The sequence below is a fragment of the Micromonospora pattaloongensis genome (genome assembly GCF_900107255.1).
Classification (GTDB): Bacteria; Actinomycetota; Actinomycetes; order Mycobacteriales; family Micromonosporaceae; genus Micromonospora_I; species Micromonospora_I pattaloongensis.
This window is the reverse complement of sequence record NZ_FNPH01000003.1, coordinates 1-115,343: the sequence shown is the minus strand read 5'-3', so window position 1 is coordinate 115,343 and position 115,343 is coordinate 1. Positions and strand designations below refer to the sequence as shown.

At 71.8% G+C, this 115,343-nt stretch carries 101 protein-coding genes, 1 tRNA gene and 3 pseudogenes (1 of these 105 running past the window's edge); 72 read left to right on the top strand and 33 right to left on the bottom strand.

Annotation, left to right across the window (positions count from 1 at the left end):
- A protein-coding gene (locus BLW47_RS09980) for a GlxA family transcriptional regulator (protein ID WP_091554846.1) crosses the window boundary here: on the bottom strand, positions 1–719 show its 5' portion. 304 nt of this gene lie to the left of the window's left edge; only the first 719 of its 1,023 coding nucleotides appear in the window; it begins with the start codon at positions 717–719; its stop codon lies off the left edge, out of view.
- 53 nt (positions 720–772) lie between these two features.
- On the opposite strand from BLW47_RS09980, the gene BLW47_RS09975 reads away from it, so the two are divergent.
- Positions 773–2,074: an MFS transporter gene (locus tag BLW47_RS09975; RefSeq protein WP_091554844.1), complete on the top strand. Its 1,302-nt coding sequence runs from the start codon at positions 773–775 to the stop codon at positions 2,072–2,074.
- A 46-nt stretch (positions 2,075–2,120) separates the two neighbouring features.
- Here BLW47_RS09975 and BLW47_RS09970 read toward each other — a convergent pair whose 3' ends face one another.
- Together BLW47_RS09970 and BLW47_RS09965 are read right to left on the bottom strand one after the other, a co-directional pair.
- Positions 2,121–2,657 (bottom strand): GNAT family N-acetyltransferase, encoded by a 537-nt coding sequence (locus BLW47_RS09970; protein WP_091554841.1) that lies wholly within the window; start codon positions 2,655–2,657, stop codon positions 2,121–2,123.
- Positions 2,658–2,661: 4 nt separating this feature from the next.
- Positions 2,662–3,078, bottom strand: a complete 417-nt coding sequence (locus tag BLW47_RS09965) for a hypothetical protein (RefSeq protein ID WP_091554839.1) — start codon at positions 3,076–3,078, stop codon at positions 2,662–2,664.
- 317 nt (positions 3,079–3,395) lie between these two features.
- Between BLW47_RS09965 and BLW47_RS09960 the strand changes: the two genes are divergently transcribed.
- A complete protein-coding gene (locus tag BLW47_RS09960) occupies positions 3,396–4,034 on the top strand; it encodes a TetR/AcrR family transcriptional regulator C-terminal domain-containing protein (RefSeq protein WP_217634824.1) in 639 nt (212 codons plus the stop codon).
- Positions 4,035–4,227: 193 nt separating this feature from the next.
- Here the strand turns inward: BLW47_RS09960 and BLW47_RS25070 are convergent, their stop codons facing one another.
- Positions 4,228–4,404 (bottom strand): hypothetical protein, encoded by a 177-nt coding sequence (locus tag BLW47_RS25070; protein ID WP_175543573.1) that lies wholly within the window; start codon positions 4,402–4,404, stop codon positions 4,228–4,230.
- Between the two features lie 292 nt (positions 4,405–4,696).
- Between BLW47_RS25070 and BLW47_RS24665 the strand changes: the two genes are divergently transcribed.
- Positions 4,697–5,020, top strand: a complete 324-nt coding sequence (locus tag BLW47_RS24665; protein ID WP_139307213.1) for a hypothetical protein — start codon at positions 4,697–4,699, stop codon at positions 5,018–5,020.
- Between the two features lie 13 nt (positions 5,021–5,033).
- Here BLW47_RS24665 and BLW47_RS09955 read toward each other — a convergent pair.
- Positions 5,034–5,446, bottom strand: a pseudogene (locus tag BLW47_RS09955) (transposase family protein); the annotation flags it as partial.
- Between the two features lie 357 nt (positions 5,447–5,803).
- Here BLW47_RS09955 and BLW47_RS09950 point away from each other — a divergent pair.
- The 8 genes and pseudogenes from BLW47_RS09950 (at position 5,804) to BLW47_RS09915 (ending at position 11,867) form a co-directional block, all read left to right on the top strand.
- Complete coding sequence (locus BLW47_RS09950) at positions 5,804–6,205, top strand: hypothetical protein (RefSeq protein ID WP_139307212.1); 402 nt, start codon at positions 5,804–5,806, stop codon at positions 6,203–6,205.
- Between the two features lie 256 nt (positions 6,206–6,461).
- A complete protein-coding gene (locus tag BLW47_RS26035) occupies positions 6,462–6,539 on the top strand; it encodes a putative leader peptide (RefSeq protein WP_425435388.1) in 78 nt (25 codons plus the stop codon).
- Between the two features lie 406 nt (positions 6,540–6,945).
- Positions 6,946–7,554, top strand: coding sequence for a malonic semialdehyde reductase (locus BLW47_RS09940; RefSeq protein ID WP_091554831.1), 609 nt, complete (start codon positions 6,946–6,948; stop codon positions 7,552–7,554).
- 159 nt (positions 7,555–7,713) lie between these two features.
- Positions 7,714–7,878 (top strand): annotated as a pseudogene (locus BLW47_RS25920) (Rrf2 family transcriptional regulator); the annotation flags it as partial.
- Between the two features lie 288 nt (positions 7,879–8,166).
- Positions 8,167–9,186: a sulfate ABC transporter substrate-binding protein gene (locus BLW47_RS09930; RefSeq protein ID WP_091554829.1), complete on the top strand. Its 1,020-nt coding sequence runs from the start codon at positions 8,167–8,169 to the stop codon at positions 9,184–9,186.
- On the top strand, positions 9,183–10,031 hold the full coding sequence (cysT, locus tag BLW47_RS09925) for a sulfate ABC transporter permease subunit CysT (RefSeq protein ID WP_091554827.1): 849 nt from the start codon (positions 9,183–9,185) through the stop codon (positions 10,029–10,031). Before BLW47_RS09930 ends, cysT begins: the two co-directional genes overlap by 4 nt.
- A complete protein-coding gene (locus BLW47_RS09920; RefSeq protein ID WP_217634823.1) occupies positions 10,024–10,860 on the top strand; it encodes a sulfate ABC transporter permease in 837 nt (278 codons plus the stop codon). The genes cysT and BLW47_RS09920 overlap by 8 nt, the downstream gene beginning before the upstream one ends.
- Positions 10,857–11,867 carry a sulfate/molybdate ABC transporter ATP-binding protein gene (locus BLW47_RS09915; protein ID WP_091554825.1) on the top strand — a complete coding sequence of 337 codons (1,011 nt, stop codon included), beginning with the start codon at positions 10,857–10,859 and terminating at the stop codon, positions 11,865–11,867. The genes BLW47_RS09920 and BLW47_RS09915 overlap by 4 nt, the downstream gene beginning before the upstream one ends.
- Positions 11,868–11,961: 94 nt before the next feature.
- On the opposite strand, the gene BLW47_RS25780 is transcribed toward BLW47_RS09915, so the two are convergent.
- The 3 genes from BLW47_RS25780 to BLW47_RS09900 form a co-directional block, all read right to left on the bottom strand.
- Positions 11,962–12,552 (bottom strand): winged helix-turn-helix domain-containing protein, encoded by a 591-nt coding sequence (locus BLW47_RS25780; RefSeq protein WP_281247247.1) that lies wholly within the window; start codon positions 12,550–12,552, stop codon positions 11,962–11,964.
- Positions 12,553–12,971: 419 nt separating this feature from the next.
- On the bottom strand, positions 12,972–14,258 hold the full coding sequence (locus tag BLW47_RS09905; RefSeq protein WP_091554821.1) for a vanadium-dependent haloperoxidase: 1,287 nt from the start codon (positions 14,256–14,258) through the stop codon (positions 12,972–12,974).
- A 193-nt stretch (positions 14,259–14,451) separates the two neighbouring features.
- Entirely contained in the window at positions 14,452–14,640 is a 189-nt protein-coding gene (locus BLW47_RS09900) for an integrase core domain-containing protein (RefSeq protein ID WP_091554818.1), read from the bottom strand.
- Positions 14,641–15,113: 473 nt separating this feature from the next.
- Here BLW47_RS09900 and BLW47_RS09890 point away from each other — a divergent pair, with 473 nt between their 5' ends.
- Complete coding sequence (locus BLW47_RS09890) at positions 15,114–15,467, top strand: YciI family protein (RefSeq protein WP_245736600.1); 354 nt, start codon at positions 15,114–15,116, stop codon at positions 15,465–15,467.
- Between the two features lie 10 nt (positions 15,468–15,477).
- Positions 15,478–16,692: an RNA polymerase sigma factor gene (locus tag BLW47_RS09885; RefSeq protein WP_091554812.1), complete on the top strand. Its 1,215-nt coding sequence runs from the start codon at positions 15,478–15,480 to the stop codon at positions 16,690–16,692.
- Positions 16,693–16,856: 164 nt separating this feature from the next.
- On the opposite strand, the gene BLW47_RS09880 is transcribed toward BLW47_RS09885, so the two are convergent.
- The 4 genes from BLW47_RS09880 to BLW47_RS09865 form a co-directional block, all read right to left on the bottom strand.
- Positions 16,857–16,928, bottom strand: a tRNA-Arg gene (locus BLW47_RS09880).
- 120 nt (positions 16,929–17,048) lie between these two features.
- Positions 17,049–17,675: a winged helix-turn-helix domain-containing protein gene (locus BLW47_RS09875; protein ID WP_091555723.1), complete on the bottom strand. Its 627-nt coding sequence runs from the start codon at positions 17,673–17,675 to the stop codon at positions 17,049–17,051.
- Between the two features lie 175 nt (positions 17,676–17,850).
- The gene (locus tag BLW47_RS09870) at positions 17,851–18,540 is read right to left on the bottom strand and encodes a DUF305 domain-containing protein (protein WP_091554810.1); all 690 of its coding nucleotides are present in this window, start codon (positions 18,538–18,540) and stop codon (positions 17,851–17,853) included.
- A 9-nt stretch (positions 18,541–18,549) separates the two neighbouring features.
- Positions 18,550–19,347 carry a thioredoxin-like domain-containing protein gene (locus BLW47_RS09865; RefSeq protein ID WP_091554807.1) on the bottom strand — a complete coding sequence of 266 codons (798 nt, stop codon included), beginning with the start codon at positions 19,345–19,347 and terminating at the stop codon, positions 18,550–18,552.
- 97 nt (positions 19,348–19,444) lie between these two features.
- On the opposite strand from BLW47_RS09865, the gene argS reads away from it, so the two are divergent.
- The 4 genes from argS to thrC all read left to right on the top strand — a co-directional run bounded on the left by argS (position 19,445) and on the right by thrC (position 24,968).
- The gene (gene argS, locus BLW47_RS09860) at positions 19,445–21,112 is read left to right on the top strand and encodes an arginine--tRNA ligase (RefSeq protein ID WP_091554805.1); all 1,668 of its coding nucleotides are present in this window, start codon (positions 19,445–19,447) and stop codon (positions 21,110–21,112) included.
- Between the two features lie 7 nt (positions 21,113–21,119).
- Positions 21,120–22,505, top strand: a complete 1,386-nt coding sequence (lysA, locus tag BLW47_RS09855) for a diaminopimelate decarboxylase (protein ID WP_091554803.1) — start codon at positions 21,120–21,122, stop codon at positions 22,503–22,505.
- A 14-nt stretch (positions 22,506–22,519) separates the two neighbouring features.
- Positions 22,520–23,818 (top strand): homoserine dehydrogenase, encoded by a 1,299-nt coding sequence (locus tag BLW47_RS09850; RefSeq protein ID WP_175543599.1) that lies wholly within the window; start codon positions 22,520–22,522, stop codon positions 23,816–23,818.
- Positions 23,819–23,918: 100 nt separating this feature from the next.
- Positions 23,919–24,968: a threonine synthase gene (gene thrC / locus BLW47_RS09845; RefSeq protein ID WP_091554797.1), complete on the top strand. Its 1,050-nt coding sequence runs from the start codon at positions 23,919–23,921 to the stop codon at positions 24,966–24,968.
- Between the two features lie 127 nt (positions 24,969–25,095).
- Here the strand turns inward: thrC and BLW47_RS09840 are convergent, their stop codons facing one another.
- Positions 25,096–25,548, bottom strand: a complete 453-nt coding sequence (locus tag BLW47_RS09840; protein ID WP_091555721.1) for a MarR family winged helix-turn-helix transcriptional regulator — start codon at positions 25,546–25,548, stop codon at positions 25,096–25,098.
- A 141-nt stretch (positions 25,549–25,689) separates the two neighbouring features.
- Here BLW47_RS09840 and BLW47_RS09835 point away from each other — a divergent pair, with 141 nt between their 5' ends.
- From BLW47_RS09835 to BLW47_RS09810, 6 genes are all read left to right on the top strand, one after another.
- A complete protein-coding gene (locus BLW47_RS09835; RefSeq protein ID WP_091554795.1) occupies positions 25,690–29,004 on the top strand; it encodes an efflux RND transporter permease subunit in 3,315 nt (1,104 codons plus the stop codon).
- A gap of 101 nt (positions 29,005–29,105) precedes the next feature.
- Positions 29,106–29,927: a polysaccharide deacetylase family protein gene (locus BLW47_RS09830; protein WP_091554793.1), complete on the top strand. Its 822-nt coding sequence runs from the start codon at positions 29,106–29,108 to the stop codon at positions 29,925–29,927.
- 11 nt (positions 29,928–29,938) lie between these two features.
- Entirely contained in the window at positions 29,939–31,201 is a 1,263-nt protein-coding gene (locus BLW47_RS09825) for an MFS transporter (protein ID WP_091554791.1), read from the top strand.
- Positions 31,202–31,292: 91 nt separating this feature from the next.
- A complete protein-coding gene (gene thrB, locus BLW47_RS09820; RefSeq protein WP_091554790.1) occupies positions 31,293–32,237 on the top strand; it encodes a homoserine kinase in 945 nt (314 codons plus the stop codon).
- A gap of 295 nt (positions 32,238–32,532) precedes the next feature.
- Complete coding sequence (gene rho / locus BLW47_RS09815) at positions 32,533–34,512, top strand: transcription termination factor Rho (RefSeq protein ID WP_091554787.1); 1,980 nt, start codon at positions 32,533–32,535, stop codon at positions 34,510–34,512.
- A gap of 216 nt (positions 34,513–34,728) precedes the next feature.
- Positions 34,729–36,321, top strand: a complete 1,593-nt coding sequence (locus BLW47_RS09810; RefSeq protein WP_175543571.1) for a nitric oxide synthase oxygenase — start codon at positions 34,729–34,731, stop codon at positions 36,319–36,321.
- Positions 36,322–36,393: 72 nt separating this feature from the next.
- Here BLW47_RS09810 and BLW47_RS09805 read toward each other — a convergent pair whose 3' ends face one another.
- Both BLW47_RS09805 and BLW47_RS09800 read right to left on the bottom strand, forming a co-directional pair.
- Entirely contained in the window at positions 36,394–37,290 is an 897-nt protein-coding gene (locus BLW47_RS09805; RefSeq protein WP_091554785.1) for a phosphatase domain-containing protein, read from the bottom strand.
- A 3-nt stretch (positions 37,291–37,293) separates the two neighbouring features.
- Positions 37,294–38,412, bottom strand: a complete 1,119-nt coding sequence (locus BLW47_RS09800) for an RNA ligase (RefSeq protein ID WP_245736566.1) — start codon at positions 38,410–38,412, stop codon at positions 37,294–37,296.
- Positions 38,413–38,605: 193 nt separating this feature from the next.
- Between BLW47_RS09800 and rpmE the strand changes: the two genes are divergently transcribed.
- From rpmE to BLW47_RS09710, 18 genes are all read left to right on the top strand, one after another.
- Positions 38,606–38,830 carry a 50S ribosomal protein L31 gene (gene rpmE / locus BLW47_RS09795; protein ID WP_091554783.1) on the top strand — a complete coding sequence of 75 codons (225 nt, stop codon included), beginning with the start codon at positions 38,606–38,608 and terminating at the stop codon, positions 38,828–38,830.
- 97 nt (positions 38,831–38,927) lie between these two features.
- A complete protein-coding gene (gene prfA / locus BLW47_RS09790; RefSeq protein ID WP_091554781.1) occupies positions 38,928–40,016 on the top strand; it encodes a peptide chain release factor 1 in 1,089 nt (362 codons plus the stop codon).
- 99 nt (positions 40,017–40,115) lie between these two features.
- Positions 40,116–40,997 carry a peptide chain release factor N(5)-glutamine methyltransferase gene (gene prmC, locus BLW47_RS09785; RefSeq protein WP_091555716.1) on the top strand — a complete coding sequence of 294 codons (882 nt, stop codon included), beginning with the start codon at positions 40,116–40,118 and terminating at the stop codon, positions 40,995–40,997.
- Positions 40,998–41,036: 39 nt separating this feature from the next.
- Positions 41,037–41,681, top strand: a complete 645-nt coding sequence (locus tag BLW47_RS09780; protein ID WP_091555714.1) for an L-threonylcarbamoyladenylate synthase — start codon at positions 41,037–41,039, stop codon at positions 41,679–41,681.
- Entirely contained in the window at positions 41,682–42,299 is a 618-nt protein-coding gene (locus BLW47_RS09775) for an arsenate reductase/protein-tyrosine-phosphatase family protein (RefSeq protein ID WP_091554779.1), read from the top strand. It begins immediately after the preceding gene.
- A gap of 97 nt (positions 42,300–42,396) precedes the next feature.
- Positions 42,397–43,671, top strand: coding sequence for a serine hydroxymethyltransferase (locus BLW47_RS09770; protein ID WP_091554776.1), 1,275 nt, complete (start codon positions 42,397–42,399; stop codon positions 43,669–43,671).
- Positions 43,668–44,069 carry a hypothetical protein gene (locus tag BLW47_RS09765; protein WP_091554774.1) on the top strand — a complete coding sequence of 134 codons (402 nt, stop codon included), beginning with the start codon at positions 43,668–43,670 and terminating at the stop codon, positions 44,067–44,069. The genes BLW47_RS09770 and BLW47_RS09765 overlap by 4 nt, the downstream gene beginning before the upstream one ends.
- 119 nt (positions 44,070–44,188) lie before the next feature.
- Complete coding sequence (locus tag BLW47_RS09760; RefSeq protein ID WP_245736565.1) at positions 44,189–44,449, top strand: AtpZ/AtpI family protein; 261 nt, start codon at positions 44,189–44,191, stop codon at positions 44,447–44,449.
- Between the two features lie 27 nt (positions 44,450–44,476).
- Positions 44,477–45,277, top strand: coding sequence for a F0F1 ATP synthase subunit A (gene atpB, locus BLW47_RS09755; protein ID WP_245736564.1), 801 nt, complete (start codon positions 44,477–44,479; stop codon positions 45,275–45,277).
- 98 nt (positions 45,278–45,375) lie between these two features.
- Positions 45,376–45,597, top strand: coding sequence for an ATP synthase F0 subunit C (gene atpE / locus BLW47_RS09750; protein ID WP_091554773.1), 222 nt, complete (start codon positions 45,376–45,378; stop codon positions 45,595–45,597).
- Positions 45,598–45,664: 67 nt separating this feature from the next.
- Positions 45,665–46,198: a F0F1 ATP synthase subunit B gene (locus BLW47_RS09745; RefSeq protein ID WP_091555708.1), complete on the top strand. Its 534-nt coding sequence runs from the start codon at positions 45,665–45,667 to the stop codon at positions 46,196–46,198.
- Complete coding sequence (locus BLW47_RS09740) at positions 46,198–47,022, top strand: F0F1 ATP synthase subunit delta (protein ID WP_091554771.1); 825 nt, start codon at positions 46,198–46,200, stop codon at positions 47,020–47,022. Before BLW47_RS09745 ends, BLW47_RS09740 begins: the two co-directional genes overlap by 1 nt.
- Positions 47,023–47,078: 56 nt before the next feature.
- Positions 47,079–48,674: a F0F1 ATP synthase subunit alpha gene (gene atpA / locus BLW47_RS09735; protein WP_091554770.1), complete on the top strand. Its 1,596-nt coding sequence runs from the start codon at positions 47,079–47,081 to the stop codon at positions 48,672–48,674.
- Between the two features lie 8 nt (positions 48,675–48,682).
- A complete protein-coding gene (locus tag BLW47_RS09730; protein ID WP_091554769.1) occupies positions 48,683–49,606 on the top strand; it encodes a F0F1 ATP synthase subunit gamma in 924 nt (307 codons plus the stop codon).
- The gene (gene atpD, locus BLW47_RS09725) at positions 49,606–51,045 is read left to right on the top strand and encodes a F0F1 ATP synthase subunit beta (protein ID WP_091554767.1); all 1,440 of its coding nucleotides are present in this window, start codon (positions 49,606–49,608) and stop codon (positions 51,043–51,045) included. Before BLW47_RS09730 ends, atpD begins: the two co-directional genes overlap by 1 nt.
- A gap of 183 nt (positions 51,046–51,228) precedes the next feature.
- Positions 51,229–52,344 carry an LCP family protein gene (locus BLW47_RS09720; RefSeq protein WP_091554766.1) on the top strand — a complete coding sequence of 372 codons (1,116 nt, stop codon included), beginning with the start codon at positions 51,229–51,231 and terminating at the stop codon, positions 52,342–52,344.
- Positions 52,345–52,432: 88 nt separating this feature from the next.
- Positions 52,433–52,714, top strand: a complete 282-nt coding sequence (locus tag BLW47_RS09715) for a F0F1 ATP synthase subunit epsilon (protein WP_091554764.1) — start codon at positions 52,433–52,435, stop codon at positions 52,712–52,714.
- Positions 52,715–52,729: 15 nt separating this feature from the next.
- Entirely contained in the window at positions 52,730–53,179 is a 450-nt protein-coding gene (locus tag BLW47_RS09710; protein WP_091554763.1) for a DUF2550 domain-containing protein, read from the top strand.
- Positions 53,180–53,194: 15 nt separating this feature from the next.
- Here BLW47_RS09710 and BLW47_RS09705 read toward each other — a convergent pair whose 3' ends face one another.
- Positions 53,195–53,773, bottom strand: coding sequence for a cob(I)yrinic acid a,c-diamide adenosyltransferase (locus BLW47_RS09705; RefSeq protein WP_091555706.1), 579 nt, complete (start codon positions 53,771–53,773; stop codon positions 53,195–53,197).
- Positions 53,774–53,921: 148 nt separating this feature from the next.
- Between BLW47_RS09705 and murA the strand changes: the two genes are divergently transcribed.
- Positions 53,922–55,244 carry a UDP-N-acetylglucosamine 1-carboxyvinyltransferase gene (gene murA, locus BLW47_RS09700; protein WP_091555704.1) on the top strand — a complete coding sequence of 441 codons (1,323 nt, stop codon included), beginning with the start codon at positions 53,922–53,924 and terminating at the stop codon, positions 55,242–55,244.
- Between the two features lie 112 nt (positions 55,245–55,356).
- On the opposite strand, the gene BLW47_RS09695 is transcribed toward murA, so the two are convergent.
- The gene (locus tag BLW47_RS09695) at positions 55,357–55,695 is read right to left on the bottom strand and encodes a hypothetical protein (RefSeq protein WP_139307210.1); all 339 of its coding nucleotides are present in this window, start codon (positions 55,693–55,695) and stop codon (positions 55,357–55,359) included.
- A 129-nt stretch (positions 55,696–55,824) separates the two neighbouring features.
- Here BLW47_RS09695 and BLW47_RS09690 point away from each other — a divergent pair, with 129 nt between their 5' ends.
- Complete coding sequence (locus tag BLW47_RS09690; protein ID WP_091554758.1) at positions 55,825–56,673, top strand: 3-hydroxyacyl-CoA dehydrogenase family protein; 849 nt, start codon at positions 55,825–55,827, stop codon at positions 56,671–56,673.
- Positions 56,674–56,761: 88 nt separating this feature from the next.
- Here the strand turns inward: BLW47_RS09690 and BLW47_RS09685 are convergent, their stop codons facing one another.
- Together BLW47_RS09685 and BLW47_RS09680 are read right to left on the bottom strand one after the other, a co-directional pair.
- A complete protein-coding gene (locus tag BLW47_RS09685; protein ID WP_091554756.1) occupies positions 56,762–57,559 on the bottom strand; it encodes an ABC transporter permease in 798 nt (265 codons plus the stop codon).
- On the bottom strand, positions 57,556–58,404 hold the full coding sequence (locus BLW47_RS09680) for an ABC transporter ATP-binding protein (RefSeq protein WP_091554754.1): 849 nt from the start codon (positions 58,402–58,404) through the stop codon (positions 57,556–57,558). Before BLW47_RS09680 ends, BLW47_RS09685 begins: the two co-directional genes overlap by 4 nt.
- Before the next feature lie 94 nt (positions 58,405–58,498).
- On the opposite strand from BLW47_RS09680, the gene BLW47_RS09675 reads away from it, so the two are divergent.
- Entirely contained in the window at positions 58,499–60,511 is a 2,013-nt protein-coding gene (locus BLW47_RS09675) for a protein meaA (protein WP_091554753.1), read from the top strand.
- A 4-nt stretch (positions 60,512–60,515) separates the two neighbouring features.
- Here BLW47_RS09675 and BLW47_RS09670 read toward each other — a convergent pair whose 3' ends face one another.
- Positions 60,516–61,133 carry a DUF4126 domain-containing protein gene (locus BLW47_RS09670; protein ID WP_091555702.1) on the bottom strand — a complete coding sequence of 206 codons (618 nt, stop codon included), beginning with the start codon at positions 61,131–61,133 and terminating at the stop codon, positions 60,516–60,518.
- Between the two features lie 93 nt (positions 61,134–61,226).
- On the opposite strand from BLW47_RS09670, the gene nucS reads away from it, so the two are divergent.
- On the top strand, positions 61,227–61,886 hold the full coding sequence (gene nucS, locus BLW47_RS09665) for an endonuclease NucS (protein WP_091554751.1): 660 nt from the start codon (positions 61,227–61,229) through the stop codon (positions 61,884–61,886).
- A gap of 16 nt (positions 61,887–61,902) precedes the next feature.
- On the opposite strand, the gene BLW47_RS09660 is transcribed toward nucS, so the two are convergent.
- Positions 61,903–63,405: an aldehyde dehydrogenase family protein gene (locus tag BLW47_RS09660; RefSeq protein WP_091554749.1), complete on the bottom strand. Its 1,503-nt coding sequence runs from the start codon at positions 63,403–63,405 to the stop codon at positions 61,903–61,905.
- A 347-nt stretch (positions 63,406–63,752) separates the two neighbouring features.
- Here BLW47_RS09660 and BLW47_RS09655 point away from each other — a divergent pair, with 347 nt between their 5' ends.
- From BLW47_RS09655 to BLW47_RS09585, 15 genes are all read left to right on the top strand, one after another.
- Entirely contained in the window at positions 63,753–66,764 is a 3,012-nt protein-coding gene (locus tag BLW47_RS09655) for a PQQ-dependent sugar dehydrogenase (protein WP_091554747.1), read from the top strand.
- Positions 66,765–66,908: 144 nt separating this feature from the next.
- Positions 66,909–68,699, top strand: coding sequence for a 3-hydroxyacyl-CoA dehydrogenase family protein (locus BLW47_RS09650; RefSeq protein WP_091554746.1), 1,791 nt, complete (start codon positions 66,909–66,911; stop codon positions 68,697–68,699).
- 64 nt (positions 68,700–68,763) lie between these two features.
- Positions 68,764–69,120: a hypothetical protein gene (locus tag BLW47_RS09645; RefSeq protein WP_425435376.1), complete on the top strand. Its 357-nt coding sequence runs from the start codon at positions 68,764–68,766 to the stop codon at positions 69,118–69,120.
- A gap of 65 nt (positions 69,121–69,185) precedes the next feature.
- The gene (locus BLW47_RS09640; RefSeq protein WP_091554744.1) at positions 69,186–70,001 is read left to right on the top strand and encodes an alpha/beta hydrolase; all 816 of its coding nucleotides are present in this window, start codon (positions 69,186–69,188) and stop codon (positions 69,999–70,001) included.
- A 104-nt stretch (positions 70,002–70,105) separates the two neighbouring features.
- Positions 70,106–71,737: a CBM96 family carbohydrate-binding protein gene (locus tag BLW47_RS09635; protein WP_091554743.1), complete on the top strand. Its 1,632-nt coding sequence runs from the start codon at positions 70,106–70,108 to the stop codon at positions 71,735–71,737.
- 269 nt (positions 71,738–72,006) lie between these two features.
- On the top strand, positions 72,007–73,911 hold the full coding sequence (locus BLW47_RS09630; RefSeq protein WP_245736598.1) for a WD40 repeat domain-containing protein: 1,905 nt from the start codon (positions 72,007–72,009) through the stop codon (positions 73,909–73,911).
- A gap of 106 nt (positions 73,912–74,017) precedes the next feature.
- A complete protein-coding gene (locus BLW47_RS09625) occupies positions 74,018–74,563 on the top strand; it encodes an acyltransferase (RefSeq protein ID WP_245736597.1) in 546 nt (181 codons plus the stop codon).
- The gene (locus BLW47_RS09620; protein WP_091554739.1) at positions 74,556–76,187 is read left to right on the top strand and encodes a GumC domain-containing protein; all 1,632 of its coding nucleotides are present in this window, start codon (positions 74,556–74,558) and stop codon (positions 76,185–76,187) included. The genes BLW47_RS09625 and BLW47_RS09620 overlap by 8 nt, the downstream gene beginning before the upstream one ends.
- Entirely contained in the window at positions 76,180–77,523 is a 1,344-nt protein-coding gene (locus BLW47_RS09615) for an O-antigen ligase family protein (protein ID WP_245736563.1), read from the top strand. Before BLW47_RS09620 ends, BLW47_RS09615 begins: the two co-directional genes overlap by 8 nt.
- Positions 77,520–79,091, top strand: a complete 1,572-nt coding sequence (locus tag BLW47_RS09610) for a lipopolysaccharide biosynthesis protein (protein ID WP_425435375.1) — start codon at positions 77,520–77,522, stop codon at positions 79,089–79,091. The genes BLW47_RS09615 and BLW47_RS09610 overlap by 4 nt, the downstream gene beginning before the upstream one ends.
- Before the next feature lie 38 nt (positions 79,092–79,129).
- On the top strand, positions 79,130–80,032 hold the full coding sequence (locus BLW47_RS09605; RefSeq protein ID WP_091555694.1) for a sulfotransferase domain-containing protein: 903 nt from the start codon (positions 79,130–79,132) through the stop codon (positions 80,030–80,032).
- Positions 80,029–81,300: a hypothetical protein gene (locus BLW47_RS09600; RefSeq protein ID WP_091554736.1), complete on the top strand. Its 1,272-nt coding sequence runs from the start codon at positions 80,029–80,031 to the stop codon at positions 81,298–81,300. Before BLW47_RS09605 ends, BLW47_RS09600 begins: the two co-directional genes overlap by 4 nt.
- Positions 81,301–81,504: 204 nt before the next feature.
- Positions 81,505–81,969 carry a glycosyltransferase family 28 protein gene (locus BLW47_RS09595; protein WP_091555692.1) on the top strand — a complete coding sequence of 155 codons (465 nt, stop codon included), beginning with the start codon at positions 81,505–81,507 and terminating at the stop codon, positions 81,967–81,969.
- Positions 81,966–82,616, top strand: a complete 651-nt coding sequence (locus tag BLW47_RS09590; protein ID WP_245736562.1) for a glycosyltransferase — start codon at positions 81,966–81,968, stop codon at positions 82,614–82,616. The genes BLW47_RS09595 and BLW47_RS09590 overlap by 4 nt, the downstream gene beginning before the upstream one ends.
- An 8-nt stretch (positions 82,617–82,624) precedes the next feature.
- Entirely contained in the window at positions 82,625–83,545 is a 921-nt protein-coding gene (locus BLW47_RS09585) for a glycosyltransferase family 2 protein (RefSeq protein ID WP_091554732.1), read from the top strand.
- Between the two features lie 17 nt (positions 83,546–83,562).
- Here BLW47_RS09585 and BLW47_RS09580 read toward each other — a convergent pair whose 3' ends face one another.
- From BLW47_RS09580 to mce, 6 genes are all read right to left on the bottom strand, one after another.
- Positions 83,563–84,456 carry a glycoside hydrolase family 26 protein gene (locus BLW47_RS09580; RefSeq protein WP_091554730.1) on the bottom strand — a complete coding sequence of 298 codons (894 nt, stop codon included), beginning with the start codon at positions 84,454–84,456 and terminating at the stop codon, positions 83,563–83,565.
- Positions 84,457–84,693: 237 nt separating this feature from the next.
- Positions 84,694–85,902, bottom strand: a complete 1,209-nt coding sequence (locus BLW47_RS09575; RefSeq protein ID WP_245736561.1) for an AI-2E family transporter — start codon at positions 85,900–85,902, stop codon at positions 84,694–84,696.
- Between the two features lie 173 nt (positions 85,903–86,075).
- Positions 86,076–87,866, bottom strand: a complete 1,791-nt coding sequence (locus BLW47_RS09570; RefSeq protein ID WP_091554729.1) for a coiled-coil domain-containing protein — start codon at positions 87,864–87,866, stop codon at positions 86,076–86,078.
- A gap of 229 nt (positions 87,867–88,095) precedes the next feature.
- Positions 88,096–89,358, bottom strand: a complete 1,263-nt coding sequence (locus tag BLW47_RS09565) for a DivIVA domain-containing protein (RefSeq protein WP_245736560.1) — start codon at positions 89,356–89,358, stop codon at positions 88,096–88,098.
- Positions 89,359–89,564: 206 nt separating this feature from the next.
- On the bottom strand, positions 89,565–90,920 hold the full coding sequence (gene ccrA, locus BLW47_RS09560) for a crotonyl-CoA carboxylase/reductase (protein WP_091555687.1): 1,356 nt from the start codon (positions 90,918–90,920) through the stop codon (positions 89,565–89,567).
- 295 nt (positions 90,921–91,215) lie between these two features.
- Positions 91,216–91,710 (bottom strand): methylmalonyl-CoA epimerase, encoded by a 495-nt coding sequence (mce, locus tag BLW47_RS09555; protein WP_091554724.1) that lies wholly within the window; start codon positions 91,708–91,710, stop codon positions 91,216–91,218.
- 75 nt (positions 91,711–91,785) lie between these two features.
- On the opposite strand from mce, the gene BLW47_RS09550 reads away from it, so the two are divergent.
- The 5 genes and pseudogenes from BLW47_RS09550 to BLW47_RS09530 all read left to right on the top strand — a co-directional run.
- A complete protein-coding gene (locus BLW47_RS09550) occupies positions 91,786–92,970 on the top strand; it encodes an acetyl-CoA C-acetyltransferase (RefSeq protein WP_091554721.1) in 1,185 nt (394 codons plus the stop codon).
- A gap of 70 nt (positions 92,971–93,040) precedes the next feature.
- Positions 93,041–94,015 (top strand): methylmalonyl Co-A mutase-associated GTPase MeaB, encoded by a 975-nt coding sequence (gene meaB, locus BLW47_RS09545; protein WP_091554719.1) that lies wholly within the window; start codon positions 93,041–93,043, stop codon positions 94,013–94,015.
- 155 nt (positions 94,016–94,170) lie between these two features.
- Positions 94,171–95,859, top strand: coding sequence for a coenzyme B12-dependent isobutyryl-CoA mutase large subunit (gene icmA / locus BLW47_RS09540; RefSeq protein WP_091554718.1), 1,689 nt, complete (start codon positions 94,171–94,173; stop codon positions 95,857–95,859).
- 93 nt (positions 95,860–95,952) lie between these two features.
- Positions 95,953–96,873 (top strand): tetratricopeptide repeat protein, encoded by a 921-nt coding sequence (locus BLW47_RS09535; protein ID WP_091554716.1) that lies wholly within the window; start codon positions 95,953–95,955, stop codon positions 96,871–96,873.
- Positions 96,874–96,884: 11 nt separating this feature from the next.
- Positions 96,885–97,944 (top strand): annotated as a pseudogene (locus BLW47_RS09530) (arginase family protein); the annotation flags it as partial.
- Between the two features lie 112 nt (positions 97,945–98,056).
- On the opposite strand, the gene BLW47_RS09525 reads toward BLW47_RS09530, so the two are convergent.
- Entirely contained in the window at positions 98,057–100,027 is a 1,971-nt protein-coding gene (locus BLW47_RS09525; protein WP_091554713.1) for a penicillin-binding transpeptidase domain-containing protein, read from the bottom strand.
- 300 nt (positions 100,028–100,327) lie between these two features.
- On the opposite strand from BLW47_RS09525, the gene BLW47_RS09520 reads away from it, so the two are divergent.
- The 4 genes from BLW47_RS09520 to BLW47_RS09505 all read left to right on the top strand — a co-directional run bounded on the left by BLW47_RS09520 (position 100,328) and on the right by BLW47_RS09505 (position 108,767).
- Complete coding sequence (locus tag BLW47_RS09520; protein WP_091554711.1) at positions 100,328–105,418, top strand: NAD-glutamate dehydrogenase; 5,091 nt, start codon at positions 100,328–100,330, stop codon at positions 105,416–105,418.
- Positions 105,419–105,548: 130 nt separating this feature from the next.
- Positions 105,549–106,211, top strand: coding sequence for a GNAT family N-acetyltransferase (locus BLW47_RS09515; RefSeq protein ID WP_091555685.1), 663 nt, complete (start codon positions 105,549–105,551; stop codon positions 106,209–106,211).
- A gap of 86 nt (positions 106,212–106,297) precedes the next feature.
- Complete coding sequence (locus BLW47_RS09510) at positions 106,298–106,678, top strand: SCP2 sterol-binding domain-containing protein (RefSeq protein ID WP_091554710.1); 381 nt, start codon at positions 106,298–106,300, stop codon at positions 106,676–106,678.
- Positions 106,668–108,767, top strand: a complete 2,100-nt coding sequence (locus BLW47_RS09505) for an amylo-alpha-1,6-glucosidase (RefSeq protein WP_091554708.1) — start codon at positions 106,668–106,670, stop codon at positions 108,765–108,767. The genes BLW47_RS09510 and BLW47_RS09505 overlap by 11 nt, the downstream gene beginning before the upstream one ends.
- On the opposite strand, the gene BLW47_RS09500 is transcribed toward BLW47_RS09505, so the two are convergent.
- Together BLW47_RS09500 and BLW47_RS09495 are read right to left on the bottom strand one after the other, a co-directional pair.
- Positions 108,760–109,329: a TetR/AcrR family transcriptional regulator gene (locus BLW47_RS09500; RefSeq protein WP_091554706.1), complete on the bottom strand. Its 570-nt coding sequence runs from the start codon at positions 109,327–109,329 to the stop codon at positions 108,760–108,762. The genes BLW47_RS09505 and BLW47_RS09500 overlap by 8 nt on opposite strands.
- Positions 109,322–110,122 (bottom strand): alpha/beta fold hydrolase, encoded by an 801-nt coding sequence (locus tag BLW47_RS09495; protein WP_091554704.1) that lies wholly within the window; start codon positions 110,120–110,122, stop codon positions 109,322–109,324. The genes BLW47_RS09500 and BLW47_RS09495 overlap by 8 nt, the downstream gene beginning before the upstream one ends.
- A gap of 115 nt (positions 110,123–110,237) precedes the next feature.
- Between BLW47_RS09495 and BLW47_RS09490 the strand changes: the two genes are divergently transcribed.
- Entirely contained in the window at positions 110,238–111,113 is an 876-nt protein-coding gene (locus BLW47_RS09490; protein WP_091554702.1) for an LLM class flavin-dependent oxidoreductase, read from the top strand.
- 39 nt (positions 111,114–111,152) lie between these two features.
- Entirely contained in the window at positions 111,153–111,506 is a 354-nt protein-coding gene (locus BLW47_RS09485; RefSeq protein ID WP_091554701.1) for a TraR/DksA family transcriptional regulator, read from the top strand.
- A gap of 42 nt (positions 111,507–111,548) precedes the next feature.
- Here the strand turns inward: BLW47_RS09485 and BLW47_RS09480 are convergent, their stop codons facing one another.
- On the bottom strand, positions 111,549–113,201 hold the full coding sequence (locus BLW47_RS09480) for a GGDEF domain-containing protein (RefSeq protein ID WP_091554699.1): 1,653 nt from the start codon (positions 113,199–113,201) through the stop codon (positions 111,549–111,551).
- A gap of 151 nt (positions 113,202–113,352) precedes the next feature.
- On the opposite strand from BLW47_RS09480, the gene BLW47_RS09475 reads away from it, so the two are divergent.
- Positions 113,353–114,243: a DMT family transporter gene (locus BLW47_RS09475; protein ID WP_217634820.1), complete on the top strand. Its 891-nt coding sequence runs from the start codon at positions 113,353–113,355 to the stop codon at positions 114,241–114,243.
- Between the two features lie 114 nt (positions 114,244–114,357).
- Here BLW47_RS09475 and BLW47_RS09470 read toward each other — a convergent pair whose 3' ends face one another.
- Complete coding sequence (locus BLW47_RS09470) at positions 114,358–114,612, bottom strand: GntR family transcriptional regulator (protein ID WP_425435374.1); 255 nt, start codon at positions 114,610–114,612, stop codon at positions 114,358–114,360.
- Between the two features lie 130 nt (positions 114,613–114,742).
- Positions 114,743–115,240 carry a DinB family protein gene (locus BLW47_RS09465; protein WP_091554694.1) on the bottom strand — a complete coding sequence of 166 codons (498 nt, stop codon included), beginning with the start codon at positions 115,238–115,240 and terminating at the stop codon, positions 114,743–114,745.
- Positions 115,241–115,343 lie beyond the last annotated feature (103 nt).

The following is a 115,343-nucleotide window of genomic DNA, read 5'->3' as shown; positions in this document are numbered from 1 at the left end:
GTCAGCGGCTCGTCGAGCCGGCGCAGCATCCACTGCCGGGTGGCCGCCGTGGACGCCTCCGCGGGTTCCGGCAGCGGCCGTTCGATGTACTGCGCCTGGCCGCCGTCCCGCCACGGCGGCACGACGCAGCGCCGCGCCGCCCGGTTGGCCACCTCGCTGCCGTGATCCCGCCGCACCACGTGCAGGCAGAGGTCGATTCCGGCCGCCACCCCGGCCGAGGTGAGCACCTCGCCGTCGTCGACGAAGAGCACGTCGGGGTCGAGCCGCACCCGCGGGTGGAGCCGGCGGAACCCGTCCGCGTACCACCAGTGGGTGGTCGCGGGTCGGTCGTCGAGCAGGCCGGCGGCGGCCAGCACGAAGGCGCCGGTGCAGATCGACATGACGCGGGCGCCGCGGCGGTGCGCGGCGCGTAGTGCCGCCGTCACCGCGGGGTCGACGGCGCCGTCGCTGAGCGCCGGACCGTGTTGCACGCCGGGGACGATCACCGTGTCGGCGGTGGCGGTCGCCGCCAGTCCGGCGTCGGGCAGCACCCGGAAGCCGGCGGTGCTGCGCACCGGCGTGCCATCCGCTGTGCAGGTGGTGACGGTGTAGAGCGGCCGACCGGCCGCGTCCCGGGCGGCCCCGAAGACCTGCGCGGGGGTGCCGAGGTCGAGCGCCACCACGCTGTCGAGCGCCAGGACGGCGATTGCGTGACCGGACATGGCCCGATTCTTGCGCATCCTGGCCGGCGGGCCACTCCCCGAACGGGCCAACTTTGATCAACACTGGCCGGGTGAGTCGTACCCGTCTGCATCCGGCCTGGATCGTCGCCGCCGTCGCGTTCGTCGCGTTGGTCGGCGCCGCCGGCTTCCGCGCCACTCCCGCCGTGCTGATCCACCCGTTGCACGCCGAGTTCCGCTGGCCGCTCGGCACGATCTCCGCCGCCGTCTCGGTCAACCTCGTGCTGTTCGGACTGACCGCGCCGTTCGCCGCCGCCCTGATGGAGCGGTTCGGGGTGCGCCGGGTGGTGGCCGCGGCGCTGCTGGTGGTCGCCGCCGGCAGCGCGCTGACCGTCTTCATGACCGCCAGCTGGCAGCTGATCCTCTGCTGGGGCGTGCTCGTCGGGCTCGGCACCGGCTCGATGGCGCTCTCCTTCGTCGCCACCGTGACCGGGCGGTGGTTCGTGCGCCGGCGCGGGCTGGTCACCGGGGTGCTCACCGCCGGCAGCGCCGCGGGCCAACTGGTGTTCCTGCCGGTGCTGGCCACGGTCACCGGCGAGCACGGCTGGCGTACCGCCGCGCTGATCGTCGCCGGGGCGGCGCTGGCGGTCGTACCGCTGATCTGGTTCCTGCTGCGCGACCACCCGGCGGAGCTCGGCGTGACCGCGTACGGCGCGACCGAGCCCGCGCCGCCGACGCCGCACGACGGGCGGGGCGCGGCGGCGCGCGCGCTCGGCGGGCTGGCCGCGGCGGCGCGGACCCGACCGTTCTGGCTGCTCGCCGGCGGCTTCGCGATCTGCGGCGCGACCACCAACGGGCTGGTCGGCACGCACTTCATCCCCGCCGCGCACGACCACGGCATGCCGCAGACCACCGCGGCGGGGCTGCTCGCCCTGGTCGGGCTCTTCGACATCGTCGGCACGATCGCGTCCGGGTGGCTCACCGACCGGGTCGACAGTCGGCTGCTCCTGGGTGCCTACTACGCGCTGCGCGGCGCGTCGCTGCTCGTGCTGCCGAGCCTCTTCGCGGCGACCGCCGAGCCCAACATGCTGGTCTTCATCGTCTTCTACGGGCTCGACTGGGTGGCCACCGTGCCGCCGACGGTCGCGCTCTGCCGGGAGTACTTCGGCGACAACGGGCCGGTGGTGTTCGGCTGGGTCTTCGCCTCGCACCAGATCGGCGCGGCGGTCGCGGCGACCGGCGCCGGCGTGATCCGGGACCAGCTCGGCACCTATGCGCTGGCCTGGTACGTGGCCGGCGCGCTGTCGATCGGCGCGGCCGTGCTGTCGCTGCTGCTGCGCCGCGACCGCGGGCCGGTGTCGGCGCCGGTGCCCGAGCCGGCGCTGGCCGGCGGCTGGCGACTGCGCGAGCCCTGAGCTGGGGCGTGATCTCGGCGTCCCTGCCGGCTATCGACGCCGGACGCTAGCGTGGCCCTGGGCCATCCGCCGTCGCGTCGGTGAGGTCGCGCTGAAGCAGCAGCGTGTCGATCCAGCGTCCGTGCTTGAAGCCGACCGCGGTGAGCCGGCCGGCGTCGACGAACCCGAGCCGCCGGTGCAGCGTGAGCGAGCCGGGATCCCCGCTGTCCGTGATCACCGCGATCACCTGCCGGGCGCCGGCCGCCCCGCAGCGGTCCAGCAGCGCGGCCAGCAGGGCGCGCCCCAGCCCCTTGCCGGTGTGGCCGGGGGCCAGGTAGATGCTGTCCTCGACGGTGTGCCGGTACGCGGGCTTCGGTCGCCACGGCGCGGCGTAGGCGTAGCCGGCGACCTCCCCGTCGTCGGCGATGAGCAGGGGCAGGCCGCGCGCGGCGAGGTCGGCCGCCTTGCGTTCCCAGTCCGCGACGGTCGGGGCGACCTCGTCGAACGTGGCGATGCTGGTCTCGACGTAGTGCGCGTAGATGGCGGCGATCGCGGCCAGGTCGCCGGGGGTGGCCGGGCGCACCGGGCCGTCGTCGAGAGCCATCGTGCTACTCCGTCGGGGTGCTGGTGGTCGTGCTCGGGGCCGGGGTCGGCGGCTGCCAACCGGCCGCCACGCAGGCGTCAATCATGTCGAAGAGCAGCTGCTCCCAGCCCGGCGGGGCGATCGGCGTCTCGGTCGGGGCCGCGGCGTGCAGGCGTTCGGCGTGCTCCCGGATCGTGTCGGTCTTGGCGTGCCGCCCCACCGTCCACACCGACTGGGCGACCCCGGCCGGGGGCCACCCCGTTGACGCGCCGAGCCGGTCACAGGCCCGCATCCCGTACGCGTCGCTCGCGGCCGCGGGCACGGTCTGCCAGACCGCCAGGCCGAGCGCCAGCGCGACCGCGGCGCCCAGGTAGGACACCAGGCTCATGTACGGCCACTGCCGCCGCGGCTGCCGCGCCGCGGTGCGGCGGAGCCCGCTCACGCCCGACCCTCGGCGGCGCTCGTCGTCATGCTGCGACCACGGAGAGTGACTGCATCGGGGAGGGGAACATCGATGCGGTTCATGTGATGGGGGTCTCTTTCTGGGTTATCCTGTGTGCTCGCGTCCTACAGGGGTACGCAGAACAACGTTCACCAAGCGTGGGCACACTATGGTGACCGTGGTTCACCGTCAAGGAGGTCCAGTTGTCGGCGAACCGACTGCCTGCCGTGACGATGCCATTACACAAAGCTCCTGCAGTCGGCCGTCCGGCCACTCCTGCCCGGCGATCCGGGCCGACCCGAGTCGCCGGTTTGACCATGGCGCGCATCATCGACGCGGCCGTGGAGCTCATCGACGCCGAGGGCACCGAGGCGCTGCAGATGCGGCGCCTCGCCGCCCGGCTCGGCGTTGCCCAGAGCGCCCTCTACAAGCACGTGCCGAGCAAGGACGCGCTGCTGGACGCCCTGCTCGAACGCGTGCTCGGCGACTTCGACACGAACGTCGACCCGGAGCTGCCCTGGCGCGAGCAGCTCACCGCCCTGGCCCACCGGTTCCGGGCCGCGCTGCACGCGCACTCCGGCCTTGCCGGCCTGCTCAAGACCCGTGACCCGCTCGGTCCGAACTCGACCCGCACGCTGGACGCCTGGGCCCGCGCCCTGCTCCGGGCCGGGCTGCGCGGGGCCGACGCCGGGCACGCCTGGTTCACACTGGTCCACTACGTAATCGGCTTCGAGGCGACGGCGGCGTTCGACGGGCGCAACGTGCGGCGCGCGTTCGACCCGGCGGCGCTGGCCGAGGTGCACGCCCGCTTCGACGCCCTCGATCCGGCGCGCTACCCGGGCGCGACCGCGCTCGGCCGGCACATCTGGAACCCCGCCGTCGAGGAGCGGTTCGCGTACGGGCTCGAGCTGTTGCTCGACGGACTGGCCGCGCGGATCGCGGCGGCCGGCCGGTAACGAGCCTCACTTCCGACCGGGTGAGCCGTGGGTCACCGCGGTTGACGCCGGGAACGCGCGATGGTACGCGAACGGCGGGGTGCGCATCGCCCGTCGGCGTCAGCGGGATTCGGGGGAGCGGTAGCAGTCCGAATGGATAAGCAAGGCGAGGGCGGTCGGGGGACTCGTGCTTTCCGGGCTGATCCGGTAGCCGTCAGTCGCTGCCACCAGGCGTGTACCCCCTCGGTGGAACGCCCGCGCTGGCGTTCCAGCTCTGCACGGTCAGCGGCGGCAGGCCCAGCGAGTTGAACCCGGTGCGGGCGTCCGGCACGTTCACCGTGATCGCGTTCGCGGTTCGGTCGTCGTACGCGCCGCCGCCACGGCCGACCAACCGTCCTCGGCCCGCGGCATCAGGCCCCCGTCGATTCCCGCGCCGTCCTGATTGGCTGATCGTGCGGGTGTCCGCTCGCGGCACGTTACTGCTTCTTTACCGGTCGTCACTGATGCCCGGAAACATTTGGTCCCCGGGCTGCGCAAGGTAGTCGGAATCCCGTGGGCAGTAGTTATTGCTTGGCCTTCAAGGCGGTGGGACCGGAGGCGGTGGCAGGGTTCACCGAGCTGGCTGTACTCGTAGGATGATCGGCCGGGTTGCAGCCGGGGTTCAGGGGCGATTGGAGGTCGAAATGGATGTGATGCTCAAGGTGTATGGGTCTTATGGCGAGGTGGTTAATTACGCATCGCGAAGCGATGGTGAGTACCCACGGCTCGGTGTGCTCGGAGGTCTTCTTTTTGCGGGGTATGGCGCGGCTGAGATACATCGCGCGATTCGCGTCTGGCGTCGTTTCGGGTGGAATCCGCCGGAACCTGAGGACTGGGTGCTGAGAGAAACCGGCTTTGGCCTCGGTCGCAGAAATCCAGCAGCCGGCATAGCTGTGGGCATTATCTTCACGGCGATCGGTTCGGTGGTGGCGCTTGCCTCGCTTCTTCGTGCAGCGACGATCATCTAATCAGTGAGCGTGTCTGACGTCGGGACAGTCCGGGCCGGTGTCGGCGGCGTTGGAACCGTGTGCGGATGCTGCCGCTGGCGCCTTGGTTTGCCTTGGCGGCGTAGGTCATCACGTTGGCGCTGCTCAGAGCGTTGATCAGGCCGTGGGTGCGGGCGGCGGTCGGTCGTGCCCGGCGCCGGGCAGAGTGGGCGAGGCCCAGATGAGGCGTCCCTTGCGGTCGGCGGTGACCTGCACGTTGACCCCGTGCCGCTTGTGCTTTCCGGAGTAGTACGGCTTCTGGTCCGCGACCCGGTCGATCGGGATCAGGGTGCGATCCAGGATCGCGTACGGGGGCCCGGCGACGCGCCGTATCGCTGCGGTCAGGTCGTTGGCACGCGCGGCGAGCAGGTCGACGGCTTGCCGGACGCATCGCCGGGCCGTCGTGACGCTGACCGCGAGGCCCGCAGCGGCCATGATCTTCAAGGAGGCGCTGATCTCGGTTCCCCGGCTCGACGGCCATCGGCTGGTACGGGCGTCCTCGGTTGCCATTACGGCTGGTACAAAACCCGCCGTATCCAACGCGAACTCGGTTACCTCAGCCCCACGAATACGAGACTGCCTGGCAACGCACCCACGCCGATCACCCAGACTCGACCAGCACCGCGCCGATGCCAACCGCCGCCCGGTGACCACCACTGCGTGAAAACGGGGGACCTCACACGGTGGGCCCACAGGCGGCAGCGGCGGGGCAGGGGCCCCGATCGTCGTCCGCGCCACCGGCCGTCCTCGTCTACAGTGCCTGCCATGATCGCCAACCCCGCGCTTGACCGCCACGTCACCTTTCTTCGCTGGCTGGCGGGCGGGTTTGTGATCATCTATCTCCAGCTTGGCCTGGTGGTGGTTCTGGCGATAGGGCCCACGGTGGGATGGGGGACCCCCGTCCTCGTGTTCTACCTGTGCAGCGCCATACCGGCCGCACTCATCTACGGGGCGGCCCGGCCGGTCAGCAGGCAGTTGACCCGATCGGAGGTGGGGCGGTTATATGCTGTGGCCCTGATCCGGCTGGCAGCGGCACTGCTCATCGGACAGTTGGGGATGGTGGCCACGTTCATGCTCGATGCCGGCGTTACTCCGTTCATACTCGGCGCCGCCACGGCTACAGCAGTACTGGCGATCGGGGTATGGCCACGCCGAGCTGATCGCTGACCTACTGAGCGTTTTTCATCGTGGGTTTCGGCTGGTCTGGGCGTGATGTAGCGCGACCCCGGGACGGGTGCCGGCGGACAGCGCCAGACGACACAAGGTGAGGCACCGTCCGAGATCCCGCCCGTCTCGGCACCACTCGACGCTCGGCTGACTTGTGGGACGGCAAGAAACCTGTATCTCAGGTGGTTGTTTCGGGACCGTGAACGCTTTTGGAAGACCGTTGACCGGGTGCAACGCACGCTGTCAGCATGGGCGCATGTCGCAGCGGGACGGGCTTCTCCTTACCGCTCGCGTGTACGTCGACCTGGTCCGGCACGCGAGCGCGCTCTGTTGAGCTGATCTGGCCGCGCCGCCTTACCTGATGGCCCGGCTGCAGGCCGACTGAACCGCCTGCCAGCCCCGGCGTCGAGCCGGCCGGTCCACAGGTCGGTGTCCCTCGCCGCACTTCCACCGCTCGTCCGCTCACTGCGGAGCGGCGTGCCCTCGCGCCCCCGTCGTCGGGGACCTCTTCCACCGCGTCGTGGACAGACCCAGGAGCTTCGCCATGTCTTCATTCCGTCGTGCCGTCCTGCGTACCCTCGCCGCCGCCGCGAGCGCCCTTGCCCTCACCGCCGCCGTGTCCCGGCCGGCGACCACACCGTCGTGATCGCCGAGCCCCTCGCGCTCGGTGCCGGCGTCGACGGGGACCCGCTGGTGTACCACCGGGGCGCGTATACGACGGCCGAGCCGGCGGTGGCCGAGTGAGCGTCGCCGCCGCGGACCTGCTCGCGCTGGACCGGGCCGCCCAGGATCTGCTGTTCCGGGCGGCCCGCACGCCGAACACCTTCACCGCCGACCCGGTCAGCGACGCCGAGGTCGCGGCCATCCACGACCTCGTCCGGTACGGGCCGACGGCGCTCAACGGCCAACCCCTGCGGGTGCTGCTGCTGCGCTCGCCCGAGGCGCGGGCCCGGCTGCTGCCGTACGTGTCCACCGGCAACCGGACCAAGACGCAGCGCGCTCCACTGACCGCGGTGCTCGCCGCCGACGTGGACTTCCACGAGCGGCTGCCCGAGTTGTTCCCGCACCGGCCGCAGGCGAAGGACTGGCTCACTGACCGGCGCCAGCGCGCCGCGCAGGCCCGGTTCAACGCCGCCCTCCAGATCGGCTACCTCATCGTCGGCGTCCGCGCGGCGGGGCTGGCCGCCGGCCCGATGGCCGGGTTCGACGCCGCCGCCGTCGAGCGGGAGTTCTTCCCGGATGGCCGCCACGAGGTGCTGCTCCTGCTCAACATCGGACGCCCGGGCCCGGACGCGTGGTGTGAGCGGCTGCCGCGCCTGCCCGCCAGCGAGGTGGTACGGACCCTCTAGCGCCCTTCGCGGACGCCGTCGTGCAGGGGGAGTGTCCTGTTCGGTCAGTCGGCCGGGCCTTGACGGGGCCGCACTAGTCCAGTATTCCTATATACAAAGTAGGGAATATGAGTAGGCGGGAGTGGGGCCCTGTACGTCTCGGCGCGCACGGACTACGCCATGCGGGCGATGCTCGTGATGGCGTCGCGGCACCCGGAGCTGGTGAAGGGTGCCGCACTGGCTGCGAGCCAGGGCATCCCGCATCCGTTCCTGCGGGACATCCTGCTCGACCTGCGTCGAGCCGACCTGGTGGACAGCCTCCGCGGCGCTGACGGTGGTTACCGCCTGACTCGCCTGCCGGAGGAGATCACCGTGGGCGACGTCCTGCGGGCCACCGTCGGGGGCGATTACCGCGGTGCGCGGACAGCCCATCACCGCCACGTCGTATCAGGGTGTCGCCGGCGGGCTCAGCGAGGTCTGGCGGTCGGTCCACCGGGCCGTCGAGGAGGTCGTCGACGGTGCCAGCCTCGCCGACCTGTTGAGCCCCGACTGGCCGCCGGACGACCGAGATCAGCAGGTGCCGCGTGCAACGTCACCCCGTGCGTACGCGTCGCGAAGAAGGATGGAGACCCCGTGAGGAACAGATATCGATTCACCGCCGTGGTCGCGCTCGTCGCCGGTTTGGCGGTGTCGGCGTGTGGAGGTGGGCACGCGGCGGGACAGGGCACGACGCTGAACGTCGTGGGTTTCGCGGTGCCCGAGGCGGCGAACAAGGCGATCGCCGCGGAGTGGGCCAAGACCGATGCGGGCAAGGGCGTCAGGTTCAAGACCTCGTACGGTGCTTCCGGGGACCAGAGTCGCGCCGTGGTGGCCGGCCTGAAGGCCGACTACGTCCATTTCTCGGTGACCAGCGACGTGACCCGGCTGGTCGACGCCGGGCTGGTCGACCAGAGCTGGGACGACGGCCCGAACAAGGGCATCGTCTCCTCCTCGGTCGTGGTCCTCGCCGTACGCAGGGGCAACCCGAAGAACATCCAGGGCTGGGACGACCTGATCAAGCCGGGCATCGGGATTGTCACGCCGAACCCCGCCTCCTCCGGCTCCGCCCGGTGGAACGCCCTGGCCGCGTGGGGGCACATCGCCGGCAACGGCGGAACCGACGCCCAGGCCGAGGAGTTCCTCACCAAGCTCTTCGCCAATGTGGTGTCGCTGCCCAACAGCGGCCGCGACGCCACCACCACCTTCCTCGGCGGTACCGGTGACGTCCTGCTCGCCTACGAGAACGAGACGATCCTCGCGCGACAGAAGGGTGAGGAACTGGACTGGGTGCTGCCCGCGACCACCCTGGTGATCGAGAACCCGGGCGCGATTCTCAAGAACGCCGACCCGAAGGCGAAGGAATGGCTCGACTTCGTGCTCGGCCCGCAGGGCCAGCGGCAGTTCGCCCTCGCCGGGTTCCGGCCGATCATCGACGGCGTCGACACGACCGGCGTCAAGGGTGCCCTCGACCCGAACAACCCGTTCCCCACCCCGAAGAAGCTGCTGACGGTCGAGAACGACTTCGAGAGTTGGTCGGCGCTGTCCAAGAAGTTCTTCGACGAGAGCGACGGCATCGTCACCAAGGTCATCGCGGCGTCCGGGAAGGCCAAGTGACGTCGACGACGCTGGTCCCGGGCCGGCCGGCGGGCAACCGCCGGCCGGCCCGGACCGGCCTGCCGCTGACCCGGGCCTCCGGCCTGGGTCTCGGCGTGGCGACGCTGTGGTTCAGCCTGCTGGTGCTGATCCCGCTGTCCGCTGTGGCGGTGACCGCCTCCGGGGGCGGGTGGGACGGGTTCTGGCAGGCGGTCACGGACGCGCAGACCTCCGCCACCATCCGGCTGACCGTGGGCACCGCGCTACTCGTCACGCTGGTCAACATCGTCATGGGTACCCTGATCGCCTGGGTGTTGGTGCGCGACCGCTTCTTCGGCAAGCGTGCGCTCGAGGTCCTCATCGACGTCCCGTTCGCGCTGCCCACGATCGTCGCTGGCCTGGTGCTGCTATCGCTGTACGGCCCGAACAGCCCGCTGGGCGTCAACATCGCCAACACCCGGATCGCGGTCTTCCTCGCCTTCCTCTTCGTCACCTTGCCGTTCGTCGTGCGTACGGTGCAGCCGGTGCTGGCCGAACTCGACCCGCAGGCCGAGGAGGCGGCGGCGTCGCTGGGGGCCGGCCGGTACACGACGTTCCGGCGGATCATCCTGCCCAGCGTCACCCCGGCCATCGCCGCCGGTGCGGCGTTGTCGTTCGCCCGGGCGGTCGGTGAGTACGGCTCGCTGGTCCTGCTCTCCGGCAATCTGCCGATGCGTACGGAGGTTGCCTCGGTGCGGATCCTGTCCAGCATCGAGAACGACAACCCCGACAGTGCGGCCGCGGTCGCGGTGGTGCTGCTGGCGATCTCGTTGGCCGTCATCGTCGTGCTCGACGTCATCCAGCGGAGGGTGATGCGCCGTGGCTGACCGATCCACCCTCGCCCGTACGCCCATCGGCCGCCGACCGGGCCGGTACGTCCTGCGGCTCGTGGTGACGGCGTACCTGTTCTTCCTGGTGGCCTGGCCGTTGTACCTGGTGGGGCGCAACACCTTCGCCGACGGGTTCGCCAGTCTCGCCGACGTCCTCACCGACCCCGACGTGGTCCACGCGCTGCGACTCACCGTGGTCATCGCGGTGACCGCCGTGGTCATCAATACGGTGTTCGGTGTCGGGATCTCGCTGCTGCTGGTCCGGTACCATTTCCCCGGCAAACGGGCGCTCAACGTGCTGCTCGACATGCCGCTGTCGGTCTCGCCCATCGTCGTCGGCCTTGCCCTGGTCCTGGTCTACGGTGGCCGGGACGGCTGGTTCGGCCCGACCCTCGAAGCGGCCGGTCTGCAGATCATCTTCGCCGTGCCGGGCATGGTGCTGGCCACCGTTTTCGTGGCGCTGCCGCTCGTCATCCGGGAAGTCGTGCCGGTTCTGCAGGAGCTCGGCGACGAGCAGGAGCAGGCCGCGCGCAGCCTCGGCGCCAACGCGCTGCAGACGTTCCGGCGGATCACGCTGCCGTCCATCAAGTGGGGCGTGATCTACGGAGTCGTGTTGAGCCTCGCCCGTTCGCTCGGTGAGTTCGGTGCGGTCAAGGTCGTGTCCGGCAACGTGCTCGGTGAAACCCGTACGTCCACGCTCGTGGTCGAGGAGAAGTACCTGAACTTCGACAAGGCCGGCGCGTACGCCACCGCCTTTCTCCTCGCCCTCGTCGCCGTGGCCTGCATCATCGTCGTATCCGTTCTCAGGCCGAAGGAAGAGCGTTGAGCATCGAGATTTCCCACGTCGGCAAGCGTTTCGGAGACTTCGTCGCGCTGGACAACGTGTCGGTGAGCATCCCGTCCGGCCGGCTCACGGCCCTGCTCGGCCCCTCGGGTGGTGGCAAGTCCACGCTGCTGCGCATCATCGCCGGGCTGGAACACGCCGACACCGGACGGATCGAGATCGACGGTGTCGACGCGACCCGCCTTCCGCCACAGAAGCGCAACGTCGGCTTCGTGTTCCAGCACTACGCGGCGTTCAAGCACCTGTCGGTGCGCCGCAACGTGGCCTTCGGGCTGGAGATCCGCAAGCGGCCCAAGGACGAGATCGACCGCCGGGTCGACGAGCTGCTCGCGCTGGTGCACCTGCAGCAGTTCGGCGAGCGGCTGCCGGCACAGCTCTCCGGCGGGCAGCGCCAGCGCATGGCGCTGGCCCGGGCGCTGGCCGTCGAGCCGACGGTGCTGCTGCTCGACGAGCCGTTCGGTGCCCTCGACGCCAAGGTTCGCAAGGAGCTGCGGGACTGGCTGCGCCGGCTGCACGACGAGGTGCACGTGACCACCGTTTTCGTCACCCACGACCAGGCGGAGGCCCTGGAGGTCGCCGACGAGATCGTGGTGATCAACGACGGGCGTGTGGAGCAGACCGGTTCGCCGGACGACCTGTACGACCGCCCGGCCAACGAGTTCGTCATGCGCTTCCTCGGCCCGGTCACCCAGCTCGACGACCAACTGGTCCGCCCGCACGACCTGCAGATCCACACCCGGCCGGAACCGTCGACCGTCGCCGGCCGGGCCACCCGGATCACCCGGGTCGGCTTCGAGATCCGCGTCGAGGTCACCACCATCACCGGTCAGGTCGTCACCGTGACCCTCACCCGCAACGAGTTCCTGGCCCTGGGCCTGCGCAACGACGCCGCGGTACACCTGAGGATCGCGCCGAACAGCCCCACCACCGCGGTTGCAACCACCGATCAACCCTCATCGACCTCGCCGAGCCTCGCCGCCTCCCACTGATGTGATGGTGCTGGCTGGGGAAGGGCGCCGTCTCCCGGTCGCGGAAAGCGCGGGCCACGGCAGGACTGCATGTCCTGGCGTGGCCCGCGGGTGCTCAGGCCGCCCTCGAAGGAGCGGAACCGGGGGCGGGCCGCCGGGCCGCGACGGAGACGCTGGCGCCACCGTTCTCGTCGTGCCCGGCGCGCACCACGGCGACGGACGCGTCGGCCGCGAGCCGGTAACCGACACCGTGCACCGTGGTGATTAACGGCGGTTGGGTACCGAGCTTGTGCCGTAGCCGTCGAATGTGGACATCGATCGTACGCGGCCCCGTGAACGGCTGGTTCCACACGGCGTCCAAGAGTTGGGTGCGGGTGAACACGCGGCCGGGGTGCTCGGCGAGGAACAGCAACAGGCCGAACTCCCGCCGGCACAGCTCGACCGGCACGCCACCCCGGGTAACAGTTCGGGCATCAGGATAGATATGGACAGCATCCGGACCGTCGGGGATGTCGGAGCGGGCGGGCCCGAGGTGGCCCGGCCGGCCGGGGGTGCCGATGGCCGAGATCTGCTCGACCACCTGTCGCAACAGGGCCTTCCCGTCAGGGGCGGCACCGTCAACCCGGAGGTGAACCGTGATCGTCAGGCGGAGCTCGCGATCGGGTGGGTACACACCCTGACTGGGCAGGCGCAGGACATCAGGCACAAGTGTCATGGTGGACTCCGGCATGGGGCGTAGGAAGCGGACGGTGATCAACCATTCACGTGTCCTCCGCGGCGCGGGACGCGCCGGGGGAGGGCCTCGCCTAGCGACAGAGCGCGCTCCGGGTGCGCTGGAAGTCGACGTAGCGCCGAACGACGAGCATCCCGGCGGCTGCGGCGCCGGAGGAGCTGGTCATACGTGCAGTCACGCTCATTAGAATAACATACTTATCCGATAGGAAAAGAGGGCAGTCGATCTGGTTGCCGCAGCGCCCAGCCCGCCAGTCACTATCGAGTGGGCAGAACACCGTCGCCAGCGCATACAGGCTGCGCTCGGGCGCTAGCCGCCGCCAACGAACGCGGCGGCGTCGGTGACCACCTCGCTGGTGCAAGACGGTCCACCTCGGCCGCACGCCCGGTCTGTCACCGCCGCGGACGGAAGTAGTTGCTGATCATGTACGCGGTCACCTTGGCGCCGATCTTCGCGCCTTCGACGTCGGCCGTGCGGGTGTGGATGCCGCCCCAGATGCGGGCCTCGATGACCTCGGCGATGGCCTGGGAGAAGCTGCCGAAGGACCGGGTGGTGCCCGAGGCCTCGCTGTAGGCGCTGAACGGGATGTCGTCGCGACCGTAGAAGTACCGCAGCGCCAGCATGCTGGCCGCGGTGAAGCACGCGTGCCCGGAGGCGAAGTCGGGGTGCGGTGGGGTGACGAGGAGCGGCATCCAGTCGGCATCGGCCTCGGTGGCCCGGTTGCCGTCGGTGTCGGCCAGTTGGACGGCGGTGACCGGACGCCAGAACATCCAGGCGGCCTTCTCGTTGTAACAGGCGGTCGTCGCGTCGGCCTCGGCGAGGTCGACCATCGCCAACATCCGCGCCGTCTGCAGGGTGTTCAGGCGCTGGGTCGTCGCGAGCTGGCGCTTGATCTCCCATTCGCCGAGGTGCCGGTCGTGCCACCAGATCGCGGCCTGGGTCTGGTCCGCCGTCCGGACGCTGCTGTTGACGGCGCCGATCGTCTTGACCTCGTTGAAGTCCCGGGCGTACTGCTCGCTGGTGAGCGCGGGCGGGCCGGACGAGCGGAACATCGACGCGCTGGGGATGAGGAACGGCTTGAGGTTGGCCACCCATGCGCCGTCGTTGGCGTTGGTCGGTGGGGTGGGCCGCCACTGGCCGGGTCCGGTGCCGACGGGCCAGGCCGCGTTGCCGAACGCCCCGTCGTTCTGCCGCGCGCTGATCATCGCGGCGGCGGTTCGGCTGCCCACCGAGATTCCGCGCCGCTTCGCGCTGCCGTCGGGTAAGGCGGCCAGCCACTGGTCGTACTGCGTCTGCAGCCGCGCCTGCTGGGCCGGGAACAGGGAGCTGAGCACCTGGAAGGCGGCGGTGCCGACGGCCGCGTTCACCGACTCGCGGCCGTTGGTGGTCGGCGCGGTCAGGTACGGCTGGTAGGGCGTCCCGGCGATGGCGTTGACCGCGTCGTAGATGGCGCCGTGCACCATGGCGAAGCTGCGCGCCTGGACCTGCGGCTGCTGGCCTGCCACGTCCCAGATCGCGGATTGCGCGTTGCGGTCCCAGACGATGACGGCATTCTCGGACGTGCTCGCTTCCGCAGCCTGCGCCGGAGGAGCACCGACGGCGGCCTGCGCCGCGGCGGTGAGGATACCGGCGACCACCGCGCTGAGGACTGTTCGGCGGCTGCGAACCAGACGTGTCATCCCTACCTCCCCCGCTGGCGACGCCAGCTGCATATCCATTGATGCAAGTGACTGCCGAGGGGCACGCTACCGCCTCACCCGCAGGCTCCACACTGACCGAACGGGCGGACCAGTGGCGGCCGAACCTGTGGGGCCCGTAAAGTCGGTTCGGCTATGCTGCCTGCGAATATTCGTTGATCAAGCCACCCAGGATTCAGCGCCGTCGGACCCGGGCAGCGGTCAGGTCAACGACTTCCGACCGCCGTGTCGGTGGCTGCTGACCGAGCGAACGATGTGGACGGTGGCCGTTGTAGTGGCGGGCGTACTGGGCGAGCAGGGTCGCGAGGTGCCGTTCGCCGACGATGAGTATCCGGTCGGTGCACTCTCGGCGTACGGTGCCCACCCAGCGCTCCGCGAACGCGTTCGCTCTCGGTGCCCGCGATGGAGGCGCAGCATGGCCTGCACTGCGGCGCGGGCGGTCGGCTCCTCGCGCAGCGCGCGCCGGGGCGCCTCACCCTCGGTCGCGCCGTAGAGCGCCATCACCTTGCGGAACAGGTCCTCCTTGCTGCGGAAGCAGGCGTAGATGCTGGCCGAGGCCCGCCGAACATCTTCTTCTCGTCACCCCAGCCCGGCCGCGCAGCCGCTCCCGCAGCCGATCGGCCAGCACCTCGTCGGACGCCACGATCATCGCTCTCCGTTCCGAGCCTGACACGCCCGGCAACAGGCTGCCACGATGCTCCGCCGAGAAACATTCCGCCCGGCCGGGACAGCGACAGAATCTCTTGCGGGGGGATGTCGGGATCCGGGTCGTCGGCTTCGACCAGGAGCCGACGCCCGGAACCGGGCGCCGGACGGAGGGAGACAACGGTGAAGTACATGATCATGATGTTCGGAGGGCTCGGCGCGTCACTCGCCGACCGGAGCCCGGAGTGGATCACCCAAATGCAGGCCACAATGATGCGCATGGACCGCGAGCTGCGTGAATCCGGCGAGGTGGTCGACAGCCGTCACCTGACCGACCCCACCCACGCCACCACCGTACGGTTCACCGACGGCACGCCCACCCCGACCGACGGCCCGTTCGCCGAGATCAAGGAGTCCCTCGCCGGATACTGGATCATCGACGGCGACCATGAGCGGGCCGTCGAGATCGCCTCGCAGGTCGTCGCGGTCACCCAGTATCCGATGGAAGTCCGGCGCATCATGGACGAGCCGCCCCAGCAGATGTGAGCCACCGATCATGGTCGAGCCGTTCGAGGACCTGCTGCGCGACCTGGCGCCGCAGGTCCTCGGCGCCCTCGTACGCCGACACGGCCAGTTCGACGCATGCGAGGACGCCGTCCAGGAAGCCCTGCTCGCCGCCACCCGGCAATGGCCCCGCGACGGCATCCCGGATCGCCCCGGTGCCTGGCTGACCACCGTCGCCAGCCGCACCCTGGTCGACCAGTGGCGCAGGGACAATGCCCGCCGCCGCCGCGAAGCCAGCGCCGTCCTGGACCCCACCAACCGGCCGCCGCCCGCCGACGACGACACGCTGATCCTGCTGTTCCTGTGCTGCCATCCTGCCCTGTCGCCGCCGTCCCAGCTCGCCCTGACCCTGCGCGCGGTCGGCGGGCTGAGCACCGCGCAGATCGCCGCGGCGTTCCTGGTACCGCAGACCACCATGGAACGGCGGATCAGCCGCGCCAAACAACGCATCCGCGACGCCGGCGCCCGATTCGAGCTACCCGCACCCGCCGACCGGGAAGGACGGCTCACGGTCGTCCTGCACGTGCTGTACCTGATCTTCACTGAGGGTCACACCGCCACCTCCGGGCCGCAGCTGACCCGGATCGACCTGACCGCCGAGGCGATCCGACTCGCCCGCCTGCTGCACCGGCTGCAGCCCGGCCAAGCCGAGGTCGCCGGCCTGCTCGCGCTGATGCTGCTCACCGACGCCCGCCGCATCGCGCGAACCGGACCCGACGGCTCCCTGATACCCCTCGCCGAGCAACATCGCGACCAATGGAACACCTCGGCGATCGCCGAAGGGCAAGCCCTGCTCACCCGCACACTAGGCACCGGGCCGGTCGGCCCATACCAGATCCAGGCCGCCATCGCCGCCCTGCATGACGAGGCCCCAACCGCCGCCGACACCGACTGGCCGCAAATCCTGGCCCTCTACGACGTCCTCACCCAAGTCGACCCCGGACCCGTCGTCACACTCAGCCGCGCCGTCGCCCTCGCCATGGTCCACGGGCCCGCCGCCGGTCTCACCGTGCTGGGCACCCTCGACGCCGACGACCGGCTCGCCCACAGCCACCGCCTCGAAACCGTCCGCGCCCACCTGCTCGAACAAGCCGGCGACCACGACGCCGCCCGCGACTGCTACCTACGCGCCGCCCAGATGACCGCGAGCCTTCCCGAACAGCGCTACCTCATCCACCGAGCCGCCCAGCTACGCCACCGCGGCTGAGGCGCTGGCACGGCCGGTACCCCACGACCGGTGGTCAACGAGCAGACGGCTGTGGCCCAGGTGGAGTACCTGGGCCACAGCAACACGAGCACTATGTCAACGCGAAGGCCGCGTCAATGCGCAGTCGTCGACCGATCACGCTGCGATTTTGCAGATCTATGGTGTGCCCCCGGCAGGATTCGAACCTGCGCCCCCGCCTCCGGAGGGCGGTGCTCTATCCCCTGAGCTACGGGGGCTCAGCGACCAGTGAAGAGTACCAGGCATGTGGGCGCGGGGCCGAATCGGTACCGGTGGTGTTGCCGCACCGCCGCCGACTCCGGCCCCGCGCCCCGCCCCGGCGCTCGGGGTCTGGGGGCTCAGCCGGCGCGTTCGCAACTGGGCAGCGGGTGGAGCACGATCTGCGCGGAGACGCGCCGTGGCCAGTCCCGCCGCGCCCACGACCCGTCCACCACGACGTGCGTGGTGCGGCCGTTCGGGCCGGGCAGCCGGAGCAGGAAGTCGCGGGGGAGCGGCGGGTCGACCGCCGGCGTGATGATCATGAACCGCATCCGGCCCCGGTTGGAGACCGCCGAGAGTACGTCGGCGGCCGGCGTCACGCCGTGCAGCCGGGTCCGCCCGACCCAGAACACCTCGCCGCCGTGCTGCCGCGCGCTGCGCGCGATTGCCGGATAGTCCGTCTCCATCCACCGCGACACGGCGTCGGCGCAGAGCGCGCAGGCCCGGTCCGTGGGTTCGCGCTCCCAGACGCCCCAGGCCCGCAGGTAGCGGCCGGCGTCGGCGCTGCTCAGCGCGAGCCCGTAGCGGTGCTCCACGAGCGCCGCCAGGCTCCGCCGGGTCCACAGCGGGTCGCCCAGGCCGAACTCCTCGGGCCATCGCCCGCGCAGCACGTCGATGAGGTCCAACTCCTGCTCGCGGCCGAGCGGGACGGGCTCACCGCCGAGGGTCCCGCGGTGGCGCGCCGCCACCGCCCCGTCCCCGCCGATCGTGTTGCGCCGGCACCAACTCGTCACCGACGGCCGTCGCGGCGAACCGCGACCCGTCGTCACACCAAGAACAGCCCCCACGCCGGCACAACGACCGACGTGGGGGCTGTGTGGCGCGCGCGGGTGGCGGCGCTACTCAAACTGCAAACTCGGGCAATTAAGACTTAGTCCGCCCTCAATTGGAGTGGTGGGGCTGCGGCGCCTCCGCCGACGCCGGGGCGCCCTTGAGCCGGGCCAGCAGGTTGTTCATGTTCGTCAGCTCGCCCTGCTGGGTGTTCTTCATCCGCGTGGCGGCCTCGATCACCTCGGACTCGGCCCCGTGCTCCACGATCGCGTCGACCATGTGCACGCCGCCGAGATGATGCTTGATCATCAGCTCCAGGAACAGGACGTCGTGGTCGCGCCCCTGCGTGGTGCGCAACCGCTCCAGCTCCTGCGGCGTCGCCATCCCCGGCATCAGGCCGTCCTTCATCGTGGCCGCGCCGTCGGACATCCACGCCATCGGCGGCCCGGAGCGGTTGGGGCCCAGGCCCCACTCGCGCAGCCAGCTCTGCATCATGCCGATCTCGCCCTGCTGGCCGGTCGCGATGTCGACGGCGAGCTGCCGAACCGCCGGGTCGGAGGAGGAGCGGAACGCGATCAGCCCCATCTCCACCGCCTGCGCGTGGTGCGAGCTCATGTCGCGGGCGAACCCCGCCTCGACCGACGCGTCGCCGGGCCGGGTGAGACGGGGCGTCAGCAGGCCGCCGGCGTACCCGAGCAGCAGGCCGACCACGATCGCCAGCGCCACCGCGAGCGTGCCGTACCGGCGCGCGGGACGGGACGGTCGCGGCGTGTCGGGGTCCGCCTGCGCCGAGGTCGTCATCGGGCTCCCTTACTGCTGCTGGAGGTCTCGCGGGGTGGTCCCGGTGGCGGTGATGCCCTGGGAGCAGAGCGCGGTCGGGCCCTCGACCGAGGCGTTGACGCGCAGCGTCTTGATGAACTCGTCGATCCGGGCGTCGTCGGCGTTGTCGACCTTGAGCTGGTAGCCCCAGGCCTGCAGCGAGATCGGCTTGTCGAGCTTGTCGAACGGGCTCAGCATCGTCTTCTCGTTGCCGCGCACCTTCTCGGCGAGCTTGTCGATCTGGTCCTTGGGCAGGTCGGGACGGTACGTGACCCACACCGCGCCGTGCTCCAGGCTGTGTACCGCGTGCTCGCTGGCGATCGGCGCGTCGTAGACGTCGCCCATGCAGTTCTGCCAGGCGGCGTTGTGCGGGCCGGCGACCGGCGGGAGCACCGTGTACTGGATCGGACCCTGCTGGTGGTTACCGCCCTGCACGAGCTGCGGGTCCTGCTTGCGGTAGTTCACGATGCCGGAGATCTCCGCCGCGCGCTCCTCCCAGCTCCTGGAGCCCTTGAAGGACGCCCACGCGCCGTAGCCGATGATGCCGGCGGCGAGCAGGCCGACCGCGGTGAACAGCGCGATCGGGCCCCAGCTGCGGCCCTGGCTGACCTTGACCGGGGCGATCTTCTTGCGCGCGCCCTTGCCGGCGCCGGGCCTGCCGGCCCCCGCGGACTTGCCGCCCGATGCGGGCTTCGCCCCGGCCGCGGGCTTGGCGCCGGCCGCCGGCTTCTTGCCGGTGCTGACCACGGACGGACGGCGCTGGTCGCCACCCGGGGTGCTGATGCTCATGGTGCCTCGTCAGGTCGGTCGGTCACGGGGTGGCGGGCCACGTGGACGCCCAGGGTCTCCGCCGGGGTGGCCGAGTCTACCCCGGTAACATGGCTCGGTGACTCCCGCCAAGCTCGCCGACGCCGTACTCGCCGCCGCTCACGCCCTCTTCTCCGAGCGTGGGCTCGACCGCGCCGCCCTGCCGGCCACCACGACGGTGGAACGACCGCGCAACCCGGAGCACGGCGACTACGCGTCCACCATCGCGCTGCAGCTGGCCAAGAAGATCGGGCTGCCGCCCCGCGAGCTCGCCGCCGGCCTCGCCGAGCAGCTCGCCCGGACGCCGGGCGTCAAGTCCGTCGAGATCGCCGGTCCGGGCTTCCTCAACGTCCGGCTCGACCCGGCCGCCGCCGGGCAGCTGGCCCGCGTCGTGGTCGAGGCCGGCCGGGAGTACGGCCGCAGCGACGTCCTCGCCGGTCAGAAGGTCAACCTCGAGTTCGTCTCGGCGAACCCGACCGGCCCGGTGCACCTGGGGCACACCCGGTGGGCGGCGGTGGGGGACTCGTTGCGCCGGCTGCTCGCCGCGGCGGGCGCCGACGTGGCCAGCGAGTACTACATCAACGACGCCGGCTCGCAGATCGACCGGTTCGGTCGCTCCGTGCTCGCCGCCGCCAAGGGCGAGCCGACGCCGGAGGACGGCTACGGCGGCGAGTACATCGCCGACATCGCCCGGCAGGTGCTCGCCGAGCACCCGGCCGTGCTCGACCTGCCCGGCGACGAGGCCGAGGCGGTCTTCCGGAACGAGGGCTACCGGCTGATGCTCGCCGAGATCAAGGCCAGCCTCGGCCGGTTCGCCGTCGACTTCGACGTCTGGTTCTCGGAGCGGGGCCTGCACGACAGCGGGGCGATCGAGCACGCCCTCGACACGCTGCGCGCGCAGGGCCACCTCTACGAGTCCGAGGGCGCGCTCTGGTTGCGGACGACCGATTTCGGCGACGACAAGGACCGGGTGCTGATCCGCGGCAACGGCGAGAAGACCTACTTCGCGGCCGACGCGGCGTACTACATCAACAAGCGGGAACGCGGCTTCGAGAAGTGCGTCTACCTGCTGGGCGCCGACCACCATGGCTACATCAACCGGCTGCGCGCCATCGCCGCCTGCGCCGGCGACGACCCGGACGCCAACATCGAGATCCTGATCGGCCAGCTGGTCAACCTCGTCCGCGAGGGGCAGCCGGTGCGGATGAGCAAGCGGGCCGGCAACGTGATCACGCTGGACGAGCTCGTTGACGCGGTCGGGACCGACGCCGCGCGGTACTCCCTGGCCCGCTCCTCGACGGACTCGCCGCTCACCCTCGACATCGAGGTCATCACCCGGCGCTCCAACGACAACCCGGTCTTCTACGTCCAGTACGTCGGCGCCCGGACGGCGAGCGTGGCGCGCAACGCGGCGGAGCTGGGGCTGACCCGCGGTGACGCGGAGTCGTTCCGGCCGGAGCTGCTCGCTCACGCGAAGGAGAACGAGCTGCTCAAGGCGCTGGGCGACTACCCGGCCGTGGTGACCGCCGCGGCCGAGCTGCGGGCCCCGCACCGGCTGGCGCACTACCTGGAGAAGGATCTCGCTCCGGCTTACCACCGTTTCTACGACAATTGCCGCATACTGCCGATGGGTGACGAAGAGATCACCGATCTGCACCGGGCGCGGCTGTGGCTGAACGACGCCACCCGCACGGTGATCGCCAACGGGCTGGAACTGCTGGGCGTCTCGGCGCCGGAGAGGATGTAACCGCCACATGCGAGCCCATGAAGCGGGGGCGCTGCACGGTGACATCACCAGCCCGCAGCCCGGCTGGCTGCGTGCCCCCGAAGACGTCAACGCGCTCGTGCCGCAACTGTGGCCGTGCGGCGTCGAGCGCGCCGCCGACGGCGCCCTCGCCGTCGGCGGCCTCGGCGTGCGCGAGCTCGCCGAACAGTTCGGCACTCCGGCGTACGTCCTCGACGAGGGCGACCTGCGCGCCCGCTGCCGCGACTTCCGTGCCGCCTTCCCCGACCACCACGTCTACTACGCCGGCAAGGCGTTCCTCTGCCGCGCGATCGTGCGCGTCATCGCGGAGGAGGGGCTCTACCTGGACGTCTGCACCGGCGGGGAGCTGGCGGTGGCGCTCAGCGCCGGGATGCCGCCGGAGCGGATCGGCTTCCACGGCAACAACAAGTCGATCAGCGAGCTGACCCGCGCGGTGGAGACCGGGGTCGGGCGGATCATCGTCGACTCGTTCGACGAGATCGAGCGGTTGACCGCGATCGCGCGCGAGCGCGGGGTACGGCAGGCCGTGCTCATCCGGGTCACCGTCGGCGTCGAGGCGCACACCCACGAGTTCATCGCCACCGCCCACGAGGACCAGAAGTTCGGGTTCTCCCTCGCCGGCGGGGCCGCGTTCGAGGCCGCGCTGCGGATCATCGACGAGGACGTGCTCGACCTGCGGGGCCTGCACTCCCACATCGGCTCGCAGATCTTCGACACCAGCGGGTTCGAGGTGTCGGCGCGGCGGGTGCTGGACCTGCAGGCGCAGATCCGCGACGCGCGTGGGGTCGAGCTACCCGAGCTGGACCTCGGCGGCGGCTTCGGCATCGCCTACACGACCCAGGACGACCCGGCGTCCCCGTACGACCTGGCGAAGCGGCTCAACAAGATCGTCGACAGCGAGTGCGCCGCGCACGAGCTGGGCGTGCCGCACCTGTCGATCGAGCCGGGGCGGGCCATCGTCGGCCCGGCCGTGTTCACCCTCTACGAGGTGGGCACGGTCAAGGACGTCGACGGCCTGCGCACCTACGTCAGCGTCGACGGCGGGATGAGCGACAACATCCGCACCGCGCTGTACGGCGCGTCGTACTCCGCGACCGTCGCGTCCCGCGCCTCCACCGCGGCGCCGATCCTTGCCCGCGTGGTGGGAAAGCATTGTGAGTCCGGGGACATCGTGGTGAAGGATGAATTCCTGCCCGCCGACGTGCAGCCCGGAGATCTTCTCGCAGTGCCGGGCACGGGTGCCTACTGCCGCAGCATGGCGAGCAACTACAACCACGTGCCCCGCCCACCGGTCGTCGCGGTCCGCGACGGGCAGGCACGCGTGATCGTCCGGCGGGAGACCGAAGACGATCTACTGGCACTCGATGTGGGGTGAGCATGGTTAAGCCCGTGCGCCTGGCGCTGCTGGGCTGCGGAACGGTCGGCGCCGAGGTGGTCCGGCTGCTGCACGAGCAGGCCGACGACCTCGCGGCCCGGATCGGGGCCCCGATCGAGCTCGCCGGCATCGCCGTACGCCGGCTCGGCCGCGACCGCGGCCCGCTGCCGGTCGACCCCGAGCTGTTCACCACCGACGCGCTCGGCCTGGTCAAGCGGGACGACGTCGACGTGGTCGTCGAGGTCGTCGGCGGGATCGAGCCGGCACGCACCTGGCTGGTGGAGGCACTGCGGGCCGGCAAGAGCGCGGTGACCGCCAACAAGGCGCTGCTGGCCGAGGACGGCGCCGCGCTGCACGACGCGGCCGCCGAGGGCGGCGCCGACCTCTACTACGAGGCCTCGGTGGCCGGCGCGATCCCGCTGTTGCGCCCGCTGCGGGAGTCGCTGCACGGCGACACGATCACCCGGGTCACCGGCATCGTCAACGGCACCACCAACTTCATCCTCTCCGGCATGGACGCCACCGGCGCCGGCTTCACGGAGGCGCTCGACGAGGCCACCGCGCTCGGCTACGCCGAGGCCGACCCGACCGCCGACGTGGAGGGCTTCGACGCGGCGGCCAAGGCCGCCATCCTGGCCTCGCTCGCCTTCCACACCCGGGTCGGCGCCGCGGACGTCTACCGGGAGGGCATCACCGAGGTGACGGCCGCCGACGTGGCCAGCGCCAAGGCGATGGGCTGCACCATCAAGCTGCTCTGCATCGCGGAGCGCGGCCCGGACCGCACCGGCGCCGAGTCGGTCAGCGTCCGGGTGCACCCGGCCATGATCCCGCGCAGCCATCCGCTCGCCAGCGTCGGCGACGCGTTCAACGCCGTCTTCGTCGAGGCGGTCGCCGCCGGCCAGCTCATGTTCTACGGTCGCGGCGCCGGCGGCGCCCCGACCGCCAGCGCGGTCATGGGCGACATCGTGGCGGTGGCCCGCAACCGGCTCGCTGGGGTCCGGGCGGCCAGCGAGTCCGCGTACGCGGACCTGCCGATCCGGTCGATGGGGGAGTCGTTCACCCGCTACCACATCAGCCTGGACGTGGCCGACCGCGCGGGCGTGCTGGCCACCGTGGCCGGGGTCTTCGCCAAGCACGACGTCTCGATCGCCACGGTCCGCCAGTCCGGCCGGGCCGACGACGCCACCCTGGTCATCGTCACGCACGGGGCCCCGGACGCCGCGCTGGCCGCCACGGTCGAGGAGCTGCGCGGGTTGGACATCGTCCGCTCGATCGCCAGCGTGCTGCGGGTCGAGGGCGGCCAGGAGCGCTGAGTCCGGGATCACTGTCCCGAGAAGTGGTTATCAGCGGCAGCGCCCGGCCCGGTCGGTGGATGCTTGGTGACGCTGAGTGCGACACGGTGAGGAGAGCGACATGTGGCGGGGTTTGATCGAGGCATACCGGGACCGGCTGCCCGTCACTGACGCCACGCCGGTCGTCACGCTGCACGAGGGCAACACGCCGCTGCTGCCCGCGCCGGTGCTCTCCTCCCGGCTCGGCTGCGACGTCTACCTCAAGGTCGAGGGCGCCAACCCGACGGGCTCGTTCAAGGACCGCGGCATGACGCTGGCGGTCTCCAAGGCGGTCGAGAGCGGCAACAAGGCGATCATCTGCGCCTCCACCGGCAACACCAGCGCGTCCGCGGCCGCCTACGCCGCCCGGGCCGGGCTCACCTGCGCGGTGCTCGTGCCGCAGGGCAAGATCGCGCTGGGCAAGCTCGCCCAGGCGCTCGTGCACGGGGCGAAGCTGCTCCAGGTCAACGGCAACTTCGACGACTGCCTGGCGCTGGCCTCCAAGCTGTCCCAGGACTACCCGGTCGCGCTGGTCAACTCCGTCAACATCGACCGGCTGCACGGGCAGAAGACCGCGGCGTTCGAGATCGTCGAGGCGCTCGGTGACGCGCCCGACATCCACTGCCTGCCGGTCGGCAACGCCGGCAACATCAGCGCGTACTGGATGGGCTACGGCGAGGACGTCGCGGCCGGCAACGCCACCCGCAAGCCCAGGATGTACGGCTTCCAGGCCGCCGGCGCGGCGCCGATCGTGAACGGCGCGGCGGTCCGCGAGCCCTCGACGATCGCCACCGCGATCCGGATCGGCAACCCGGCGAGCTGGACCAAGGCGCTCGACGCGCGGGAGGAGTCGGGCGGTCTGATCGCCGCGGTCACCGACCGCGAGATCCTCGCCGCGTACCGGCTGCTCGCCCGCGAGGTCGGCGTCTTCGTCGAGTTGGCCAGCGCCGCGAGCGTGGCCGGGCTGCTCCAGCAGGCGGAGGCGGGGATGGTGCCGCGCGGCGCCACGGTCGTCTGCACGGTCACCGGCCACGGCCTCAAGGACCCGGAGTGGGCGATTTCGACCGCCCCGTCGCCGACCACCATCAAGAACGACGTCCTCGCCGCCGCCCGCGCCCTCGACCTGGCCTGACGGCTCCGTCGCCCCCACCGCCGTCCCGAGTTGATCAAGGGGGCGGCGGCACCGGAACCCGCATTCTCTGCTGCCGAGCCCTTGATCAACCGTGCGCTGCGCGGAGTGTGCGGGGGAGAGGCGGGCGTCAGGCGTCGGGGTCTGCGTCGGCGGTGGCGGCGTCGATCATGATGGTCAGGGCGGCCACGACCGTGCGCAGCTGGGCCTCGTTCAGGCGGTCGAGCAGGCGGCGCTGGCGCTCCATGCCGGCCGTGATGATGGTCTCCATCAGGCGGTGCCCCTCGTCGGTCAGCTCGACGCGGCGGACCCGCCGGTCGCGCGGATCCTCCCGTCGGCTCACCAGGCCGTTGCCGACGAGCCGATCGACGATGCCGGTCACGGTCGCGAGGCCCACCCCGAGCAGCCGGCTGAGGTCCTGGCCCGCCGCCGGACCGCGCAGGAAGAGCAGCAGTAGCACCTTGAGCTGCGGCACCGTCACGTTGGCGTTGAACAACGGATCGGAGCGGTCGTAGGCGAAGAGGACCTGGAGGCGCCGCTGCGCCGACATGATCTCCTCGACCAGCCGCTCCCTGCCGGCCATCACATCCCGCTCCACTGGTTACGCCAACCGTCGCCGTTGATCACCGGACGCTATCAGCGCCCCCCGGACTCAGGCTAATTGTTCGCGTTGGGCAAACTATTCGTGTCGAGCTAATCCACCTATCCAGGAGTGAGCCCGCTCATGTCCTTGCTCGCCCGGCTCAGCCTCGCCAACCGGGGTCTCGTCGCGCTCGTCGCGGTGGTGATCACGGCGTTCGGGGCCTTCGCCATTCCGTCGTTGAAACAGCAGCTCCTGCCGTCGCTGGAGTTTCCCGCGGCCTTCGTCTCGGCGGGCTACCCCGGCGCCGCCCCGGAGATCGTCGAGTCGCAGGTCGTGGCGCCGATCGAGAACGCCATCCAGGGCATCCCCGGCCTCAGCACGGTGACGTCGACCTCCAGCGAGGGGTTCGCCACCGTCCAGGTCGAGTTCGAGTTCGGCACCGACCTCGACGACGCGGTCAACAAGCTGGAGACCGCGCTCAACCGGATCGACTCCCAGCTGCCCGAGAGCGTGGATCCGGTGGTCTTCGCCGGCAGCACCGACGACCTGCCGGCGTTGGTGCTGGCCGCGTCGGGTGGCGGGGGTGACGAGCGCGCACTCGCCGACAAGCTCGCGGCGAACGTGATCCCGGAGCTCGAGAGCATCGAGGGGGTCCGGACCGCCGAGGTGACCGGGGCGCGCGACCAGCTCGTCGTGATCACGCCGAACCCGGCGCGGCTCGCGGCCGCCGGCATCGCGCCGACCGCTATCGGCCCCGCCCTGCAGGCCAACGGGGTGGCCATCCCGGCCGGCGCGGTGACCGAGGCCGACCGAAGCCTCACCGTGCAGGTCGGCACCCGGATCGGCACCCTCGACGAGCTGCGCGGCATCTACCTCACGCCCACGCCGGCGGCCGGCAGGCCGCGGCCGCCGGTGAAGCTCGGCGACGTGGCGACGGTGGAGCAACGGCTCGCCCCGCCGACCTCGTTCACCCGGACCAACGGCGCGGACAGCCTCGGCATCGCGGTCACCGCGACGCCGGACGGCAACGCGGTGGGGATCTCGCACGAGGTCCGCGACCGGCTCGCCGAGCTGGGCGCCGCGGCCGGCGCCGAGCTCACCGTGATCTTCGACCAGGCCCCGTTCGTCGAGAAGTCCATCGACAGCCTCACGACGGAGGGGCTGCTCGGTCTCGTCATGGCCGTGGTGGTCATCCTGGTGTTCCTGCTGTCCGTGCGATCCACACTGGTCACCGCCGTCTCCATCCCGCTGTCGGTGCTGGTCGCGCTGATCGCGCTCTGGATCGGCGACTACTCGCTCAACCTGCTCACCCTCGGGGCGCTGACCATCGCGGTCGGCCGGGTGGTGGACGACTCCATCGTGGTGCTGGAGAACATCAAACGGCATCTGGGGTACGGCGAGCGCAAGCGCCGGGCGATCCTGGACGGCGTACGCGAGGTCTCCGGCGCGGTGACCGCCTCCACGTTGACCACGGTCGCGGTCTTCGCGCCGATCGCCTTCGTGGGTGGCTTCGTCGGGCAGCTCTTCGCGCCGTTCGCGATCACCGTCACGGTGGCGTTGCTCGCCTCGCTGCTGGTGTCGCTGACCATCATCCCGGTGCTGGCGTACTGGTTCCTCAGGCCGGCGTCCGGGGGCGAGGACGAGGCGGCGGTGCGCCGGGTGGCCGAGGAGAAGGAGCTGCGCAGCCCGCTGCAGCGGATCTACCTGCCGGTCATCAACTTCGCCACCACGCGCCGCTGGGCCACCGTGGCGATCGGGCTGGTCGTGCTGCTCGGCACGTTCGGGCTCTCCACCCGGCTGGAGACCAACTTCATCGACGACTCCGGCCAGGACACGCTCAGCGTCCGCCAGGAGTTGCCCGCCGGCACCAGCCTGACCGCCACCGACGCCGCGGCGAAGAAGGTGGAGGCGGTGCTCGAGCGCACCCGGGGCGTGAAGTCCTATCAGGTGACGGTGGGCGGCGGCGGCATGTTCGGCTTCGGGGGCGGCTCGGCCACCTCGGCGACGTTCTCCGTCGCGCTGGACGAGGACGCGGACAGCGCGGCGCTGCAGGACACGCTGCGGGAGGAGTTCACGGGGCTCACCGACGCCGGCGAGCTCACCGTCGGCGGCGCCGGGGGCGGCCCCGGTGGGGGGTCCCCGAACGAGCTGCAGGTGATCGTGCAGGCCGCGGACGCCGAGGCGCTCGCGCGCGCGGCGGACCAGGTGCGGCAGGCGATGGCCGACACGCCGGACGTCACCGACGTGACGAGCAGCCTCGCGGAGAGCGCGCCGCGCCTGCACGTGCGGGTCAAGCGCGACGTCGCCGCCCGCTTCGGGCTCTCCGAGGCGGCGGTCGGGCAGCTCGTGGCGCAGACCTTCCGGGGCGCCCCGCTCGGGCAGGTGACGCTCGACGGCGACCAGCAGCAGGTGGTGCTGGGCGGCGGCATCCCGCCGGCCACCGTGGACGCGCTGCGCGCGTTGCCGGTCGGACCGGTCAGGCTCGGTGACGTGGCCGACGTCGTCGAGGTCGAGGGGCCGGTGCAGGTGACCCGGATCGACGGTCAGCGCAGCGTCACGGTCCGCGGTACGGCGACCGGCTCGAACCTGGGGAGCACGACCGCGGAGCTGACGCAGCGGCTGGACCGGCTGACGCTGCCGGCCGGGGCGACGTACACGGTGGGCGGGGTGAGCGCCGACCAGGCCGAGGCGTTCGCGGACCTCGGGCTGGCGGTGCTGGCGGCGATCGCGATCGTCTTCGTGATCATGGTGGCGACGTTCCGGAGCCTGATCCAGCCGCTGGTGCTGCTGGTCTCCATCCCGTTCGCCGCGACCGGCGCGATCGGGCTGCTGCTGGCGACCGGCACCCCGCTCGGCGTGCCGGCGCTGATCGGTGTGCTGATGCTCGTCGGCATCGTCGTGACCAACGCGATCGTGCTGATGGACCTCATCAACCAGTACCGGGCGCAGGGCATGGGCGTGCGCGAGGCGGTCGTGGAGGGCGGCCGGCGCCGGCTGCGGCCGATCCTGATGACCGCGATCGCGACGATCTTCGCGCTGCTGCCGATGGCGTTCGGCCTCACCGGTGAGGGCGGGTTCATCTCGCAGCCGCTCGCCATCGTCGTGATCGGCGGCCTGATCAGTTCCACGCTGCTCACCCTGGTGCTGGTGCCGACGCTCTACACGATGGTCGAGCGCACCAAGGAGCGGATCCGGGACCGGCGTCGCGGCCCCGGCCGGCACGCCGCGCCGTCGGCGGCCGAGCCCGCGCCGTCGGCGGCCGAGCCCGCCGCGGTGGGCGCGGAGCCGGCGCGCGGGACCGACGGGGGCGCGGCGACGACCGCGGCCGCCTCTGGCGCGGACGAGCCGGCACCGGAGCCGGCGGCTCCGCGGCCCGTGCTGGCCGAGGGTACGGACCAGTTCGAGGTGCTGCGACTGCCGAAGAGCACGAAGTCCCCGCTGCGCCCGCAGGAGTAGCGCCCGCGGATTTCCCGGCGCCTCTCATGCCGCCGCGGCGGCATGAGGGGCGCCTTTCGGGAAACAGATATGTGGGATGCCCCGAGTGGCGGGAGCAGACCATGGGGGATGAGAGGGCCAGGGCGACGCGCCGCACGTTTCTGCGGCGGGGCGGCCTGCTGATGGCGGGCGCGGGTCTCGGCGCGGCCGGGTTCGCGGAGGCCGCCGACGTCACCGACCGCAAGCTGCCGATCCGGGCCGGCGCGGCCGGCGCCACGAGGCTGCAACCGAGCCGTCCGGGCCGCGGTGAGCTGCTGGTGACGTGGGCGGTGGAGACCGACCGCAAGCTGGTGGCGTTGACCTTCGACGACGGGCCGCGGCCGGAGTGGACCACGCTGGTGCTCGACACGCTGGAGCGGCACCGCGCCCCGGCCACCTTCTTCATGGTCGGGCAGCGGGCGCAGCGGCACGCCCCGGTCGTGCGCGGCCGGATGAACGGACACGAGGTCGGCAACCACACGTGGGCGCACCGGGATCTCGCCCGGACCGACCCCGCCGAGGCGCGCACCGAGCTGCGGCGGGCGCACGACGCGATCCAGGAGGCGACCGGGCAGGGGCCGTCGCTGCTGCGTCCGCCGTACGGCCATCTGGGCGGGGGAGCCGTGCTCGCCGCCGCCGAACTCGGCTACCACCTGGTGTTCTGGTCGCAACAGATGCTGGAGAAGCACTTCCACGACGACCCGGGGGCCCAGGCGCGCGAGGTCGTGGCGAAGACGCAACCGGGCACGATCCTGCTCGCCCACGACGTGGGCAAGCCGGAGCGGCTGGTGGGGATCCGCGCGTTGCCCGAGCTGATCGAGGGGCTGCGGGGGCGGGGGTACGAGTTCGTCACGGTGTCCGAGCTGATGCGGGCGCGGCGGGGGCCGCCGGGATCGACGGAGTAACCTCCCGGTACGTGGCGTCTCCAGTGTCGGTCCTTACGCACAACCGCGATTTCCGCAATCTGTTCCTCGCCGAACTCGTGGTGTTCGGGGCCGACTGGTTCGTCATGGTGCCGTTGCTGGTGCTGCTGCCCGACCTGACCGGCAGCGGGGTCTGGGGAGCGCTCGTGCTCGCCGCCGACACCGGCATCGTCGCGCTGCTGCTGCCGTACACCGGCACGATCGCGGACCGGGTGGACCGCAAGAAGATCATGATGGTGGCGAACCTCGCCGCGCTGGTCGGGGCGCTGCTCCTGCTCGGCGTGCGTAGCGGCGCCACCGCCTGGTTGGCGCTCGCCGCGATCGGCGCGATCGCCGTGGCCAAGGCGTTCTACTCGCCGGCGGCGCAGGCCGCGCTCCCCAACGTCGTCGACGCGCCGGAGCTCGCCGCCGCCAACGCGGTCGCCGGGTCCGCGTGGGGCACGATGACCGTCGTCGGCGCGTCGCTGGGCGGCGTGTTGACCACCGCGTTCGGGCCGTACGCCTGTTTCTGGATCGCGGCGGGAAGTCTGGCCGCCGCGGCCGTGCTGGCCCGGCGGATCGCCCGCCCGTTGCAGGCGCCCCGCGACCACGCCGTGCCGGCGCAGCGGACCTGGGCCGCGATCCGCGAGGCGCTGTCCTACGTCGGACAGCGGCCCCGGGTGCTCGCCCTGGTCACCGTGAAGACGGCGGTGGGGCTGGGCAACGGCGTGCTGACGGTCTTTCCGTTGCTGCCTGGCCTGTTCGGGGTCGGCGCGGTCGGCACCGGTCTGCTCTTCGCCGCCCGCGGGGCCGGCGCGCTGGTCGGTCCGATGCTGATGCGCAACGTCCTGACCCGGCGTTCCTGGCTGCTGCCGGGGCTGGCGGTGTCGATGTCGACCTACGGGCTGGCGTATCTGGGCGCGTCGTTCGTGCAGTGGTTTCCGCTGGTGTTGGCGCTGGTCTTCGTGGCGCACCTCGGCGGCGGCGGCAACTGGGTGATGTCGAACTACGCGCTGCAGGGCGAGGTGCCGGACCGGCTGCGCGGCCGGGTCTTCGCCACCGACATGATGCTCGCGACGCTGGCCGTCTCGGTGAGCCAGCTCGTGGTCGCCCTCATGGTCGACCACATCGACGCGCGGGTGGTGCTGGCCGGATGCGGCCTGGTCACGCTGACCTACGCGGTCGGCTGGCGGATCGCCACCCGCCGGCTCTCCCTGCACGATCCGGCCGTCGGGCCCGCCGACGACCTGCGCGGCGTCGACGCCCAGCGCCCGTGACCCCGGCGGCCCCCGCCGCGGGTCGTCCCATGGGTCGGACGTGTCCACGTGAGACATCGTGGGGCGCCCCGCAGGCTTTAGCATGTGCCGAATGGGTGTCTCCTTCGTCGCCGAGCCGGTGCACGTCCGGACGCCGGCCACCAGCGCCAACCTCGGGCCCGGCTTCGACGCGCTCGGGCTCGCGTTGGCGCTGTACGACGACGTCACCGCGCGGGTCACCGACGCCGGCTGTCACGTCGAGGTGACGGGCGAGGGCGCGGGGGAGCTCCCGACCGACGAGACCCACCTGCTCGTGCGCGCGATGCACGCGACCTTCGACGTCCTCGGCGCCCGCCCGGCCGGGCTCGCCGTCTCCTGCGTCAACCGGATCCCGCAGGCGCGCGGGCTCGGCTCCTCCTCGGCCGCCATCGTGGCGGGCGTGCTGCTCGCCCGGGCGCTGGTGGTCGACGGCGCGGCCCGGCTCGACGACGCCGGAATGCTGCGGATCGCCGCGCGGTTGGAGGGACATCCGGACAATGTCGCGCCGTGTCTGCTCGGCGGCTTCACCATCGCCTGGACCGAGCCGGACGGGGCGCGCGCCGTGACCCTGCCGGCCGCGGTTGGCGTACGCCCGACGGTTTTCGTGCCCGACGAGCGCGGCCTGACCGCGGTCGCGCGCGCGGCGCTGCCGGCGACCGTGCCGCACCCGGACGCCGCGCTCAACGCGGGACGGGCCGCCCTGCTGACGCACGCGCTCACCGCGGACCCGGCGCTGCTGCTGCCGGCCACCGAGGACCGGCTGCACCAGCAGTACCGGGCGGCGGGGATGCCCGAGACGGCGGCGCTGGTCGCGGCGCTGCGTGAGGCCGGTGTGGCGGCCGTGGTCAGTGGGGCGGGACCGACGGTCCTGGCGCTGACCGAGGTGCCCGAGGACTTCGCCGTGGGAATCGGCTGGGCTGCCCGAACGTTGCCGGTAGACGTAACCGGGGCCAGGATTCAAGGGGCTATACTGGGACACGCCGAGCGGGACCCTGTTGCCGCAGGTCGGAAGAGTTGATTAGGCTCTAGGCCTAGCACAGCCGCGAAGCACGCGATCTCCTGCGGGGCGGCGCACCCCCGAAGCTATCGGCGGTCAGCCCGTCTCACCCCTGCCTAGGCCTAACGCCAAACCGCAGTCTCCACAGATCGCCGCAGACGCCGAGACCTACCCGCCGTTCCGGCGAGTCGGGAAACCGGCGGGCTGCTGTGCGAAAGACTCCCGCGACGCGTCACGCGAGGCGGGTGCACCGAGGCCGCCCGGCCACCAAGCGCTTCGATCCGGGCAGCCCCGGCCTATCGAGGGAAGGAATCCATTGAGCGACACCACCGACGTGACGTCGGATGTCTCGAACGTCGCTGACGACGCCACCACGGCCCCCGTCCGCCGCCGGCGGTCCGGGACCGGTCTGTCGGCGATGCTGCTGCCAGAGCTGCAGAGTCTGGCCGCGTCGCTCGGCATCTCCGGTACGGCCCGCATGCGTAAGGGCGAGTTGATCGCGGCGATCTCCGAGCGCCAGGCCGGCGCCGGCGCCGCGGGTGCACCGCGTCCGCGAGCCGAGGTCGCTGCCGCGGCCGCGCCGGCTCGCGAGGAGGTACGTGCCGAGGTGCGTGCCGGCGAGCGGGTCGAGGCCGAGCGCCGGACCAACGGCGAGCCGGCGGCGGTCGCCGCCGCGCCCGCGACCGAGGAGCGCCAGCGCGCGCCGCGGCGCAGCCGGGCGGCCGAGCGTACGGAGGAAACGGCCGAACGGGCCGAGCGCGACGCCGAACGGACCGACCGGGCGGCCGAGCGGTCCGAGCGGGCCGAGTCCCGCCGCGACCGCGGTGAGCGTGGCGACCGCGGCGACCGTGCCGAGCGCGGCGAGCGCGGTGAGCGTGGCGAGCGCGGTGAGCGTGCCGAGCGCGGTGAGCGTGCCGAGCGCGGTGAGCGTGCCGAGCGCGGTGAGCGTGCCGAGCGCGGTGACCGTGGCGAGCGCGGTGAGCGTGCCGAGCGCGGTGACCGTGGCGAGCGCGGCCAGCGGGTCGAGCGGGACGCGGACGGCGACGACGACGGCGAGGGCGGCGGCCGCCGCAGCCGGCGCAGCCGCTTCCGGGACCGCCGCCGTGGCCGCGGCGAGCGTGGCGAGGGCGCCGAGGGCGGCCGCGAGCCGCAGGTGACCGAGGACGACGTGCTCGTCCCGGTGGCCGGCATCCTCGACGTGCTCGACAACTACGCGTTCGTGCGCACGACCGGCTACCTGTCCGGTCCGAACGACGTCTACGTCTCCATGTCCCAGGTCAAGAAGTACGGCCTGCGCCGCGGCGACGCCGTCACCGGCGCGGTGCGCGCCACCCGCGAGGGTGAGCAGCGCCGCGACAAGTACAACCCGTTGGTTCGGCTCGACACGATCAACGGGATGGACCCGGATGAGGCGAAGCGCCGGCCGGAGTTCTACAAGCTGACGCCGCTCTACCCGCAGGAGCGCCTGCGGTTGGAGACGGAGCCGCACATCCTCACCACCCGGGTCATCGACCTGGTGATGCCGATCGGCAAGGGCCAGCGGGCGCTCATCGTCTCGCCGCCGAAGGCCGGTAAGACCATGGTGCTGCAGGCGCTCGCCAACGCGATCACCCGCAACAACCCCGAGGTCCACCTGATGGTGGTGCTGGTCGACGAGCGGCCCGAAGAGGTCACCGACATGCAGCGGTCGGTCAAGGGCGAGGTCATCGCGGCCACGTTCGACCGTCCGCCGCAGGACCACACCACGGTCGCCGAGCTGGCGATCGAGCGGGCCAAGCGCCTGGTCGAGCTCGGCCACGACGTGGTCGTGCTGCTCGACTCGGTGACCCGGCTCGGCCGGTCGTACAACCTGGCCGCGCCGGCCAGCGGCCGCATCATGTCCGGTGGTATCGACTCCACCGCGCTCTACCCGCCCAAGCGCTTCCTGGGCGCGGCGCGCAACATCGAGAATGGTGGGTCACTGACCATCCTCGCCACCGCGCTGGTGGAGACCGGTTCCATGATGGACACGGTCATCTTCGAGGAGTTCAAGGGCACGGGCAACGCCGAGCTCAAGCTCGACCGGAAGATCGCCGACAAGCGGGTCTTCCCGGCGATCGACATCCATCCGTCGGGCACGCGCAAGGAGGAGATTCTCCTGGCGCCCGAGGAGCTGGCGATCACGCACAAGCTCCGCAAGGTCCTGTCCTCGCTGGACTCGCAGGCGGCGCTGGACCTGCTGCTCGACCGGCTCAAGCAGAGCCGGACGAACATCGAGTTCCTGATGCAGATCGCGAAGTCCGCTCCGGGCGAGTAACGCCGGGGTTTGTCAAGGGGCGCGAGCCGGATCGCACACGCGGTCCGTCTCGCGCCCCTTTCGCATTGAACGCGTTTCGTGTTTGATGCCATTCGCGGCTTACGGTCGGTTGGTGTCGTCGAGCTGTGCGGGCAGCATGGCCTCACGCGGCGGCGCGTCGGGTTGTGGCACACCGTGGCGGCTGCGTCGCGAAACGTTCGCCGAGGAGGAGCGCACATGACGGTACCGGGGTATCGGGACGCGCCGATCGAGACATGGGACCCGGCGGCGCCGATCGATCCGGGCGAGGCCGAGGAATTCCTGCGGCAGTGCTACGCGGAGAATCCCCGGCTCGGCCCGGTCGAGCCACGACTCTCCGAGGTGCGCGCGCAACTCGCCGAAACCGGCGTCTACCGGCACACCGCCGACGAACTGTCGTACGGCGCGAAGCTGGCCTGGCGCAACGCGAGCCGCTGCATCGGCCGGCTCTACTGGCGCAGCCTCGTGGTCCTCGACCGGCGCGACGTCACCGCCGCCGACGGCATCTTCGACGCGCTCGTCCACCATCTCCACCTGGCCGGCGGCACCGACGCGCCTAGCCGCGAGCCCGGCACGATCCGGCCCGTGATCTCCGTCTTCGCGCCCGCGACGCCCGGCCGGCCGTACCCGCGGGTGTGGAACGACCAGCTCATCCGGTACGCCGGTTACCGCAACGCCGACGGCAGCGTGACCGGCGATCCCCGCTCGGTCGGGTTCACCGCGGCGGTGCGCGAGTTCGGCTGGACGAGCAAGGGCGACGCGTTCGACGTGCTGCCGCTGGCCATCGAGACCCCCGACGAGGGCCTGCGGCTCTTCGAGCTTCCCGACCGGGCCGTGCTGGAGGTGCCGCTGGCCCACCCCGAGCTGCCCTGGTTCGCCGACCTCGGGCTGCGCTGGCACGCCGTACCGGCCATCTCCAACATGCGGCTCACCATCGGCGGGTTGCACTATCCACTCGCGCCGTTCAACGGCTGGTACATGGGGACCGAGATCGGGGCGCGGAACCTCGCCGACCCCGACCGCTACGACATGCTGCCGGAGGTCGCGCGCCGGATGGGCCTCGACACGTCGCGCGCGAGCACGCTCTGGCGGGACCGGGCGCTGGTGGAGCTCAACCGGGCGGTGCTGTGGTCGTACGAGCGGGCCGGGGTGAAAATCAGCGACCATCACACCGAGTCCGAGCGCTTCCTCGCCCATGTCCGCAACGAGGAGCGCGCCGGCCGCCAGGTGCCGGCCGACTGGAGTTGGATCGTCCCACCCCTCTCCGGCGGTGCGACCGGCGTGTTCCACCGCTACTACCACGAGGCGGACCTGCGGCCGAACTTCTACCTCGACGACGAGGCGCGGGCGCTGAGCCGGGGAGACGTCCCCGCCCCGGCGGGCCGGCACGCCGCCCAGCGGTCGGTGGCCGCGCCGGAGCCGTCGGCGGGCGCGTCGGAGCCGTTGGTGGCCGCGCCGGAGCCGTTGGCGGGCGCGCCGGAGCTCCCGCCGCCCGCGCTCAAGCCCGACTACGTCGCGCTGCCCTGGTACGCGCCCGGCCCGCGCACCGAGGCGCTGCCGCTGCCGCTGCCGTGGGCCGAGCCGCCGCGGTCCACGCCGTCCGGCGCCGGGCCGGCGCCGCAGCCGCGCTCGGGGTTGGCGCAGCCGCGCTCCGGGTTGGCGCAACCGGGTTCGGGACCGGCGCAGTCGGGTTCGGGGTCGGCGCAGTCGGGTTCGGGGCCGGACCCGGACGACGCGTCGGGCGCGGAGTCGCCGCCGGCGCTGCGGCCGGCGTGCCCGCTGGGGCACTGACCGCCCGGACCGCGCGAGGTCAGGCCCGCGGCCTGACCTCGCGCGGCGCGTGGGGCCCGCGACCGGCCCGCGTCAGAAGTCGCCCTCGGCGACCTGGAAGACGGTCAGACCCAACTCGCGCCACATCCGTACCACCTGCATCCGGTCGTCGAAGACGCCGATCACGTGGTAGCGGTCCCGCACCTCGCGCTCGAAGATCTCCTTCTTCACGATCGAGTCCTTGCGGGAGTCGCCGGCCGCCCGCATGTGCAGCTCCAGGTACGGCACGCCGACGTGCTCGGCGAGCCACCTCTGGGTCGCCGCCCGGGCCGTGTCGTCGCGGCCGCTGCAGAACACCACGCCGTAGCCGGCGCCGTGCATCGCCCGGACGGCCGCGATGACGGCGTGGTTGGGCGCGTCCTCGCCGACCCGCGTCATGTCGTACGGGCTCCGGTTACGCATCAGCGCGACCGTGCCGTCGATGTCGACGAGCACCACCTCCGGAGCCTCCGCCGGCGGCGCGTAGACCGTCGCCGGACCGCCCGTCTCCACCGTCGGCACCAGCAGCGGCAGCTTCTTGCCGGCGAGGTAACGCTGGTGCATCCGGCGGATCGCGTCCTCGCCCACCCGGTCCTCCTCGGAGCGCTCGGCGTCGCGCCGGATGCACTCCTCCAAGGGGATGTCGGTGAAGTCGTGCACCTCGACGGTGGCGCCGAAGCGGGCCGCGAGCTCGGCCCACTCCCTCACCGTGCGGGACCGCAGGTTGGTGTCGTCGACGCACACATCGGCCTTCGCCCGCAGCAGCGCCTCGACCTGGGCCCGCTGCGCCGCCGTCACCTGTCCCTCCGCCCATTGCGTGAACAGCCGGGTGCCGTGCAGCATCCGGCGCAGGTCGTCGCGGTTGACCCGGACGACGGAGGGCTGCAGCTTGCGGGCGAACGTGGTCTTGCCGGAGGCGGGCAGCCCCCGGGTGAGGATCAGACGGGCCATCGGTTACTCCACGAGGTGCGGCGTGCGGTCCGCCGCGGGGCGGACCTGCTGCCAGAGCAGGGGGCGGTAGTCCTTGCCGTCGAGCCGCAGGAAGAGGCAGCCCCGGTCGGGATGGGCGACGGCGTGTCGGGCGAAGTCGCGCCGGGTCCAACCGTCGGGCAGGGCCGCCACGATCTCACGGTACGCGGACTCGATCGCCGCGGTGCGGGCCTCGACTGTCTCGGTCAGCTCGGCCGCGACGCCGTGAACCCAGGGGTGAAACTCGTCCGGAAGTGGCTCGATGAAGGCGGCAAGAGCACTGGGGTCGCCGTGCCCGGCCACCATCAGCTCCCACACGACGCGGGCGTTGAGGCCGGTGACGAGGCGGTGCAGCCGCACGTACTCGGCGTATTTGATTTTCACCCGCTCGTCGGTGTCCGGAAAGTGCACGACCAGCCCTTCGCGGTTGCCGCGGGCGGGCGCGGCGAGCGCGTCGGCCAGGGTGGCGTAGCGGAACCGTTCGACCGCCGGGCCGGGCCAGTCGGGTACGGCGTCCGGGCCGTGCGTGCGGCCGGTGGCGATGTCGACCGCGCCGAGCAGGACGAGGTCGTCGAAATCGCCGTAGTCCAGGACGATCCGGTTGGCGGGGAAGATCACCTCGACCAGGACGGTCAGCCCGGGCGGTGGGGCGAATCCGGCGTACCGGGTGCGCAGCAGCTGGGTGGCGTGCCGGGCCTGGGTCGAGGCGAACGAGCCCCGGGTGGCGACCGCGAAGCCGTCGCCGTCGGGGTAGATGATCCCGAGGGAGCCGTCCGCTTTGTCGGTCACCGTGACTTTCGCGTCGAGTCGGAGGGCTGGTGCGCCGATCTGATCATGGTTGAAGAACTTGGGAAAGGGACGGGCGAGCACAGCTCCGGTGGCGTCGTCGACGATCAGCCCCCGGCAGGTCAGCGTCACGGGGGTCCAGGCGCCCGCGTAGACGCACGCCTCCGTGTAGTTGTAGATCGAGAGCGCACGGTCGGGGTGACGCTGCACCCGTACGTGCCCGGCGGCGACGGCGGCCGCGAGCGCGGCGGGGTCCACGACGTCGGAGACGGGCGTGACCGGGGTGAGGGCGGCGGTGGTCACGGTGGCGGCCTCCACGAGCGGGAATGATCAAGGGGGCCGTCACGTTATCCCCACGGACCAGTAGCCGCAGCCCCATTTCGCCGGCCGCGCGAGCCGCATGGCACACTGGTCAATCGGCCACGGTTCCGGTTCACGCTCGAGTCCGCCCGCGAGGCGCGGCGGACGAAGACGGCGACCCGGCGACCATCAACGAAAGGACCGAGGCGTTATGAAGGCGAACATCCACCCGGAGTACGTGGTGACCGAGGTCACCTGCTCCTGCGGCGCCAAGTTCACGACCCGCAGCACCGCCAAGAGCGGCGAGATCCACGTCGAGACCTGCAGCGACTGCCACCCGTTCTACACGGGCAAGCAGCGCGTGCTCGACACCGCCGGCCGGGTCGCCAAGTTCCAGCAGAAGTACGCCAAGGTTCAGGCGGCCAAGAAGAAGTAGCTGTTCCGACGGCGCCCGCCCATCCCGGCCTCTCCGCCGGGGGCGGGCGCCGTCCGCATGTTCCGGTCCGCGCCTTGGAGATGATTGGAGTACGAGCATGAGCAGTGAACGCCTCGCCGCGCTCCTCGACGAGTACGCGGAGCTGGAGAAGCGCCTTGCCGACCCGTCGATCCACGCCGACCAGGCGACCGCCCGCCGCGTCGGGCGGCGCTTCGCCGAGCTGGTGCCGCTGCACAAGGCCGCCGGCGAGCTGGAGCAGGCGCGGGCCGACCTGAGCGCCGCCCGCGAGCTGGCCGACGAGGACCCGGCGTTCGCCGCCGAGGCGGAGACGATCGCGGCCGGGCTGCCGGCGCTGGAGGAGCGGCTCGCGGAGCTGCTGATCCCGCGTGACCCGCACGACGCCAAGGACGTGATCCTGGAGATCAAGGCGGGGGAGGGCGGCGAGGAGTCCGCGCTCTTCGCCGGGGACCTGCTGCGGATGTACATGCGGTACGCCGAGCGGCACGGCTGGGTCACCGAGGTGCTCGACGCCCAGGACTCGGACCTCGGCGGCGTGAAGGACGTCTCGCTGGCGATCAAGACCAAGGGCGTGCCCGAGGGCGGCAACGGCGTCTGGTCGCGGCTCAAGTGGGAGGGCGGCGTGCACCGCGTGCAGCGGGTGCCGGTCACCGAGTCGCAGGGGCGCATCCACACCAGCGCGGCGGGCGTGCTGGTCCTGCCGGAGGCCGAGGACGTCGACGTGACGATCGACCCCAACGACCTGCGAATCGACGTGTTCCGGTCGTCGGGGCCGGGCGGTCAGTCGGTCAACACCACCGACTCGGCGGTGCGGATCACCCACCTGCCCACCGGCATCGTGGTCTCCTGCCAGAACGAGAAGAGCCAGCTGCAGAACCGCGAGCAGGCGATGCGGATCCTGCGGGCGCGGCTGCTGGCCGTCGCCCAGGAGCAGGCGGACGCGGCCGCCTCCGACGCCCGCAAGGCGCAGGTGCGCACGGTGGACCGCTCGGAGCGGATCCGCACGTACAACTTCCCGCAGAACCGGATCACCGACCACCGGATCGGCTTCACCGCGTACAACCTGGATCTGGTGCTCGCCGGCGAGCTGGACGGGGTGCTGGACGCACTCACCGAGGCCGACCGCGCCGCGCGGCTGGCCGGCGAGACCGAGCTCTCCCGCCGCTGAGCGACATCGTCGGTCGCACCCCGGCCTCGGCGGCGCCGTCCGACGGTCGATGATTATCCCGTGACCGGCTCCCGCGAACACCCCACCGAACCCGGCGCGCTGCCGGAACGGACACCGGCGTCGTCGGCGGTGGCGACCGCGACGGCGGCGCTGTCCCGCGCCGGAGTGCCGTCGGCGCGGGCCGACGCCGAGTTCCTCGCCGCGGCCGTGCTGGCCGTGTCGCGGGGGCGGCTCGCCCTGACCGAGGGGTTCACCCCGAGCGCGCTGCGCCGCTTCGAGGCGCTGGTGGCGCGGCGGGCGACCCGGGAGCCACTGCAGCACCTGATCGGCACGGCGGCGTTCCGGTATCTGGAGCTGGCGGTCGGGCCCGGCGTCTTCGTGCCGCGTCCCGAGACCGAGTTGCTCGCCGGCTGGGGGGTGGAGCAGGCGCGGCGGCTGCCGCCGGGGGCGACCGTGGTCGACCTGTGCGCCGGCAGCGGGGCGATCGCCCTCTCGGTGGCGAACGAGGTACCGGACGCCCGCGTGGTGGCGGTGGAGTTCTCGGCGGAGGCGCTGGGGTGGCTGCGGCGCAACGCGGCGGACCGGGCGGCGGCCGGGGACCGGCCGATCGAGGTGGTGGCGTCGGACGTGACCGCCCCGGACCTGCTGGCGGAGCTCGTCGGCGGGGTGGACGTGCTGCTCTGCAACCCGCCGTACGTGCCGGACGGGACGCCGGTGCCGCCGGAGGTCGCCGAGCACGATCCGGCGCAGGCGGTCTTCGGCGGGCCCGACGGGCTGACCGTGATCCGGCCGGTGATCGCGCGCGCCGCCGCACTGCTGCGTCCCGGCGCGGTGCTCGGCATCGAACACGACGACACCCACGCCGACGCGGTGCCGGCGCTGCTCGCCGCCGACGGGCGGTTCGCGGAGGTCGTCAGCCATCGGGACCTCACCGGGCGACCCCGCTTCGCCACCGCCGAACGCACGTCGTTGAGCGGCTGAACCATCGGCGGCGGGGGCGTGGCACACTAAGTGACCGTGATGCTCTACGACTGCCGGTCCCTGGCCGAACGTGACCGAGGTATCGCCGCGGCGATCGAGGCGGTCAAGAACGGTGAGCTTGTCGTGCTGCCCACCGACACCGTGTACGGGCTGGGCGCGGACGCGTTCACGCCGTACGCCGTGACGGCCCTGCTGGACGCCAAGGGACGCGGCCGGCACATGCCCCCGCCGGTCCTGGTCGGCTCCCGGCACACCCTCGACGGCCTGGTCCTCACGCTGCCGCAGACCGCGCGGGACCTCGTCGAGGCGTTCTGGCCGGGCGCGCTGACCATCGTGGTCGAGCACTCGCCCAGCCTGCAGTGGGACCTGGGCGACAGCGGCGGGACGGTGGCGGTCCGGATGCCGCTGCACCCGGTCGCCCTGGAGGTGCTGCAGGAGACGGGGCCGATGGCCGTCTCCTCGGCCAACAAGACGGGGCAGCCGGCGGCGGTGACCGCGGAGGAGGCCCGCGATCAGCTGGGCTACGCGGTCCGGACGTATCTGGAGGCCGGGCCCTGCCCGGACCCGGTGCCGAGCACGATCGTCGACCTGACCGGCGACGTTCCGCGGGTGCTGCGCGCCGGCGCCATCCCGCTGGAGAAGCTGCGTGACGTCGTGCCCGACATTGTGGGCGCGGTGTCCTGAGTGCCCCCGTTCACCGTCCTGCACGTGTGCATGGGCAACATCTGCCGGTCGCCGATGGCCGAGCGGCTGCTCACGCTGGCCGTACGCCGGCGGGTGGCGCGGCTGCCGGCCGGGCCGTCGCCGTCGCTCGCCGACGAGCTGCTGCACAGCCACAGCGCCGGCACCGGCGGCTGGCACGCCGGTGAGGAGATGAACCCGCCGGCGGCGCGGCAGGTGCGGGCGCGCGGCGGCGACCCCGACGGGTTCGCGGCGCGCAAGCTGCGCTCGGAGCACATCGACGCGGCGGACCTGGTGCTGACCGCCACGGCGGACCAGCAGGAGTACGTGGTCGCGCTCCGCCCGGATGCCGCCGGCCACACCTTCGTGCTCGGCGAGTTCGGCCGGCTGCTGGCCGGCGTCGACGTCGGCGCGCTGCCGCTGGCCGAGCCCGGCCCGGACGCGGTCTTCGCCCGCGGGGTCGCGCTCGTGCAGGCGGTGGACGCCGCCCGGAAGGCGACCGGGCCGCTGCCGGGCGACGACCTGGACGACCCGTGGGGCCGCGGCGACCAGTGCTTCAGCCGGGTGGCCGACGAGATCTGCGAGACCGTGGAGCCGCTCGCCGCGATCCTGCTGCCCTGACCGCCGACCGCCGCTGACCGGGGCCGATGGCGCGTCCGGGCCCGAGTGGGGGCGGCACCTAGACTCGGGCGGTGACCACCCGAGGCAGGAGAGCGCGATGACCACTTTCTGGGGGCCGGACTTCGCCGAGTTGGAGGCGACCGACCCGGAGATCGCGTCGGTGGTCCTCGGGGAGCTCGACCGCCTCCGTGGCGGCCTGCAGTTGATCGCCAGCGAGAACTTCAGCTCACCCGCGGTGCTCGCCGCGCTCGGCTCCACGCTCACGAACAAGTACGCCGAGGGCTATCCCGGGCGGCGTTACTACGGCGGGTGCGCGGAGGTCGACCGGGCGGAGGAGATCGGGATCGCCCGGGCGAAGGAGCTCTTCGGCGCCGAGCACGCGAACCTGCAGCCGCACTCCGGCGCGTCGGCGAACCTGGCGGCGTACGCGGCGCTGCTGCAGCCGGGGGACACGGTGCTCGCGATGGACCTGCCGCACGGCGGGCACCTCACCCACGGCAGCAAGGTCAACTTCTCCGGCAAGTGGTTCGGCACGATCGGCTACACGGTGCGCAGGGACACCGAGCTGATCGACTACGACGAGGTGCGCGATCTCGCGCTGGATCACCGGCCCAAGATGATCATCTGTGGCGCCACGGCGTACCCCCGACTGATCGACTTCGCCCGGTTCCGGGAGATCGCCGACGAGGTGGGCGCCTACCTGATGGTGGACGCGGCGCACTTCATCGGGCTGGTCGCCGGCAAGGCCATCCCGTCGCCGGTGCCGTACGCCGACGTGGTCTGCTTCACCACGCACAAGGTGCTGCGGGGCCCGCGCGGCGGCATGATCCTGTGCCGGGAGGCGCTGGCGCAGCGCATCGACAAGGCGGTCTTCCCGTTCACCCAGGGCGGGCCGCTGATGCACGCCGTGGCGGCGAAGGCGGTCGCGCTGCGCGAGGCGGCGCTGCCGGAGTACCGGTCGTACGCGGCGCAGGTGGTGCGCAACGCCCGGGCGCTGGCGGCCGGGCTGGCCGACGAGGGGATGCGGCCGGTCTCCGGCGGCACCGACACCCATCTGGCGCTGGTCGACCTACGCGAGGTCGGGGTGACCGGCCGGGACGCGGAGGAGCGCTGCGACCTCGCGAAGATCACACTCAACAAGAACGCGATCCCATACGACCCGGAGAAGCCGATGATCGCCTCCGGTGTCCGGGTCGGCACGCCCAGCGTGACGACGCAGGGGATGCGGGAGCTCGAGATGCGGCGGATCGCCGGGCTGATCGCCCGCGCGGTGCGCACCGATCCGTCGGCCGCCGGCGGCGCGGACGCGCTGGCCGAGATCGCCGGTGAGGTCTCCGAGCTGGTCGCCGAGTTCCCGGCGTACCCGCGATGATGCGCGCCCGGCTGCGGCACCTGCCGGTGCCGCTGATGGTCTCCGCCGTCCTGTTGGTGATCGTGGCAGCTGTCGGTTGGGCGCTCGACGGCGGCGCGGGAGCGGCCGGGGGAGCGGCCGGGGTTGCCCTGGTCGCCGTCAGCTACGTGCTCTCCAGCCTCGCGCTGGCCTGGGCCGACTCGGTCTCTCCCAGGCTGGTGCTGACGGTCGGGCTGGTGACCTACATGCTCAAGTTCGGCCTGCTCGGCGCGGCGGTCTTCGCGGTCGCGGCGACGGGCTGGGCGGGGCTGCGCATGACGGCGATCGGCATCATCGTCGGCACCGTGGCCTGGGTCGTCGCACAGGTGTGGTGGACCGCGAAGGCGAAGATCCCATACGTGGAGATCGAACCCAAGTGATCATTGTGTGGGGCGAGCCGGACATTATGTCCGGACGGATTCCGCGCGCCACGCAACAGGAGTAGCGTGTGCTCTCGCCTGTCGCCCGATGCGCCCACACAACCCCGGTTGTGCGGGGGGTGAGCCGCAACCTCATTCCCGCGGCTGATATCGTTCGCCCCGTCATGGCCGATGACCAATCCTCCAAGCCCCCCGAGCGTTCGGGAGCTGATGCGGGTTGGGCTGCCCTCGGTTACCTGCTCGGCGGAATGATCGTGTGGGGAGGTATCGGGTGGCTCGTCGACCGTTGGCTGGGCCTGCCGAACGTCGGGCTGCTGATCGGACTGATCGGCGGCACGGTGGCCGGGGTTTATCTGACCGTGAAGAAGCTGGGCGCGTGATCATGCCCGACCGACGGAGGATGCGAGTTGTCTGAGGTCCCGACCGTTCTCGCCGCGGAGTTCCCGCCCGGGGTGGAGAGCTTCGACTTCCCCAGCCTGATCCCGGCGCTCGAGGGCACGGCATGGGCGGCGGCGTTCACCAAGGTCACCCTGCTGGTCTGGATCGCGGCCGCGATCACGGTGATCTTCTTCCTGGTGACCTACCGCAACCCGCAGCTGGTGCCGACCAAGAAGCAGTGGCTGGCCGAGTCGGTGTACGGCCTGGTGCGCGACAACATCGCCAAGGACATCATCGGCAAGGAGGGTGCGCGTTTCGCCCCCTACCTGACCACGGTCTTCGTCTTCATCCTGGTCAACAACCTCTGGGGCATCTTCCCGTTCGCGCAGATCCCCCCGATGTCGCACATCGCGTTCCCGATGGTCCTGGCCGTCTTCTCCTGGGCGCTCTACATCGGCGTCGGTATCCGCAAGCACGGGTTCCTCGGCTACCTGAAGAGCAGCGTCTGGGTGTCCGGCGCGCCGCTCTGGGTGCAGCCGATCCTGGTGCCGATCGAGTTCTTCTCGAACCTGCTGCTGCGCCCGGTCACGCTGGCGGTCCGGCTCTTCGCCAACATGTTCGCCGGCCACATGATCCTGCTGGTCTTCACCCTCGGCGGCGTCGCGCTCTTCCAGGCGGAGTCGCTGTTCATCAAGCCGGTCGCGTTCCTGAGCTGGGGCATGGCGATCGTGATGACCCTGTTCGAGCTGGGCATCCTGGCGCTGCAGGCCTACGTCTTCACGCTGCTGACCGCGACCTACCTGCAGGGCTCGCTCGCCGAGGAGCACTGAGCGCCCGCCCGGCACCCCGCTACACCCTGATCGACAACTGAAAATCGACCTAAACGTGCGCGTGATGGTCACGCGTTCAACGCAGGAGGAAAACGATCATGGCTCTTGCCGAGATTGCCGGCAACCTCAACGCCATCGGCTACGGCATCGCCGCCCTGGGCCCCGGCATCGGCGTTGGTCTGGTGTTCGCCGCCTACATCCAGGCGACCGCCCGCCAGCCCGAGAGCGCCGGCCTGACCCGCGTCTACATGTTCATGGGCTTCGCCGTCATCGAGGCGCTCGCCCTGCTGGGCCTGGTCCTCGCGTTCGCGCTCAGCTAGTCGGGCCCGCACGAGCTGACTGGGCGACCGGCCGGGAACGGCCGGTCACTGGCGAAGGGAAATGTCCATGTACCTAGCTGCGGAGGGTGGCGCGGGGAGCAGCATCCTGCTCCCGCCCCTTTCTGAGATCATCGTTGGTCTCGTCGCCTTCAGCGTGGTCCTGTTCATCCTGGTCAAGTTCGTCTTCCCCCGCATGGAGGCGATGTACCAGGCGCGGGTCGAGGCGATTGAGGGTGGCATCAAGCGGGCCGAGGCGGCGCAGGCCGAGGCGAACAAGCTGCTCGAGCAGTACAAGACGCAGCTCGCCGAGGCGCGCACCGACGCGGCGAAGATCCGCGACGACGCCCGGGCCGACGCCGAGGGCATCCGCCAGGACATCCTCGCCAAGGCCCGGGAGGAGTCCGACCGCATCATCGCGGCCGGCAAGGAGCAGCTCGCGGCCGAGCGGCAGACCATCGTCCGGGAGCTGCGCGCCGAGGTCGGCACGCTCGCGGTCGACCTGGCGAGCCGGATCGTGGGCGAGTCGCTGGCCGATGAGGCGCGCCGCAAGGGCAGCGTCGACCGGTTCCTGGCCGACCTCGAGAGCTCGGGAGCGCGCTGATGGAGTCCGCCACCAGCCGGGAGTCGTACGCGGCCGCGCGTGAGCGCCTGGCCGCGTACGTCCGGGGTGCCGAGCCGACGGAGATCGCCGAGCGGGCCGAGGAGATCCTGGCGGTCGCCGACCTGCTCCGGCGCGAGCCGCGGCTGCGGCGGGCGCTGTCGGACCCGGCCCGCGCCGGCGCCGAGCGCGCCGGGCTGCTGCGCGGCCTGCTCGCCGGCAAGGTCGCGACCGAGACCGACGACCTGCTGGCCGTCGTGGTCGAGGGCCGTTGGTCGGCCCCGTCCGAGCTGCTGGACGCGACCGAGCGGCTCGGCGTGGACGCGCTGCTGGCCGGCGTGGAGCGCGCCGGCGAGCTCGCGGAGGTCGAGGACGAGCTGTTCCGCTTCGGGCAGATCATCGACGGTGACCCCGAGCTGGCCGCCGCGATCGGCGATGTGACCGCCGACCCGGCGCGCCGCAGCGACCTGGCGCGCGTCCTGCTGGCGGGCAAGGCCCGGCTGGCCACGATCCGGCTGGCCGAGCTGGCGGTGCGGGGCTTCGGCGGCCGCTCCGTGAGCGCGGCGCTGAGCCGGCTGGTCGAGCTGGCCGCCGAGCGGCGCGACCGGCAGGTGGCCCACGTCACCGTGGCCGCCCCCCTCACGGAGGAGGAGGACCGACGGCTGGGCGACAAGCTCGCCGAAATGTACGGTCGAAAGGTCGCCGTGAAGTACACGGTCGACCCGGCGGTCCTCGGTGGGATGAGCGTGCTGGTCGGTTCCGACCTGTACGACGGAACTGTGCGGCGCCGCCTCATCGACACCCGCAAGGCGCTTTCCGGGCGCTGATTCTGACCACGCCGTTCCGGGATCATCCGGGCTCTAAGAAATAGAGGAAGCAGACGATGGCCGAGCTGACCATCTCGTCAGACGAAATCCGTGGCGCGCTTGAGCGCTACGTCTCCTCCTACACGCCGGAGCTGTCTCGCGAAGAGGTCGGCACGGTGAGCGATGCCGGTGACGGCATCGCCCACGTCGAGGGCCTGCCCTCGACGATGGCCAGCGAGCTGCTCGAGTTCGAGGACGGCACGCTGGGCGTGGCGCTCAACCTCGACGTCCGCGAGATCGGTGTCGTCGTCCTCGGCGACTACTCGGGCATCGAGGAAGGCCAGCGCGTCAAGCGCACCGGCCGGGTTCTCTCGGTGCCGGTGGGCGACAAGTTCCTGGGCCGCGTGGTCAACGCGCTCGGCGAGCCGGTCGACGGCCTCGGCGAGATCGAGAGCGAGGGCTTCCGCGAGCTGGAGCTGCGCGCCCCGAACGTGGTCTCGCGGCAGAGCGTCAGCGAGGCGATGTCGACCGGCATCAAGGCGATCGACGCCATGACGGCGATCGGTCGCGGCCAGCGCCAGCTGATCATCGGTGACCGGCAGACCGGCAAGACCACGGTCGCCCTGGACACGATCATCAACCAGCGCGCCAACTGGCAGACCGGCGACCCGAAGAAGCAGGTCCGCTGCATCTACGTGGCGATCGGCCAGAAGGCCTCCACCATCGCCTCGGTCAAGGGCACCCTCGAGGCGCACGGCGCGATGGAGTACACCACCATCGTCGCGTCGCCCGCCTCCGACCCGGCCGGCTTCAAGTACATCGCCCCGTACGCCGGCTCGGCGATCGGCCAGCACTGGATGTACGGCGGCAAGCACGTTCTCATCGTCTTCGACGACCTGAGCAAGCAGGCCGAGGCGTACCGCGCGGTCTCGCTGCTGCTGCGCCGCCCGCCGGGCCGCGAGGCCTACCCGGGCGACGTCTTCTACCTGCACTCCCGCCTCCTGGAGCGCTGCGCCAAGCTCTCCGACGAGCTGGGTGGCGGCTCGATGACCGGCCTGCCGATCATCGAGACGAAGGCCGGCGACATCTCGGCCTTCATCCCGACCAACGTCATCTCGATCACCGACGGGCAGGTCTTCCTCCAGACCGACCTGTTCAACCAGGGCGTCCGGCCGGCGATCAACGTCGGCACCTCGGTCTCCCGGGTCGGTGGCGCCGCGCAGCCCAAGCCGATGAAGAAGGTCGCCGGCCGGCTCCGTCTCGACCTCGCGCAGTACCGCGAGCTGGAGTCGTTCGCCGCCTTCGCCTCGGACCTGGACGCGGCGTCGCGCCGGCAGCTGGAGCGCGGTGCGCGACTGGTGGAGCTGCTGAAGCAGCCGAACTACTCGCCGTACCCGCCGGAGGAGCAGACCATCTCGGTCTGGGCCGGCACCGAGGGCAAGCTCGACGACGTTCCGGTCGAGGAGGTCCGCAAGTTCGAGGGCCAGTTCCTCGAGTACGTCCGGCACAACTACAAGTCGACGCTCGAGGCGATCGCCAACAACACCTGGGACGACGAGATCATCGCCAAGCTCGACGAGGCGATCGGCAAGTTCAAGCAGCAGTTCATGCCGGCCGAGCAGATCGCCCAGCCGGGCCAGGGCTCGGACGTGCCCCCGGTCGAGAACAAGTAGGGGTCTAGATGCCGGCCCAGGTTCGCGCTCTTCGCGGGCGGATCCGCTCCGCGAAGAACATGAAGAAGATCACCAAGGCGATGGAGCTCGTCGCGACGAGCCGCATCGCCAAGGCGCAGGCACGGCTCGAGGCCTCCCGTCCGTACGCCGAGGCCATCACCGGCGTGCTCACGGCGCTGTCGGCGAACGCCACGATCGACCACCCGCTGCTGACCGCGCGTCAGCAGGTGCGGCGGGCCGGCGTGGTGGTCGTGACCAGCGACCGCGGCCTGGCCGGCGGCTACAGCTCCAACGCCATCCGCGAGGCGGAGTCGCTCATGGAGCGGCTCCGCCGGGATGGGAAGGAGCCGGTCCTCTACGTTGTTGGACGTAAGGGTGTGGCGTACTACCGGTTCCGCAACGTGGCGATCGAGGCCAGCTGGACGGGCTTCTCGGAGCAGCCGGCGTTCGACGACGCCCGCACGATCGGGGAGACGCTGATCGAGGCGTTCACCCGGAGCGCGGAAGACGCGGACGCGACCGCCGGGCCGGACCGGGTGCTCGGCCTCGACGAGCTGCACATCGTCTACACGGAGTTCAAGTCGCTCATGACGCAGACTCCGGTGCCCGCGATCATCGGGCCGATGGAGATCGATAAGCAGTCCGACGGCGTGCTGCCGGCGTACGAGTTCGAGCCGGAACCCGAGGCGTTGCTCGACGCGTTGCTGCCGAAGTACATCAACACCCGCATCTACGCGGCGTTGGTCGAGTCGTCGGCGAGCGAGTCGGCGGCCCGTCGGCGCGCCATGAAGAGCGCGACCGACAACGCCGAAGAGGCGATCGAGAAGTACACCCGTGAGATGAACTCGGCACGACAGGCCGGGATCACCCAGGAGATCAGTGAGATCGTCGGCGGCGCGAACGCGCTCGCCGCGGCGGGAAGTGAAGTGTGATGACAGCGACTGTTGAGACCAAGACGGCGACCGGCCGCGTGGTCCGGGTCATCGGCCCGGTCGTCGACGCCGAGTTCCCGCGCGACGCGATGCCCGAGATCTTCAACGCTCTGCACGTGGATGTGGAGCTCTCCGAGGGCCGGCGGACGCTGACCCTCGAGGTCGCCCAGCACCTGGGCGACAACGTGGTCCGGGCGATCTCGATGCAGCCCACCGACGGCCTGGTGCGCGGTGTGGAGGTGCGGGACACCGGCTCCGCGATCACCGTTCCGGTGGGCGACGCGGTCAAGGGCCACGTGTTCAACGCGATCGGCGAGTGCCTCAACCTCAAGGAGGGGGAGCAGCTCGAGGTCAAGGACCGGTGGGAGATCCACCGCAAGGCCCCGGCCTTCGCCGACCTGGAGCCGAAGACCGAGATGCTGGAGACCGGCATCAAGGTGCTCGACCTGCTCGCCCCGTACGTCAAGGGCGGCAAGATCGGCCTGTTCGGTGGCGCCGGTGTGGGCAAGACGGTGCTCATCCAGGAGATGATCATCCGGGTCGCCAACAACTTCGGCGGCACCTCGGTCTTCGCCGGCGTGGGTGAGCGCACCCGCGAGGGCAACGACCTCATTGCCGAAATGACGGAGTCCGGCGTCATCGAGAAGACGGCGCTGGTCTACGGCCAGATGGACGAGCCGCCGGGCACGCGTCTGCGGGTCGCGCTCTCCGCGCTGACCATGGCGGAGTACTTCCGCGACGTGCAGAAGCAGGAAGTGCTGCTCTTCATCGACAACATCTTCCGGTTCACCCAGGCCGGCTCCGAGGTGTCGACCCTGCTGGGCCGGATGCCGTCGGCGGTGGGTTACCAGCCGACGCTGGCGGACGAGATGGGTGAGCTGCAGGAGCGGATCACGTCGGTCCGTGGCCAGGCGATCACCTCGATGCAGGCCATCTACGTGCCGGCGGACGACTACACCGACCCGGCGCCGTCGACCACGTTCGCGCACCTCGACGCCACCACCAACCTGGAGCGTTCGATCTCGGACAAGGGCATCTACCCGGCGGTGGACCCGCTGGCGTCCTCGTCGCGGATCCTCGCGCCGGAGTACGTGGGCGCCGAGCACTACGCGGTGGCCACCGAGGTGAAGCGGATCCTGCAGCGCTACCGCGACCTGCAGGACATCATCGCGATCCTCGGTATGGAGGAGCTCTCGGAGGAAGACAAGATCACCGTGGCCCGGGCCCGGCGGATCGAGCGCTTCCTGTCGCAGAACACCTTCGCCGCGGAGGTCTTCACCGGCATCAAGGGTTCCTACGTGCCGGTCAAGGACACCATCGAGGCGTTCCGGAAGATCAGCGAGGGCGAGTACGACCACTTCCCCGAGCAGGCCTTCTTCATGTGCGGTGGCCTCGATGACCTCGAGCGCAACGCGCGGGAACTGATGAAGAACGCCTGACCCCAGGCAATCTCGATCAAGGCGTCCTCCGTTCGCGGAGGGCGCCTTGATTGTTGTGCCGGTGGCGTTCGCCGCTTCTCCGGTGGCGTTTCCCGATCGCCGCGCTACGGTCGACGCAACGATGGGGGGCCCAGCTTCGTCTCTATTCATGAGGGACGACGGACGGAGGCGGTCGTGGGCAGGATGGGCAGAATCGGTCTGGGAGGAAAGGCGCCGTTGCCGCGCTGGGCGCGGTGGTGCACGGCCCTGGGCGCGCTGCTCATGCTGGTCAGCGGCGGCGTGCTGATCTCGGCGGAGGCGCTGCTGGCGCGCTACGAGGGCGCGGTGGGCAGCGCGGACCTCTTCGGCGACGGCCAGCCCAAGGAGCCCAAGAGCGACATCAAGGGCCCGCTGAACCTGCTGCTGGTCGGCATCGACCCGCGGGCGTCGAACCCCAACACCCCGCCGCTGGCCGACTCCATCCTGATCCTGCACGTGACGGAGTCGCTGGACCAGGCGTACCTCTTCTCGCTGCCGCGCGACTGGATCGTCGACATCCCCGCCTTCAAGACCGCGAACTTCGCCGGCGGCTCCGACCGGATCAACTCCGCCATGGCGTACGGCAGCCAGGTCCCCGGCCAGGAGAAGCCGGACCCGGCCCGCGGCTTCGAGCTGCTGGCCAAGACCGTGTCGCAGGCGACGGGCATCGCCCGCTTCGACGCCGGCGCGATCATCAACTTCACCGGGTTCCAGAAGATCGTGGACGCCATGGGCGGGGTCACGATGTACGTCGACACCGACGTCCGGTCCGAGCACCGGGAGCCGAACGGCCGGCACCGGCAGCTGAACCCGGCCGGCGAGGGCTACATCGGCCCGCAGGCGGAGTACAAGAAGGGCACCCGGCACCTGAAGGGCTGGCAGGCGCTCGACTATGTCCGGCAGCGTAAGACGCTCCCGGACGGCGACTACGGCCGCCAGCGTCACCAGCAGCAGTTCGTCAAGGCCATGGTCAACCAGGCCTTCAGCCGCGACGTGGTGACCAACCCGTTCAAGCTCGACGCCGTGCTGCGCGCCGCCGGCCAGTCGGTCATCTTCAACGGCCGCGGACACACCGTCGCCGAGTACGGGTTCGCGTTGCGCAACATCCGGGCCAGCTCGATCGTCATGATGCGACTGCCCGGGCAGTCGGTCTACGACGGCCGGGACTACCAGGGCGAGCGGCTCGAGCCGGTCGCGCAGGAGTTCTTCGGGGCGATCCGGGGAAACACCGTCGAGGCGTTCGTCGTCGGTCATCCCGAGCTGATCAACCGCGAGAAATAGCCCGTTGACGTGCTGCTCGCCACCCGGCTTGGGCGATTGGGACGGGCCGCATTAGACTCGGGCGATCCGCCGCCCACAAGGAGACAGCGTGGCTAAGCAGGTGCACGTCGAGCTCGTAGCCGTCGAAAAGAAGGTCTGGACCGGTGAGGCCGAGATGGTCGTCGCCCGGACGACCGAGGGCGAGATCGGTGTGCTTCCGGGGCACGCGCCGCTGCTGGGGCAGCTCGCGGAACCCGGCCAGGTGCGCATCAAGCTGAGCGGCGGGGAGCAGGTCGCGTACGACGTGGCCGGCGGCTTCCTCTCCGTCACCGCCGAGGGCGTGACCATCCTCGCCGAAGAGGCCGTGCCGGCCACCGCCGCCACGCACTGACCGCGCGACGTCACGATGCAGGCCCTGGAATGGATCGGAGTAGCGCTCCTGATCCTGCTTGCCGCCGTGACGGCCCTGTTCGTCCGCCGCGCCATCCTGGTCCGCGCGGGCGGCATCATCAGGCTCAACGTCCGGGTGTCGACGATGCTCGACGGGCGTGGGTGGTCGCCGGGCTTCGGGCGCTTCGTCGACGACGAGCTGCGCTGGTACCGGCTGTTCAGCTTCGCGATCCGCCCCAAGCGGGTGCTGTCGCGCCGGGGGCTCGCGGTCGAGCGCCGGCGGCTGCCCGAGGGGCAGGAACGGCTCGCCATGTCCCCGGACTGGATCATCCTGCGCTGTATCAGCCACCAGGCGCCGATCGAGATCGCGATGGCGAAGTCGACGGTGACCGGATTTCTCTCCTGGCTCGAGGCCGCCCCTCCGGGGGCGGCCTCGCCTATGGCCCAGGACTGGCCCGCAGCCTGACCCCGCCGGCGCCGGTCACTCCGTGCGCTTGCCGCCGGGCACCCAGAGCACGTCGCCGTCGGGATTTGCCGTTCTCGCCAGGATGAACAGCAGATCCGACAGCCGGTTGAGATACTTTGCCGGGAGGACACTGGTTCGTTCCGGTTCTTGACTGACCAGCGCCCATGCCGCGCGCTCGGCTCGCCGCGCCACTGTGCGGGCCACGTGCAACAGTGCCGCCCCGGCGGTGCCGCCCGGCAGGACGAAGGAGTCAAGCTTGGACAGCCGCGCGTTGTACTCGTCGCACCAGCCCTCGAGGCGGGTGACGTACTCCTCGGTGACCCGCAGCGGCGGGTACGCGGGGTCCGGCTCGATCGGCGTGGCCAGGTCGGCTCCGACGTCGAAGAGATCGTTCTGGATCGACGTGAGGATCGTCCGGAGCTCTTCGTCGAGCTGCCCCATCGCGATCGCGACCCCGAGCGCCGCGTTGGCCTCGTCGACCTCGGCGTACGCGCCGATCCGCGGGCCGGTCTTCGGGACCTGCTCGTTGTTGCTCAACCTGGTCATGCCGGTGTCGCCGGCCTTGGTGTAGATGCGCGTGAGGTGGACCGCCATGAGCCACAGCGTACGGATGCCCATCCCCGCCGTCGCGCCCGGCGCGGCCGAGCCCGGCACGGATGTCGTGCCGAGCGACGGGGTGGATGCCGCCGGGATCGCCGGGTGGTCCGGGGTGGCCGAGCCGGATGCGACGGACGCTCATACGATGGCCGGCGTGGACATGATCAGAGTCAACGGCGGGGCGCGGCTGGCGGGCGAGGTCCACGTGGTGGGCGCGAAGAACTCGGCGCTCAAGCTGATGGCGGCGGCGCTGCTGGCGCCGGGTCGGAGCGTGATCAGCAACGTCCCGCGGATCACCGACATCGCGATCATGGGTGAGGTGCTGCGGCGGCTCGGCTGCGAGGTGTCGTTCACCGACGACGACCCGGTCGGCCCCGGACCCGCGCGCGCCAGCTCCGTCACCATCGAGGTGCCGGAGGAGCTGGGCAGCGAGGCCGACTACGACCTGGTACGCCGGCTGCGGGCCTCCATCTGCGTGCTCGGGCCGCTGCTGGCCCGCTGCGGCAAGGTGCGGGTGGCCCATCCCGGTGGGGACGCGATCGGCTCGCGCGGCCTGGACATGCACGTGGCCGGCCTGGCGCGGATGGGGGCCGACGTCTCGGGCGAGCACGGCTTCGTCATCGCCGAGGCCCCGGACGGGCTGCACGGGGCCACCATCTGGTTGGACTTCCCGAGCGTGGGCGCCACCGAGAACCTGCTGATGGCCGCGGTGCTCGCGAAGGGCGTCACCGAGATCGACAACGCCGCGCGGGAGCCCGAGATCGTCGACATCTGCGAGATGCTGTCGCAGATGGGGGCCCGCATCGAGGGGGCCGGCACCTCGACGCTGCGCATCGAGGGCGTCGACGCGCTGCGCCCGGTGCGGCACGCTACGGTCGGCGACCGCATCGTCGGCGGCACCTGGGCGTTCGCCGCGGCGATGACCCGTGGCGACGTGACCGTGACCGGGGTGAGCCCGAACTACCTGGAGATCGCGCTGGACAAGGTCGTCTCCGCCGGCGGTCTCGTCGAGACCCGCGACGACGCCTTCCGGGTGCAGATGGACCGCCGTCCGGGCGCGGTCGACGTGGTGACCCTGCCGTATCCGGGCTTCGCCACCGATCTGCTGCCGATGGCGATCGGCCTCGCCGCGGTGAGCGAGGGCGCCTCGTTGATCACCGAGAACATCTTCGACGGGCGGTTCATGTTCGTCAACGAGATGGCACGGCTCGGGGCCGACATCAAGACCGACGGTCACCACGCGGTCGTACGGGGACGGGAGCGCCTCTCCAGTGCGCCGGTGCGGGCGACCGACATCCGGGCCGGCGCGGGGCTGGTGATCGCCGGGCTCTGCGCGGACGGCGTCACCGAGGTCTCGCACGTGCACCACATCGACCGCGGCTATCCGAGCTTCGTCGACGATCTGCGGGCGCTCGGCGTGACCGCGGAGCGGGTGGTGGCGCCCGAGGAGCAGTCCTTCAGCCTGTAGCGCGGGCCGCGCGGCCGCCGCGTGTTGCCGCGGCGGCGATGGCGCGGACGGAGTCCTGGCGGTCGGTGGATCAGTCCTGGCGGTCGGTGGATCGGTCCTGGCGGTCGGTGGATCAGTCCTGGCGGTCGGTGGTGAAGCCCTTCGGCTCGTCCAGCGCGCGTCGCACCAGCTCGCGGGCGCGCTGACGGTCGTTCGGGAACACCAGCACCCGGATCCGGCGGTCGCGACCGGTGGCGAAGGTGGACCGGATGCCGGCGTGCGCGAGGAAGCGCCGCACGGCCAGCGCGACGACCAGTTCGTGGGCGTACGCCGCGACTTCGAGCAGGCCGTAGTCGTCGTCGGCCTGCGGCCCGGGCGGCCTGGCTCCGGGCCAGAACATCCAGCCCAGGGCGCCGATGGCGGCGAAGGTGATCAGCGGCTCGGCCAGGTGCCAGCCGTCCTGCAGCGGCATGGGCACATTGTCGCAGCGGGCGCGGGTCGACGAGGGCAACTCGGTCATAACGCGGCCGGCTGAGCGGTCGTTCAGGGCGGACCGCTAGGGTCTGGGCAGAGTGCACACCCCACGGCTAGGGAGAGACAGATGGCGGGTCGACTGGCGGTCATCGGAGCCGGTCTGATGGGTTCGGGCATCGCGCAGGTGGCGGCCCGGGCGGGCTGGCAGGTCACGATGCGCGATCTGGACGACGCGGCGACGCGGCGCGGACTGGACGGCATCCGTACCTCGCTGGAGAAGTTCGCCGCGAAGGGCACGATCGGCGCCGACGACGTCGAGGCGGCGTTGGGGCGGATCAGCGTCACCACCGAGCTGGAGGCCGCGGCGGACGCCGACATCGTGGTCGAGGCCGTCTTCGAGCGGCTGGACATCAAGCAGGACGTGTTCCGGGCGCTGGACAAGATCTGCAAGGCGGACGCGGTGCTCGCCACCAACACCTCGGCGATCCCGGTCACCCAGATCGCGACGGCGACGCAGCGGCCGGAGTCGGTCGTGGGGACGCACTTCTTCTCGCCGGTGCCGATGATGAAGCTCTGCGAGCTGGTACGCGGCTACAAGACCTCGGATGAGACGCTGGCGACGGCGCGCGCGTTCGCGGAGGAGATCGGCAAGACCTGCGTGGTGGTGAACCGGGACATCGCCGGCTTCGTCACCACCCGCCTGATCGCGGCGCTGGTCGTGGAGGCGGTGAAGCTGGTGGAGTCGGGCGTGGTGTCGCCCGAGGATCTCGACGTCGCGTGCAAGCTCGGCTTCGGGCACGCGATGGGCCCGCTGGCGACCACCGACCTGACGGGCGTCGACGTGCTGCTGCACGCGACGAAGAACATCTACACCGACACGGCCGACGAGAAGTTCTTCCCGCCGGAGCTGCTGCAGCGCATGGTCACCGCCGGCGACCTCGGTCGCAAGACCGGCCGCGGCTTCTACTCCTACTGACGGAGCGAAGATTCGGACGATCTTGGAGTTATGGCTCCACAAGTCGGACAAATCCGCGCCATAACTCCAAGATCGTCGCGATCTTGGGTCAGCCGTCGCGGCGGGTGGTCCAGCGGAAGGTGGTCAGGCAGAGCAGCAGGCCGATGACGCACCAGGCGGTGAGGACCAGGGCTACCCGGCCAAGCTCGAACGAGCCGGCGGGTTCCTGTGCGGCGAAGGAGTCGGGCAGGAAGACGGCGCGCAGGCCCTGGCACATCCACTTCAGCGGGAAGATCGCCGCGACCTGCTGCATCCAGGACGGCAGGTTGCTGAAGACGAAGAAGACGCCGGAGGTGAACTGCAGCACCAGCGCGACCGGGGTGACCACCGCGGGCGCGCCGCGCCCGCTGCGGGCCAGCGACGAGAACGCGACCCCGCACAGCGTGCAGGCGGTGATGCCGAGCACCGACACCCAGCCGAAGGTGAGCCACTTGCCGGCGGTCTCCGGCAGCTTCAGGCCGTAGAAGAGCGTGCCGACCGCGAGCAGCAGCAGCGTCTCCGCCAGGCCGATCACCGCCACCATCACCACCTTGCCGGCGAAGTAGACCCACTTCGGCATCGGGGTGCCGCGCAGCCGCTTGAGCACGCCCCGGTCGCGCTCGATCGGGATCTGGATGGCGAGGCTCTGGAAGCCGACGGTCATCAGCCCGGTCGCGATCATCCCGGTGACGAAGTACTGGGTGAACCGCACCCCGCCCTCGAGCTCCCAGTTGAAGATCGAGGCGAAGATGACGATCATGATGACCGGGAACGCGAGGGTGAAGACCACCGACTCCCGGCTGCGCAGGAACTGCTTGATCTCGAGGCCGCCCTGGCGCAGTCCGAGGGAGAGGGGTGTCGTGCTCATCGCTGCCCAATCATCGTCAGGTAGATGTCCTCAAGGGTCGGCCGGGTCACGGTGAGGCCCGGCACCTCGCCGCCGTAGCGCGCGGCCAGCTCGGCGACCAGCGCCGTCGGCGTCGCGCTCTGCGCGCGCTCCACCGACCCGTCCGGGGTGCGCCAGGCGACCGTGGCCAGCGCGTTCTCCCGCTCGCCGAGCTTCGCGGGGGTGTCCACGGCCACCACCCGGCCGCCGGCGATCACCCCGACCCGGTCGGCCAGCGTTTCGGCCTCGTCGAGGTAGTGCGTCGTCAGCACGATCGTGGTCCCGGCGGCGGCGAGCCCACGGATCAGCTCCCAGAACTCGCGCCGGGCCTCCGGGTCGAAGCCCGTCGTCGGCTCGTCGAGGAAGAGCAGCTCGGGACGGCCGATGATGCCCAGCGCCACGTCGAGGCGGCGCTTCTGGCCGCCGGAGAGGGCATGGGTGCGCGAGCCGGCCTTGCCGGCCAGCCCGACGCGCGAGATGACGTCGTCCGGGTCGTCGGGCTCGGGATAGAAGCCGGCGAAGTGGTGCACCACCTCACGTACGGTCAGCTCGTCGAATTCGCCGGTGCCCTGCAGCACGATGCCGACCCTGCTCCGCCAGGCGGCGTCGGCGCGCGCCGGATCGACGCCGAGGACGCTCACGTCGCCCCCGTCCCGCTGCCGGAAACCCTCCAGGATCTCCACCGTCGTCGTCTTGCCGGCGCCGTTCGGCCCGAGTAGCGCGAACACCTCGCCCCGGTGGACCGCCAGGTCGAGGCCGTCCACGGCGGTGTTGTCGCCGTAGGACTTGCGCAATCCCCGTACGGAGATCGCGAGATTGTTTGTCATGGACCTACTATCGCGCGCCCCTACCAGGAAGCCCCGCAGCGCTGTGCGGTTTTTCACCGGCCCATGTGACTGAACGGTAACTTAGACTCCGGACATGGACGAGAAGGCGCTCCAGATCCGTCTCCCCGAACGCGACCGGCCATGGGTGATGCGGACGTACGCCGGCCACTCGTCGGCGGCCGCGACCAACGCGCTGTTCCGCCGCAACCTGGCCAAGGGGCAGACCGGGCTGTCGGTCGCCTTCGACCTGCCCACCCAGACCGGGTACGACCCCGACCACGCGCTCGCCGCCGGCGAGGTCGGGCGGGTGGGGGTGCCGGTGGCGCACCTCGGCCACGCGCGGGCGCTCTTCGACGGCATCCCGCTCGCCGAGATGAACACCTCGATGACGATCAACGCGCCCGCGATGTGGCTGCTCGCCCTCTACGCCACGGTCGGGGCGGAGCAGGGTGGGGCGCCGGAGACGTTCGCCGGCACCACGCAGAACGACATCGTCAAGGAGTACCTCTCCCGCGGGACGTACATCTTCCCGCCCGCGGCCTCGCTGCGGCTCACCGCCGACGTCATCGCGCACACCGTCGTGCACATGCCGAAGTGGAACCCGGTCAACATCTGCTCGTACCACCTGCAGGAGGCGGGGGCGACCCCGGTGCAGGAGGTCGGGTTCGCCCTGGCGACCGCGGTGGCGGTGCTCGACGCCGTACGCGACTCGGGCCAGGTGCCCGCGGACCGGCTCGGCGACGTGGTGCAGCGGATCTCCTTCTTCGTCAACGCGGGCGTGCGGTTCGTCGAGGAGATGGCGAAGATGCGCGCCTTCGCGGCGCTCTGGGACGAGATCACGCGGGAGCGGTACGGCGTCACGAACGCCAAGCAGCGCCGGTTCCGGTACGGCGTCCAGGTCAACTCCCTCGGGCTGACCGAGGCGCAGCCGGAGAACAACATCCAGCGCATCGTGCTGGAGATGCTCGGCGTCACGCTCTCGCGCAACGCCCGCGCCCGCGCCGTGCAGCTGCCCGCCTGGAACGAGGCGCTCGGCCTGCCGCGCCCATGGGACCAGCAGTGGTCGCTGCGGATGCAGCAGGTGCTCGCGTACGAGTCGGACCTGCTGGAATACCCGGACCTCTTCGACGGCTCGCACGTCGTCGAGGCGCTCGTCGACTCCATCGTGGACGGCGCGCGCACCGAGCTGACGAAGATCCTGGAGCTGGGCGGCGTGGTCGCCGCGGTGGAGACCGGCTACCTCAAGAGCGCGCTGGTCGCCTCGCTCGCCGACCGGCGCCGCCGGATGGAGGACGGCACCGACGTGGTGGTCGGGGTGAACCGGTTCGTCGAGACCGAGCCGTCCCCGCTGACCGCCGCCGGGGCCGAGGCCGTCGAGCAGGTCGACCCGGCGGTGGAGGCGGCCGCCATCGAGTCCGTCCGCGAGTGGCGGGCGACGCGCGACGCGGCCGCGGTCGACGCCGCCCTCGCGCGCCTGCGCGCCGACGCCGCCGACCCGTCGGTCAACCTGATGCCGGCCACACTGGACTGTGTGCGCGCCGGCGTCACCACGGGGGAGTGGGCGGGGGCGCTCCGCGAGGTCTTCGGGGAGTACCGTGCGCCGACCGGGCTGGCCGGCAACGCCGGGGTGAGCGGGGACTCCTCGCTGGCGGCGGTGCGCGAACGAGTCCGTCGGACGGCGGCGGAGCTGGGCAGCGGACGGTTGCGGCTGCTGGTCGGCAAGCCGGGGCTGGACGGGCATTCCAACGGCGCCGAGCAGATCGCGGTCCGCGCCCGCGACGCCGGCTTCGAGGTGATCTACCAGGGGATCCGGCTCACCGCCGGGCAGATCGTCGCCGCCGCCGTGGAGGAGGACGTGGACCTGGTCGGGCTCTCGGTGCTCTCCGGCTCGCATCTGGCGGCCGTGCCAGCCGTACTCGACGGGTTGCGGGCGGCCGGGCGTCCCGACCTGCCGGTGGTGGTCGGGGGCATCATCCCGGCGGGCGACGCCGAAGCGCTGCGCGCGGCCGGCGTCGCCCGGGTGTTCACGCCGAAGGACTTCGCGCTGACCGGCATCGTCGACGATCTGGTGACCGTCGTCCGGGAGGCCAACGGCCTCACCGCCTGACCGGTCACACCCGGAATCCCGCCGCCCGCGCGGCCTGCCGCTCCCGCTTGCGTTCCCGGCGGCGCCGCAGCGTCCACGGCACCACGAGCACGAAGCCGAGCAGGAAGACCAGCACCAGCACCGGCAGCACGATCGCCAGGACCGAGACGAGCACGCTGGTGGCGTCCTCGGCGGTGCTCGCCACCGGCGCGCCGAAGCCCGCGGTCGTCGCATTGATCACAGGTCGGGCGGCGGACTTCACGCCGTGCACGGCGAGCGCGATGACCACGCCGATCGCGATCGGCACCCACTGGTTGGAGGAGAAGAACTGCCCGGGGTCGCTGACCGTCACGGTCTCGGCGCTCGACCCCGCCCCGAAGGCGAGACCGCCCGCGGTCGGCCGGACGAAGGTCTGGACCATGTCGTTGACGTGGTCCACCACCGGCACCTTGTCGGCGACGACCTCGACCGCCAACAGCAGCGCCAGGATCGCGATGACCCAGCCGTCGCCGAGCCACTGCCAGCCGGCGGGCAGCTGCATCAGATCGGTGTAGCGGGCGAGCAGCCCCATGGTGAGCAGCGGAATGTACGCGTTGAGCCCGGCCGATGCGGCCAGGCCGGAGCCGGTGAGCGCTTCAAGCACGTCCACCAGGATCGCAAAGCACGTCAATCAGGATCGGACCGCCGCGCCAACCGCGCCGTTCGAGCCGGTCGCCGGCTCCGTTACCCTCGTCGGATGCGGTTGGTGATTGCCCGATGCTCGGTGGACTACGTGGGACGACTCTCGGCGCACCTGCCGCTGGCCACCCGGCTGCTGATGGTCAAGGCGGACGGCTCCGTCTCCATCCACGCCGATGACCGCGCGTACAAGCCGCTCAACTGGATGAGCCCGCCGTGCCGCATGGAGGAGGCGCCCGGTGTGTGGCGGGTGGTGAACAAGGCCGGCGAGGAGCTACGGATCACCCTGGAGGAGATCTTCCAGGACACGTCGTACGAGCTGGGGGTGGACCCGGGCCTGCGCAAGGACGGCGTCGAGGCGCACCTGCAGGAGCTGCTCGCCGCCAACCCGACCGCGCTCGGCGACGGCTTCACGCTGGTCCGGCGGGAGTACATGACCGCGATCGGGCCGGTCGACCTGCTCTGCCGGGACGGCGCGAACGCCACGGTGGCGGTGGAGGTGAAGCGGCGCGGCGAGATCGACGGCGTCGAGCAGCTGACCCGGTACCTGGAGCTGCTCAACCGCGACCCGCTGCTCGCGCCGGTCGCCGGCGTCTTCGCGGCGCAGGAAATCAAGCCCCAGGCGCGGGTGCTCGCGGAGGACCGCGGCATCCGCTGCGTCGTCGTCGACTACGACAAGCTGCGCGGCATCGAGCGCGACGAGCTCACCCTCTTCTGACGCCGCCCGCGCCGGCTCACCCCCGGCCGTAGAGCATCTTGATGGTCCTGGCGATCAGGCCCACCTGCTTCGGCGTGCGCTCGAAGGTCATCGCGGGCAGCAGCGACGGCCCGCGCCGCTTCGTGATCGCCTTCGCCCGGCCGAACTCGCGCAGCCCGTCGTCGCCGTGGATCCGCCCGAAGCCCGAGTCGCCGACCCCGCCGAACGGCAGCGTCGACATCCCGACGAAGGTGATGGTCGAGTTCACCGCGGCCATGCCGGAGCGCAGCCGCCGGGCGATCGCCATCGCGCGGCGCCGGCCGAAGACGGAGCCCCCCAACCCGTACGGCAGCGCGTTGGCGAGCGTCACCGCCTCGTCGGCGTCGCGCACCTTCTTGACGGTCAGGGTGGGACCGAAGGTCTCCTCGCGGACGGCCGCGGCGTCCTCGGGCACGTCGACCAGGATCGTCGGGTGCACGTACGGCGGGCGTACCGCGTCCGGCCCGCCGAGCACCGCCCGGCCGCCGCGGGCGACCGCGTCGTCGATGTGCCGGCGGATGATCTCGATCTGGCTCGGCATGGTGATCGGGCCGATCTGCGCCTCGGGTCCGTCGCCGACGGTGAGCCGTTGCGCCCGCTCCACAACCTTCGCCAGGAAGGCGTCGTAGACCGGCTCGACGGCGTAGACCCGCTCGATGCCGATGCAGGTCTGCCCGGCGTTCATCAGCCCGCCCCAGACGCACGCCTCGGCGGCGGCGTCCAGATTCGCGTCGGCGTCGACGATCATCGCGTCCTTGCCGCCGGCCTCGATCAGCACCGGGGTCAGCGTCTCGGCGCAGGCCGCCATCACCTTCTTGCCCGTGGCGGTGGAGCCGGTGAACGCGACCTTGGCGACCCCGGAGCGGCAGAGCGCGGCCCCGACGTCGCCCAGGCCGTGCACCACCTGCAGCACGGGGTGCTCGGGCACGACCTCGGCGAAGGTGTCGGCGAGCCACTGGCCGACCGCGGGGGTGTACTCGCTGGGCTTGAAGACCACCGCGTTGCCGGCGGCCAGCGCGTACGCGATCGAGCCGAGCGGCGTCACCACCGGGTAGTTCCACGGCCCGATCACCCCGACCACGCCGTACGGCTGGTATTCGAGGTGGGCGGAGAACTCCGCGAGCACGAGCCGGGACCGCACCCGGCGGGGACCGAGCACGCGCCGCGCGTTCCGGGCCGCCCAGTCGATGTGCTCGATCGCGGCGGTCGTCTCGACGATGCCGTCCGCGACCGGCTTGCCGCCCTCACGGTTGATCAGCTCGGCGATCTCGGTCAGCCGGTTGGCGATCAGCGCCCGCCACCGCAGCAGCCGCTGGCGGCGGCCGGCGTGCCCGAGCCCGGCCCACCACCGCGCCGCCTCCGCGCCGCGCGCGACGCTGCGCCGCACGTCGTCGGCGTCGGCCACCGCGAAGCGCCCCGCCTCGGCGCCCGTCGCCGGATGCGTCGAGACGAGTTCGCCGTCTTCGATCACCGGCACTCCGGGGGCATGGACAGCCGTCATCGGATCGCTCCTCCACGGGCGTGCGGTTTCGGCCGAGTGTAGACCCGAATGCTACTGGTGGGTAAGGTCCCGTTCGCGCGATCTCCCGGGATCTCCCGGCAGGGTCGTCACGATCGGTGTGGGGCGCATTCTCCGGAACTGCTGGGTTGCAGCCGGTAAGCCGCTTTCGCGACACCTCCGCAAGTTGTCCGAAGCAGAGCCAACTGTGATCGTGAGACACCTTCAGTCGTGAACCCGACGCCCCGCGCCGCGGGGCACCCGTACGGTGTGACGATCGTCAATCGACAGCCGCGTTGTGTGGCGCTGTGCCCGCAACCGTTGTTCCGCCCTGCCGCAGGGGAGCCCGGATGTCGCACCGTCGTCACGTTCTCCGATCGCTACTGGCCGGCGCGCTGCTGGCCGCGCTGCTCGTGTCGCCCGACGCGCGACCGGCCGCGGCGGCCACGGTGCCGTCGGGCTTCCAGGAACAGATCGTCTTCCGGGGGCTGACCCAGCCGACGAACATCGAGTTCGCGCCCGACGGCCGCGTCTTCGTGGCAGAGAAGGCGGGTCGGATCAAGGTCTTCGACACCCTCGCGGACAGCACGCCCACCCTCTTCGCCGACCTCTCCGCGAACGTGCACAACCAGTGGGACCGCGGCCTGCTCGGCCTCGCGCTCGCCCCGAACTTCCCGCTCGACCCCTGGGTCTACGTGCTCTACACGTACGACGCGCCACCCGGCCGCACCGCCCCGGTCTGGAACGACGTCTGCGCCAACGCCAACAACGGCAACTGCGTGGTCACCGGCCGCCTCTCCCGGCTGCGCGCCGACGGCAACGTCATGTCCGGCACCGAGCAGACCCTGATCCACGACTGGTGCCAGCAGTTCCCCAGCCACTCCATCGGCGACCTGCGCTTCGGACCCGACGGCGCGCTGTACGTCTCCGCCGGCGACGGCGCGAGCTTCAGCGCCGTCGACTACGGCCAGCTCGGCAGCCCGCACAACCCGTGCGCCGACCCGCCCGGCGGGTCCGCCGGCCCGATGACCCCGCCCGCCGCCGAGGGCGGCGCGCTGCGCTCCCAGGACGTCCGGACGGGCGCCGACCCCACCGGCCTGGACGGCACGGTGCTACGGCTGAACCCGGAAACCGGCGCGGCGATGGCCGGGAACCCGCTGATGGGCTCGGCCGACCCGAACACCCGGCGGATCGTCGGCACCGGCCTGCGCAACCCGTTCCGGTTCACGGTGCGGCCCGGCACCGACGAACTCTGGCTCGGCGACGTCGGCTGGAGCACCTGGGAGGAGGTCAACCGGCTGGTCGCCCCGACCTCGGGCGTGACGAACTTCGGCTGGCCCTGCTACGAGGGCGCGGCCCGGATGGCCAGCTACGACAACGCCAACCTCTCGATCTGCGAGAACCTCTACGCCGCCGGCGGCGTCACCGCCCCCTACCGGGCGTACCAGCACAGCGCCAAGGTGGTCCCCGGCGAGGCGTGCCCGAGCGGCGGCTCGTCCACCGCCGGGCTCGCCTTCTACCCGACCGTCGGCGGGCCGTACCCGGCCGCCTACCACGGCGCGCTGTTCTTCTCCGACTACAGCCGCACCTGCATCTGGGCGATGAAGCCCAGCTCACCCGGCGGGCTGCCGAGCCCGAGCAACGTCGAGACGTTCGTGTCCGGCGCCGCCGGCCCCATCGACCTGGCCGTCGGCCCCGGCGGCGAGCTGTACTACGTGGACATCGGCGGCACGGTGCGGCGGATCCGCTACTTCGCCGGCAACCGCCCGCCGACCGCCGCGATCAGCGCCGACCGCACCGCCGGGCAGGTGCCGCTGACCGTCGAGTTCGACGGCACCGGCTCCGTCGACCCGGACGCCGCCGACCAGGGCCGGCTGAGCTACGCCTGGGACTTCACGAACGACGGCACGGTGGACGCGACGACCGCCACCGCGCAGCACACGTACACCGCGCAGGGTTCGTACACCGCGAAGCTCACCGTCACCGACACGCTGGGCGCCAGCGACACCGCGACGGTGACGATCGCGCCGGGGAACAGCGCGCCCACCGCCGAGATCGCGACGCCCGCGGAGTCGCTCACCTGGGCGGTCGGCGACGAGGTGAGCTTCAGCGGCAGCGCCACAGACCCGCAGCAGGGCCGGCTGCCGGCCTCCGCGCTGAGTTGGCAGCTGCGGATGCAGCACTGCGCCGTTACCGGCGAGTGCCACACCCACTTCGTACGCGAGTGGAGCGGCGTGGCGGACGGCTCGTTCACCGCTCCGGACCACGAATACCCGTCCCACCTGGAGCTGGTGCTGACCGCCACGGACGCGCAGGGGCTGACCGGCACGACCGTGCGCCGGCTCGATCCGAAGACCGTGACGCTCACCTTCGCCAGCCAGCCCGCGGGCCGGCAGCTCAGCGTGGGGCCGACGACCGGGGCCGCCCCGTTCACCACGACGGTCATCCAGGGCTCGACGAACACGATCAGCGCCCCCAGCCCGCAGAGCGCCGGCGGCAACACGTACACCTTCAGCGGCTGGTCCGACGGTGGCGCGCAGACTCACGTGATCACCGCGCCGACCGCGCCGGCCACGTACACGGCGCACTACCGCAACAGCACCGGCGACCAGCCCGGTGACTTCAGCGGCGACGGCCGCCCCGACGTGCTGAGCCGGCAGTCGTCCTCCGGCGCGCTCTACCTGTACACCGGCAACGGGACCGCGGTGACCGGTCCGGTGCAGCTCGGCACCGGCTGGAACAGCATGGACGCGATCGTCCGGCCCGGCGACTTCGACCGGGACGGCCACGGCGACGTGCTCGCCCGGGAGACCGCGACCGGCGCTGCATGGCTGTATCCCGGCACCGGGTCGGGACTGCGCGCCCGCGTACGGGTCGGGACGGGCTGGAACGGCCTGCGGGAGATCACCCCGATCGGGGATCTCGACCGGGACGGCTATCCCGACCTGCTCGCCGCCGACCCCGCCGGAGCCCTCTACCTGTATCCGGGACGCGGCAACGGGTTCGCCGCCCGGGTCCAGGTGGGGACGAGCGGGTGGAACGCGATGGACGAGCTCGTCGGGGCCGGCGACTTCAACCGCGACGGCTTCCCGGATATGCTCGCGCGGGAACGGGCGACGGGGGCGCTGTTCCTGTACCCGGGGCGGCAGCGCGCGCTCGGGCCGCGGACCCGGATCGGCACGGGCTGGGGCGGGCTGCGTGATCTCGTCGGGGTCGGCGACTTCGACGGCGACGGCTACCGCGACGTTGTCGGGATCGCCCAGTCCAGCGCCGACCTGTTGCTCTACCGGGGGCGCGGCAACGGCCTCGTCGGGCCGACCCGGATCGGCACCGGCTGGGGCGCGATGCGGCCGCTGCTCTGACGCGGCGGAGCGAGGTGAAATTTCCCACCGCGTCTCGACATCTTCACGCCACGTGGCAGACTCGCGCATAACCTTAGCGGCCGTTCAATCCGGTCGCCGGCCGGTACGGCGGGGCCGCCGCCGTCGACGAGCGGAGGGGCTGTCGTGACGCGCGAGTTCAACACCGTCGGTGTGGTCGGGCTGGGCACCATGGGTGCCGGCATCGTCGAGGTGTTCGCCCGCAACGGCATCGACGTGGTCGCGGTCGAGATCAGCGACGCCGCCCTGGAGCGCGGCCGGGCCAACCTGACCGGCTCGACCGGGCGGGCGGTGGCCAAGGGGAAGCTGAGCGCCGAGGATCGCGACGCGCTGCTCGGCCGGGTCTCATTCGCCGTCGGGCTGCCCGCGCTGCGCGACGTCGACCTGGTGATCGAGGCGGTCCCCGAGCACCTCGACCTGAAGCAGCGGATCTTCGCCGAGCTGGACGGCATCTGCAAGCCGGAGACCATCCTCGCCACCAACACGTCGTCGCTGAGCGTCACGGAGATCTCGGTCGCCACCCACCGCCCCAACCAGGTGATCGGGATCCACTTCTTCAACCCCGCGCCGGTGATGAAGCTGGTCGAGGTGGTCCGCACCGTCGTCACCGCCCCCGAGGTGGTCGCCGACGTGGAGGCGCTCTGCGCCCGGCTCGGCAAGGTCGACGTGACCATCAACGACCGCGCCGGCTTCATCGCCAACGCCCTGCTCTTCGGATACCTCAACCACGCCGTGGCGATGTACGAGTCGCACTACGCGACCCGCGAGGACATCGACGCGGCGATGAAGCTCGGCTGCGGGCTGCCGATGGGACCGCTGGCGCTGATGGACCTGATCGGGCTCGACACCGCCTACGAGATCCTGGACACGATGTACCGGCGGGGCGGGCGCGACCGCCGGCACGCGCCGGTGCCGCTGCTCAAGCAGATGGTCACCGCGGGGTTGCTCGGCCGGAAGTCCGGCCGCGGCTTCTACACGTACGAGAAGCCGGGGTCGCCGGTGGTCGTACCCGATGAGCAGACGCCGCTCGCCGACGGCGCCGCGCTCGCCGACGGCGCCCGCGCGATCGCCAAGGTCGGCGTCGTCGGCTCCGGCACGATGGCGACCGGCATCGTCGAGGTGTTCGCCAGGGCCGGGTACGAGGTCGTCTCGGTGACCCGCGGCGCGGAGAAGTCCGCCACGATGTGCGAGACGATGAAGACCTCCCTCAACAAGGGTGTCGTGCGCGGCAAGCTGAGCGAGGCCGACCGGGACGCGGCGCTGTCCCGGGTGACCTGGTCGGCGTCGCTGGAGCACCTGGCCGACGTCGACCTGGTCGTGGAGGCGGTGGTCGAGGAGTTGAGCGTGAAGAAGGCGCTCTTCGCCAGCCTCGACGACATCTGCAAGCCCGGCGTGGTGCTGGCCACCACCACCTCGTCGCTGCCGGTGGTGGAGGTCGCGATGGCGACGCAGCGCCCCGCCGACGTCGTCGGCCTGCACTTCTTCAACCCGGCGCCGATCATGCCGCTGGTCGAGGTGGTCCGGACCATTCGCACCTCGCCGGAGACCACCGCGACCGCGCGGTCCGTCTGCGCCGCGCTGGGCAAGACCGGGGTGGTCTGCGCCGACCGGGCCGGCTTCATCGTCAACGCGCTGCTCTTCCCGTACCTGAACGACGCGGTGCGGATGCTGGAGGCGAGCTACTCCACGGCCGACGACATCGACCACGCGATGAAGCTCGGCTGCGGCTACCCGATGGGGCCGTTCGAGCTGCTGGACGTGGTGGGGCTGGACGTGTCGCTGGCCATCCAGCGCGAGCTCTACCTGGAGCTGCGCGAGCCGGGGTTCGCGCCGGCGCCGCTGCTGGAGCACCTGGTGACCGCCGGCTACCTGGGGCGCAAGACCGGCCGCGGCTTCCGGGACCACACGCACCGCTGACTCGCCGCTGACCGGGCACCGCAACCCCAGGGTCGCGCGGCAGGGGACCGTACTCTTGGTAATCATGAGTCCGCGTCGTAATCGTCCTGCCCGGTCGACGTCGTCGTCGGGGCGGAAGGGGCGGCCCGACGACGACGCGCTGGACGTCGACCGGGTGCGTCACGGCGTCCAGGGGGTGCAGGCGTGGACCGACGGTGAGTGGATGGTGCGGGGCATTCCCGGCCCGGCCGCCACCAAGACGTACCGGTGCCCCGGCTGTGACCAGGAGATCCGGCCCGGGGTGCCGCACGTGGTGGCCTGGCCGGCCGACGGCCGCGGCGACCTGACCGACCGGCGGCACTGGCACAGCGGCTGTTGGCGGGCGCGCGACCGGCGGGGACCGGTCGTGCAGCGCTCCCGCAACGCCCCCCGGTACGGGTGACCCCGCCGGCGAGCCCTCCCGACACGTCAAAGAAAGACCCGACACGCCCGAGAAAGACTGGAGCCGTGAGCACTGCGATCCGCGCCGCGTCGATCCTGCCCGCCCGACGGGAGGAGATCGAGCTGCAGACCGCCGACGGGCTGACCCTCGTCGGCGAGCTGGCCCTGCCGGCCGACCGTGACCCGGTCGCCACCCTGATCTGCCTGCATCCGCTGCCGACCCACGGCGGGATGATGGACAGCCACGTGTTCCGCAAGGCCGCGTGGCGGTTGCCCGCGCTCGCCGACGTCGCGGTGCTGCGATTCAACACCCGCGGCACCAGCAGCGTGCGTGGGACCAGCGAGGGCGTGTTCGACAACGCGGTGGGGGAGCGGTTCGACGTCGCGGCGGCGATCGAGTACGCGGAGTTCGCCGAGCTGCCCGCGCTCTGGCTGCTCGGGTGGTCCTTCGGCACCGACCTCGCCCTCAGGTACGGCTGCGACCCGGCGGTCACCGGCGCGATCTTGCTCTCGCCGCCGCTGCGGTTCTCGGCCGAGGCGGACCTGGCCGTCTGGGCGGGTTCCGGCAAGCCGCTGACGGCGCTGGTTCCGGAGTTCGACGACTACCTGCGCCCGGTGGAGGCGCGCGAGCGGTTCGCCGCGGTCCCGCAGGCCGAGGTGGTCGGGGTGCCGGGCGCGAAGCACCTCTGGGTGGGCGACGCCGAGACCGTGCTGGACGAGATCGTCCGGCGGGTGGCGCCGGGCGTGACGGTCCCGCTGCCGTCGGAGTGGGACGGCCCCATGGAGTACGGCGACGCCAGCGCGTACGCCGATCGCACGGTCGCCGCGTTCGCGGACGTGCCGGTGACCGGGCCGGAGCAGCGCGACGCAACCGGCCGTTAGGTCACGATCAACGGGACCCCTCGGATCTACTCAGCAGGTCAACTTCGGGACGTCCGTGCCGATATTCCCCGCGACAGCACGCGCACGCCGTAGGGGGGCTCCCGTTGAGCAGGCACAGGTCGCACCGCGTCCGCGCGCCGCACGCCGGCCGTCGTCGACGACTGATCGTCCTGATCTCCGCCGCACTCGTCGCCGGCACGCTCGGCGCGGCGCCGCCGCTGTCCGCCGCCGACACCCGGGTCTACGCGGCCGCGGACACCACCGCAACCGCGGTGGTCCAGGACGGCGACAACGCCCGCAAGACCACGTTGGCCACCTGCGCGACGCGGTGTGAGAAGAACCCGCGGGGCGGGCGGGACGCGCTGTTGCGCTTCACCGTGACGTCCCTGCCGGCGAACGCGGTCAACGTGCGGGCGAAGCTGCGCGTCTACTCCTGGAGCGCCTACCCGGCGAAGGTGACGGCGCACCGCTCCACCAGCGACGCGCGTGCGGCGCGGCCGGCGCGGGCGAAGCCCGGCGCCCAGCTCGGCTCGGTCCCGCGCGTGTCGAAGGGCTTCAACGAGTGGGACGTGTCGGCGCTGGTGACCCGCAACGGCACGTACACGGTCGCGCTGCTGCAGGAGCGCTACGAGCGGCGCGTCTACTGGGCGTCGGCCGAGTACCGCGACCGGACGCTGAGGCCGCACCTGGCGCTGACGTACACCGTGCGGCCGGCGCCGCCGGCGACCGTGGCCCCCGCGCCGGCTGCCCCGACGCCCGCGCCGACCTCCCCGAGCCCGACGCCGTCGGACGCCTGCGGGACCGTGTCCGCCACGCTCGTCCCGTCCTGCGGCGCGTGGTGGGGGATGTACTCGCCCACCGACGCCACCAGATCGTGGAACCACGGCGCGGCGGTCGCCGAGATCGAGGCCCAGATCGGCCGCCGGTTCGACATCGTGCACCGGTACCACGACTTCTCCAACAGCGGCAGCAACGGGGCGTTCCCGGACGCGTTCGAGAAGGCGCAGATGGCCGAGGGCCGGCTGATGTTCTTCGCCTGGGAGTCGCGCATCTTCTCCTCCGGCACCACGCTGACGTGGCGGGACGTCTCGGGCGGGCGGTACGACGCCGTGATCGACGACGTGGCGCGGCGGATCGCGGCGACCCGGACGCCGGTCTTCATGGGCTTCGACCATGAGCCCGAGGACGAGCCGGCGAAGGGGAGCGACGCCGACTTCGTCGCCGCGTGGCGGCACGTGCACGACCGGTTCGCCCGGGCCGGCGCGGACAACGCGGTGTGGGTGTGGACCGTGATGGGGTCGTCCGGCTATTACGACCGCTATGCCCGGCTCTACCCCGGTGACGCGTACGTGGACTGGGTCGGCTACGACCCGTACAACTTCTACGCCTGCAACGGCGGCAGGACGTGGAAGTCCCCGGCGACGACGATCGGCACGTTCTACCGGTGGCTGGACGGGAACGGGATCGGCGCCGGCAAGCCTCGGATGCTCGCCGAGTTCGGGACGAACTTCGATCCGGCCGACCCGTCGGCGAAGCGGCGGTGGTTCGAGGAGTTCCCGGCGGCGCTGAAGGCCCACCCGAAGATCAAGGCGGCGGTCTACTTCAACTCCGCGGGTTCGACCACCACGAGCGTGACCTGCAACATGACGCTGGGGCACACCGCCGCGGCGCTGAGCGGGTTCATCGCGGCCGGCCACGACCCTTACCTGCGTCAGCCGGTGAGCCCGCAACGGTGAGGGTGAATCAAACAACGCGAATGTACGGCTACGGTCCGTTTCGCCGCGGAATGCGCATAGTCATGAAGGTCGTCTATTGTCGTGTTCGAGATAGTCGCGCGGGCCGATCGGTGGATTACGAGATCATCCCGATAGGGAGCACGCTACGCGGGTTCGATCCCCGACCGGGAGGTAGCCTCGCCATGCCCAGACGTGCTCGGCGTCATCACGGACTCCGTCGTGGACGGGCGGTCCTACTTGCCGTAGCGGGGTCATTTCTGGCCGTGACGATGGCGGCCGGCACCGCGTCCGCGGCCGTGGTCCCCGCGCCCGCCCCCGCCCGGCTGGTCTCCACCAACCCCGCCGACCAGACGCCGCACGCCAAGGACGGCGAGGTGCGCGCGTTCGCCGAGATCGGCAACGTGGTGTACGTCGGTGGCACCTTCACCCAGGTGAAGGAGGCGTCGGCGACGACGTGGACCCCGCGCAGTTTCCTCTTCGGATACGACAGGACCACCGGGGCGCTGGCGACGAGCTTCGCCCCGGTGCTGGACGGCGCGGTCAACACCCTGGTCGTCAGCCCCAACGGCTACCTGATCGTGGGCGGCGCGTTCAAGAACGTCAACGGCGTCGCGCGGCGCAATCTCGTGGCGCTCGACCCCGCCACCGGGCAGACGGTCGCGAGCTGGGTGGGGCGGTCCGACGGCGGCACGGTGCGCGACCTGGCTCTGCACGGCAACTCGCTGTACGTCGCCGGCGCCTTCTCCTGGATCAACGGCACCGCCCACTCGGGTCTGGCCCGGGTGAACGCCTCCACCGGCGCCATCGACCCGACCTTCGTCGTCGACGCCACGGTCGGCCGGCACGACACCGCGTTCTACGTGTGGACGATCGACGTCGCCCCCGACGGCCGGACCCTGGTTGCCGGCGGCAACTTCATGCAGGTCAACGGGGCATCCCGGAACCAGCTCGCGCTGGTCGACCTCTCCGGCACGCCGACGCTGCTCGACTGGAGCACGGAGAAGTACGTTCCGCCGTGCGCTGCGCCGACCACCTTCGTGCACTACGTGCAGGACGTGTCCTTCTCCGCCGACGGCAGCTACTTCATCGTCGGCAGCAACGGCGGCGCCGGCTGGCCCGCGGCCTACTGTGACGCGCTCGTCCGGTTCGAGACCGCCGATCGTGGCAGCAACCTGCTCGCCACGTGGGTCAACTTCACCGGCAACGACACCATCACCTCGATCGAGGTGGCCGACGGCGTCGTCTACCTCGGCGGGCACTTCCGCTGGCTGAACAACCCGAACGCCAGCGACCGGGCCGGCAACGGTGCGATCGACCGCCTCGGCGTCGGCGCGGTCAACCCCGCCACGGGCATGCCGCTCAACTGGAATCCCCGCCGCACCGCGGGAGCCGCGCTGCCGCCCGGCGCCGTGAACTGGGACTCTGCGGTGCCCGTGCTCTGGCGCGGGTCCGACGGCATCTACTTCGGGCAGAACTCCGACGGCATGGGCAACGAGTACCACGGACGCCTCGGGATGTTCCCGCTCGCCGGCGGCCGCAGCGTCGCGCCGCGGAACCCGCCGACCGTCACCGACGGCTTCCTCTACCTCGGCACCGCCAACGGCCAACTCAGCAAGGTGGCGTTCGACGGCAGCGCGGTCGACGCGGCGACGGTGACGGCGACCAGCCAGCCGAACTTCACCCGTGCCGGTGCCAGCTGGCGCGTCGCCGACCGCATCTACTGGGCCCACACCGTCTCCGGCACCCCGAGCGGCAGCCGGATCGACGTCTCGACGTTCGACGGCACCACGGTCGGCGCCCCCTGGGAGGCCTCCGGCTACAACGACTGGTACAACGCCACCGCCATGACCGGCGCCTTCTTCCTCAACGGTCGTCTCTACTACACCAGGTCGGGCAGCAGTGCCCTGTACTACCGCTACTTCGAGATCGACGGCGGCTACCTCGGCGCCACCGAGTTCACCCTCCCCACCCAGGGGCTCAGCTGGTCCGGCGTGCGCGGGATGGCGTGGGTCAATGGAAACATCGTCTACGGCGCGACGGATGGGCGTCTGCGGTCCGTCCCCTTCGACCCCACCACCGCACCGGCCGTCGACGGCGCCGCCGCCGTGGTGCTCGCCCAGCGCAGCTCCGCGTTGAACTGGTCGACCTCCACCATGTTCTTCTCGGCGCAGTGAGGCCGTCCATGAACGTAAATGTCCGGTAGGTTGTCGTGATGTGGGCCGACGGCGGAAGCTTCGTCGTCGGCCCAGGGCGTCCTCGGGGGGAGGAAAAGCCGACGTGCTGCCACACGCGTCCGTGAAAGACCGGCTGCTGCGGGGCGTCTTCGCGGTCAAGCGCGCCTACTACCGGGTGCGCTATCCGCGGCTGCGGCTCGGACGGGACGTGCAGATCCGGGGTCGTATCCGGCTCCGCCGCGGCGTCCGGGTCACGATCGGTGACCGCACCCGACTCAACAAACTGGTGCGCTTCGCCGGGCCCGGCACCGTCCACGTCGGCGCGGACTGCCTGCTCAACGCCACCTGGATCGGCACCTGGACGGCGGTCACCATCGGCGACCGGTGCCTGCTGTCGGACTGCGAGCTGGTGGACAACGACTTCCACAACCTCGACCCGCTGCGCCGGCACGAGCCGCCCGTGCCGGCGACGCGCGCGCCGATCGTCGTCGAGGACAACGTGTGGATCGGCGCGCACGCGCTGGTGATGAAAGGCGTCCGGATCGGACACGACAGCGTGGTCGGCGCGGCCACGGTCGTCCGGACGGACGTGCCCGAGCGGGTGGTCGTGATCGGCAACCCTCAGCAGATAGTAAAGAAGTTCAATGACTGACCGTGCTGCTCCGCCCTGGCCCGTCGAGCGTCGCCGTACGGTCGAACCACAACGCGCCGTCACCCTCACCGACCTGATCCGCATCCCGATCAGCCGGTGGCGCGCCGTGGCGGCGACCGCGCTCGTCGGGCTCGCCGTGGCGCTCGGCTACGTGCTGCTGGCGCCCACGACGGTCACCGCCGCCGCGGTCGTCGCCGTACGCCCGGTCGTCACCGACGCCTTCACCCCGACCGGCGCGAGCGCCGACCGCTCGGTCAACATGAACGTCGAGAGCGGGATCGCGACCAGCACCGAGGTCATCCAGATCATCGCCAGGGATCGCGGGGCCGCCCCGGTCGACGTCCGGGACGCACTGCAGATCGAGGTGCCGACCGGCGGGCAGATCCTGCGCTTCTCCTACACCGCGCCCTCGGTCGACGTGGCCGTCGCGACCGTCAACCTCGCCGCCGACACCTACCTCAAGGTCCGCAAGTCGATGTACGAGAAGCAGCGGACGTCGATGCTGCAGTCGTACGACGCCAGCATCGCGAAGGTGGTGCAGCAGCAGCAGTCGCTGCAGCGCCGGATCGCCGCCGCCAACGGCACCGGCTCGGAGGCGGCCGCCCTGGCCGAGCTGGGTGCGGTCAACACGCAGCTCGCCCAGCTCAACTCGGCACGCACCGAGATCGCCTCGATCGACGTCACGCCGGGTTGGGTCACGCAGTTCGCCGAGCCACTGACCACGTCGACCGACGACCGCGCGCTGTACGTCCTCGCCGGAGCGCTGGGCGGGTTGCTGCTCGGCATCGTGTTCGCGTACGTGCGGGAGTCGACCGAGCGGGTGGTGCGCACGGCCGCGGACGCGCACGACGCCGCCGGGCTGCCGCTGCTCGGCGCGGTGCGCAGCCGCGGCTTCCGGACCCGGAGCAAGGCCGTGGACGCGGACGTGCGCTACGTGGCGATGGCGATCGCGGAGCGCTTCACGCACGCCGTACGGACCCCGGTCGTGGTGATCGCGTCGCGTGCCCGGGAAGACACCACGCTGATGACCGCGAGCCTGGCCGTGGCGCTGGCCGCGGACGGCAAGGATGTGTACGTCGGCGACGACAGCGGGCGCGTCGCGCAGCTGCGCGCGGTGCTCATGGCCGACCAGCGGCCCACCCCGGCGGCGCCGGCCCCGCCCCGCCAGCTCGGCGCGAGCGGGTCGGCGGGGGAGCGACCCGGTCCGGCCGGGCCGGACGCGGGCTCGCCGGACGGGGACGCGGATGCCACGGTCAGGCTTCCCCGGATCACGCCCGCCGTCGCCGAGCAGTTCCTGGCGACGTCCACGGCGGACGGCGTGGTGACCACGACGATGGCCGAGGTTCCGGTGCGGACGGTGTCGCCGGAGGTCCTCAAGGTGGGGACCGGACGGGTGCGGGTGGGGCCCTATCAGGGCGCGCCGGAGACGGAGATCGTGCTGTTCAACGCGCCCCCGGCGGAGTTGGACGAGCGCGGGGTCGGTGAGGCGCGCCGGGGCACGGCGATCGTGGTGGTGGAGCGCAACCGGACGCGGGTGACGGACCTGCGCCGGCTGGTGGAGCGGCTGCGCGCGGCCGGCGCCGAGCCGCTCGGATACGTCTTCACCCGCAGCGGCCGTGGCTGACCCGTCGGCGGTCGGCCCGCCCCGACCGCCGGTGCTGCCGCTCTGGCCGTTGTTCCTGATGTTCGGGCTCACCCCGCTGTGGTGGGCGGCCGGCGTCTTCTACCTCGGCTGGCCGCTGCTGGGGGTGCTGCTCTTCGCGCTGATGGCGACGCGGGGGCGGGTGCCGCTGCCACCGGCCAGCGCGTTCTGGCTGGTGTTCCTGGGGCTCGTGGTGCTCAGCGCGATCCGGTTGCCGTCGCCGGCCGCGATGCTGACCTTCGGACTGCGGCTCGCGTTCTACGTCACCGCGCTCATCGTCTGCGCGTACGTCTACTCCGCGGCCCGGGAACGCGCCGACGCCACCCCGGTGCTGGCGCCCCTCTGCGGCTTCTGGCTGGGCCTCGTGCTGCTGGGCTGGCTCGGTGTGCTGGCGCCCCGGTTGTCGATGGCCACCCCGATGGAGCTGCTGCTGCCCGGCGGGGTCGCCGGCAACCCGTTCATCCGGGACATGGTCCACCTGCATACCGCGGAGTACAACCCGCGGTCGCTGAACCCCATCTACCGGCCGGCCGCGCCGTTCGCGTACACCAACAACTACGGCAGCGCGTACGCCCTGACGCTGCCGTGCGTGGTCGCCTTCGTGATGCTGCGCGGCCGGGGCCTGTTCCGGGCGTTACTGCTGATCTCGTTGCCGCTCTCGCTGCCGCCGGCCTTCCTCACGCTCAACCGCGGGATGTTCCTCAGCCTCGGGGTGGGCCTGGCGTTCCTCGGGGTGCGGGCGACGCTGCGGGGCAATCTCCGGGTCGCCGCCTCGATGCTCGGGGTGACCGTGCTCGGCGGGCTCGTCATGCTGTTCATCCCGATCACCGACATGATCGACCAACGGGTGAGCGCCAGCGACACCAACACCGATCGGATGTCGCTCTACCTGGAGGTGCTGCGCCGGGTCGGCGAGTCGCCGCTGCTCGGCTTCGGCGCGCCCGTCACCGTCGACACGGTCACCGCGCAGGCCCCGATCGGCACGCAGGGACAGCTGTGGATGGTGCTGTTCAGCCACGGGATCCCGGCGCTGGTCTGCTTCCTCGGATGGTTCGTCGCGGCGTTCGTGATCTGTTCCAAGGCGTCCTCGCCGGCGGGGCAGTGGCTGTCGGTCGTGCCGCTCATCGGCCTGGTGCAGACCCCGTTCTACGGCCTGGTCAACCAGAACCTGACCGCCGCGTTCTTCGCCGCCGGGTTCGCGCTGGCGTTGACCGGGCGCGAGCGCGCGCTGACGCGCTGGCGTCTGGCGCGACCCTGGCGGACGGGCCCGACCGTCGTGGCGCGGGCGCGGGTCGTCGCGGCCGGGGGGAAGTCGTGACGGCCGGCGTCGACCGGGCGGCGCGCGACCCGGACCGCGACAGCGCGACGCCGGCCGAGATGGGCCGCAGCGCGCGCAGCGGCTCGATCGGGCTGCTGGGCGCCGCCGCGAGCGGCCTGTTCGGGTTCGTGCTGGCCGTGGTGATCACGCGGTCGTACGGCACGACCGGAGCGGGGGGCTTCTTCGCGGCGATCGGCGTGGTGACGGTGGCGACCGCGATCTGCACGCTCGGCGCCGAGACGGGCCTGTTGTGGGCGCTGCCGCGCCGTGGGCGCGGCAGCGGCGGCGACGCCCCCCGGGTGTTGCCGGTCGCGCTGGCCCCGCCGATCGTCGCCGCGGTGGCCGTCGCGATCGGCGGCGTGCTGGCCGCGGACGCGCTGGCGCCCCGGCTGCTCGACGCCTCCGGCCCGGCCGGCCCGGCCCTGCTGCGGGCCGCCTTCGCCGCGCTGCCCGTCGTCGTGGCCATGACGCTGATGCTGGCCGCGCTGCGCGGTCTGCGCCCGATCGGGCCGTACGTCGCCGTGCAGTTCCTGCTGCTGCCGATCGGTCGCCCGGCGCTGGTCGGCGCCGCCGCGCTGGCCGGCGGCGGGGTGGTGCTCGGCATGATCGGCTGGCTGGTGCCGGCGGCGGTCGCGCTCGTGGTGACCGCGGCGCTCGTCGCCGGTCCGCTGGGCCTTCGCCGCGGCGCGCGACTGCGTCCCGTCCGCTCCGACTGGCCGGCCTTCTGGCGCTTCGCGCTCCCGCGCGCCGCCTCTGCGGCGATCGACGCCGGCAGCATGTGGGTGGGGGTGCTGCTGACGGCGGCCCTGTCCAGCCAGGCCGAGGCGGGGATCTTCGGGGCGGTGGGCCGGTACGTGCTCGCCGGTCAGTTGGCGCTCCAGGGGCTGCGGGTGGCGGTGGCGCCGCAGCTGTCGCGGCTGCTCGGCCGGGGGCAGGGCGCGGCGGCGGCCGCCGTGCACCGCCAGATGACGACCTGGTCGCTGGTGCTGTCGGCGCCGGTCTACCTGCTGCTCGCCGTCTTCGGGCCGGGCTTTTTGGAGCTGTTCGGTCCGGGCTTCACCGGTGGCGCCACGGCGATGACGGTGCTCGCCGTCGCGATGCTCGTCAACATCACCGTCGGTAACGTTCAGTCCCTGCTGCTGATGGGTGGTCGCAGCGGTCTGCACCTGGCCGGCACGCTCGCCAATCTGGCGGTGAACGTGGCGCTCGGGGTCGCGCTGATTCCGCGGCACGGCGCCGTCGGCGCGGCGCTGGCCTGGGGCGCCGGCATCGTCGTGGAGAACCTCGTCGCGGCGGCGGCGGCGCGCCGGGTGGTCGGCCACCCGCTGTTCAACGCCGCGATGGCCCGCGCCGGGCTGGCTGTCGTCGCCGCCGTCGGGGCCGTGAGCGTACTGGCGGTAACCGTTGTGGGACGGGGCGTCGAGGGTCTGACCGTCGCGCTGGCCCTGCTCGCGCTGGGCTGCGTCAGCTATCTGACGATCCCGGGCCCGCGTCGGCGGTTGTGGGCGATCATGAAACAGATTCGGGGTGGCGGAGCCGTTCCCCGCGCCTCCGTCGACATCGCATGAAGGGGTCGACAACTCAGGAAGGGCAGGTGGCGTACGTCGTGTCATCTCTTCGCGACCGGGTGAAGGCGGCGGTCCCGGCCCGGGTCACGGCGCGGGTGAAGGAGTCGCTCGTCTATTACGGCCAGCGCACCAGTGACCGCCGCCCGCTGCCGGACTTCCTCATCATCGGCACGAAGCGCGGCGGGACCACGTCGCTGTGGAACTACCTGATCCAGCATCCGCTCGTACCCCGGCTCTTCCCGGCATGGAACACGAAGTCGCCGCACTACTTCGAGGAGAACTGGGCGCGCGGCGAGGCGTGGTACCGGTCGCACTTCCCGACCGTGCGCCAGCGGGCGGCGCTGGAGAGCCGCCACGGTGGACCGGTGCGGGTGGGGGAGGCGTCGCCGCTCTACATGTTCCATCCGCACGTGCCCCAGCGGGTCCACGACCTGATGCCGACGGTCCGGCTGATCGTGCTGCTGCGCGACCCGGTCGAGCGGGCGTACTCGCACTGGAAGGAGCGGCGCACGGAGGGCAGGGAGCCGCTGGACTTCGCCGAGGCGCTGGCGCGGGAGCAGGAGCGGACCATCGGCGAGTGGGACCGGATGATGGCCGACCCGGACTACTTCAGCGAGCCGTACGACTGGTACACGTACCGGGCCCGCGGCCGTTACCTGGAGCACCTCGAGCCGTGGCTGCGGCTGTTCGACCGGTCGCAGCTGCTGGTGCTGCCGAGCGAGGAGCTCTACCGCGACGCGCGGGCCACGTACCTGCGGGTGCTGGATTTCCTCGGGCTCCCGCCGCACGACCTGCCGGACTTCAAGGTCTACAACGACCGCCGGTCCGCGCCGCTCGACCCCGGACTGCGCGCCGAGCTGACCGACTACTACCGGCCGTACAGCGAGGCGCTCCAGCGCCGGCTGGGCATGAGCTTCGATTGGGCCGGGCTGTCCGCGTGACGCGCGCCGCGGAACCCCGCGTCGGCGACCCGCGGGGGCGTCGCGACGGGTTGGGCTGGGTGACGCGGGCGGTCTTCCCGGATCCGCGGGTGCGGCTGACCGTCGGCTCGGGGGCCGCCGCCGAAGCGGGCCGGCGCGTCGTGGCCCGGTACGCGATCGTCCCGTCGGTCGACCGGGCGCGGTTCCTGCTGCCGTTGGGGACCCGGCGGGTGACCGCCGCGTCGGTGCTCGCCTACAACGCGCTGCGCCCTCCCACGGTGCGCGCCGCGCGCGCGGCGCTCGGGGCGGCGGCGTGGCTGGGCGCGCTCCAGTTGGCCCGGATGCCGGTCCTCACCGTGTCCATCCCGGGCGCGGCGGAGGCGGCGGAGCTCGTGCTCGCCGCGCACGTGTCCGCCGCGCTCGGGCAGGGCCCGCTGGTCGGCGCGTTCGGGGTGCGGCCGCCGGATCCCAACCACAAGCCGACGCTGCAGCTGTTCGACGTGACCGGGCGACCGCGCGGCTACGCGAAGATCGGCTGGAACGACGCGACCCGTGGCCTGGTCCGGGCGGAGGCCGCCGCGCTGGGGCGGCTGCCCCGACCGCCCGCCGCGTCGGGCTATCCGCTCGTGCCGCGGGTGTCGTGGCACGGGGATTGGGCGGGGCAGGCGGTCACGGTGATCGAGCCGTTGCCGCCCGACGTACGCGGGGTGGACGCCGACGCGCCGCCCCGGCTGGCCGAGCTGCTCGCCGTCGCCCGCCGGGGCGGGCCGCCGCGGCCGACCCGGCAGCTCGCGGGTTCGCCGTTCCTCGCGGGCCTGGCCGACCGGGCGTCGGGGTCGGCCGCCGCGGTCGAGGCCGGCGCGCGTGCGGTGGACGCGGTGCGGCGGCTCGGTGAGCGGCACGGAGCGACGCTGGTGGAGTTCGGTGACTGGCACGGGGACTGGGTGCCGTGGAACCTGGGCGCCCGCGCCGGGCGGTTGGTGGCCTGGGACTGGGAGCACAGCGGGTCGGACGCGCCGGTCGGGTTCGACCTGGCGCACCAGGGTTTCCAGTGCGCGCTCGTGCTGCGGGCCCGGCCGTTGTCCGAGGCCGTGCGGGCGGCGGACGACCTGGTCGCCCGGCACGGCGCCCGGCTCGGGCTCGATGAACGGCAGCGGCGGTTGGTGGTGGACGCGTATCTGGTCGAGATGTGGCTGCGCACCTGGCGGCTCGCCGACGGCGGGGCGGGGTGGAACCCGACGCTGCATCCGGGCCTGCTCGACGAGATCGAGCGTCGGCTCTGCGAATAACGAGAGTGTCGTCCCATTGGGCGCGAGGCACGAAATTTCTCACAGTAATGGCGATATCACGCCCGGTAGATTATCTCCGGTAGCGGCGTGTCGGACATTTGACGGTACGCCGGCAGACGTTGGCAGGCATTCACGTTTGGTCAACCATGTGTATGGGGCGTACCTGGTCGGGTCTGGGGGGGATCGGTGGGCGATATCGTGGGCATGGCGGAGGATGACGCTCTCATCCTGCTCGTCGGCTCGAGCGGAGGGCACCTCGCGCAGTTGCTGGCCTTGGAGCCGTGGTACCGCAGGCGGCGGCGGCACTGGGTCACCTTCGACACCCCCGATGCGGCATCGCTGCTGGCCGCCGAGGAGGTGACCTGGGCGCATCACCCGACGACCCGTAACATTCGTAACCTTCTTCGTAACACTTTTGTCGCATTGCGTCTATTCCGCACGAGAAACATCGCCGCGGTTATCACAACGGGTGCAGGTGTGGCTCTACCCTTTGTGATCGCCGCGCGATTGCGCCGGGTGCCTTCGGTCTATATCGAGGTGTACGACCGAATTGACACTCCTACGTTGACTGCACGTTTATGTCGCCCCTTCATCTCGGCGATGCTCGTCCAGTGGGAGGAGCAACGGCGCAGCTATCCGGAGGCCACCGTGGTGGGGCCGCTGCTGTGAGCGTCGACGTACCCGCGCCCCGCACCACCGCCCGCGCCCGGATCCCGCGTCAGCGCACCGGCGGATTCCAGCCCGCCCACACCGTGCTCGTCGCCGTCGGCACCGACAAGCACCGCTTCGACCGGCTGATCGACTGGCTCGACGACTGGTACGCCGGCACCCTGACCCGGCCCACCATGGTCATCCAGTACGGGCACAGCCGGCAGCCGGCGATCCCCGGCTCCGTGCCCTTCCTCAGCCACGCCGAGCTGCAGAACGGCATGGCGGCCGCCACGCTCGTCGTGTGCCACGGCGGGCCGGCCACCATCCTCGAGGCGCGCCGCCACGGCCACCTGCCGATCGTGGTGCCCCGGGATCCGTCCCATCTGGAGCACGTCGACAACCATCAGCAGCTCTTCGCCCGCCGACTCGGTGCCGCCGGGATGATCGAGTTGTGCGAGTCGCGGGCCGCCCTCGCCGCGGCGCTCAACGCCGGCCTGGCGCGGCCCCGCGCGTTCACCGTGACCGCCAACGCCGACGTGCAGACGGCGCGGCTGGCGGCCGTGGCGCGCGTCGGCCGGATCGTCGAGGAGCTCGTCGCCACCGCCAGACCGCGCCGGGCCGCGTTCCGGCGGCAGCGCCGACCCGCCCTGCCGGGCGCAGAGTGAGAAGGACCATGACCGACTACCCCTCCGTCACCGCCGTGGTGCCCACCCGGGACCGGCCGGAGCTGCTCCGTGCCGCGCTGGCCGCGATCCTGACCCAGGACTACCCGGGCACGATCGAGGCGGTGGTGGTCCACGACCAGTCCGAGCCGGACATGTCGCTGGCGACGACCGCGGACCCGCGGCGACAGGTCAGGGTGATCGTCAACTCCCGCACGCCGGGGCTGGCCGGGGCGCGTAACTCCGGCATCCTCGACGCCCGCGGGGAGCTGGTCGCGTTCTGCGACGACGACGACGAGTGGCTGCCGGGCAAGCTGCGGGCCCAGGTCGACGCGCTGCTGGCCGTGCCCGGCGCGGAGTTCGCCAGCTGCGGCATCCGGGTCAGCTACGACGGCCGTACCACTGACCGCAGCCTCCCGTTCGAATCCGTTCCGCTCGCCGCGCTGCTGCGCGACCGGATGACCGAGCTGCACCCGTCGACGTTCCTGATCCGGCGCGCCGCGCTGCACCAGGGTTTCGGCCTGGTCGACGAGGAGATCCCCGGCAGCTACGCCGAGGACTACGAATTCCTGCTGCGGGCCGCCCGCAGCGCCCCACTGGTCAACCTGCGCACCCCCTACGTGCTGGTGCGCTGGCACAAACGCTCCTACTTCGCGCAGCGCTGGGACACCATCGCGAGTGCTCTGCAGTGGCTGCTGCAGCGCTATCCCGAGTTCGCCACGCAACCGCTCGGCGAGGCGCGGGTGGCCGGGCAGATCGCGTTCGCGCAGGCCGCCGCCGGCAACCGCCGGCACGCGGTGCGGTGGGCGCGGCGGACGCTGGCGCGCAATCCACGGGAACCGCGTGCCTACCTCGCGCTCGCGGTCGCCACCCGGGCCGTCCCCGCCGACGCCGTGCTGCGGTCGCTGCACAAGCGCGGCCGCGGAATCTGAGCGGCTCCGGCGGCGGCTCAGCCGCGCTGCCGGAAGTACGGGTCGGCGGCCAGGCCGGCGAAGCCGCGCCAGTTGCTCTCCGAGTTGGTCACCCGGGTGTCACAGCCGCCGGGGTTCGAGTTGAACGACACGATGGCCTTGATCCGGGGCGCCTTCTTGACCACGTCGCCGAGCCCGGCGTACCAGTCGTGCCGGTCGGTGCCGTTGCTGCCGAACTCCGACAGCATCACCGGCTTCCCGCTGCCGATGCCGCTGGCGGTCAACCACGTCAGAAACGGCATCACGCTCTGCTCCGGCGTCTCGTGGCCGCCTCCCTTGCAGCTGTTGAAGTCGTACGGGTCGTAGCTGATCCAGTCGACGTACCGGTCGCCCGGGTAGAGCGCGTGGTACCAGCCGGTGTGGCCCAGGTATCCCATGATCCACCAGACCCAGACCACGTTCCGGGCGCCCGCCCGCGCGAACACCTCACGGACATGCCGGTACGCCGCCGCGAAGTCGGCGGCCGTGCCCGCCACCCGCGTTCCCTTTTCGAGCTCCTGTTCTGGCTCCTGGTTGAACGAGAAGAACACCGGGGCCCCGAAGTCGCGCATGCGCGCGCCGAGGCGGGCGAGGTACTCGTCGTGTTCCCCGTCGGCGATCGACCGCCACGACACGTAGGTGTTGGTGGAGAAGTTCCGGGCGCGCAGGTCGATCAGGAGGATGCGGTTTCCGTCGCGCCATTGCCGGTCCCACGCGTCCGGGAACTCCTGCCCCCACCCGTAGTAGCGGCTCACCAGGTCAATCCGGCGGCCCAGGCGTTCCTCCAGGCTCGCCAGGTTGGCGCCGAGATCCACCGACATCGTGCCGTCGGCCCGGGTGCGCGGCCAGATGCCCAGCCAGGCTCCGCACGCCGGCTCCAGCTTCTCCGACACGTGTCGGCATCCGGGCGGCCGGTCGTCCTTCTCCTGCGCGCAGCCCCCGGTGGAAGCCAGTAGCGCGGTACAGGCGAGCGTGGCGGCCAGGAAACGGCGCCACGGTGATGTCCGCGGCGACCTCGACTCCACGCCTCACCCCTCCCGGTCGATCAGGTTGGACCCGACCAGGTTGGAAGGGTATTGACCGTGCGTCGCGACCGGAGGTGTCTGTCCGGAACGTGACAGGCGGACGCCTCAGCCCTGCTGCTGGCGGGGCAGGACCACCTCGCGCAGGATCAGCTGGATCGCGGCGACCGCCGGGATCGCGATCAGCGCGCCGATGACGCCGAGCAGCGCCACGCCGAGCAGCGCCGCGGCGATCGCCGCCACGTCGCTGACCTGGACCGACCGCCGCATCACCTTCGGATAGATCAGGTAGTTCTCCACCTGTTGGTAGACGACGAAGAACACCAGGCAGGCGATGCCGACCGGCAGCGAGGTCGCGAAGCCGACCAGGCTGACCAGGATCGCCCCCAGCGTCGCGCCGATCTGGGGGATCAGGTCGCAGACCGCCACCACGATGGCGAGGGCGAACGGATACCGCAGGTCGACGACGGTGGCGAAGACGAAGGTCGCGATCCCGGCGAGCAGCGCGACGGCGAGCGCGCCGACCATGTACGCACCGACCTTGGCGAGGATCTCGTCGCCGAGCAGCCGGACGCGCTCGCGCCGCGACGCCGGCACCAGCGCGTACCCGAGCGCCTTGATGCGTTCGAAGGCGGCCAGGAAATAGATCGTCAGCACCACCACGGTCAGCACGTTGAAGACCGTGCCGAACAACAACCGCGCCCCGCCGAACACGCCGCCGGCCGCCTGGCCGACCACGTCCGGGCTGGCCGCGCTCTCCACCCGGTCCATCAGGTGGTAGCGCTCGATCAGGTCGTTGACCGTCTCATTGCGACGGAGATCGTCTACGTAGGTCGGTAGGTGCTCGATGAACTGCGCGGACTGCGTCACCAGCGGTGGCACCAGCGCGAAGAGGCCGCCGCCGAGCAGCAGCAGGGCGGTCAGGGCGACCGCGGCCACGGCGACACCGCGGGGCAGCCCCCACTTCCGCAGCCGGGCGACCGCGGGGTCCAGCCCGATGGCGAGGAAGAGCGCGACGAGGATCAGGATCAGCATCGACGCCGCGTTGCGCACGGCGAGGAACAGCGCGTACGCCAGCAGCACGCCGAGCGCGCCGGTGAAGCCGATGAGGAACGGGCCCCGCCGTAGCGGCGGGCCGGGCCGGCCGAACCGGTGCGGGTCGGGCGGGTCCCCGGTCGCGTCATCCCCGGTCGCGCTGTCCGCGGTGGCGCTGTCCGCGGTGGCGCTGTCCGCGGTGGCGCTGTCCGCGGTGGCGCTGTCGTCCGTCGCCCCCGGCCGCTCTACGTGCTCCGCCGGTCCCGGCCGTTCGTCCGCCACCGCCAGCCTCCCCGCCTCTCGCCCGCGGTGCCGGCGGCCCGGCCGATGGTCGGCACTGCTTGGGCGTTTCGCGCGGGCACCCCTGGTCGGCAGGGTAACGGCCCGGGTCGGCGGGAGCCACCCGGGCGTGGCGGAAGCCGGCGCCCCGGCCCGTACGCGGCGGCGCGACCGGGTCAGTCCGCGTCCGCGCCGACCCGCTCCGGCGTGGCGGCCCGGTCCGCCTGGTCGCCGTTCGTCGACTTCGACGGGCCCGGTCCGCCGTTCGGGACCGCGGCCTCCTCCGACTTGCCGGCGCCGGCACCCACCGGCTCGGCGGTCTTCTCCACGGTCGCCGGCTGGTCGCCCGGCCCGGGCTTCCGGTCGTCGCCCGGCGCTGGCTTCCGGTCGTCCCGGCCCGCGCTCCGCTGCGCGTCGGCGAGCTGCCGCTCGGCGACCTCCGCGCCCCGACGCGCGTCGGCCAACCGGGCGCGCTCGTCGGCGAGCTGCTGCTGCAGCTCCGCGAGCCGCTGCTCGGCCTGGTCGGACTCCTGCCGCGTCGTCACCATCTGATGGCGCACGTCGGCGAGGGCCTGCTGCGCCTCGGCCACCTCCTGCAGCACCTCCATCAGCTGCTGCCGGGCCTCGATGACCTCGCGCTGCGCGGAGGCGAGGTGCTGCTGCGTCGCCGCGAGCTGGCGCTGCGCGGTCGCGGCGTGCTCCTCCGAGTGCCGGCGCACGCCCGCGGCGTGTTCCTCGGCCGCCTTGCGCACCGCGGTCGCCTGCTCCTCGGCCTGGCGCCGCACGTTGACCGCCTGCTCCTCGGCGCGCTGCCGCACGTGCGTGGCGTACTGCTCCGCCTCGGCGCGCTGCGCCGTGCACTCCTGCTGCATGGCGGCGCGCCACTGCGCGCACTCCTGCTCGGCCGCGGCCCGCAGGCCCGCCAGCTCGTGCTCGCAGGCCGTCCGGCGCTGGTTGAGTTCGCGGGTCACCGCGACCAGCTCCTGCTCCGCGGCCGTCCTGCGCTCGTTGATCTCCTCTTCGGTCGTGGCGCGCAGCTGCGTGAGCTCCTGCTCGGTCGCAGCGCGCCACTGGGCGATCTCCTGCTCGGTGGCGGCGCGCCACTGGCCGATCTCCTGCTGCGCGGTCTCGCGTGCGACCGTCACCTCCTGCTCGGTGGCGGCCAGCCGCTGCGCGATCTCCTGCTCGACGCGCTCGCGCCACTGCCCGAGCTCGTGCTGGGTCTGCGCTCGGGTCTGCTCGACCCAGCCCTCGGTCTCGCTGCGCGCCTGCTGCACCCACGCCTCGGTCTCGGACCGGGTGCGGTTGACGTACTGGGTCGTCTGCTCCACGACCTGCGCGGCCTCGCGCTGCGCCTGCTCCCGCGTCGCCTCGCCCTCGGCGACGAGGCGCTCGGCCTCTTCCCGGGCCGACGCGATCGCGTTCTGGCCGTCCACCCGGAGCCGCTCGGCCTCTTCCCAGGCCGCGGCGATGCCCGCCTCGGCGTCGGCGCGCCGCGCGGCGTCGACCTTCTCCTCGTCGGTCCGCCGCGCCGCCAGCGCCAGCTCGAAGTCGCGGATCGCCGCCGCCGACTGCTCGCGGGCGTCCGTCAGCAACCGCTCGGCTTCCTCGCGCCGCGCCCGGATGTCCTGTTCCGCCTCGGAGGTGATCGTGGCGGCCTGCTCCTCGGCGAGGGCCAGGATGTGCTCGACGCGCGGCCCGAGGTGCCGGAACGAGACCTGGTCGATGAAGCTGGTGTGCTTGCGCAGCTCGGTCAGCTCGAGCTGGAGCTGCTCGACCTGGGCGGCCAGGCCGTGCATCTCCACGAACGCCTGCTCGCGCTCGGCGGCGAGCGTCGCCAGCTCGCTCTCGGTCTGGGCGACGTACCGGTTGACCTGCCGTCGGTCGTAGCCTCGCAGCGCCGACTCGAAGCTCGGCTCCGAAGTCACGTCCCCGTCAAGAGTGAACAGTTCCTCGCCGTGCGCCATGGCTCCATCCTCACACGCCTCGTCGGGTCCCGCGGCGATAGTCATGCTCGTGACGGCGACCGCCCGACCCGGCTCGACGCGGGCCGTCAGGGTTCGTCGCGCCGTGTACGACAAGGGCCGCACCGGGAGGTTTCCCGGTGCGGCCCTGCTGCCGCTTCAGTCCTTACGTGGCGTCCCGCGGCGCGGCCGGAATTGGCCACGGGGACGCACATGGTGTCGTTTCGGCCGCTCAGCTCGCGGCGGCGGCGTTCGCCGGACGCTCGCCCGGGCCGTCCTTCTTCTCCGGCTTCGGCGCCTCGGCCTTGTTTCCCTGCTGTGGCACGCCCGGCACGATGCCGGCCAGGCCGGAGAGCATCTGCCCGAGCTGCGAGGTGACGGCGTCCTTCTGCCGCGTGAGGTCCTCGACCTCCCGGCGGGCGGTCTGCGTGGTCAGCTCCGCCTCGGTGCGCGCCTCGTTGAGCACCCGCTGCGCCTCGGAGCGCGCCTCGTTGAGCGTCTTCTCCGCGAGCGCCTTCGCCTTCTCGACGGTCTCGGTGGCGTTGCGCTCGGACTCGACGCGGCGCGCCTCGGCGCGCTGCTCGATCTCCTTGGCGCGGTCCTCGGCCGCCCGCGCGCGCTCCTCGGCCTCGGCGACCAGCTTCTGGGTCTGCGCGACCTGCGCGGCGTGCCGCTGCGACTCCTCGCGCTCGGCCTTCTCCCGCCGCTCGGCCAGCTGCAGCTCCAGCGCCTGCAGGTCCTTGTCGCGCTTGTCGCGGGCGTCGGTGAGCAGCTTCGTCGCCTCGGCGCGCTTCTCCTCGGCCTCGCGGGCCGCCTTCGCCCGCTGCTGCGTGATCTCCCGCTCGGCGGTGGCCCGCAGCGTCGCGACCTCGCGCTCGACGGTCGACTTCAGCTCCGCGACCTCGTGCGCGGTGACCGTGCGCAGCTGCTTGGTCTCGCGGTCGGCGTCGGCCCGCAGCATGTCCGCCTCCCGGCGGGCCTGCACGCGCACCTCGGCGGCCTCGCGCTCCGCGGTGGTGCGCAGCGCGCCCGCCTCGCGCTCGGCGGTCGCCTTCATCGCGGCGGCCTCGGCGCGGGCCTTGTCCGTGATCTCGCGGGCCTCCAGGCGCGCCGCGGACAGGATGCCCTCGGACTCCCGCTTCGCCTCGGCGCGGTGGTCGTTGGCCTGCTCTTCGGCGAGCCGCAGGATCTGCTCGACCCGCGTGCCCAGTCCGGACAGCGTCGGGCGGCTGTTCTCTTCCAGCTGCTTGTTGGTGTCGGTGAGCTTCTGCTCCACCGAGCTGAGACGCTGTTCGGCCTGGCGAAGCCGGCGCTGCGCGTCGTTCATCCGCTGCTCGGCCTCGGCGCGCGCCTGCTCGGACTGGGTGAGAGCCGCGATCAGCCGCTGCAGGTGGTCATCCACCTGGCTGCGGTCGTAGCCACGGAGCACGACCGTGAAATCGTGCGGTGCGGTGGCGTTGTCGAAGAACGCAAGGGAGGACTGCTGCTGGGGCATTGGGACATAGTGGCAGACGTACCAGGGGGGGTCGCAAGAGCGTACGGCCGATGTCGCTCTCCTGCATCAAGGTCATCTCGCCCCGGGCGTGGTGACCCTACAACGACCCCGCGGCGGCGCGCAGTCGGACCCGGATTTCCGCCCCCGTACAGCGGTGTGCCCGGGCCCACCACGGCGTGGGCCCGGGCACGGCTTACCGCGGTGGATCAGTGTCCGCGGAACCGGTTGATCGCCGCCTCGTGGCGGGCGCGCAGCTCGGGGTCGCGCACGCCGAGCCCGTCGGCCGGCGCCAGGCAGCGCACCCCGACCTTGCCCTGGTGCGCGTTGCGGTGCACCTCGTACGCGGCCTGGCCGGTCTGCTCCAGGGGGTAGGTGCGCGAGACCGTCGGGTGGATCTTCCCGAGCGCAATGAGCCGGTTCGCCTCCCACGCCTCCCGGTAGTTCGCGAAGTGGCTGCCGATGATCCGCTTCAGGTGCATCCAGAGGTAGCGGTTGTCGTACTGGTGCAGGTAGCCGCTGGTCGAGGCGCAGGTGACGATCGTGCCGCCCTTCTTGGCGACGAAGACGCTCGCGCCGAACGTCTCCCGACCCGGGTGCTCGAAGACGATGTCCGGGTCCTCCCCGCCGGTGAGCTCGCGGATCCGCTCGCCGAAGCGCCGCCACTCGTCCACGTCCTGGGTGTGCTCGTCCTTCCAGAACCGGAAGCCCTCGGCCGCCCGGTCGATCACGAGTTCCGCGCCCATCTTCCGGCACAGCTCGGCCTTGTCGGGGCTGGAGACCACGCAGACCGGGATGGCGCCGCCGTTCAACGCCATCTGGGTGGCGTAGCTGCCCAGGCCGCCCGACGCGCCCCAGATCAGCACGACGTCGCCCTGCTTCATGTTCGCGCCGTGGTGGGAGACGAGCTGGCGGTACGCGGTGGAGTTGACCAGTCCGGGGCTCGCGGCCTCCTCCCAGCTCAGGTGCCGCGGCTTCGGCATCAGCTGGTTGGCCTTGACCACCGAGAGCTCGGCGAGCCCGCCGAAGTTGGTCTCGAATCCCCAGATCCGCTGCTGCGGGTCGAGCATGGTGTCGTCGTGCCCGGCCGCGTCCTCCAGCTCGACCGACAGGCAGTGCGCCACCACCTCGTCGCCGGGCCGCCACCGCGTGACCCCCGGGCCGACCCGCAGCACCACGCCGGCGGCGTCCGACCCGACGACGTGGTACGGCAGATCGTGGCGCCGGGTCAGCTCGGAGAGCCGGCCGTACCGCTGCAGGAACTTGAAGGTGGGCAGCGGCTCGAAGATGCTGGTCCAGACCGTGTTGTAGTTGATCGCGCTGGCCATCACCGCGATCAGCGCCTCGCCGGGGCCGAGCTGCGGGGTCGGCACCTCCTGCAGGTGCAGCGACTTGCGCGGATCGCGGTCACGCGGGGCGATCCCGTCGAACATGCCGACCTCGTCGGCCCGGACGACCATGCCCTGGTAGCTCTCCGGCACCGGCAGTCCGGCGATCGCGGCGAGTTCCCGGTCGGGGTCCGCCGACCCTTCCGCACTCATGATCGCTTCGAGGATGTCCTGCACGGTGACCTCCACTTCGTCCGCGCCGCGGCCGGGCGCCGCTGCGGCGTATGGCTCTGGGAACGGCTCGTGGCGTCGCCGGCGAGGGGACGAACGACGCATCGGGGCCGGTAACGACGGTGTTGAGGCGACGTTACTGAACGGTAGCTAGGGTCGGGAAGCCGGTTGTGAAAAACTGCATCGGCCCGTGCGCGAAGCTGCTCATTGACGCGTTTCCGCGCTCCGCTTCCCGCGTCGCGGCCCCGCCCCCCCGGATCCCGGGTGACGCGGAGGTCGGTGCGCCACCCGGGATCCGACGTCAGTGCGCGGCCCGGGACGCCGGCTCGACCAGCTCGACGAGCACGCCGCCGGCGTCCTTCGGGTGCACGAAGTTGATCCGCGAGCCGGCCGTGCCCCGGCGCGGCGTCTCGTAGAGCAGCCGCATCCCGCGTTCGCGCAGCGCCGCGCACGCCGCGTCGACATCCGTCACCGTGTACGCGACCTGCTGTACGCCCGGCCCGTTGCGGTCGAGGAATTTCGCGATCGTGGAGGCGGGGGAGAGCGGGGCGAGCAGTTGCACGCAGCCGCCCTCGGTGGACGGTCCGACCGCCATCATCGCCTCGCGTACGCCCTGCTCCTCGTTCGTCTCGACATGCACGCAGCGCATGCCGAAGACCCGGCCGTAGAACTCGATCGCGGCGTCGAGGTCGGCCACGGCGACGCCCACGTGATCGATGCGAAGGATTCCGATGCTGTCTGCCGGCACCGCTGTGAGATAGTCCGCAGCGGACTCGGCGGGGGAGTTGTCAGCCATGGCGTTAGTCTGACCGAACCATCGTTAAGTGGCGCCGGCCCCCCGGCCCGTCCCATTGTGCGGAGGCGGTATCCCATGAGCTCGGTGATCGTCAGCGGCGCGCGTACCCCGATGGGTCGGCTGCTCGGCACCCTGAAGGACCTCCCGGCGACCACGCTCGGCGCGATCGCGATCAAGGCCGCGCTGGAGCGCGCCGGGGTCGCCCCCGAGCAGGTCCAGTACACGATCATGGGCCAGGTGCTGCAGGCCGGCGCCGGCCAGATTCCGGCCCGGCAGGCGGCCGTCGAGGCCGGCATCCCGATGAACGTCCCCGCGCTCACCATCAACAAGGTGTGCCTCTCCGGCCTCGACGCGATCGCCCTGGCCGACCAGCTCATCCGGGCCGGCGAGTTCGACATCGTGGTCGCCGGCGGTATGGAGTCGATGACCAACGCCCCGCACCTGCTGCTCGGCCAGCGCGCCGGCTACAAATACGGCGACGTGGTGATCAAGGACCACATGGCGCTCGACGGCCTGACCGACGCGTGGGACTGCTGCTCGATGGGGGAGTCCACCGAACGCCACGGCGCCAAGCACGGGATCAGCCGCGCGGAGCAGGACGCGTTCGCCGCCGCCAGCCACCAGCGCGCCGCCGCCGCCCAGAAGAACGGCGCGTTCGCCGAGGAAATCGCCCCGGTCAGCATCGCGCAGCGCAAGGGCGACCCGATCGTGGTGAGCGAGGACGAGGGAATCCGCCCGGACACCACCGCCGAGTCGCTCGGCAAGCTGCGTCCGGCCTTCGCCTCCGACGGCACCATCACCGCCGGCAGCTCCTCGCCGATCTCCGACGGCGCCTGCGCGGTCGTGGTGATGAGCCGGGCGAAGGCCGAGGAGCTGGGGCTGACCTGGCTCGCCGAGATCGGCGCGCACGGCAACGTGGCCGGCCCGGACAACTCGCTGCATTCCCAGCCCTCCAACGCGATCAACCACGCGCTGAAGAAGGAAGGGCTGACCGTGGCTGACCTCGACCTGATCGAGATCAACGAGGCGTTCGCGGCGGTCGGCATCCAGTCCACTCGCGACCTCGGCGTCAGCGGTGAGATCGTCAACGTCAACGGCGGCGCGATCGCGCTGGGCCACCCGATCGGCATGTCCGGGGCGCGTCTGGTGCTCACGCTCGCGCTGGAGCTCAAGCGCCGCGGCGGCGGCACCGGCGCGGCCGCGCTCTGCGGTGGCGGCGGTCAGGGCGACGCGCTGATCATCCGGGTGCCCGGGGCGTGACGCGGACGGCGGTTGCGATGATCGTCGAGGCCGCGGGCCGCGGCCTCGACGATCGACGGATCGGGGTGGCATGAGCGCATCGGTGCGACGCAGCCGGGACGTCCCGATGCTCGTCGAGCGGGCCCGTGAGGGCGACGCCCGCGCCGTGGCCCGGCTCATCACGCTCGTGGAGTCCGGCGACGAGGTGCTGCCCGAGCTCGCGGCGGCGCTCGCCCCGCACACCGGCCGGGCCCGGGTCGTCGGGCTGACCGGCTCGCCCGGCGTCGGCAAGTCCACGACGACGAACGAGCTGGTCCGGGCGCTGCGCGCGCAGGGTCACCGGGTCGGCGTGCTGGCGGTCGACCCGTCGAGCCCGTACACCGGGGGCGCCATCCTCGGCGACCGGGTGCGCATGCAGGACCACGCCACCGACCCGGGTGTCTACATCCGATCGATGTCCAGCCGCGGCCACCTCGGCGGGCTGTCGGCGGCGACGCCGCAGGCGGTGCGGGTGCTCGAGGGCGCCGGCTGCGACGTGGTGCTGATCGAGACGGTCGGCGTCGGGCAGGCCGAGGTCGAGGTCGCGTCGCTGGCCGACACCACCCTGGTGCTGCTGGCCCCCGGCATGGGCGACGCCATCCAGGCCGTCAAGGCCGGCATCCTGGAGATCGCAGACGTCTTCGTGGTGAACAAGGCCGACCGGGACGGCGCCGACGCCACGTACCGCGACATCCAGGGCATGATCGGACTCGGCGAGCGCGGGCCGGGCGAGTGGCGGCCTCAGGTGGTGCGCGCGGTCGCGGCGCGTGGTGAGGGCATCGACGACATCGTAACCGCGGTCGACAAGCACGGCGGCTGGCTGGTGGAGCACGGCGAGCTGCGCCGGCGCCGGGAGGCGCGGGCCGCCGCCGAGATCGAGGCGATCGCGCTGGGCGTGCTGCGCGCCCGGATGGGATCGCTGCGCGAGGGTACGGGTCTGGCGGCGCTCGCCGGTCGGGTCGCCGCCGGCCAACTCGACCCGTACGCCGCCGCCCGCCAGCTGCTCGACGACCTGGCCGTGGACTGACCGACGCAGGTGAACGTCCCGGTCGACGACGTCGAGCTGCCGGCCCCGGCCGTCGAGGCGTGAGGCGTTACCGGCCGGTAGCGTAGAACTTAGCGATCGTTCAGGAGGTTCCTCTAGACTCGACGCAGGTCGAGGACTCAAGGAGGAGCCCCCGGATGGACGCCCACGAGATCGCCGCCGGTCGCGAGCGCTGGCAGGCCCGTTACGACGCGGCCCGCAAGCGGGACGCGGACTTCACGACGCTGTCCGGCATGCCCGTCGAGCCGGTGTACGGCCCGCCGCCCGGCCTCGACGTGCCCGGCTTCGCGCGGATCGGCTGGCCCGGCGAGTACCCGTACACCCGGGGCCTCTATCCGACCGGCTACCGCGGCCGGACCTGGACCATCCGGCAGTTCGCCGGCTTCGGCAACGCGCGGCAGACCAACGAGCGCTACAAGATGATCCTCGGCGCGGGCGGCGGCGGGCTGTCGGTGGCCTTCGACATGCCGACCCTGATGGGGCGCGACTCCGACGACCCGCAGTCGTTGGGCGAGGTCGGGCACTGCGGCGTGGCGGTCGACTCGGCGGCCGACATGGACGTGCTCTTCGACGGCATCGACCTGGCCGGCGTCACCACCTCGATGACCATTTCCGGGCCCGCCGTGCCGGTCTTCTGCATGTACCTGGTCGCCGCCGAACGCCAGGGCGCGGACCTCTCCACCCTGGACGGCACGCTGCAGACCGACATCTTCAAGGAGTACATCGCGCAGAAGGAGTGGCTCTTCGACCCGGAGCCGCACCTGCGTCTGATCGGCGACCTGATGGAGTACTGCGCCCGCGAGATCCCGCGCTACAAGCCGCTGTCGGTCTCCGGCTACCACATCCGGGAGGCCGGCGCGACGGCCGCGCAGGAGCTGGCGTACACCCTCGCCGACGGCTTCGGCTACGTCGAGCTGGGACTCTCCCGCGGCCTGGACGTGAACGTCTTCGCCCCCGGCCTGAGCTTCTTCTTCGACTCGCACGTCGACTTCTTCGAGGAGATCGCCAAGTTCCGGGCCGCCCGCCGGATCTGGGCGCGGTGGCTGCGCGACGTGTACGGCGCCACCAGCGAGAAGGCGCTCTGGCTGCGGTTCCACACCCAGACCGCCGGGGTGTCGTTGACGGCGCAGCAGCCGGTCAACAACGTGGTGCGCACCGCCGTCGAGGCGCTCGCGGCGGTGCTCGGCGGCACCAACTCGCTGCACACCAACGCGCTGGACGAGACCCTCGCGCTCCCCACGGACGAGTCCGCCGAGATCGCGCTCCGCACGCAGCAGGTGCTGATGGAGGAGACCGGCGTGACCAACGTGGCCGACCCGCTGGGCGGCTCCTGGTACGTCGAGGCGCTCACCGACGCCATCGAGGCGGAGGCGGAAGCGATCTTCGCGCGTATCCGCGAGCTCGGCGGCGACGGCCCGCACCGCATCGGCCCGATGACCTCCGGCATCCTGCGTGGCATCGAGGACGGCTGGTTCACCGGCCAGATCGCCGAATCGGCCTTCGTCTACCAGCAGGCCCTGGAGAAGGGCGACAAGAAGATCGTCGGCGTCAACTGCCACACCGGCACCGTCGCCAAGGAGCTCGAGATCCTGCGCATCTCGCACGAGGTCGAGATCGAGCAGAAGCGGGTGCTGGCCGAGCGGAAGCGCGGGCGCGACCAGGGCGCGGTGGACGCCGCCCTGAGCCGGATGGTCGCGGTGGCGCGGACCGAGGAGAACATGATCCCGGCGATGTTGGACGCGGTGCGGGTCGAGGCGACGCTCGGCGAGATCTGCGACGCGTTGCGCGCGGAGTGGGGCGTCTACCGGGAGCCCGCGCGATTCTGAACCGCCGGGCCGCCGCGCCACGCCGGGGGCGGCGTCAAGGGTCGGCAAAGAGACGGTGAGGGTTGGCCGTACCGCATGCGAGACTAGGTAACCATGAGCGACCCACGCACGACCCCGTCGATTTTCACCCGCGGCGCGGTGGACCTCAGCGCGTTGCGCAGCACCGCGCAGGCCGCGCCCCGTCCCGCGGCGGACGCCCCGGGCACTCCCTCGGCTCCCGCGGCCGCGCCCACCCCGGGCGGCGGCGTCGCGGTGATCGACGTCACGGAGGCGACGTTCCAGTCCGAGGTGCTGGAGCGGTCGCTGACCACGCCGGTGGTGGTCGACTTCTGGGCCGAGTGGTGCGAGCCCTGCAAGCAGCTGTCGCCGGTGCTGGAGCGGCTGGCGGTCGAGGCCGGGGGCGCGTGGGTCCTCGCGAAGGTGGACGTCGACGCCAACCCGCGGCTGGCCCAGATGTTCCGGGTCCAGGGCATCCCGATGGTGTACGCGGTCGTCGGCGGGCAGCCGATCGACGCGTTCTCCGGGGTGGTACCCGAGGCGCAGCTGCGGCAGTGGGTCGACGCGGTGTGCAAGGCCGCCGGCGTGGCCGTCGAGACCCCCGAGGACCCGCGGCTGGCCGAGGCGGACGAGGCGCTGATCACCGGCGATCTCGACGTCGCCGAGCAGGCGTACAAGAAGATCCTGGCGGAGTCGCCGGCGGACGCCGCGGCCGAGGCGGGGCTCGCGCACGTCTCGCTCGCCCGCCGAGTGACCGGGATCGACCCGCGCCAGGCGATGGCCACCGCGCAGGCGCAGCCGGACGACGTCGCGGCGCAGCTGCTCGCCGCGGACATCGAGGTGCTCAGCGGGCAGGCCGAGCAGGCGTACGCCCGGCTGGTCGCGCTGGTCCGGCGGAGCGCCGGCGACGACCGGGAGACCATCCGCAAACATCTCGTCTCGCTGTTCACGGTGGCCGGTCCCGACGATCCCGCGGTCGCGGCGGCCCGCCGGGCCCTCGCCAGCGCGCTCTTCTGAAGCCCACGCCGATGCGCCGGATCGCCGTCCTCGACGCACCGTCCAACCTCGGTCTGCGCCCGCCGACCGAGACCTCGGTGCCGGGCTGCGCCAAGGCGCCCGGCGCGCTGCGCGACCACGGCCTGGTGGCGCGGCTCGGCGCCCGCGACGCCGGCTGCCTGACCCCGCCCCGGTACGACCCGGCGGACTGGCGCCCCGGCGACGGCGTCAGCCACGCCCGGCAGATCTCGCACTATTCGGTGGCGCTGGCCGACCGGATCGGCGACATCATCGACGCGGGCGAGTTCCCGGTGGTGCTCGGCGGGGACTGCTCGATCCTGCTCGGCTCCGCGCTCGCCATGCACCGGCTCGGCGAGGCGGTCGGCGGGCGGATCGGACTGGTGTTCGTCGACGGGCACTCCGACTTCCGGCACCCCGGCAACGCCTCGTACGTCGGCGCGGCCGCGGGGGAGGACCTGGCCCTGGTGACCGGGCGGGGGCAGGCGGACCTGGCCGCGATCGAGGGCCGCCGGCCGTACGTCCGCGACATCGACGTGGTGGTGCTCGGCATCCGGGCGCAGGACGAGTACCGGCTGGACCTGCAGGCGGCCGGGATCGTCCACCGGCCGGTGCCGGCGCTGCGTGCGGAGGGGCCGGCGCGCAGCGCGCAGTGGGCCCGCGACCAGCTCGCGGACTGCGCGGGCTACTGGGTGCACGTGGACGTGGACGTGCTCGACCCCGCGGTCATGCCGGCCGTCGACGCGCCGGAGCCCGGTGGCATCGCGTTCGGCGAGCTCGAGCTGCTGCTCGCGGGCCTGGTCGACACCCCGCACTGCCTCGGCGTGGAGCTGACGGTCTTCGACCCGGACTACGACCCGGACGGGGCGTACGCGGCGGAGATCGTCTCCACGGTCGTCGCCGGCCTCGGTCCGGTGCGCGGCCCGGCGGCGGAGCCGATGCGGCTGCCGGCCGCCTCGCTGACCCGGGTCCCCGACCCGGTGGGCCCGCCCCCCGATGTCGGCCCCGGTCGCCTCCGCCGCCCCACGACCCCCGGCGACGGCGTCCCGGCCCCGCGCTCCGGCCTCGACACCCCCCGGCGTCCCCCGACGCCCACCGGCGGCGCCGGCGCCTAGCCCGGCGCGCGCCCGGCCTCCCGCCACCGCCGGTCGGGGACGTTCGCGCCGACCGGGGACAGGGAACGGGGTCAGCGGGCGGCGGCGAGGGCGCGGAGGAAGCGGACGGCGATCGGGACGGCGGTGGCGGAGCTTGAGCCGCCCTTTTCGACGAAGACGGCGAACGCGATGTCGCCCTGCCAGCCGACGAACCAGGCGTGCGTGTGCGCGGGATTGTCGTCGTACTCCGCGGTGCCGGTCTTGCCGTACACCGGGCCGCCCGGCGCCGTCGCCAACTGCGTCGCGGTGCCGGCCGTGACCACCTGCCGCATCATCGTGCGCAGCGGCCCGACGGAGCTCTCCTTCAGCTTCGGCCCGTCGGGCGCCTTCGCGCCGGGCGCCGGTTCGCGCAGCAGCGTCGGCGCCTGCCAGTGGCCGCGCGCCACCGCCGCGGTCGCCGCCGCCATCGCGACCGGACTGACCACCGTCGTCCCCTGACCGAACGCCGCCGCGGCGCGTTCGGCCGCGGAGCCGCCGGCGGAGACCTTGCCGGTGAACGCGTCCACGCCGAGCGTCCAGGAGCCCTCCAGGCCGAGGCTGCGGCCGGCCTCGGCGAGCCCCTGGTCGCCGAGCTTCGGGGCGAGCGCGGTGAACGCCGTGTTGCACGACCGGGCGAAGTCGACCCGGAACGGCACGGTGCCGAGCGCGAAGTTGTTGGCGTTCTTGAACGAGCGGCCGTCGACGGTGAAGGTCTTCGGGCAGGCGACCGGGGTGTCGAGGTCGACCGCGCCGAGGTCCAGCAGCCCGAGGGCGCTGACCATCTTGAACGTCGAGCCCGGCGGCACCTGCGCGGTCAGCGCGTGATTCTGCGCGCCGCCGTCCGGTCCGTTCGCGACCGCCACCAGCGCGCCGTCGCTGATCCGCATCGCGACCAGCGCGCTGACGTGCCGGTCACCGCGCAGCGCCGCGTCGGCCGCGGTCTGGGTCGCCACGTCCAGCGTGGTCCTCACCGGCGTGCCGGGCTTCGGCTCGGCCCGGAAGACCTCGGTGTCGGTCGGCGTGACCGCGCCGTCGGGACCCTTGCGGGCGACGATCACCGAGACCCCGGGGGTGCCCCGCAGCTGGTCGTCGTACCTCCCCTGCAGGCCACCGTGCCCCACCAGATCACCGGCCACGAACCTGCCGGGCCTGGCGTCCATGTCGGCCTTCTGCACCGGGTCCACCGAGCCGAGCAGCGCCCGCGCGAACTCGCGGGTCGGCGCCAGGTCGCGCTGCTCGTCCCGGAACTTGGTGCCGGGCAGGTCGTAGATGCGCGGCTTGATCTGCCGGTACGCCTCGTCGCGCAGCGTCACCACCTCGACGAAGGCGTCCGGCTTCGCCTCCCTGAGGCGCTTCGGCAGGTCGGAGACGTCGATCGGCGGGTTGATCGCGGGGCGGATCGCCTTGAACGCGGCGTCCAGTTGCCGGGTCAGCGCCGCCGGGTCGGTGACCTCGCTGGGCTGCACCCCGACCTGGACGACCCGGCGCGCGGTGACGATCGGTTTGCCGGCGCCGTCGAGGATGGCCGCCCGGGTCGACGCCAGCCGCCGCACCGCGAGCTGGTCGCCGTCGGTGAGTTTGTCGTGGACGACCGTCGGCTCCCAGACCACCTGCCAGGCGCCGTCGTCGGCGTGCTTGAGCCGCACCGTCGTCGGGTACTGCCAGTGCACGTCGCCGGGAAGCGTCCAGTCGACCGCCACCGTCGCGGTCGCGATGTCGTTGGTGACCTTCGCGTCGCCGGACCGCCGAAGCTTCGGCGGGGAGTCGGCGAGCTCGCCGGAGAGCTGCTTGAGCTCGGCGGCGACGTCGCCCGCGGCGATCCGCTGCCCGGCGGCGGTCACGAAACCGAGCTTGTCGAGCTGGCCGGTGGGCCACCCGGCGAGGAACGCGTCGAGCGCCGAGTCCGGCCCGTCGTCGCTGGAGCAGCCGGGCAGCACGGCGGCGGCGAGCACGAGGCCGGCGAGCGCCGCGACCGGCCGGCGCGGGCTTCGCCCCAGGCGGGAAGCGAGGTACGGACGGCGCATGTGGTGGTCACCTTCCGGTCGCACGACGGGTCGGGTTTCGACCGTAGTACGCCGGCTGTCCCGCCGATGCCCCGGCGCGCCTTGCCTCAGCTGAGTCAACCGTCGTCCGATGGGGGGTGACGACGGCGATGACTGCGGGTACCGGGAGCAGGGCGGATGTGGCGCGCCCGCGCGGGTGTCCCAGATCACAGTCCCCAGTCCGGCGCGGTACCCCCTCCCGGCGGTTCGGGTTCGGTGATCGGCAGGGCATCATTGGCGCAGACGTGACCCACAACGTGGTGGGCGAGGGGAGTGGCACCAATGGAGCGGCGTCCGGCGACGACCCCACAACCGGAGCTCCGGCCCAGCGGGAACGGCAGGTCCGACCGCTTGGAGCCGGTGGTCAGCGACGAGGAGTCCGGTCCCGGCGGCTCGGCGGAGCCGGGTCCGTTCGACGAGCCGATCGGGGCGCCGGTCGGCGGCGACGCCGGCCTCGACCCGCTCTACGAGAGCGCGGTCGCCAGCGACGCGGGCCCGGACGACGGCGACGACGGCGCGTTCGAGGAGGCCGTGCCGAACGCGGAACGGCTGGTCGCGCAGGCGATCGCGCTTGCCGGCGAGGACCACGACACGGCGTGCCTGGTCGACCGCTACTGGCGGTTCGCTCCCGACGAGGAGCTGATCGACTACACGCCGCAGGAGATGCTCGCCGCGGCGCGGGCGCACCGCGAACTCGCCGAGCAGCGGGTGCCGGGGGAGCTGAAGCTCCGGATCGGCGAGCCGCAGGGCGAGCAGCACCACAGCGTCATCGAGATCGTCACCGACGACATGCCGTTCCTGGTCGACTCGGTGACCGCCCTGCTCACCGGCCACCACCTCGACGTGCACCTGCTGGTCCACCCGCTGGTGGTGGTCCGCCGGCAGCCGCTGGGGCGGCTCACCGAGGTGGCCGCCGAGGTGGAGCCCGACGACGCCATCGACGGCGACATCGTCGAGAGCTGGATGCGCATCGAGATCGACCCGGTGCGCGACCCGGCGGACCGCGAGCGGCTCCGCGCCGACCTGCAACGGGTGCTGACCGACGTGCGGGAGGCGGTGGAGGACTGGCCGAAGATGCGCCAGCGGGCGATGGACCTCGCCGACGAGCTGGCCGCCGCCCGCAAGTCCGACGCCGCGCCGCCGGTGCCGGAGAAGGACATCGCCGACTCCGTCGAGCTGCTGCACTGGCTCGCCCACGAGCACTTCACCTTCCTCGGCTACCGCGAATACCGCCTGATCGACACCGAGGACGGGGGCAAGGCGCTGGAGGCGGTGCTCGGCACCGGGCTGGGCATCCTGCGCCCGGACCAGACCGCGCTGCGCCGGCTGTCGTCGATGACGCCGGAGGCGGCCGACAAGGTGCTGGAGAAGCGGCTCCTGATCATCACGAAGGCCAACTCGCGGGCGACCGTGCACCGCTCGGCCTACCTGGACTACATCGGCTTCAAGGTCTTCGACGAGCACGGCGAGGTGATCGGGGAGCGGCGCTTCCTGGGGCTGTTCTCCACCGCGGCGTACCGGACGAGCGTGCGCGAGCTGCCGGTGGTCAAGCGCAAGGTCGCCGAGGTGCTGGACCGTTCCGGCCTGAGCCCGCGCAGCCACTCCGGCAAGGACCTGCTGCAGATCCTGGAGACCTACCCGCGGGACGAGCTGTTCCAGATCAAGACCGACGACCTCTACCGCGCGGTGGTCGGGGTGCTGCGGATGGCCGGCCGCCGGCAGCTGCGGCTCTTCCTGCGCCGCGACGGCTACGGCCGGTTCATCTCCTGCCTGATCTACCTGCCCCGCGACCGCTTCACCACGCAGAACCGGCTGCGCATGCAGGACATCCTGCTGCGCGAGCTGAACGGCATCGGCGTGGACTACACCACCCGGGTCACCGAGTCGGTGCTGGCCCGGGTGCACTTCATCGTGCGCACCGACCCGAGCGCCCCGCCGGGCGCCGTCGACGTGGACGGTCTCGCCGAGCTGCTCGCCGACGCCACCCGGCTGTGGGACGACGACTTCCGGCTGGTGCTGGAGCGCAAGCTCGGCGACGAGCAGGCCAAGGTGCTGTTCGGCCGGTACGCCGAGGCGTTCCCGGAGGGCTACAAGGACGAGCACACGCCGTACGGGGCGGTGAAGGACCTCGCGAAGCTGGAGCTGCTCGAGGAACCGGGGCAGCTGGAGATGCACCTGTTCCGTACCTGGCAGGCGGCGCAGCGCGCGATGGAGACCGGCGAGGACGACCGCGACGTGCGGTTCAAGGTCTACCGGAACGGGGAGCCGATGGTGCTCTCCGCGGTGCTGCCGGTGCTGCACTCGCTCGGCGTACGCGTGGTCGACGAGCACCCGTACGAGATCAACCGCTCCGACGGCCGGATCTACCTGTACGACTTCGGACTGCAGCTGCCGGCCGGCGCGCGGGAGCTCGCCGAGGTCCGTCCGCACGTGGAGAACGCGTTCTCGGCGACCTGGCGCGGCGAGGCCGAGATCGACGGCTTCAACGAGCTGGTGCTGCGCGCCGGGTTGACGTGGCGCCAGGTGGTGGTGCTCCGGGCGTACGCGAAGTATCTGCGGCAGGCCGGGACCGTCTTCTCCCAGGAGTACATGGAGTCGACGTTCATCGCGTACCCGGCGATCGCGGCGCTGCTGGTGGAGCTCTTCGAGAACCGCTTCTCCCCGGTGCTGCGGCTGACCGACACGCAGCGGCAGCAGCGCGCCAAGGAGCTGATCGGCGAGATCCGCCAGCAGCTCGACGACGTGGCCAGCCTGGACCAGGACCGCATCCTGCGCGCCTACCTGACGCTGATCCAGGCGACGCTGCGCACCAGCTTCTACCAGCGCACCACGGACGGGCGTCCGAAGTCGTACGTGGCGTTCAAGCTGGACCCGCAGGCGGTCCCGGAGCTGCCGGCGCCGCGCCCGAAGTACGAGATCTTCGTCTACTCGCCGCGCTTCGAGGGCGTACACCTGCGCTTCGGCGCGGTCGCCCGCGGCGGCCTGCGCTGGTCGGACCGGCGCGAGGACTTCCGCACCGAGGTGCTGGGCCTGGTCAAGGCGCAGATGGTGAAGAACGCGGTGATCGTGCCGGTGGGCGCGAAGGGCGGGTTCGTCCTGAAGCAGAAGCCGGGGGACCGCGACGAGGCGGTGGCCTGCTACAAGCAGTTCATCTCCGCGCTGCTGGACGTCACCGACAACATCGTCTCGGGCGACATCGTGCCGCCGAAGGACGTGGTGCGGCACGACGGGGACGACCCCTACCTGGTGGTCGCGGCGGACAAGGGGACCGCCACCTTCTCCGACATCGCCAACGCGATCTCGGTGGCGCACGGCTTCTGGCTGGGCGACGCGTTCGCCTCCGGCGGCTCGGCGGGCTACGACCACAAGAAGATGGGGATCACTGCGCGCGGCGCCTGGGAGTCGGTGAAGCGGCACTTCCGGGACATGGGGATCGACACCCAGAGCCAGGACTTCACGGTCGTCGGCGTCGGTGACATGTCCGGCGACGTGTTCGGCAACGGCATGCTGCTGTCGGAGCACATCCGGCTGGTCGCCGCGTTCGACCACCGGCACATCTTCCTGGACCCCGATCCCGATGCGGCCGTGTCGTACCGCGAGCGGCGGCGGCTCTTCGAGCTGCCCCGTTCGAGCTGGGCCGACTACGACGCCTCCCTCATCTCCGAAGGGGGCGGGGTCCATCCGCGTTCCGCGAAGTCGATCCCGATCACGCCGCAGGTCCGCGCGGCGCTCGGCCTCGACGAGTCGGTCACCAGCATGTCGCCGTCGGAGCTCATGCGGGCGATCCTGCAGGCCCCGGTGGACCTGTTCTGGAACGGCGGCATCGGCACCTACGTCAAGGCGTCCAGCGAGTCGAACGCCGAGGTGGGGGACAAGTCCAACGACGCGATCCGGGTCAACGGCCGGCAGCTGCGGGCCCGGGTGGTCGGCGAGGGCGGCAACCTGGGGCTGACCCAGCGGGGCCGGATCGAGTACGCGCTCGGCGGTGGTCGCATCTACACCGACTTCATCGACAACTCCGCGGGCGTGGACTGCTCCGACCACGAGGTGAACATCAAGATCCTGCTCGGCGGGGCGGTGACCGACGGTGAGCTGAGCCAGCCGGACCGCGACGCCCTGCTGGCCGAGATGACCGACGAGGTCGCCGAGCTGGTGCTGCGGGACAACTACGACCAGGCGCGGGCGCTCGGCATCGCGAAGGTGCAGTCGAAGTCGCTGCTGCCGGTGCACCGACGCATGATCGCGGAGCTGGAGCGCGGCGGCCAGCTCGACCGGGAGCTGGAGGCGCTGCCGAGCGAGGCGGAGCTGGACGCGCGGGCCGAGGCCGGTCGCGGCGGGCTGACGGTGCCGGAGTTCGCGGTGCTGATGGCGTACGCCAAGATCGTGCTGGAGCGGGACGTCCTGCACGGGGAGCTGCCCGACGAGGAGTGGACCGATGCGGCGCTGACCGGCTACTTCCCGACGCCGCTGCGGGAGCGCTACGCCGACCGGATGGCCGGTCACCGGCTGCGCCGGGAGATCGTCACGACCGGCCTGGTCAATGAGGTGATCAACCGCGGCGGGATCTCGTTCGTGCACCGTGCGATGGAGGAGACCGGCGCCTCGGCGGCGGACGTGATCCGGGCGTACGTGGTGGTCCGCGACGTCTACGGGCTGGCCGAGCTGTGGACCGCGGTGGAGGCGCTGGACAACAAGATCTCCACCGAGGCGCAGACCTCGGTCTACCTGGAGACCCGGCGGCTCGTCGACCGGGCGGTGCGCTGGCTGGTGGCCAACCGCCGCTCGCCGCTCGACGTGCCCGGCGAGATCGCCAGACTGCGCGAGGGGATCTCCCGGCTGCTGCCGCGGCTGGAGGAGCTCTTCCTGGGCAGCGAGCGGCAGGCGCTGGAGGCGCACGCGGCCGAGATGGTCGAGCGCGGCGTGCCGTCGGAGCTGGCGGTGCAGGCCACCCGGCTGATGTACGGCTTCGGGCTGCTCGACATCGTGGAGACCGCGGCCGCCACCGAACGGGACGTGGACGAGGTGGCGTCGGTCTACTTCGTGCTGTCGGAGCTGTTCCGGGTCGACGCGCTGCTGTCCAAGATCTCGTTGCTGCCGCGCGAGGACCGGTGGCAGACGCTGGCCCGGATGGCGCTGCGCTACGACCTGTACGCGGCGCTGGCGGCGCTCACCGCCGAGGTGCTCGGCTCGACCACCGAGTCGGCGTCCGCCCCGGAGCGGGTGCGGGAGTGGGAGCAGTCCAACGAGACCGCGATCAACCGGGCGCGCGCCGCGATGGCCGCGTTCGACGACTCGCGGGCCGACCTGGCCGCGCTCTCCGTGCTGCTGCGCCAGATCCGCACCCTGGTGCGCACCTCGGGGGCGGCGGCCTGACCGTCGCCTCCCTCCGCTCCGGCGGCCGCCGGAACCGCCACGACCGGCGCCGGCGGGCCGCGCGTCGCGGTTCTTCCGGCGTACGCTGCGCGGACACGGTGTGCCCGCGGCGGTTCCGTTAGGAGTGCCGATGCTCGACAAGCGCCTTTACCACCACCTCGCGTCCTGGTTGGGGCAGTGGCCGGCCGGGCGGGCCCTGTACGTCGTCGGGTCCGAGCGGCGTACCCGGCCGGGCTGGGACGGCCGGGTGAACCCGGTCGTGGGGATCGGTGCGCCCGGCGGCGCGGTGCTGTCGGTGCCGCCGTCGCGGGTCGAGGCGGTGCGGGCGCTCGCCGCGTTCCCCGTCGGGGACCTGCTGGCGAAGCTGCCGGCCGCCGTCGGGTACGACGGCTGGCACGCGTACCGGGCGGTGTTCCGCTACTCGCTCGCGCCGGCGCCGCTGCCGGAGGCCGGGGAGTGGGTGTCGGCCGATGATCCGGTGCTGCCGCCGTGGCTGCGGCCGTTCGGCGGCCAGGTGCTGATCGCGCGCGACGCCGACGGCGGGTACCTGGCGGGGGTGGGGATCAAGCGGCACGACCGGTACGGGCGCGAACTGGCGGTCGGCACCGAGCCGGCGGCGCGCGGTCAGGGGCTGGCGCGCCGGCTGGTCGCGCAGGCGGCGCGGCGGGTGCTCGACGAGGGGCTGGTGCCGACGTACGTGCACGACGTGCAGAACGCGGCGTCCGCGCGGGTCGCCGAGGCGGCCGGCTTCGCCGACCGCGGTTGGAAGGCGTACGGGCTCTTCGAGGAGTGAGGCCGCGCGTCGGGTCACCCGCCGCGGGTGATGCCCGGCCACCCCTTCGTCAGCGACGCTCCCGGTCAGGGCGAAGGGAGAGGTTGATGGCGAGTCCGACCACGGAACTCTTCACCGGGATCGGGCGGCGCGGGCACGAGGCGCTGCTGGAGAAGGTGCAGGGCAGCCTGCGCTTCGATCTGGAGCACGACCAGCAGACCGACCACTGGCACCTGGCGATCAGCAGGGGCGACGTGACGGTGACGCAGGAGGATCGGCCGGCGGACTGCGTGGTCCGCACCGACCAGGGGCTCTTCGACAAGCTGGCCACCGGGGAGTCGAACGCGATCGCGTCGCTGCTGCGCAACCGGATGACCGTGGAGGGGAACCTGCGGCTGCTGGTGCTCTTCGAGCGGCTGCTGCCGGGGCCGCCGACGGCGCGGCATCCGCGGCCGGCGACGCGGGGGCGGTGGCGCCGTGACCGGTGAGACCCTCGTCCGGATCCTGGACGGCAACACGTTCGTGGTCAGCAACGACACCGGTGACATCGATCCGTCGCCGAGCGTGCCGAAGGGCTTCTTCTCGTACGACACCCGGTTCCTGTCGAAGTGGCAGTTGAAGATCAACGGAGAGGGGCTGAACGCGCTCTCCGTCGACGACCTGCAGTACTTCGAGACCCGGTTCTTCCTGGTGCCGGGCGCGCCCACCCACTACGTGGACGCGAAGGTGTCGGTGATCCGGCAGCGGGTGATCGGCAGCAGCTTCGACGAGCAGTTGACCGTGCTCAACCACGACGACAAGCCGATGGACGTGACGGTCCGGATGGAGGTCGGCAACGACTTCGCCGACCTGTTCGAGATCAAGAACGTCGAGAACAAGAAGGGCGATCTGTACATCCGGGTCGAGGACGGCGCGTTGCGGCTGGGCTACCAGCGCGAGACGTTCCGCCGGGAGACGGTGGTGACCGCGAGCGAGCCGGCGACCGTCGACGAGCACGGACTCACGTTCACCGTCCGCATCGATCCGCAGCAGAGCTGGAGCACGAGCCTCCACGTCCAGACGATCATCCTCGGCGCCGGTGGACGGGATCTGCGCGCCAGTCTGCAGGGCCAGCACGGACGCGCCAAGACGCAGATGCAAGAGGAGCTGCACAAGTGGCTGGACCAGGCGCCGCGGCTGGAGACCGACAACGCGGCGCTGGAGACGACGTACAAGCGCAGCCTGGTGGATCTGGCGGCGCTGCGGTACACCCCGCTCACGTACGGCGGGGAGTCGGTGCCCGCCGCCGGCCTGCCGTGGTTCATGACGATCTTCGGCCGGGACAGCCTCTTCACCAGCCTGCAGGCGCTGCCGTTCGTGCCCGACCTCGCGGCCACCACGCTGCGGCTGCTCGCCACGCTGCAGGGGAGCAAGCTGGACGACTTCCGCGACGAGGAGCCCGGGAAGATCCTGCACGAGATGCGGTACGGCGAGACCGCGGCCTTCGAGGAGCAGCCGCACTCGCCCTACTACGGCACCGCCGACGCCACCATGCTCTACGTGATCCTGCTCGACGAGTACGAGCGCTGGACCGGCGACGCGACGCTGGTGCGGCAGCTCGAACCCGAGGCGCGGTGGGCGCTGGAGTGGATCGACGAGTACGGCGACCTGATGGGCAACGGCTACGTCTGGTTCCAGCGCCGCAACGAGAAGGTCGGGCTGGAGAATCAGTGTTGGAAGGACTCCTGGGACTCGATCGCCTACCACGACGGCCGGCTGCCGGGCTTCCCGCGCGCCACCTGCGAGCTGCAGGGGTACGCGTACGACGCGAAGGTGCGCGGCGCGCGGCTGGCGCGCGAGTTCTGGCAGGACCCGGCGCTGGCCGACCGGCTGGAGCGGGACGCCGCCGATCTCAAGGAGCGCTTCAACCGCGACTTCTGGGTCGAGGACCGGCAGTTCTACGCGCTGGCGCTGGACACCGAGGGCAGGCAGGTCGACTCGCTGACGTCGAACATCGGGCACCTGCTGTGGAGCGGCATCGTCACGCAGGAGCGCGCGGGGAGCGTGGCGCGGGCGCTGATGTCGCCGCGGCTCTTCTCCGGCTGGGGCGTGCGGACGATGGCCGACGGGGAGGGGCGCTACAACCCGATCGGCTACCACGTCGGCACGGTGTGGCCGTTCGACAACTCGTTCATCGCCTGGGGGCTGCGCAGGTACGGCTTCCGGGCCGAGGCGGGCTGCATCGCCGAAGGGATGATCGACGCTGGGGAGTTCTTCGGCGGCCGGCTGCCGGAGGCGTTCGGCGGCTACGACCGCTCGGTCACCAAGTACCCGGTGCAGTATCCGACGGCGTGCAGCCCGCAGGCGTGGTCGACCGGGACGCCGCTGCTGCTGCTGCGGACGATGCTCGGGTTGGAGCCGCACGGCGAGCACCTGGTGGTCGAGCCGGCGCTGCCGGTCGGGATGGGGCGGGTCGGGCTGCTCGACATCCCGGGGCGGTGGGGCCGGACCGACGCGTTCGGCCGCGAGCGGGTGGAGATCGCCGGCCGGTCCACGCTGCGTGAGCTGCACGGCGGCGGCCCCCGACCGATCACGTAGCCGCCGCGGTTCCCCGCAGGCTCGCCACCACCATGTCGATCACCTGCTGGTAGCTCGTGTCCAGGTCCTCCGGCAGCCCGAACCCGCCGGCGGCCTCCAGCGCGGCGAAGCCGTGCGCGGTGGCGCGCAGCCGGCGGGCGGCGTGGATCGCGTCCGAGCCGGTCAGCCCGTACCCGCGCAGCACCGCCAGGACGACCTCCATCAGCCCGGCGGCGGCCGCCGCCACCTCGGGGTCGGTCCGCGGCTGCGCCGGAACTGCGGCGTAGCGCGCGGGATGCGCCAACACGTAGGCCCGCCAGGCGTGGAAGAGCGCGGCCACCGCCTCGTCGCGGCCCCGACCCATCACGGCCGCGCCGAGCCGCTCCGCCATCTCGGTGAGCACCCGCTGCGCGACCAGCCGGCGCAACTCGGCCAGGTTGCGCACGTGCACGTAGAGCGAGGGGGTGGCGACGCCGGTCCGGGCCGCCACCGCCGCCAACGTCAGCGCCTCCGGCCCCCGCTCGTCGATGACGGCGAGCGCCGCGTCCACGACCGCGCCCGGCGACAACCCCGCCCTAGGCACTGACCGGCTCCGCGACGAACGCCCGCACCGTCGGGGTGGTGAGCGCCGGCAGTTCGGCGTGCGGGTAGTGCCCGGCGCCCTCAACCAGCTCGGCCGTCGCCCGCGCGAACCGGCGCTCGGCCTCGCGGGCCGCGGCGGTCGGGTCGGCGAAGTCCGGGTCCTTCGTGCCCATCACGATCTGCACCGGGCAGCGCACCTCCGGGATCCGGGCCATGCACTCCGGGCCGGTGCCCATCAGGCCGCGCACCGCGGCCATCCGGCCCGGCTCGCCGAGGGTGGCGCGCAGCGCCCGCAGGTAGTCGGCGAAGTCCGCCGGCTTCGCCGACGGGTAGAGCGAGCGGTAGTACATCGTCCAGAGGCGGGGGCTGCGCAGCACCGCGGCGGTGGCCAGCCGCATCGCCGGGTTCATCGGGGCGTCCTCGACGAACGGGCCGATCAGCGTCAGCCGGGTGATCGCGTCGGGCGCCTCGGCGGCGGCCCAGACCGCGGAGGCGCAGCTGATGGAGTGGGCGATCAGCGTCGCCCGTCCGCCGAGGTGGCGGATCAGCGCCAGCAGGTCCTCGCCGATCAGCCGCGCGCTGTACGCCGGCCAGCCGCTGCTCGACTTGCCGTGCCCCCGCAGGTCCACGGTGACGACCCGGTGACCCGCCGCGACCAGCGCCGGGGTCAGGAAGCGGTACGACGCGCGGGTGTCGCCCATGCCGTGCGCGCACACCACCAGCGGGCCGTCCGCCGGCCCCGTCGCCTCGTACGCCAGCCGGCCGCCCGGCACCTCCAGAAACGCCGTACCCATCTCTGCCCCCCAAGGCTATCGTTGCTAGGACAAAACCTAACGCCATTAGGATCACTTGTCAAGGGGCCCGTGAATACGTGGGCGGCGGCTGCCCACGCGATTAGGCTGCTATTCCATGCGAGTGGGCATCGTGATCCTTCCGGACCGGCGGTGGGCGCAGGCGCGACGGCGCTGGCGGCAGGCCGAGGAGTGGGGCTTCGACCACGCCTGGACGTACGACCATCTCGGCTGGCGTGATCTGGTCGACGGCCCATGGTTCGACTCGGTGGGCACGCTGACCGCCGCGGCCGGCGTCACCTCGCGGATCAAGCTCGGCACCCTGGTCGCGTCGCCGAATTTCCGACACCCGGTGCACTTCGCCCGACAGGTGACGACGCTCGACGACGTGTCGGCCGGGCGTCTGCTGCTCGGCGTCGGAGCCGGCGGCATCGGGTTCGACGCCACGGTGCTCGGCGGGCAGACGCTGCCGCCCCGCGCCCGCGTCGACCGGTTCGCCGAGTTCACCGAGCTGCTCGACCTGTTGCTGCGGCAGGAGCGGGTCACCTGGCAGGGGGAGTACTTCACCGCCGTGGACGCGCGCAGCACGCCGGGGTGCGTGCAGACGCCGCGGGTCCCGTTCGTGATGGCGGCGAACGGGAAGCGGTCGCTGCGGCTGGCCGCCCGGTTCGGCCAGGGATGGGTGACGATCGGCGAGGCCACGGACGATCTCGACGACTGGTGGCGGTCGGTGGCCGCGCTGAGCGAGCGGCTCGACGAGACGCTCGCCGCCGACGGCCGTGATCCGGCGACGCTGGACCGCTACCTCTCGCTGGACTCCGCCCCGGTCTTCTCGCTCTCCAGCGCGGGGTATTTCGCCGAGGCGGTGGGGCGCGCCGCCGAGCTCGGCTTCACCGACGTGATCACCCACTGGCCGCGCGAGTCCAGCTGGTACGCCGGCGACGAAGCCGTGCTGGAGACGGTCGCGACCGAGGTGCTGCCGAAGATCCGCTAGCCCGGAATGCCGGGTTTGAGCGGCGACGTTGCATCTTGTATGACCGAACAGACCGTCGAACAACTCCTCGCCGCGGAGCGCGCCGGCACGATGCAGCAGATCGCGGACCTGAGCCGCGACCTCGGGGGGATCATCGACGCGTCGGCGCTGGTCGCCACGGACGACGAGCACGACCCGGAGGGCTCCACCATCGCGTTCGAACGGGCCCAGGTGACGGCGCTGCTGACCAGGGCGCGTACCCGGCTGGAAGAGTTGGACCGGGCGCTCGAGCGGCTCCGGACCGGCGACTACGGCGTCTGCGAGGGCTGCGGGCAGCCGATCGCCGCCGAGCGGCTCGCGGTCCGCCCGTCGGCCACGATGTGCATCACCTGCGCCTCCGCCGTCCGGCGGTGAGGGTGTACGGAGGGGAGAGCCGGGCCGGTCGGCGACGTCACGTCACGCGGCCTGGCGCAGCTCATCCGTGTAGAGCACCGGGGCGCCCAGACGCTGCCGCTTCGACTCGTACATCGCGGCGTCGGCGCGCGCGACCAGCTCGTCGGCGGTGATGGGCCGGTCGGCGCAGGCGACGCCGACGCTCCCGCCCAGCCGCACGGCCCCGCACGACAGCGCGACCTCCTGATGCAGCGTCTCGGCGACCCGCTGCCCGATCGCGACCGCCTCCGCCCGGGACACCACACCGGGGAAGACCAGCAGGAACTCATCGCCGCCCAGTCGTCCGGCCAGGTCCTCGGGGCCGAGCAGCCCGGTGAGCAGGGTGGCCGCCCGCTGTAGCAGTTCGTCACCGGCGGCGTGGCCGAGCCCGTCGTTGACGGGCTTGAACTTGTCGAGGTCGACGAAGGCCACCGCGGTCAGCCCCGGCTGGTCGTCGGCCAGCGTCTGGTCGAGCAGCGCCATGATCGAGGCACGGTTGTAGCACCCGGTCAGGGCGTCGAAGGTGGCCCGGGCCTTCAGCTCCTCGCGCAGGCGCGCGCTCTCGGTGATGTCGCTGACGCACGCCAGCGCGCCCGGCGCCCCCTCCTGGTCGGTCAGCGCGGTCAGGCTCACCGCGCACCGCCGCAGCTGCTCGGAGCCGGGCAGTCGTACCTCGACTTCGAGCTCCGAGTCCGTACCCTCCCGCAACGCCGCGGTGATCGCGGCGTCCAGGCCCGGGCGGTCCCGGTCCACGACGGACGCCAGTTGTTCGTCGAGGGTCGTCGCGGCGGGGATGCCGAGGATCGCGCCGAGCCGTTCGTTGGCGTAGAACAGGGAGCCGTCGGACTCCAGCTGCAGCAGGCCCGTGGGAAGCGACTCGGCGAGCCGCCGGAACAGCCGTTCCCGCCGGTCGAGCGCCTCGTGCGCGGCCATCTCGTCCGAGATGTCGCTCAGCTGCGTGACCACGACGATCTCCTCGGGATCGTCGGCGTCGTGGAAGGTGTTCTCGGTCTCCACCCAGAGCCAGGTGCCGTCCTCGCACTGGTGCCGGACGCGTACCCGCTGGCCCTCCCGCTTGGAGAGCATCTCCATCCAGTTGGCCACGGCCCGCTCGACGTCGTCGGGGTGGATCAACTCCGTCGACCGCAGCCCCACTATCTGCTCGGCGCTCCAGCCCAGCATCCGGGTGGCGCGATCGTCGATGCCGGTGATCAGGCCCCGCCAGTTCTTGCGCACGGTCGCGGTGCGGGGTCGGAGCGGAACGAGCAGGGAAGCGGTCAGCGCCGTGCCCGTGGCGGGTACGGCATCGTCGCTGCTCAGCTCGGTCAGGGCGCCGAGCCAGACACCGTGACGGTGCCGCATGTCGATGAGCAGCAGGTTGAGGAAGTGGTCGGGGTTATTGCGCGTCCGGACCGTGCCGATCGCCATCCCGCTCTTGCTCGCCTGCTCCCAGGCCGTGACCACACGCAGCGCGTCCTGCGACACGACCAGGTCGAGCATCGTGGCGCGGTCGGTCGGGACCGGGATGATCTGCTCATCCCGCAGGCCGACCGAGGATGGCATCGGCACCCGGAACCCGTCGGTCCCGATCGCGGAGACCAGCGCCTCGGGATGGGTCTTCAGCAGCGAGTTCAGCGCGTTGTCGCGCAACTCGGCGGCGACCATCTTCTCCGGCATATCCCCGCTATCGGCCCGGTTCCGCGAAAGATGAGCGGATCTGGTACCCGGCTGTGCCAGCCTCGTCGCGGCGCCGAACCGTCCGGTTCTGATTCACCTCGTGACTCGTGAGCCGCCATCGATATCCTTGGCGCTCTCCCAAGGGGGCATAGTGGACAGAACTGGCCGATGGCTGCCCGGTACCGCCGGGGTTCTGCGGATCGCCGCGCTCGCCCTGTTGTGGGGCTCCGGCTTCCTCTGGATCAAGCTCAGCCTCCGGGGATTCAACCCCGTGCAGATCGTCTTCGTGCGGCTGCTGCTCGGCGCGCTGACGCTGGCGCCCATCGCGTCGTCGCAGGGGCTGCGGATGCCGCGCGGCTGGCGCGTCTGGGCTCACCTGTTCGTCGCCGCGATGCTGGCGAACGCGCTGCCGTACGTACTCGTCGGGATCGCCGAGCAGACCGTGGGCTCGAACGTCGCCGGAGTCATCAACGCCACCACGCCGCTCTGGTCGCTGCTGCTCGGAGTCGTGGTCGGCGCGGACCGGGCGGTGACCCCGGCCAGGGCGGCCGGCTTCGGGCTGGGCTTCCTCGGCGTGGTGGTGCTTTTCAGTCCGTGGCGGTCGGCCGGCGAGTTCGCCAGCTGGGGCGGGTTCGCGTGTCTCGCCGCCGCGGCCAGCTACGCCGTGAGCTACCTCTACATGGCGAGGCACCTGACGAACCGGGGAATCCCGCCGCTGATGCTCGCCATCGGTCAGCTCGCCGCCGGGACCGTGCTGATGGCGGCCGCCATGCCGGTCTTCGGGCTCGCCGCGGTGTCGTGGCGCTGGGACGCGACGCTGAGCCTGCTCATCCTCGCCATCCCGGGCACCGGACTGGCGTACGTCCTCAACTACCGCATCATTCAGGACGAGGGCCCGACCGCGGCCGCCACCGTCATGTACCTGCTGCCGCTCGTCGCCGTCGTGCTCGGCTGGCTCGTTCTCGACGAACCGGTCACGACGGCGGTCCTCGCCGGCGTCACCCTGGTCCTCGCCGGGGTCGCGCTGACCCGGAGGCCCTGATTCTGCATTCTGCCGCTGGACGCGGCTCCGTCGGCTCGACGGGGGACTCAGAGGGGGTGGGCGTACGGGCTATCGGAGGAGAGCGGCCGTGCTGTGACATGCGCGGCCGTGCAGCTACTTCTCGCCGGCTACGTATACGCCGCGTCCGGGCTGCCCCATCACGAGGTCCCGGTCATGCAGCAACGACACCGCGCGGTACGCCGTGGCTACGCTTACCCCGTACTTGTCCGCGAGTTCGGCCGTGCTGGGTAGCTTCGTTCCCGGCGCGAGCGCGCCGCCCTTGATCTGCGCGGTCAGGTCGTCCGCGATGCGTCGGTACTCGGCAGGTGCAGAGGGCATGGTCGATTCCCTTGGTTCGGCATCTGCCATCTGATCACGCTGCTCCCACCGTCAACAACTGACGTAAAAAATCACCCGTCATCACCAGGAATCCACCCGGACGCCGCGTGTTTCACGCGCAGCGTGGAGGGAATCTCCGTCCTTTAGGGCGGAGAGATCGTCAATCGCTCAGGAGCTGCTCCCGCAGGATGTCTGCGTGCCCGCAATGCTGAGCGAGCTCGCGCAGCATGTGGAGGTACACCCAGCGCAGTGGGAGGGGGCCGCGTCGGTTGCCGTGGACCATGTCGTCCAGCCCGAGGGATGACGTCGCGCGGCGTGATGCCTCACATGCTTCGCGGTGTGCTCGCTGGATGGTGGTGATGGTGTCCTTCTCATCGAGGATGAACGACTCGTCCGGCGTCGCAGGGATGCCGATCTCGGCGCGCGACCGGCATGTGATGGCTTCGTCGAACCAGACCTTCTCAACGAAAGTCGCGTGCTTTACCAGGCCCAGCAGCGTGGTCCGGGACGGCACCAAAGATCGGCGCGCCTGCTCCTCGGTCAGCCCGTCCAGGCAGCGGTTGAGGGCGCCGCGGTGCTCATCGAGAAACGCTTCGAACTGGACCTTGGCTGGCTTGTCGATGACGTCTTCGGCCGTCGTCGGCGGGAGGAAGGACATGTGCTAGGTGTACTGCCCAGGGACGTTGGTCAATCTGGTGACGGGCGGTTTGCCGCCGGTTGCGGTGTGTGGCCGGTGGTGATTGTAGTGATGCAGCCAGGCG

Excerpts from the sequence above, each read along its gene's own strand:
- BLW47_RS09805 (WP_091554785.1), bottom strand. The coding sequence starts at position 37,290 with ATGGCCCGTCTGATCCTCACCCGGGGGCTGCCCGCCTCCGGCAAGACC.
- BLW47_RS09870 (WP_091554810.1), bottom strand. The coding sequence starts at position 18,540 with ATGACGACCTCGGCGCAGGCGGACCCCGACACGCCGCGACCGTCCCGT.
- BLW47_RS09510 (WP_091554710.1), top strand. The coding sequence starts at position 106,298 with ATGGCGAGTCCGACCACGGAACTCTTCACCGGGATCGGGCGGCGCGGG.
- prfA (WP_091554781.1), top strand. The coding sequence starts at position 38,928 with ATGAGCAGTGAACGCCTCGCCGCGCTCCTCGACGAGTACGCGGAGCTG.
- thrB (WP_091554790.1), top strand. The coding sequence starts at position 31,293 with ATGGGTGTCTCCTTCGTCGCCGAGCCGGTGCACGTCCGGACGCCGGCC.
- BLW47_RS09720 (WP_091554766.1), top strand. The coding sequence starts at position 51,229 with ATGGGCAGAATCGGTCTGGGAGGAAAGGCGCCGTTGCCGCGCTGGGCG.
- BLW47_RS09905 (WP_091554821.1), bottom strand. The coding sequence starts at position 14,258 with ATGACACGTCTGGTTCGCAGCCGCCGAACAGTCCTCAGCGCGGTGGTC.
- BLW47_RS09675 (WP_091554753.1), top strand. The coding sequence starts at position 58,499 with ATGGACGAGAAGGCGCTCCAGATCCGTCTCCCCGAACGCGACCGGCCA.
- BLW47_RS09765 (WP_091554774.1), top strand. The coding sequence starts at position 43,668 with ATGATGCGCGCCCGGCTGCGGCACCTGCCGGTGCCGCTGATGGTCTCC.
- BLW47_RS09595 (WP_091555692.1), top strand. The coding sequence starts at position 81,505 with ATGGCGGAGGATGACGCTCTCATCCTGCTCGTCGGCTCGAGCGGAGGG.
- BLW47_RS09660 (WP_091554749.1), bottom strand. The coding sequence starts at position 63,405 with ATGACGGCTGTCCATGCCCCCGGAGTGCCGGTGATCGAAGACGGCGAA.
- BLW47_RS09810 (WP_175543571.1), top strand. The coding sequence starts at position 34,729 with ATGACGGTACCGGGGTATCGGGACGCGCCGATCGAGACATGGGACCCG.
- BLW47_RS09780 (WP_091555714.1), top strand. The coding sequence starts at position 41,037 with ATGCTCTACGACTGCCGGTCCCTGGCCGAACGTGACCGAGGTATCGCC.
- BLW47_RS09515 (WP_091555685.1), top strand. The coding sequence starts at position 105,549 with ATGCTCGACAAGCGCCTTTACCACCACCTCGCGTCCTGGTTGGGGCAG.
- BLW47_RS09730 (WP_091554769.1), top strand. The coding sequence starts at position 48,683 with ATGCCGGCCCAGGTTCGCGCTCTTCGCGGGCGGATCCGCTCCGCGAAG.
- BLW47_RS09465 (WP_091554694.1), bottom strand. The coding sequence starts at position 115,240 with ATGTCCTTCCTCCCGCCGACGACGGCCGAAGACGTCATCGACAAGCCA.
- BLW47_RS09490 (WP_091554702.1), top strand. The coding sequence starts at position 110,238 with ATGCGAGTGGGCATCGTGATCCTTCCGGACCGGCGGTGGGCGCAGGCG.
- BLW47_RS09495 (WP_091554704.1), bottom strand. The coding sequence starts at position 110,122 with ATGGGTACGGCGTTTCTGGAGGTGCCGGGCGGCCGGCTGGCGTACGAG.
- BLW47_RS09690 (WP_091554758.1), top strand. The coding sequence starts at position 55,825 with ATGGCGGGTCGACTGGCGGTCATCGGAGCCGGTCTGATGGGTTCGGGC.
- BLW47_RS09885 (WP_091554812.1), top strand. The coding sequence starts at position 15,478 with ATGGTCGAGCCGTTCGAGGACCTGCTGCGCGACCTGGCGCCGCAGGTC.
- BLW47_RS09485 (WP_091554701.1), top strand. The coding sequence starts at position 111,153 with ATGACCGAACAGACCGTCGAACAACTCCTCGCCGCGGAGCGCGCCGGC.
- BLW47_RS24665 (WP_139307213.1), top strand. The coding sequence starts at position 4,697 with ATGGATGTGATGCTCAAGGTGTATGGGTCTTATGGCGAGGTGGTTAAT.
- BLW47_RS09835 (WP_091554795.1), top strand. The coding sequence starts at position 25,690 with ATGTCCTTGCTCGCCCGGCTCAGCCTCGCCAACCGGGGTCTCGTCGCG.
- BLW47_RS09685 (WP_091554756.1), bottom strand. The coding sequence starts at position 57,559 with ATGAGCACGACACCCCTCTCCCTCGGACTGCGCCAGGGCGGCCTCGAG.
- lysA (WP_091554803.1), top strand. The coding sequence starts at position 21,120 with ATGCGAGCCCATGAAGCGGGGGCGCTGCACGGTGACATCACCAGCCCG.
- meaB (WP_091554719.1), top strand. The coding sequence starts at position 93,041 with ATGAGCGCATCGGTGCGACGCAGCCGGGACGTCCCGATGCTCGTCGAG.
- BLW47_RS09705 (WP_091555706.1), bottom strand. The coding sequence starts at position 53,773 with ATGGCGGTCCACCTCACGCGCATCTACACCAAGGCCGGCGACACCGGC.
- atpD (WP_091554767.1), top strand. The coding sequence starts at position 49,606 with ATGACAGCGACTGTTGAGACCAAGACGGCGACCGGCCGCGTGGTCCGG.
- BLW47_RS09950 (WP_139307212.1), top strand. The coding sequence starts at position 5,804 with ATGATCGCCAACCCCGCGCTTGACCGCCACGTCACCTTTCTTCGCTGG.
- BLW47_RS09960 (WP_217634824.1), top strand. The coding sequence starts at position 3,396 with ATGGCGCGCATCATCGACGCGGCCGTGGAGCTCATCGACGCCGAGGGC.
- nucS (WP_091554751.1), top strand. The coding sequence starts at position 61,227 with ATGCGGTTGGTGATTGCCCGATGCTCGGTGGACTACGTGGGACGACTC.
- BLW47_RS09710 (WP_091554763.1), top strand. The coding sequence starts at position 52,730 with ATGCAGGCCCTGGAATGGATCGGAGTAGCGCTCCTGATCCTGCTTGCC.
- BLW47_RS09520 (WP_091554711.1), top strand. The coding sequence starts at position 100,328 with ATGGAGCGGCGTCCGGCGACGACCCCACAACCGGAGCTCCGGCCCAGC.
- murA (WP_091555704.1), top strand. The coding sequence starts at position 53,922 with ATGGCCGGCGTGGACATGATCAGAGTCAACGGCGGGGCGCGGCTGGCG.
- BLW47_RS09770 (WP_091554776.1), top strand. The coding sequence starts at position 42,397 with ATGACCACTTTCTGGGGGCCGGACTTCGCCGAGTTGGAGGCGACCGAC.
- BLW47_RS09570 (WP_091554729.1), bottom strand. The coding sequence starts at position 87,866 with ATGGCGCACGGCGAGGAACTGTTCACTCTTGACGGGGACGTGACTTCG.
- BLW47_RS09830 (WP_091554793.1), top strand. The coding sequence starts at position 29,106 with ATGGGGGATGAGAGGGCCAGGGCGACGCGCCGCACGTTTCTGCGGCGG.
- BLW47_RS09645 (WP_425435376.1), top strand. The coding sequence starts at position 68,764 with ATGAGTCCGCGTCGTAATCGTCCTGCCCGGTCGACGTCGTCGTCGGGG.
- BLW47_RS09630 (WP_245736598.1), top strand. The coding sequence starts at position 72,007 with ATGGCGGCCGGCACCGCGTCCGCGGCCGTGGTCCCCGCGCCCGCCCCC.
- BLW47_RS09470 (WP_425435374.1), bottom strand. The coding sequence starts at position 114,612 with ATGGCAGATGCCGAACCAAGGGAATCGACCATGCCCTCTGCACCTGCC.
- BLW47_RS09655 (WP_091554747.1), top strand. The coding sequence starts at position 63,753 with ATGTCGCACCGTCGTCACGTTCTCCGATCGCTACTGGCCGGCGCGCTG.
- BLW47_RS09535 (WP_091554716.1), top strand. The coding sequence starts at position 95,953 with ATGAGCGACCCACGCACGACCCCGTCGATTTTCACCCGCGGCGCGGTG.
- BLW47_RS09565 (WP_245736560.1), bottom strand. The coding sequence starts at position 89,358 with ATGCCCCAGCAGCAGTCCTCCCTTGCGTTCTTCGACAACGCCACCGCA.
- BLW47_RS09890 (WP_245736600.1), top strand. The coding sequence starts at position 15,114 with ATGATCATGATGTTCGGAGGGCTCGGCGCGTCACTCGCCGACCGGAGC.
- BLW47_RS26035 (WP_425435388.1), top strand. The coding sequence starts at position 6,462 with ATGTCGCAGCGGGACGGGCTTCTCCTTACCGCTCGCGTGTACGTCGAC.
- BLW47_RS09865 (WP_091554807.1), bottom strand. The coding sequence starts at position 19,347 with ATGAGCATCAGCACCCCGGGTGGCGACCAGCGCCGTCCGTCCGTGGTC.
- BLW47_RS09745 (WP_091555708.1), top strand. The coding sequence starts at position 45,665 with ATGTACCTAGCTGCGGAGGGTGGCGCGGGGAGCAGCATCCTGCTCCCG.
- BLW47_RS09695 (WP_139307210.1), bottom strand. The coding sequence starts at position 55,695 with ATGCCGCTGCAGGACGGCTGGCACCTGGCCGAGCCGCTGATCACCTTC.
- BLW47_RS09840 (WP_091555721.1), bottom strand. The coding sequence starts at position 25,548 with ATGGCCGGCAGGGAGCGGCTGGTCGAGGAGATCATGTCGGCGCAGCGG.
- BLW47_RS09620 (WP_091554739.1), top strand. The coding sequence starts at position 74,556 with ATGACTGACCGTGCTGCTCCGCCCTGGCCCGTCGAGCGTCGCCGTACG.
- BLW47_RS09740 (WP_091554771.1), top strand. The coding sequence starts at position 46,198 with ATGGAGTCCGCCACCAGCCGGGAGTCGTACGCGGCCGCGCGTGAGCGC.
- BLW47_RS09525 (WP_091554713.1), bottom strand. The coding sequence starts at position 100,027 with ATGCGCCGTCCGTACCTCGCTTCCCGCCTGGGGCGAAGCCCGCGCCGG.
- icmA (WP_091554718.1), top strand. The coding sequence starts at position 94,171 with ATGGACGCCCACGAGATCGCCGCCGGTCGCGAGCGCTGGCAGGCCCGT.
- mce (WP_091554724.1), bottom strand. The coding sequence starts at position 91,710 with ATGGCTGACAACTCCCCCGCCGAGTCCGCTGCGGACTATCTCACAGCG.
- atpA (WP_091554770.1), top strand. The coding sequence starts at position 47,079 with ATGGCCGAGCTGACCATCTCGTCAGACGAAATCCGTGGCGCGCTTGAG.
- BLW47_RS09970 (WP_091554841.1), bottom strand. The coding sequence starts at position 2,657 with ATGGCTCTCGACGACGGCCCGGTGCGCCCGGCCACCCCCGGCGACCTG.
- BLW47_RS09550 (WP_091554721.1), top strand. The coding sequence starts at position 91,786 with ATGAGCTCGGTGATCGTCAGCGGCGCGCGTACCCCGATGGGTCGGCTG.
- thrC (WP_091554797.1), top strand. The coding sequence starts at position 23,919 with ATGTGGCGGGGTTTGATCGAGGCATACCGGGACCGGCTGCCCGTCACT.
- atpE (WP_091554773.1), top strand. The coding sequence starts at position 45,376 with ATGGCTCTTGCCGAGATTGCCGGCAACCTCAACGCCATCGGCTACGGC.
- BLW47_RS09585 (WP_091554732.1), top strand. The coding sequence starts at position 82,625 with ATGACCGACTACCCCTCCGTCACCGCCGTGGTGCCCACCCGGGACCGG.
- BLW47_RS09480 (WP_091554699.1), bottom strand. The coding sequence starts at position 113,201 with ATGCCGGAGAAGATGGTCGCCGCCGAGTTGCGCGACAACGCGCTGAAC.
- rpmE (WP_091554783.1), top strand. The coding sequence starts at position 38,606 with ATGAAGGCGAACATCCACCCGGAGTACGTGGTGACCGAGGTCACCTGC.
- BLW47_RS09680 (WP_091554754.1), bottom strand. The coding sequence starts at position 58,404 with ATGACAAACAATCTCGCGATCTCCGTACGGGGATTGCGCAAGTCCTAC.